This window comes from Ruminococcus sp. SR1/5 (assembly GCF_000209835.1).
Lineage (GTDB): Bacteria > Bacillota > Clostridia > Lachnospirales > Lachnospiraceae > Blautia_A > Blautia_A fusiformis.
This window is the reverse complement of record NC_021014.1, coordinates 3,405,817-3,520,104: the sequence shown is the minus strand read 5'-3', so window position 1 is coordinate 3,520,104 and position 114,288 is coordinate 3,405,817. Positions and strand designations below refer to the sequence as shown.

The window sequence follows — 114,288 nt, the reverse complement described above, 5'->3', positions numbered from 1 at the left end:
GGATATTCGTTTTACATTTGTAATCCAGGTAGATGAAATGAATGATTATCTGCAGGAAATTTTTTATGAAAGCCAGGGAATTTTTATGGATAAGCACAGAAGCCGGCTGCCTGTATTATATATACGCAAACACGATATCCTGAAAGTAAAATGGGCTGATAATGATTCAAAATATATAAGTATCAATAAGGAAATGAGAAAAGAGTTAAAGAAAATATATGATGATTCGGAGATAGAATCCATTAATAGCTGAAGAAAGGAATCATATGGCGAATCTGATATCCTTAGAAGTCCATTACCTTTAGGTGATGGGTAGTTCACTCGGTCACAACCGAGTCAGCCATGACCGAATAAAAAATATGTACATATCTACTTCTCAAACCTGCAAAGCGCCTTCTGCTGTGCTCCATAAATGGAGTGATTTCCATTGATCAGATAAGCGAGGATGCATACCAGGATAAGGGGGAGGGTGTTTCGGGTGCCGAAGACTTCCAGGCCGATGAGGATCGGGGCGATGAGGGTGTTGGTGGCGCTGCCGAATACTGCGGCGTAGCCAAGTGCCCCGCAGATAATGGGAGGGATCCCGAGGATGGAACCTAGGACGACTCCAAGGGAAGCGCCGATGGAGAACAGTGGTGTCACTTCGCCGCCCTGAAAACCGATGGCAAGTGTAAATACAGTAAACAGAAGCTTCAGAATCCAGTCATATCCGTAGATCGTATCTCCGGCAAAGGAAGCAGAGATGAGATTGGTTCCAAGACCTGTGTAGCGTCCGCCGTGGATCACAAACAGCAGAGCTGCCAGTGGAATGGCCATGACAGCGATGCGGATCAGCGGATTTGAAATTTTTTCCCCGAATGATTTCTTTGCTTTCTGAAGAAGTACGGAAAAGCATCGTCCGGCGAGACCAAAGGTAAGTCCGAGGGCAATGAGAGAGATCATGCTTCGGAGATCGGTCACGGTCCAGGTGTCTTGGATATCCACCGCAAATTTTTCAAGTCCCAGGAAATGGGAGGTGAAGGAGGCTGTATATGCGGCAATAAGTGCCGGCAGCAGCGCATCGTACTCAAGATATCCGGCAACGATCACCTCCATGGCAAAAAATACAGCGGCCAGTGGTGTCTGGAACAGACCGCCAAAACCGGCAGCCATACCGGTGATCAGCATGACAGGCGTATTTTCCTGGATATGTAGCCTGCGTCCGGCCTCGTGGGAGAGTGTAGCACCGATCTGCACGGCAACACCTTCACGGCCGGCACTTCCTCCAAAGAGATGAGTGATCCAGGTGCCGAGCATTACCAGAGGGACAAGGGCCAGAGGAATCTGGTCTCTTTTTTTCTGCCCGGTTTCGAAGATCAGGGACATGCCCTTTAAGCTTAAGGTGCTGAAATGATGATACATCCACACAATAAGAAGTCCGGCCAGAGGCAGGAAGGGCAGCAGATATCGCCAGTGTGCGGTGCGAAAAGCAGAGATCGCCAGCAGGCCCCGGCCGAAGATGGTGTCTACGATCCCGACGCAGATTCCCACGACCACTGCAAGGACTGCGTATTTCAGCTGCAGGATCCGATGTTCTTTTTGGATAGTTTCTTTTGTCATAGTAACTCCTTTCAATCTCCCGGATCTTAAAAATTCATCAAAAAAGCTGGTAACCCCGTGCATTGCACAGAAGTCATCAGCTCAGTGGCGGTTTCGATAAAGATCGGGGGAGAACTTCATTCCCTTTCTGCCTGAGAGTATAGCATCCGAGGCTGATATCGTCAATAGTCAGACGGAAATCCGGAGTATCTTATTTGCTACAGGTGTGCTATGATTAAACAAATCGGCAGGTTACGGGTAAAACAGTAAAGCGTAATATGCTGCGGCTAAGACCTGCACATATGAGAATGTAAAAATAACGGAGGAGACACCATGGAAGAACCAAGAATTGACAAAACGATCTATACAGGAAGACCGGAGAACACCGAGGGCCGTCTGGAGAAGGAAATCGCAGTGTACGATTTTCTGGATAGTCTTGGGATTGAATATAAAAGAGCAGATCATGAAGCACTGATGACCATGGAGGCCTGCGAGGCAGTGGATCAGCTTCTGGGAGCGCAGATATGCAAAAATCTTTTTCTCTGCAACCGACAGAAAACGGATTTCTATCTGCTGCTGATGCCGGGAGAGAAGCCGTTTAAAACAAAATTTCTGTCCAAACAGATCGGAACAGCCAGACTTTCCTTTGCAGACGGAGAGCAGATGGAGGAATATCTGAACATTACACCGGGGTCCTTAAGTCTGATGGGACTGGTCTTTGATAAAGAAAAGAAGGTACACCTGGTGATCGATAAAGAAGTTCTGGATGAAGAATATTTCGGATGCCATCCGTGTATCAATACTTCCACTCTGTTGATGAAGACCAGTGATGTAAAAGAAAAAATCCTGCCGGCGCTGGGCCACGAATATCAGGTGGTCGAGCTGCCGACAGAATAGAAAATCAACGTATGGGTGTAAAGTCCTTTTTGTTGGACTCTGCTATGATGTAATGGGGGCGCTGCTTGACCTCCATATAGGTTTTGGCTATGTATTGTCCCATGATACCCAGGCAGAAAAGCTGCAGGCCGCCGATGAAGATGATGACACAGATGGTGGAAGCCCAGCCTGGGACCGGATCATCGAAGATCAGCTTTCGGACGATGATGGCTACCAGGACCAGAAAGGAAAAACCGGTCATGGTCGTTCCGAACCAGGAGGCGATGGTCAGCGGTACCTGAGAAAAATTGATGATGCCGCTGACGGCGTATTTAAACAGCTTCCAGAAGTTCCATTTGGTCTCACCGGCTACGCGTTCGATATTTTTGTAGGGGAGCCAGCAGGTGCGGAAACCGATCCAGCCGAAGATTCCCTTGGAGAAGCGGTTGTACTCACTCATGGAGACGATGGCATCCACCATACTGCGCTTCATCAGACGGAAGTCTCTGGCGCCGTCCACAATATCTGCATCCGAGATCTTATTGATCAGCTGATAAAATTTCCGGGCAAAAAAGCTCCGGATAGGTGGCTCTCCGTCACGGCTGACACGTCTGGTGGCAACGCTGTCATATTCTCCGGATTCCAGCTTCTCCAGCATTTCCGGGAGAAGGGACGGCGGATCCTGAAGATCAGCGTCCATTACTGCTACATAATCGCCGCCGGCATTGCAGAAGCCTGCATACATGGCAGCTTCTTTTCCGAAGTTTCTGGAAAAAGAAAGATAGATCACATGAGGATCCTTTTCGGAAAGCTCTTTTAAAATCTCAAGGGTTCTGTCTCTGGAACCGTCATTCACAAAGATCAGCTCATAATCACAGTTCATTTGCCTGAGGACAGAAGTGGCTTCCGGGTAAAAAAGCGGAAGGGATTCTTCCTCATTGAAGCATGGTATAATTAAAGAAATCATTTTTTGCCTCGTTTTCCAGATCATAAAAAATGATCATTTTGGCGGATATCTGTAGTCCGCCTTGGTTTCAGGTTGCTTTTGGATGGGTACTATCATATCATATTTGTCCGGAATCGGCTATAAAACAGGGGATTTTTTTCTTGCACCGCTGTTTTTTTGTGATAAACTGTAAAAAAAGACAAACAAGAGGTGTGATATGCTGGAAAAATTTAACAGCTTTATTGAGAAATGGATGGCTTTTGTGACGCCGGCCTGTCTGCTTACGGGGGTACTGTTTCCGGATATTGCAAAGCATGGCGTGCCCTATGTGACGTATGCTTTTGCATTTATGACCTTTATCGGTGCGCTGAAATCCAGGTTCCGTGATGTAGCAGATGTGTTTAAGCGGCCGCTTCCGCTGATCCTGATGCTGCTGATCCTTCATGTGCTGGGACCGGTGGCCGCCTGCGGTCTGGGACATCTTCTGTTCCCGGGCAATATGAATTATATCACAGGAATGGTGCTGGAATTTTCCGTACCTGCAGCGGTGATCAGTCTGATGTGGGTGTCCATTTATAATGGAAACAGTCCGCTGTCACTTTCGCTGGTTGTGATCGATACGATCCTGGCTCCCTTTCTGATCCCGGCAGTATTGAAGCTCCTGGTGGGCTCCAGCGTAAAAATGGATACTGTGGGAATGATGAAGGAGCTGGTTTTCATGATCGCTCTGCCGGCAGTCCTTGCCATGTGCCTTAATGAAGTCAGCCATGGAAAGGTTATGGAGACCTGGCCGAAAAAGCTGGCACCTTTTTCAAAAATGTGCCTGATCTTTGTGGTAACCTCCAATTCCTCCAAGGTTTCTCCTTATATGAAGCATCTTAACGGAGAACGGCTGGAGGTAGCAGCAGCGATCCTGGTCCTGGCAGCAGGGGGATATGCCATTGGCTGGATCATTGCCATTCTTACAAGACAGAATAAAGAGGCAACGGTTTCCATGATCTATGGTTCCGGAATGCGGAACATCAGCGCCGGTGCGGTGATCGCGGGAGCGTATTTTCCGGCGGAAACATTATTTCCGGTTATGATCGGAACGTTATTTCAGCAGATCCTGGCGGCTTTTTACGGAAGTATGATGCGCCGGGTCCAGACCGGACAGCAGGAAAGGGAGAAGGAGCATGGAGTTTCAGCATGAATTGATCATTCCCAATGAAGGATTTCCTTTTAAGCTTTTTCTTTTTGAAGGAAGAAACGGAAATTATGTAAGGGAAAAACACTGGCATACTTCGATCGAGATCTTTGCGGTGATGGAGGGGAGCCTTTATTTCTATATCGATGAGAAAGAGTATCCTCTGAAGGCAGGGGAGTTTCTGATCATTAATTCCAATGAAGTACATTCTATTCAGGCGCCAGTACGTAATGAGACCATCGTACTGCAGATCCCGCTGAAGCAGTTTTCGGATTATTTTACCGCTCAGAGGTTCATCCGTTTTCGGAGCAGAAACGAAGAGTCTGAGGAAACAGACAGGCGGATGGTTTCTCTGATCCGGGAGATGTATCGGGTGTACGTATCCGGGGAAACGGGGTACGAATTCCGTATCAGGGCAGTGTTCTATGAAGTCCTTTATCTTATGGTTTCCGCATACAGGGAAACAGAGGTGGAGGAGAATGCGCTGAAGATCAGCCGCAGATTGGATGCTTTGTCAAAAATAACCACTTATATGCGGGAGCATTACAAGGAGGATCTCAGGCTTTCCGGACTTGCAGCCATGTTCGGATATTCCGATGCATATCTGTCAAGGATGTTCCGAAAATATGCGAAGGTCAATTTTAAGACATATTTACAGGATATCCGCATGGCATACGCCTATAAGGAGCTTTTGCATACAGATCATACCATCAGCTCTATCGCACTTGACAACGGGTTTGCAAGCAGCAGGGCTTTTTCCAGGGAATTTGTAAAGCGTTACGGGATCCTGCCGGGAAGAGTGGAGCGTCAGAATCATAAAAATGTCAAAAAAGTGCTATGAATGAGTCAAGAAAAGCGGCGAAAAGCATACCATGATGTGGTATGCTTTTTTCAGTTCAAAACGAAGATACAGAGAAGCTGTGAAACAGTAATTTTGTAAGGAGGGTTAAATCGTGAAAATTCAGAAAGTAACAGATCCGGCTTTCCGCAGATACGGAAAGGTTCTGGAGGGATACAATTTCGGTCCGCTTCTGAAGGAGATGAAGCATACACCGGTTCCGGAGGATGTGGTATATGTTCCGTCAGCAGAGGAGCTGGAAGCTCTCGATGTGGAAAAAGAGCTGAAAAACAGAGCGTTTGGTGGATTACCTGTCCAGATCGGATATTGCAATGGTCACAATAAAAAGCTGAATGCCCTGGAATATCATCGGAATTCCGAGATCAATGTAGCAGTGACAGATCTTGTACTGCTTATCGGACATCAGCAGGATATAGGAGAGGATCTTACATACGATACCTCAAAGGTGGAGGCATTTCTGGTACCGGCAGGAACCGGGATCGAGGTTTATGCCACAACGCTCCACTATGCACCGTGCCATGTGAATGAGAGTGGATTTCAGTGTGTAGTTGTTCTTCCGAGAGGAACCAACACAGAGATTGATTTTTCGATGTCAGAGGACGGAGAGGACGGTCTGATGACAGCCAGAAATAAATGGCTTATCGCTCATGAGGATGCGAAGATCGAAGGCGCATTCAACGGATTGAAGGGTGAAAATATCACACTTGACTGATTTTGGGTGAAGTGAATAGTTACAAACGAACAATAATATCACCGGTGGAAAATCTGCCGGATATAAAAAGGAGAATGAAGATTATGAACAACATGCCAGAAGTTAAGATCGGAATCGTTGCAGTCAGCAGAGATTGTTTTCCGGAAAGCCTTTCCGTAAACAGGAGAAAAGCTCTTGTAGACGCTTACACAAAGAAATACGATGCAAAGGATATCTACGAATGTCCGGTCTGTATCGTAGAGAGTGAGATCCATATGGTCCAGGCTCTGGAGGATATCAAAAAAGCAGGCTGTAACGCACTCTGTGTATATCTTGGAAACTTCGGACCGGAGATTTCTGAGACCCTTCTTGCAAAGCATTTCGAGGGACCGAAGATGTTTATCGCAGCAGCTGAGGAAACACAGGATAATCTCTGCCAGGGACGTGGAGATGCTTACTGCGGTATGCTGAATGCAAGCTACAACCTGCAGCTTCGTAATGTAAAAGCCTATATTCCGGAGTATCCGGTAGGTGATGCAGAGGACTGTGCGGATATGATCCATGAATTCCTTCCTATCGCAAGAGCGATCGAGGGATTGAGCAACCTGAAGATCATCAGCTTCGGACCGCGTCCTACAAACTTCCTTGCCTGCAATGCACCGATCAAACAGCTTTACAACCTTGGCGTTGAGATCGAGGAGAACTCAGAACTGGATCTTTTCGAGGCATTCAACAAGCATGAAGGTGATGAAAGGATCCCGGCGATCGTAAAAGAGATGGAAGAAGAGCTTGGTGCGGGAAACAAGAAACCTGAGATCCTTCCGAAGCTTGCACAGTACGAGCTGACTCTGAAGGACTGGGTAAGAGATCATAAAGGATATCGTAAATATGTAACACTGACAGGAAAATGCTGGCCTGCATTCCAGACACAGTTTGGATTTGTTCCATGTTATGTAAACAGTCGTCTGACAGCACAGGGCATTCCAGTATCCTGTGAGGTTGATATCTATGGTACATTAAGTGAGTTTATTGGACAGGTAGTAAGTGATGATATCGTTACACTTCTTGATATCAACAATTCCGTTCCGAAGGATATGTACAAAGAATCTATTGAAGGAAAATTCAACTATACACTTCAGGATACCTTTATGGGATTCCATTGTGGAAACACAGCATCCAGCAAGCTGTCCTTCTGTGAGATGAAATATCAGATGATCATGGCAAGATCCCTTCCGATCGAGGTTACAAACGGAACTCTTGAGGGAGATATCAAGCCTGGAGATATCACCTTCTATCGTCTGCAGAGTACAGCGGACAACAAGCTTCGTGCATATATCGCACACGGCGAGGTTCTTCCGGTTGCAACACGTTCCTTCGGTGCTATCGGTGTATTTGCAATTCCGGAGATGGGACGTTTCTACCGTCACGTGCTGATCGAGGGAGGATTCCCGCATCACGGTGCTGTAGCATTCGGACATCACGGAAAAGCTCTCTTCGAGGTGTTCAAATACATTGGTGTACCGGTTGAAGAGATCGGTTACAATCAGCCGGCAGGCGTGAGATATCCGACAGAGAATCCTTGGAGATAATTAAAACAGGCAGGTAAGATCATCCGTACGTGCTGCCTGATACAAGCAAGTCCCCACTCACTGCTTATTGCTTTTCGTAACCCCGCAGGGGACGTTCTTGATTTGGTTAAATACGATTCAGAAACCGCGGGCTCTCAGGCGTGCAGGCGTTGCGAACTGAGGGCTGCGGTTTCTGTATTTACAGGAGGAAAAATTACTATGTATTATATTGGCGTTGATCTTGGAACTTCCGCTGTAAAGCTTCTTCTTATGGAAGGATCCGGAAAGATCTGCAACATCGTATCAAAAGAATATCCGCTGTTTTTTCCACATCCGGGCTGGTCTGAGCAGAATCCGGAGGACTGGTTCGCTCAGAGTATGGAAGGGATCAAAGAGCTCACAGAAGGGATTGACCGCAAAGAAGTAGCAGGAATCGGTTTTGGCGGCCAGATGCACGGTCTTGTAACTCTGGATAAAGATGACAATGTGATCCGTCCGGCGATTCTCTGGAATGATGGCCGTACCGGCGAGGAGACAGAATACCTGAATTCAGTCATCGGAAAAGATAAACTTTCTCAGTACACAGCAAACATTGCATTTGCAGGCTTCACTGCACCAAAGATCCTCTGGATGCAGAAGCATGAACCTGAGAATTTTAAAAAGGTTGTAAAGATCATGCTTCCGAAGGATTATCTTGCCTATCGCTTAAGCGGATCCTTCTGCACAGATGTATCCGATGCTTCCGGTATGCTTCTTCTGGATGTGAAGAACCGCTGCTGGTCAAAGGAAATGCTTGAGATCTGCCATATCACAGAGGAACAGCTTCCGAAGCTGTACGAGAGCTGGCAGGTAGTCGGAAACCTGAAAGCGGAAGTTGCAAAAGAGCTTGGCTTCTCAGAGGATGTGAAGGTTGTAGCAGGTGCAGGCGACAATGCTGCGGCAGCTGTCGGAACAGGAACGGTTGGCGATGGCCAGTGCAACATTTCCCTTGGAACATCCGGTACGATCTTTATTTCCAGCAAAGATTTCGGAGTGGATGAAAACAATGCACTGCATTCCTTTGACCATGCAGATGGAAGCTATCATCTGATGGGATGCATGTTAAGCGCTGCTTCCTGCAACAAATGGTGGTCAGAGGAGATCCTTAAGACAAAGGATTTCGCGGCAGAGCAGGCACCGATCCAAAAGCTTGGCGAGAATCAGGTATTCTTCCTTCCATATCTGATGGGAGAGAGATCTCCGCATAACAACCCGGATGCAAGAGGCGTATTTTTCGGAATGTCCATGGATACCACGAGAGCAGATATGACCCAGGCAGTTCTGGAAGGAGTTGCTTTCGGACTTCGTGATTCTCTGGAGGTTGCAAGAAGCCTCGGGATCCATATTGAGCGCACCAAGATCTGCGGCGGCGGAGCCAAGAGCCCTCTTTGGAAAAAGATCATTGCAAATGTGATGAACCTGAAGGTGGATGTGCCGGAGAATGAGGAAGGTCCGTCCATGGGCGGTGCAATGCTGGCAGCAGTAGGCTGCGGTGAATACCCGGATGTGGAAACGATCTGTAATAAGCTGGTCAGGGTAGTAGATACGGTAGAACCGGAACCGGAGCTGGTTGCAAAATATGAAGAAAAATACCGGAAATTCCGCAAACTGTATCCGGCAATGAAAGAGCTGTTCAGATAACAGCCATTTTCACAGATAAATATTGTTCTGCTTTATAGGTATGGAGCACTAAACGGTTAAAGATCAGGAGCATGTCACAGCTCCTGATTTTTTCTGTACTGTCTTGGTGTACAGCCCTTGATTTTCGTAAAGACCTTTGTGTAATAATTAGAGTCCGAAAAACCGGACAGTAGTCCTGATTCCGTAATAGAACAGGAGGGATTTTCCAGATATTCCAGGCTGCGTTCAATGCGGTATTCCTGGATGTATCCGAAGAGAGTGATATTCATACATTTTTTGAAAAGCCGGCTGCATTCGCTGGGACTTAAGTGGATCAGGTCTGCAACATCATTCAGGAGAATCTTTTCAGAGTAGTGTTCTGCGATATAGGACATGATCTGACGGATGCGGCGGTAGTTTTCTTCATCCTGACCGGATGGAAGAGTTGCCTGGGAGATCGTATTTTCATACAAGATTTTCCAGAAGTGCTGCAGTTTGGCGATGATCTCAAATTCATACATGGGTTTCCGGCTACTGTCCAGGTCGATGATGTCACGGATATCTTTTATGGCCTCGGAATGCCATTTACAGGATAGATCAAGCGGTACAGCGGACAGGGAAAAGCTTCGGAGGATCGGTTCTGTATATTTCTGGAAAAGAAGGCTTCCCGAAAATCCGTAGATCAGTTTGGGGTCAAAGGTTATGGGGATATACTGACAGTCCTGATCCTGATACATATATCCGGCATGAAGGGCATTGGCATTGCCAAAGATTGCCTGTCCCTCTTTCAGGTGAAAGGTATTCTGATTGATCTTGTAGAGCATTTCGCCTTTTTTATATAGGTAAGCTCGATCTCCGGATGCCAGTGCCACAGAAAGGAACCGGTCTCATAGCCGGAAAGCCGCTCGTAGCTTACCAGGAATGGGAAGGAGCTGTCTCCGTGTTTTTTCAGTTCTTTTCCGGCGGGATCTGTGATGATCTGCAAGGTGTTACCTCCTTCCTTCTGTGCGCGGATTCTGAAGTGTATATCTGCTTTTCATAGTGGAATTTATTTTATCAGAAAAGGCAGAAAATGCAAAGGGATATTCCGGGATCACCACAAAATAATACGGTTTTTACACAAAATTGTTATGGACAGAAAAGACGGGACTGTTATAATAAAAGTACATGAAGCGTTACTATTCACTGGTGATATTCTGCGCATTGCGAAGTGTGTTGCTGAGAACGGAGTGAACAGTAACCATGAAGCGTGACAGAGCGGAAGATTTTTTCAGGTTCTTCCGGATCTGGGGTGTAAACTATATAACAGGAGGAAGAAAAAATGGGAACAATTAAAATTCCGGCAGCAGAAGTGCTGAAAAAAATCTATGGCGAGACAGAGGAGAGCAGCGCCCGTTATACCAATCTTGCTGTGAATTTCGAGAAGAAATATCATCATGACAAGGCAGAGTTTTTTACTGCTCCGGGCCGTACGGAGATCATTGGCAACCATGTTGATCATAACGGCGGTCAGATCATTGCGGCAAGTATTGATCTGGATACCATCGGTGCTGCTTATCCAAACGGAACCAATGTGATCCATATGATCAGTGAGGGTTACAAACAGGAAGTAGTTGTTGATCTTGACAAGCTCAGCACAGAAACCTATACAAAAGGTACAGATGCTCTTGTTGCAGGTATTATGGAGTATATGCAGAAAAAAGGCTATGCTACCGGTGGATTTGACGCTTATGTTTCCACCAAGGTTATTGCCGCTGCAGGTGTAAGCTCCTCTGCTTCCTTTGAGATGCTTGTATGTGCGATCACCAATTATTTCTTTAATGAAGGTAAGCTGGAGTATGGCGAGTATGCGAGAGCAGGTCAGTATGCTGAGAATGTTTACTGGAAAAAGGCTTCCGGTCTGATGGACCAGATGGCTTGTGCTGCCGGTGGCCCGATCCTTCTGGATTTCTCTGATAAAGAGAATATCAGCTGTGAGAAGATTGCATTTTCCTTTGAGGATATGGGCTGCAGACTTGTGATCGTAAATACCGGTAAGGGCCATGCAGATCTCAGTGAGGAATATTCCTCTATTCCTATGGAGATGCGTGAGGCTGCGAAGGCTATGGGCGTAGAGCTTCTCTGTGAGTCCAGTATGGAGAATCTTCTGGCACATGTGAAGGATATTCCGAATGACCGTGCTGTTCTTCGTGCGATGCATTTTTATGAAGAGAACAGACGTGTTGCAGATGCTGTGAAGGCTGTTGAGAATAAAGACGGTGAGGGATTCCTGCGCCTTCTTGAAGAGTCTGGTAATTCTTCCTGGGAGTGGCTGCAGAACTGTTATTCTCTACAGAATTGCAAGGAGCAGAAGATTACGTTGAGTCTGGCGCTTACCAAGCTGTTTCTGAATAAGATCGGTGCTGGTATCTGCAGAGTTCATGGTGGTGGTTTTGCAGGAGTTATCATGTGCGTGCTTCCAATCGAGAACGCAGATGCGTATGTGGACTATATGGCTCAGTATGTTGGAAGGGAAAATGTCTATCCGATGAATATCAGGAGTACAGGGGCTGTTCATGTTGAGTGATTTTTGACGGCATAACGAACGTCATGGAGGGCGATTCGTTTCCGAATGCGGCTTTGGCGGCATCCGGAAATGAACCGCCCTTTGCGCTGTACTATGATTTTTTATTTTTTAATCAAAATTTTATGATTTGTTTCTGATTTAAATTTATGGGTTATGGTATAATGAGAAAAATTTTAAGAGAGTAATAAAAAAGAATTTGCAGAAGTTTTCAAGGTGATGTTTCTGGAGTTGTTTTGAGTTTTGTTTTTTCATTATATTTCATAAGAAAGGTTTGACATATTTATGAGCAGAAGAGAGTTTCTTGAGGTTTTACGGGGGCAGCTGTCCGGACAGATGACCCAGGGGAGAGCTGCGGCTCATGTGCGGTAATTATGAGGATTACATTCAGTCTCAGGTCCGGAACGGCCGAAGTGAATCAGATGTTCTGGCAGAACTGGGGGATCCCAGGCTGATTGCCAAGACTTTGATTGATACAGATGACAGTGCAGCTGTTTATGATGAGTCCGGTTATTCTGAAGAGAGCTACGGTGCAGATGATTATGCGGATAATGGGACGGAGAGCAGTGCCGGAAAGACAAGAAGCTTTAAACTGGATCTGAGTACATGGTATGGGAAGGCGATCGTGATCGCCATTGCAGCGTTAATTGTGATACTTTTAACAACTGTTTTGGTGGCAGTTGCTCCATTTTTGATAATTTTTGGTATAGTTTTGTATTTAATATCCTGGTACAGGAAGAAAAAAGTGTAATTGTTCCACAACAGCTGTGAGTTAAAGACAATTTCCGTGTAATGAAATGGATTGCTTGTGAAAAAAGTATTTATAAGATTTGCATAAAAAATATGTGTTTGGTCTTGATTTATAGTGGATTTTACTGTATAATCTGGATTAACAAGTTGAGATTGTGTCTGTTTTGTATAAAAACAGATGATGCCATTGAGAAGAGAGAACGGCAGAAGATATACATCGAAGGATGTGTTATTTTCTGCCGATTTTTTTATCTGTTTTTTATGGAAGGTGATCAGAATGGATTGCCTTATTGGGGTGCGGTAAATTGTATAAAATAGATAAAAAAACAATTGTTATTAAATGATAATTGTATAAAATAAATAAAGAAATATTGAAAAATAGAGAAATAGCTGTTGATTATATGTAAGAAATATGTTATCATTTGGTAAAAAAGTTGGTAAAGATAACAAATACGCAAATACAAAGGAGGGTAGTGAGAGGGCATTTTTGACAGCAGAACGTAAATGAGAGTTTTGCTTAATGTATTGGGGTAATTGCTGGAAGATATAACGGAAATGTTTTTCAGCAGAATGTGTAATGAGCAACATGATCAGCACTGTCAGGGGGACAGAGATATCGTGATGATGCAGCTGATCGGTAGTACGTAAATTTATGAAAAGCAGGTGATATACAATGAAAAGTAAAAATCTTTTTTCAGGACAGTGGAGCCTTATCTCTATCTGGTTCCTGTAATGATCCTTTTTATACTGTTTGTATTCTGGCCGTTCGTTAAGACGATCCAGCTGAGCTTTGCCAGAACCACACCTCTTGGTCAGGTGGCACAGTATGTAGGACTTGACAACTATACGAATATTTTTACAGATGGAACGTTCCTTAACAGTTTGGTGACAACACTGAAATTCTCTGTTATGCGAGTTATCCTTTCTATTATGATCGGTTTTATACTGGCGATCATCAGTACAGAGAAAATCAGGGCAAAGGGATTTTTCCGTACTGTATATGCACTTCCGATGGCTATTTCCGCAGCAGCGGCATCTGTAGTGTTCATGTTTATTTTCCACAGCTCTCTGGGTATCCTGAACAGGGCGCTCGGAACTCATATCGGATGGCTGACAGATAAGAAATATGCACTGATCGCAGTTACGATCGTTAGTGTATGGATGGCGATCGGTATGAATTTCATTTACCTTACTGCAGCAATCCAGAGTGTACCGGCTGAGCTTTATGAGAGCGTTGCCCTGGATGGAGCGAATTTCTTCCAGAAGCACCGCCATGTAACGATTCCGTCAATCTCTCCGACACTGTTCTTCCTTCTCATTATCAATGTCATCAACTCCGTACAGGCATACGCAGAGTTCAAGATGATGACCCAGGGCGGACCGGCAGAGAGTACCAACGTTATCGTGTATGAGATTTACCAGGAGGCATTTATCAACAGCCGTTTCGGTGTGGCCTGTTCAGAATCCGTAATTCTGTTTGTTATTTTGATCATCCTGACTGCACTGCAGTTTAGACTGGAAAAGAAGGTGACCTACTGATGAAAGAAAACCATATGTAAAAGTGGCGATGTATGCGCTGAATATTATTTTTGCAATTATTATTATTGTTCCTGTTATCTACTGTTTCAATGTTAGTATGATGGATCTGAAGGAGATCTACGGCGGAAAGTTCTGGCCGTCCCATCTGACTATCGAGAACTACACAAGAGCATTTCAGCTTGCACCGTTCTTTACCTTCATTAAGAACTCACTGATCGTATCCGGTGTTATCACATTTGCTCAGGTCGTTACAGGTGCTCTTGCAGCATATGCTTTTGCAATGATGGAGTTCAAAGGCAAAAAGGTCCTGTTCTATATTATGCTGGCAACCATGATGATCCCGAGCCAGGCGATCATCATCGCAAACTACCTGACTATTGCTGACTGGGGTATCCGTAATACATACGCAGCGCTGATCCTTCCTAATGCAGCAGCAGCTTTTGCGGTATTCAACATGCGTCAGGCATTCCTGACACTGCCGAAGGAGATCCATGAGGCGGCAGAGATTGACGGATGTACAAATTTCAAGTTCTTATATACCATCGGTGTTCCGCTTATCAAACCATCACTGGGTGCTCTGATCATCTATGTATTCCTTCAGAGCTGGAACTACTATCTGTGGCCACTGCTTGTAACAGACAGTGTAAATATGAGAACGGTTCAGATCGGTCTTGGTATGCTTCAGGGGGCTGAGGCAACAGACTTCCGACCGGTTATGGCTGGCGCTATGGTTATCCTGATTCCGTCGATCCTTGTATTTATCATTGGTCAGAAGCAGATGATCAGTGGTCTGACAGCAGGTGCTGTTAAGGGTTGATCCAATCACATAAGAGCAAGTAGCAAAAATGTTAATTTGTCCGACCTGTATTGGGGCGGGTCGGACCATTATAAAAGGAGGGTTTCTATATGAACAACAAAAAATGGATGGCGATTCTTTTAGGAGGAATCATGGCTGCATCTCTGGCAGCTCCGTGCTCAGTAAGTGCAGCTGAGAAAACAACACTTACATTCTGGCATGCAATGGGCGGCACAAACGGTGAGGTGCTTCAGCAGATCGTGGATGATTTCAACGCATCCCAGGATGAGATTGAGATTAAAGCTGAGTATCAGGGAACCTATGATGATACCATCACAAAACTGAAAGCTGCTATGCAGAGTGACTCCGGTCTTCCGGATGTCTGCCAGATGTATGACGTAGGAACAAAGTTCATGTATGACAGTGGTGCTGTCATTCCTGTAGAAGACAAATTTGAGAGCACAGGCTATGATAAGAGCTCTGTTATGGAGGTTATCAGCAGCTACTATACCGTAGACGGCAAGCAGTATGCAATGCCATTTAACGTATCCACACCTATGCTGTATTACAACAAAGACGTATTTGAGGCAGCAGGACTTGATCCTGAAACTCCGCCAACAACTTATGATGAGGTTCTTGAGGATGCCAAGAAGATCGTAGAGAGCGGAGCAGCTCCGGTTGGTTATTCACAGGCTATTTACGGATGGTTCTTTGAGCAGCAGCTTGCAGGACTTGGTGTAACATACGGAAACAATGACAATGGACGTAAAGAGGCAGTTACAGCTGTTGATTTTGATTCCAACGGCGGCGGCCTGAAAGTATTTGATATGTGGAAAAAGCTGTATGATTCCGGATATTTCGAAGATTACGGAACAACAACAGCAGATACTCAGACAGCATTCTTCTCCGGACAGGTTGGTATGATCATCGAGTCTACTGCTATCCTGAAAAATGCAGTTGATTCTTCTCCGTTCGAAGTTGGTACAGGATATCTTCCGAGAATCGAGCAGAATGATGAAGGCGGTGTTATCATCGGTGGTGGATCCCTGTGGCTTACAGATACAGGCAACGAAGCTAACGAAGATGCAGCATGGAAATTCATCGAGTACATCACAACTCCTGATGTACAGGCTAAATGGTCCATGGGTACAGGATACTTTGCGATCAACGAGAAAGCTTATGAGACAGAGGATATGAAGGCTTACCTCAAAGAAAACCCGAACTTCGAGACAGCTATCAACCAGCTGAAGGATTCTCCTGTAAACTGCAATACAGCAGGTGTTCTCTCAGGTGTACAGACAGAAGCCCGTCTTACATTCAACGAGATCATGCCGCAGGTATATGATGGCAAGCTTACAACTCAGGACGCTGTTGATCAGCTTGCAGCTTCTGTAAACAAAGCGATCGAGAACTATAACGAGTCTATTAAATAATCAGAATGCCCTCTGATCAGTAGATAGAGCAACAGATAGGGATACCGCCGCTGGGCGCCGGTATCCCTGCTGTTTTACATGCTGTGAGACTACAGATCATGTATATCCGGGGTATAGGATCATATGAAAAACTGCGTAGTGAGACGGACGGAGTGAGTCCGGCTGACTAGACAGCTTTCGAATGGAGTGAGTGTGGCCTGCGGCGTTCGTGCAAGGCAAAATGAAGTGATGCGCTATTGGCGTTATCACCGGCAGAAAATAATGTTACAACAGGAAAGGAGCAAATTTATGGGCGGAATTCTCGGAGCATGTAATGCAATATCGGATTATTTGCACACTTTAAATATGGGATCGACGCTGTTTCGGCTGATTCTTGCGATGTTTCTTGGATGTCTGATCGGTATTGATCGTGGAATGAAGAAGCGTGTGGCAGGTGTAAAAACACATATGATCGTCTGTATGGGGGCAACTTTGGTTATGATGACGGGCGATTTTATCCATGTATATTCTAATGGGGCAGGAATCGGAGATACTGCACGACTTGGCGCACAGGTTGTCAGCGGGATTGGTTTTCTTGGAGTGGGAACTATCATTGTGACCGGACAGAGACATGTATCCGGTCTTACGACAGCGGCCAGTCTTTGGACTTCTGCGTGTATCGGACTTGCTGTGGGAATCGGCTTTTACAGCGGTGCGATCTTTACCACGCTGGGGCTTATTCTGGTGTTCAAATATGCGAAATATATAGAGGTTTATGTGGAAGAGCATTCCAATACCTATGACGTATATATGGAGTTTGAAAATGAAGACAAGATGAGTATGGTCATAAAGAAGCTCCGGGAAGAGGACATCCTGATCTCCAACGTAGTTATCATCAAAAAGAGATCCAAAACACAGAGTGTGGTGATCCAGGCAACAATGGAGGCTGCCAAATGGAAAGCACGCCATACTGTATTTCGTGAGGTAAGACAGCAGGAAGGAGTTATTTCTGTGGAGGAAATATGATCGGGAATCGGGAATACAATGAAACTTATCATGTTTTTGAGAAAGTTAAGAGCATGTTAAAGAAAAAACGATGTATTTTACGAAAAATGCACTTGAAATATGAAGAATAGTCTGATACAATGAATACAAAGTGAAGAAGGAATCTGATTCAGCTTGCTGAATACAGAGAATGCCATTGAGAACAGAGACCGGCATGAAGACACATGGATAAGTGTGTTTTTATGCCGGCTATTTTTATGCGCAAATGTTAATGTTTCAAAAGGATTACAAGGGTTACAAAGGGTTACGGCATAAAAATAATGGCATATTCACTTGAAAGATTGCTGTTCGTAAGCAGTACTCCTCGCAGAATATATACCTGCGGACGGCAATGCTTGTGTTGCAACGGATATTCTGCTGTTTCCGGCGCAGAGAAAGCCGGGGACAGTTCAGAAGATCCGCAAACAGGAAAGGAGAAACAGATCTATGTATGATGTGATCATTATCGGAGCAGGAGTTTCCGGAGCGGCAGCGGCGAGAGAGCTTTCAAGATATCGGCTGAAAATCTGCGTTCTGGAGCGAGAAGAGGATGTATGCTGTGGAACTTCCAAGGCAAACAGCGGAATCGCTCATTCCGGTTATGATGCAGAACCGGGAAGCCTTATGGCGGAACTGAATGTGAAGGGCAGCAATATGATGGGACAGCTTTCGAAGGAACTGGATTTTCCTTTTAAACAGACTGGTTCACTGACTGTCTGTACGACTGAGAATGGAATCGCCATGCTGCATAAGCTGCGTGAAAGAGGACTGAAAAACGGAGTAGAGGGACTGAGGATCCTTGACAGAGAAGAGGCACTTGCCATGGAGCCGAATCTGTCTGATCAGGTGCTGGCAGCGCTGTATGCACCGACAGCCGGAATTGTCTGTCCCTTTGAGCTGAACATTGCAATGGCAGAGAATGCATATAACAATGGTGTGGAATTTAAATTTGACACAGAAGTAAAGAACATCCGAAAACAGGAAAAAGGTTTTGTTGTGGAAACCTCAAAGGGTGATCTTGAGACAGGCTGTATCGTCAATGCTGCCGGTGTCTATGCGGATGTTTTTCATAATATGGTAAGTGAGAAAAAACTGCATATCACTCCTCGTAAGGGTGAGTATATGCTTCTTGATAAAAGTGCAGGAACACATGTGAATCATACGATCTTTGCACTTCCAAATAAGAACGGAAAAGGAGTTCTGGTAACACAGACTGTTCACGGTAATCTTCTGATCGGGCCTACAGCTACGGATCTGGAGGATCGGGAGGAAACAGCGACTACATCAGAGGGGATGGAGGAAGTAAGTGCCAAATCCCGGAAAACAGTAAAGGATATTCCACTGCGGAAGGTGATCACAAGCTTTGCAGGGCTTCGAGCTATCGAGGACGGTATGGATTTTGTGATCGAAGAGGTGGAGGATGCTCCCGGATTTATCGATTGTGCAGGAATCGCATCCCCGGGACTTACCAGCTCACCGGCCATTGGCTGTATGGTTGCTGACATCGTAAAAGAAAAATTACATCCGGAAGTAAATCCGGATTTTGATCCGGTGAGAAAAGGGATCCTGGATCCGTCAGAGCTTTCTCTGGAAGAAAGAAATGAGCTGATCAAAAGATCACCGGAATATGGAAATATCATCTGCAGATGTGAGATGATCTCTGAGGGAGAGATCCTGGATGCGATCCGAAGACCGCTTGGAGCGAAATCCCTGGACGGAGTAAAACGTCGTACAAGAGCAGGAATGGGAAGATGTCAGTCAGGCTTCTGCTCTCCCAGAACAATGGAAATCCTCAGCCGAGAGCTTGGCATTTCCATGGAGGAGATCACAAAAACAGGCGGAGCTTCCAGACTGATCGAAGGAATCAACAAGAAAATTGCAGAGGAGGGCGAGAACCATGAATGATAAGATTATGGTGAAGAGAGATATCGTGATCATAGGCGGAGGCCCTGCAGGACTGGCAGCAGCCCTGGCTGCAAAGAAAGAGGGAGCAGAGAGTATCCTGATCCTGGAACGTGATAAGGAACTGGGCGGGATCCTGAATCAGTGTATCCATAATGGATTTGGCCTTCATACATTTCAGGAGGAGCTGACAGGACCGGAATATGCGGCACGTTTTATCCGGATGGTAAAAGAGCAGCAGATCGAGTACCGGCTGAACACCATGGTCATGGATATCAGCCAGGATAAGGTGATCACTGCCATGAGCCGCCAGGAGGGAATGTATCAGATCCGGGCAAAAGCTGTGATCCTTGCCATGGGCTGCAGAGAGAGACCGCGAGGTGCACTGAACATTCCGGGATATCGACCGGCAGGCATTTATTCAGCAGGAACAGCACAGCGCCTTGTAAACATGGAAGGATTTATGCCGGGAAAAAAAGTAGTGATCCTGGGATCCGGTGATATCGGACTGATCATGGCTAGACGTATGACGCTGGAAGGTGCAGAGGTTAAGGCAGTGGCAGAATTGATGCCATATTCCGGAGGCCTGAAGCGAAATATCGTGCAGTGCCTGGATGACTTTGGAATCCCGTTGAAGCTTAGCCATACAGTGGTTGACATAAAAGGAAAAGAACGTGTGGAAGGAATCACTCTTGCAGAGGTAGACGAAAACAGACGCCCGATTCCCGGTACAGAGGAATTTTTTGAATGCGATACGCTTCTTCTTTCTGTTGGTCTGATCCCGGAGAATGAGCTTTCCGGACAGGCAGGTGTGAAGCTGAGTAATGTGACTTCTGGACCGGTGGTAAACGAAAGTCTGGAGACAAATGTAGAAGGTATTTTTGCCTGCGGAAATGTTCTTCATGTTCATGATCTGGTGGATTTTGTTTCGGAGGAAGCCGGCAATGCAGGAAGAAATGCGGCTCTCTATATAAACAACAATGGAGAGGACAAAATACCGGAAGAGATAAAAATCACGCTTTCGCCCCAAAACGGAGTCCGCTATACAGTGCCGTCTGAGATCCGTATCGGTCATATGGCGGAGGAGCAGCTGGTCCGCTTCCGTGTGGGAAATGTATATAAAAATTGTTACATCCGTGCATATCTGGATGGAGAACGGATCTTTTCCAGAAAAAAACAGGTGGCAGCACCCGGAGAGATGGAACAGATCAAATTGAAAAAAGAGCAGCTTCTTTCCATTCTGGAAGGAAAACAGAAACAGGATAAACATGAACTTGTGATCCAGGTGGAGGAGTGATGAAAATGGAAAAAAGAAATCTTACTTGTATCGGATGTCCTATGGGATGCGCCCTTCTGGTGGAAATGGATGGAAAAGAGATCATTTCCGTCACAGGAAATACCTGTAAAAAAGGTGCGGAATATGCAGTGAAGGAAGTGACAGATCCGACCAGGATCGTGACAACGACCGTGCGTGTGAAGAATGGAAGCATGCCGGTGGTGTCAGTAAAGACAGCACAGGATATTCCGAAAGGAAAGATTTTTGACTGTGTGGAAGCGCTGCGGGATGTATGTGTGGAAGCGCCGGTTCAGATCGGGGACGTGATCCTGGAGAATGTAGCAGGCACAGGCGTGGATATCGTGGCTACAGGAAATGTGAAGCAGATCATACAGTGATCTGCAAAGGATATATATGGCAAACTGTATGCTTATAATATGTCAGCCCTCCGGCAGACAAAGCGAATAAAATAAACCTGAAAAGGCTTTTTTATCGCTTTGTTTGTCATGAAATAAAATATACAAAATGCACAAAAAATATTAGTGCTTAAAAGAATAATTAATTAAAAAATAACAAAAAATATATAAGAATCGATAAAAAATGTTGAAAATAAATAAACGTTATGATATAATCAGAAATATGAATTAGCAAAAATGCTCATAACGATGTAATGCATTGAATGGAGGATGATTAGAATGAAAGTATTTGGACATCGTGGTTTCAGCGGAGAATATCCGGAGAATACAATGCTGGCGTTTCAGAAGGCTGTGGAGGCTGGCTGCGAGGGAATCGAGCTTGATGTACAGCTGACCAAGGATCTGGTTCCGGTGATCATGCACGATGAGAAGGTTGACCGTACCACAGATGGAAGCGGATATATTTATGATCTTACATATGCTGAGCTGTGTAAACTGGATTGCAGTTATCCGGATAAGTTTGCCGGAAAATTCGGCAGGCTTCAGATTCCGACTCTGAGAGAGTATTTGGAGTGGATGGCAGAGGAGGAAGATCTGATCACAAACATCGAGCTGAAGAACAGTGTTTATTATTATGGTGGTATGGAAGAGAAGGTCATTGATATGATCTGCGAATATGGTCTGGAGGATCGGATCATTCTTTCCTCTTTCAATAACGCATCCATTGTATTGTGCAGACAGAGTGATGAGACTATTGCAGGAGGCTTTCTGGTAGAGAAATATGTGGATAATGCAGGGGTTTATGCAAGAACCTGTGATGTGCAGTATTATCATCCGAATCTGGAATACCTGAAGGAAGAGCATGTACGCAGCTGTTCCCAGAACGGGATCGGAGTGAATGTCTGGACTGTAAACGAGGAAGAGGATATGAGAAGGATGAAGAAATGGGGAGTAAACTCCATCATTACCAATTATCCGGACAGAGGAAGAGCAGTGGCAGACGAGGATTGAAACTGCGATGTAAAGGCGCTTTCTGTGAGGCACATACAGGAGGCAGGCTAAATTTGAAATCTCCGGCAGGAGGGGGTCCTGCTGCAGATCTATATAAGCAAAATAAAAAACTATAATAATGTATATGGAGGAGTTTTACAATGGAGAAAGAAACAAGACCTTTTATTTCCTGGCAGCTTGCAGACGATTTTATGACTGCAGTATTTGAGAAAATGGGAGTTCCGACGGAGGATGCAAGACTTTGCGCTGATGTACTTCTGGAAAGTGACAGACGTGGAATCGAGAGCCATGGCTGCAACCGCTTTAAACCGATCTATATCGACCGTATCAAATCCGGAATCTTAAATCCAGTAACAAAGATCGATATCCTTAAAGAGACACCAACAACTGCAGTTCTCGATGCCAACGATGGTATGGGAATGGTAGCCAGCAAGAAGGCTATGGACATGTGTATTGAAAAAGCACATAAATACGGCATGGGTATGGTTGCAGTCCGTAACTCTTCCCATTATGGAATCGCAGGATATTGGACAGGTCTCGCAGCAAAAGAGAATATGATCGGTATCAGCGGTACCAACGCAAGACCATCCGTTGCACCGACATTTGGTGTTGAGAATATGCTTGGAACCAACCCACTGACATTTAGTATGCCTACAGATGAGCCGTTCCCGTTTACACTGGACTGTGCAACATCTGTTATCCAGAATGGCAAGATCGAATACTACGCACGTATCAACCATGATACTCCTAAGGGTCTTGTTATTTCCAGAGAAGGAGAGGAGCTTACAGATAGTGCAGAGATCCTTAAGAAGATCAGAAGCCAGCAGGCAGCACTTGCTCCTCTCGGTGGATTTGGTGAGACAACCGGAGGATATAAGGGATACGGATACTCTACTGTTGTTGAGATCCTTTCCGCTGCTCTTCAGTCCGGTCTCTTCCTGAAAGCTCTGGATGGTAAGGACGAGGAAGGAAAGATCCGTCCATATCATCTTGGACATTTCTTTATTGCTATCGACACAGAGGCATTTATGGGTGCAGAGGCATTCAAGAAAACATGCGGTGATATCCTGAGAGACCTGAGAGGCTCCGAGAAAGCTCCTGGACAGGAACGTATCTACACAGCAGGCGAGAAGGAATATGATGTATGGATGTATCGTAAGGATAAGGGAGTTCCGGTGACAGAGGCAGTTCAGAAAGAGTTTATCGGACTTCGCGATGAATTCGGACTTACACAGTTCAAATTCCCGTTTGAGAAATAATGTATCTGCAGAAGGGAAGTCCATAGGGGCTTCCCTTCTTTTGCCAGAGAAGAAGATTGTCTGAGAATTGTAATACAGCCGGAAATAAAACAGATATATTTGGCAAATGCGTCTGGTCTTTGAAGCAATAAACTGATACAATAAGAATAATATCTTCAAATAATGCGCGGAGATAAAATGATATTGTGTGAACATTGCGGAGGAAGAGAGAAGATGAACAAAGAATTTCTGGACGCGATCGAGGCGAACCCGATCATAGCGGCTGTAAAGGATGAGCAGGGACTTCAGAACTGTCTGGGCAGGGAGGAGCTTACCGTGATCTTTATCCTGTATGGAGATATCCGTTCTATTGGGGGAATTGTGGAGCGGATCCACCAGGCGGGGAAGATCGCGATGGCACATATAGACCTGATCACAGGTTTAAGCTCAAAAGAGGTTTCTGTGGATTATATTTGTAAAAATATCCATGCAGATGGGATCATTTCAACAAAAGCATCCATGATCAACAGGGCGAAGAAGCTTGGAATGTATACAGTTCTGCGTTTTTTCCTTATTGATTCCATGGCGATCAAGAACATTGAGAATCTGGGAAATCAGCATGAGCAGCTGCCGGATGTGGTAGAGGTTCTGCCGGGGCTGATGCCGAAGATTCTTAAACAGATATGTAAAACAAGCAAGGTGCCTGTGATCGCAGGCGGTTTGATCTCCGATAAGGAGGATGTGATGGGAGCTCTGGGTGCGGGGGCAGCAGCGGTTTCCACTACAAATCAGAAGGTATGGGAATTATGAGGCTGCAGAGGCATTGAGCCGCAGCCAAGAAATGTATTGGAGGATTTTTATATGGCAAAATATGTTATGGCGCTGGATTCCGGAACGACCAGTAACCGCTGTATTCTTTTTGATGAAAGCGGAAGGATCCGCAGTGTGGCGCAGAAGGAGTTTATCCAGCATTTTCCGAAACCGGGATGGGTAGAGCATGATGCAGGTGAGATCTGGTCCACACAGCTTTCTGTTGCCAGAGAGGCTATGAACCAGATTGAGGCAACGGCAGAAGATATTGCAGCAATCGGTATCACCAATCAGAGAGAGACTACTATTGTCTGGGATAAGAATACGGGACAGCCGGTTTATCATGCCATCGTATGGCAGTGCAGAAGAACTTCAGAATACTGCGACAGCCTGAAAGCGAGGGGACTGGAAGAAAAATTCCGTCAGAAAACAGGACTTGTTATTGATGCGTATTTTTCAGCCACCAAGGTAAAATGGATCCTGGATAATGTGGAGGGTGCCCGCGAAAGAGCAGAGAAGGGAGAGCTTCTGTTTGGTACCGTGGAGACCTGGCTGATCTGGAAGCTGACCAAGGGAGCTGTTCATGTAACAGATTATTCCAATGCATCCAGAACGATGATGTTCAATATCAATACACTGGAGTGGGATGATGAGATCCTGGAGGAGCTTGATATTCCGAAATGCATGCTCCCGCAGGTAAAAGAGTCCAGTGAGATTTATGGTGAGACAGATCCGTCCTTTTTCGGTGGAAGGATCCCGGTAGCCGGTGCTGCCGGGGACCAGCAGGCGGCGCTGTTCGGACAGGCCTGCTTTGAGAAAGGTGAAACCAAGAATACATATGGAACCGGTGGCTTTCTTCTGATGAATGCAGGAGATAAACCGGTATTTTCCAATAACGGGCTGGTTACAACCATCGGATGGGGACTTAACGGAGAGATCACTTATGTTCTGGAGGGATCCGTATTTGTGGCTGGTGCTGCGATCCAGTGGCTTCGTGATGAGCTTCATCTGGTGGATTCCGCATCGGATACCGAGTATTTTGCGGGAAAGGTACCGGATGCAAACGGCTGCTACGTCGTGCCTGCATTTACAGGACTTGGAGCTCCTTACTGGGATCAGTATGCCCGTGGCACGATCGTGGGATTGACCCGTGGTGTAAATAAGTATCATATTGTGCGTGCGACTTTGGAATCACTTGCATATCAGGTCAATGATGTGCTGGAGGTTATGAAGGAAGATGCAGGAAGTGACCTTGCAGTTCTTCGTGTAGACGGCGGAGCAAGTGCAAACAACCTTCTTCTGCAGATCCAGGCCAATATCAGTAATGTGGCTGTAGAACGTCCGGAATGTATTGAGACAACTGCTCTTGGTGCCGCATATCTTGCAGGTCTTGCTGTGGGATTCTGGGAAAGCAAGGAGGCAGTACTGGAAAGCCGTGATGTGGAACGTATTTTCCGCACGGAGATCGATGACGAGAAGCGAAATGCCATGGTAAAAGGCTGGAGAGCTGCAGTAGGCTGCTCCAGAGACTGGATCAAAAAGATCCAGTAAAAGATAAAAAAGAAAAGTCATGCAGCGGGACCGGATGAAAATGTCCTGTGCATGGCTTTTTTGCGTTTCCGGAATGTCACAGACAGACCGGCATATAAGCGATCGCGGAACAGATCCGCCGGAGCTTACAGAGTGGTCAGATCGATCCTGTAATCGTCGGAACCCTCTCCGTCAGCAGTGTAGTAAGCTGCTCTTTCTTCTGCATTTACATAGATGTGGAGCTCTTTGCCTTTCAGGCCCTTTGCTTCTGCATCTTTCTTAACAGCTGCCTCAAGGTCGGCAACTGTGATGGATGTCTCAAAAATTTCAAGTGTGATGCCGCTGATCTTATGATTTTTTACAGTGTTCTTAACTTCTTCTACTACTTCTGGTGCCTTGGCTGCTACAGTCTCTGTTGCCTTTTTGACTGCTTTAACGGTTTTTTCAGCTGCAGGTGTTTTTTCAATCTTTTCTACAGTTGATTTCACGGTAGCTTTGGCCTTGGTGGTTGCGCTCTTCAGGTTGCTTGTTCTGCTGTTTCTTCTTTTTTCCATAATGGAACACTCCCTTCCACATATTTCGCTGACAGAACGGATCTGCCGGAATATGTACCTGTTTACAGTAGCATGAATCCGGTGGAAAGTCAAATTTTTGCTTGGGTGTTGCATTTCCGGCAGTTGTCGTATAAACTGGATTACAGAGAAAATCAGACAGGGGTACAGAGATTGAAGAATATTCAGGAAGATATTAAAACAGGAAAATTTAAGCAGGCATATCTCCTTTACGGTGAGGAAGCCTATCTGAAACAACAATATAAAAGAAATCTGGTGAAGGCTCTGAACCCGGACGATGATACCATGAATTTTACCAGATATGAGGGGAAGGGGATCGATGTCCGGGAGCTTTTGAGTCTTTGTGATACCATGCCCTTTTTTGCAGAGCGAAGAGTAGTCCTTCTTGAGGATACGGGATTCTTTAAGAACAAATGCGAGGAACTGGCAGATTATATGAAAGCTCTGCCTGATTATCTGTATCTAGTGTTCTGCGAGTCTGAAGTAGATAAAAGAAGCCGTATGTACAAGGCGGTAAAAGCCTGCGGCAGCATCGGGGAATTTAAACAGCAGGATGAAAAGACTCTTATGCGGTGGGCGGCAGGGATCCTTGGAAAAAATGGCCGCAGGATCACCCAGAGAGATGTGGAGCTTCTGCTGACCATGACGGGAACAGATATGGGAAATATAAGGATGGAGCTGGAAAAGCTGATCTCCTATACGGTCGGAAGAGATGTTGTGACGGCTGCAGATATCCAGGCTGTCTGTACCACGCAGACAACCAATAAGATCTTTGATATGGTGCGTGCGGTGACGGAGAAGAACCAGAAGCGGGCCCTGGATCTGTACTATGACCTTCTGACCCTTCGGGAACCGCCGATGCGGATATTGTTTCTTTTGGCGAAACAGTTTCGTCAGATCTGCCTGACCAAGAAAATGTCACAGGAGGGTCTTTCTCAGACCGAGATCGCTTCCAAACTGGGAGTACCCTCTTTTGTTGTGCGGAATCTGGCATCCTGTGCCAGATCCTACACTGTGGAAGAGCTGGAGAATGCTGTGCGGGATTTTGTGGATGCGGAAGAGGCGGTAAAGACAGGTACACTTGGAGATGTGCTCAGCGTGGAGCTTCTGATCGTGAAGTATAGCTCGGCGAGAGCAGTGAGAGCCTGAGTTTTACGGAGACGGGTTCTGCCACAGGGTCGCTCCGTTGTCCCTGAGCCATTTTTCGCAGGCTTTATACTCTGGCATCACAGATGCCACCACTGCATAAAAGGCAGAGGAATGATTCATTTCTTTTCTGTGGGAAAGTTCGTGTACTACAACATAATCCAGGACTTTTTCCGGGGCGAAGATCAGCCGCCAGTTGAAATTCAGGTTTCCTTCGCTGGTGCAGCTTCCCCAGCGGGTTTTTTGTTCCCGGATCGTGATACGGCCGTAGGTTACGCCCATTTTTCTGGCGTAGGCTGCGGCTTTTCTTTTGAATATTTTTCTGGCGGATTCCATATAATAACCGCGGCGGAATTCCGAAAGAGGCGGGTTTTCAGCCTGGGGCTGTGCCGGCTCAGTGGCAGCGTGTGAGAGATGCTCCAGGATCCAGCTTTCTTTCTGTGAGAGAAAACGATGGATGGTGGAATCTGGCATTGTGTGTGGAGCGCGGACAGTTACCTGACCGGAAACGCTGACCTGGATCGCCAGGGTTTTCCGGCTGCTGCGGATAATGCGGTAGGGAAAGGGATGGGATATCATAAAAAACTCCTTTTGGTCAATGCAGAAATCTATATACAAAAAAGACAGTCGCTGACGGTTCGACTGTCTTTCCTTTTACTTATAAGCTTATAACTAAAATATTCCGTGGTCTATTACGCAATGCTGTTGACAGCTTTGGAAAGACGGGAAATCTTTCTGGCGCAGTTATTTTTGTGATAAACGCCCTTGGATGTAGCTTTGCTGATTGTGGAGATTGCGTCCTTAAGAGCAACCTCTGCAGCTGCCTTATCCTTATTCTCAACTGCTGTCTCAACTTTCTTGATGGAAGTCTTAACTGCAGAACGGATTGCTTTGTTTCTTGCAGCCTTAGTGCTGTTAACTAAGATTCTCTTCTTTGCGGATTTAATGTTAGCCAATTCGTACACCTCCGATTCCTTAAAAATATAATATTAAATTACATTCACAGGAACAGACACGGGCGCTCCTATGAAACATGCTTATATATATTATTATACGTGCACAGGAATGTCAAGATGTTTTTCGCAAAAATTCCAAAAAAATATGCAAAAAATACCAGATGCTGTGTGGAAAAGGGGAAATGATACATATTTATGGGAAAAAGGGGAAATAATAAAAGGGAAAACACCGGAAAAGCTGCAGGCAGCAGCGAAAAAGTCTTTGCAATCTTACAGAAAAAGAGGATGAGAGTATGGCTGGAAGGAGCAGAATCAGAACAGACCTGGCGCTGGAAGCAACGGAACGCTTTCAGGCGGAAAACGTAGAAGTACGTGGAGTAGAGATCAGGGAAAGATACGATGAGGAAAAGGATGTTCGGACTACCGTAGTGCGGATCACAACGGAAAATGGAGCCAGGACCATGGGAAAACCACAGGGGACCTATATTACCATTGAGGCACCGGATCTTTCCGTTCCGGATGAGGATTATCACAGGGAGATCTCGGAAGAGGTGGCACATCATTTGCGGGAGCTGATCGATCTCGGACGGCAGCAGTCGATCCTGGTGGTAGGCCTTGGAAATCAGGAGATTACTGCGGATTCCCTTGGCCCTCGTGCAGTTTCCAATCTTCATATGACAAGGCATGTGATCCGGGAATATGGGCTGAAGAGCAATGAACATATGAAAATGCATCAGATCAGCGGTATCGTTCCGGGTGTGATGGCACAGACCGGAATGGAAACTCTGGAAATTGTTCGGGGTGTTGTTTCGGAGACAAAGCCGGATTTGGTGATCGCCGTAGATGCGCTGGCGGCCAGAAGTACGACAAGACTTAACCGGACGATCCAGATCACGGATACCGGGATTAGTCCGGGCTCCGGCGTGGGGAATCACAGGGAAGGCCTGAATGAAGAGAATCTTTCGGTCCGTGTGATCGGGATCGGTGTTCCGACTGTGGTGGATGCGGCTACTATTGTCCATGATTCCATGGCAGAGCTTCTGGAGGCACTGGAGGAGGATGAGCAGAAGGAGTTTCTGGAAGAAATGATCTCGCCGAAGCTTTACACCATGTTTGTAACACCAAAGGATGTGGATGAAACGGTACGATATTTAAGCTTTACCATTTCCGAGGGACTGAATCTGGCTTTTTCCGATAGTCTAATCGAAGAGGACAGGTCATAAAATACCATAAGAGGTGATCGTGGGTGACGAATATCCAGAGGGCTTTCTGCGTGGTTTTGAGCCTGATCTTCCTGGGTGTGGTGGCTGTCCTTCCGGGAGATTTTTTCAGGCATGGTGAGATCTACAGACAGCTGCCGCTGTATTGCTTTCTGGAAAAGAAAGCTCTGCAGAAGGAAAATGGCAGAGACCGGGAAACAGAGATGCTTTTGCAGGAAAAAAACGCAGAGCATCTGGGTGAAGAAGTGGAAGCAGAGAACCGAAAAGAGCAGGAGACGCTGTTGATGGCCGAGGCGGAAGAAGTGGAGAAGAAAGAAGCCCTTCAGAAGAAAGAAGAGCTTCAAAAGAAAAAAGAAATTCAAAAGAAAGAAGCGGAAGAGGCAGAGAAAAAATCTCCTGACGGCAAAAAAATGAAAAGGAGACTGTTAAGGGAAATGCAGAACAGGAAGTTGCAGAGCCAGAAATTACAGAGCCGGGAGGTTCAGAACAGGAAGCTACGGAGCCGGGGAACACAGAACCGGAGACTCCTCCGTCAGAGGAGAACCAATCCGGTGAAAATACTGCGAAGGAACAGGAGACTGTGGCACTGCCACATCCGCAGATTGACTTGTCTCAGGCGAAACTGGCAGATTTTGACTATGTGATGAATCAGTTTTTTATATTGGATTCCAATACGGAAACGAATGCGCAGCAGATCAGTGCGCCCCGTTTTCTGAAGGAGGATCTGTCCGTTAAAAAGGATTCATCGGTACCCCAGATCCTGATTTATCATACCCATTCCCAGGAGGCTTTTGCAGATTCAAGAGAAGGACAGACTGAGGACACCATCGTAGGAGTGGGAGATCATCTTACTGAACTTCTGGAAAAAACATATGGATACCAGGTCATTCATATAACAGATGCCTTTGATATGATGGGAGGAACACTGGACAGGAGCAAGGCTTATGATTATGCCAGGGCATCCATAGAAAAAGTGCTGGAAGAAAATCCCACCATTGAAGTTGTGATTGATCTTCACAGAGATGGTGTGCCGGATGAGCGTCATCTGGTAACGCAGGTGAATGGAAAACCTACTGCTCAGCTGCTTTTTTATAATGGATTAAGCTATACAGTCAGTCAGGGGGCAGTGAGTTATCTGCCCAATCCTTACATAGAAGAGAATCTGGCATTTTCCTTTCAGCTGGAATATCAGGCGGCACAGTATTACCCCGATCTTTACCGGGGGATCTATCTGGCAGGTCTTCGCTATAATCTGCATCTTAAGCCACGGGCCCTGCTTCTGGAGGCCGGAGCACAGACAAATACCGTGGAGGAAGTCCGAAATGCCATGGAACCTTTTGCAGATATCTTAAACAGAGTTCTGAAAGGCAGTGACAAAGAAGGCTGAAATATGATATGATAAAAAGCAGTATGGAAAAATATGCGTTCTGAACGCTTTATACGAGAGAAATTTAAGGAGGACTTCCTGAATGATAGACCAGAGTAAAATTCGGAATTTTTGTATCATTGCACATATCGACCATGGCAAGTCAACACTTGCGGACCGTATCATCGAGATGACGGGACTTCTTACCGAGAGGGAAATGCAGGCCCAGGTTCTGGATAATATGGACCTTGAGAGAGAACGAGGGATCACCATCAAATCCCAGGCGGTTCGTATTGTATACAAAGCCAAGGACGGAAATGAGTATATTTTTAACCTGATCGATACCCCGGGACATGTGGACTTTAACTATGAAGTTTCCCGAAGCCTTGCTGCCTGTGACGGAGCGATCCTTGTTGTGGATGCAGCACAGGGAATCGAAGCTCAGACACTTGCCAATGTATATATGGCACTGGACCATGATCTGGATGTGGTTCCGGTGATCAACAAGATCGACCTTCCAAGTGCGGATCCGGAGCGTGTTATCAATGAGATCGAGGATGTGATCGGAATTGAAGCGCAGGATGCACCGCAGATCTCCGCAAAAACAGGACTGAATGTAGACCAGGTCCTGGAGCAGATCGTCAATAAGGTCCCGGCGCCGGCGGGGGATGTGGATGCACCTCTGAAGGCTCTGATCTTCGACTCTGTTTATGACCCTTATAAGGGTGTTATCGTATTTTGCAGAGTGAAGGACGGACGTGTGAAAAAGGGCACGAGGATCCATATGATGGCGACCGGATTCACTACGGAGGTTGTGGAGGTTGGATATTTTGGAGCGGGTCAGTTTATCCCATGTGACGAGCTGACAGCAGGTATGGTCGGATATATCACAGCCAGCATCAAGAATGTCCGTGATACCCGCGTGGGTGACACGGTAACGGATGCGGACAACCCCTGTGCAGAGGCGCTTCCGGGATATAAGAAGGTAAACCCTATGGTTTATTGTGGCCTTTATCCGGCAGATGGTGCCAAGTACGGCGATCTCCGTGACGCACTGGAGAAGCTTCAGCTCAACGATGCTTCCCTTTATTATGAACCGGAGACATCGATCGCCCTTGGATTTGGTTTCCGCTGCGGCTTCCTGGGACTTCTTCATCTTGAGATCATCCAGGAGCGTCTGGAGAGAGAGTATAACCTGGATCTTGTAACTACAGCACCGAGTGTTATCTATAAGGTCTATAAAACCAATGGTGAGATCATCGAGCTGACCAATCCCACCAACCTTCCGGATCCTTCAGAGATCGAATACATGGAAGAGCCTATGGTGAAGGCGGAGATCATGGTAACCACAGAGTTCATTGGTGCGATCATGGATCTCTGCCAGGAGAGACGTGGTCAGTATGAAGGCATGGAATATATGGAAGAAACCCGTGCACTCCTGAAATACAGACTGCCGCTGAACGAGATCATTTATGATTTCTTTGATGCACTGAAGTCACGTTCCAGAGGTTATGCATCCCTGGATTACGAACTGGACGGATATGAGAGAAGTGAGCTTGTGAAGCTGGATATCCTTGTGAATAAAGAAGAAGTGGATGCTCTTTCCTTTATCGTGCATGCAGATACTGCTTACGAGCGTGGAAGAAAGATGTGTGAGAAGCTGAAAGACGAGATCCCGAGACAGCTCTTTGAGATCCCGATCCAGGCAGCTATCGGAAGCAAGGTCATTGCCAGAGAGACGGTAAGAGCCATGCGTAAAGACGTACTTGCCAAGTGTTACGGTGGAGATATTTCCCGTAAGAAGAAGCTTCTGGAAAAACAGAAGGAAGGTAAGAAACGTATGCGTCAGGTAGGTAACGTGGAGATCCCGCAGAAGGCATTTATGAGTGTCCTGAAGCTGGATGATAAATAGGAGATGACTTTTTGAAAAAAATATAAAAAAACTGTTTCTGGCAGCAGGACTTCTGGCTATAACAGGAGCTCTGCTTACCGGATGTGGTTCAAAGAAGAAAAATGCAGAAGAGGAAAGTGTGATCAAAATCAGTACAGCGCCGGAACCGACTGCCACTCCTGATCCGAAAACCGTAGATCCGGATGCAGTGACGAGCAATGGAAATCTGACAATGGTCAATGAGTACCTGGCAGAAAACGGCAGTGAGGCATTGGGGATCGATGGCGTGACACCAACACCGGCTGCTTCGAATGGAAGCACGGATAATGCAGATAGTGACGGTGAAGATACAAGCTCCGATGAGGATAATGATACATCAGGTAGTGGTGGAGAGGAAGGAGCCATGGATGGAGAATGAGGCGAAAAAACCGCTGGAGCTCTATATCCATATTCCGTTTTGTGTAAAAAAATGTGATTACTGTGATTTCCTTTCCGGACCTGCCGGAAAAGAGAGGCAGCGTGAATATTTCCAGGCTCTGGAAAGGGAGATTGCCGCTGTTCCGGATTTTTCGGACAGGGAGATCACCACAGTTTTTATCGGCGGAGGAACACCTTCCGTGCCGGATCCGTCTCTTGTTGGAGAGATGTTGGATCAGATCAGAAATAAGTTTTTTGTGGCCCCGGATGCTGAGATCACCATCGAAGCAAATCCGGGGACTTTATATAAAGAAAAACTTCAAATATATCTGGAACACGGAATCAACCGATTAAGTCTGGGACTTCAGTCCCCACAGAATCGGGAATTAAAGATCCTTGGAAGGATCCATACGTGGGAAGAGTTTCAGGAGAGCTTTTTTATGGCAAGGGATGCAGGCTTTTCCAACATCAATATCGATCTGATGAGTGCCATTCCGGAACAGACTTATGCAGACTGGGAAAAAAATCTCCGCACGGTGGCAGGGCTTTCGCCGGAACATATTTCCGCCTACAGTCTGATCATTGAGGAAGGCACTCCTTTCGGGGAGAGAAAGCTGAAATTGCCGGATGAGGATACGGAGTACCGTATGTATGAGAATACGGCAGGGATCCTGGAGGAATATGGGTTTCATCAGTACGAGATCTCCAATTATGCGAAAGGCGGACGGGAATGCCGTCATAATAAGGGATACTGGCAGAGGATCGATTATCTGGGACTGGGACTTGGGGCGTCTTCACTTCTGGAGCATATGCGTTTTTCCAATACTGCGGATATGAAGGAATATATTGGAAACAGTGCGTTTCCGGATAAGATCCGCCAGAATATGGAAAGCCTTACAGAGGCAGATGAGATGGCTGAGTTTATGTTTCTGGGGCTTCGGATGACAGAGGGCGTTTCAATGGAAGCGTTTGCAGAATATTTCGGAAAAAATATGGAAAACGTTTACGGAGAGGTCCTGAAAAAACATCTGGAGATCGGAATGCTGGAACAAAAAGGAGACAGGATATATCTTTCGAGAAAGGGAATCCATGTGAGCAATGGAGTGATGGCGGATTTTCTGTTGTAGAAAAATTTGTCGATTTTTTCACCTTGACGAACGGATGTTCTGGCAGTATACTGATAAAAAATCAGAAGTTTTACAGCGGAATAAGAGAGGTAGATTCTGCTGTTGAGAAGAATACCGGAGTATTTTTTATGACCGGACAGAGTAGGAGGCTTTCATGTCAGCAGAAGCAAACGATAAGAAGCGTTTTATCAGGATACGCGGAGCCAATGAGAATAATCTTAAGAATCTTAGCGTCGATATTCCCAGAGACCAGTTTGTGGTACTTACCGGACTCAGTGGCTCCGGTAAGTCATCTCTTGCATTTGATACCATTTATGCAGAGGGGCAGAGACGTTATATGGAGTCACTTTCTTCCTATGCGAGGCAGTTCCTGGGACAGATGGAGAAACCGGATGTGGAGAGTATCGAGGGCCTTCCGCCGGCAATCTCTATTGATCAGAAGTCAACGAACCGGAATCCCCGTTCTACAGTGGGTACGGTAACGGAGATCTACGATTATTTCCGACTTCTGTATGCCCGTGTGGGAATCCCGCACTGTCCCAAATGTGGAAGGGAAATCCGCAAACAGACGGTAGATCAGATGGTGGATCAGATCATGACGCTTCCGGAACGCCAGAAGATCCAGCTTCTTGCACCGGTAGTGCGGGGCCGCAAGGGAACCCATGTTAAACTTCTGGATCAGGCCAGAAGAAGCGGATATGTGAGAGTGCAGATCGACGGAAATCTCTATGAGCTTTCTGAGGAGATCAAGCTGGATAAGAATATCAAACATAACATTGAGATCGTTGTGGATCGACTTATTGTGAAACCGGGAATAGAGAAGCGTCTTTCCGATTCCATTGAAACCGTGCTGGATCTGGCGGATGGTCTGCTGGTAGTAGACACTATGGACGGGAAGCTTCTGAATTTCAGTCAGAGTTTTTCCTGTCCGGATTGCGGCATCAGCATTGATGAGATCGAACCCAGGAGCTTTTCCTTTAATAATCCGTTTGGTGCTTGCCCCCAGTGTCTGGGTCTTGGATATAAGATGGAATTTGATATCGATCTGATGATCCCGGATAAGAAACGGAGTATCAATGAAGGGGCTATCGCTGTTCTCGGATGGCAGTCCTGTACCACGCAGGGAAGCTTTTCCAGAGCGATCCTGGATGCCCTGGCAAGGGAATATGAATTTTCTCTGGATACACCTTTCTGCGAGTATCCGAAGAAGGTCCAGGATATCCTCATCCATGGTACCGGCGGTCATTCTGTGAAGGTTTATTATAAAGGACAGCGGGGAGAGGGCGTTTACGATGTGGCGTTCCCGGGACTGATCCGCAATGTGGAGCAGAGATACCGTGAAACCGGTTCCGAGGCTATGAAGCAGGAATACGAGAGCTTTATGCGGATTACTCCGTGCACCACATGTAAGGGACAGAGGCTGAAGAAGGAGTCCCTGGCAGTGACCGTGGCGGATAAGAATATTTATGAAGTGACCAATATGCCGGTACAGAAGCTGCAGGGCTTTCTCCGCAATCTGAAGCTTTCAAAGCAGCAGGAGCTTATTGGAAGACAGATCCTGAAGGAAATCCGCGCCAGGGTTGGATTTCTGGCAGAGGTTGGCCTGGAGTATCTTTCACTTGGAAGAGCTACCGGAACCCTTTCCGGCGGAGAAGCTCAGAGGATTCGTCTTGCCACACAGATCGGATCCGGGCTTGTGGGGGTTGCATATATCCTAGATGAGCCGAGTATCGGGCTTCACCAGAGAGATAATGACAAGCTTCTGGGGGCACTGATGCGTCTCCGTGATCTTGGCAACAGTCTGATCGTGGTGGAGCATGATGAAGATACCATGCGTGCTGCAGACTGTGTCATCGATATCGGCCCCGGAGCCGGAGAACATGGCGGACAACTGGTCGCAATGGGGACAGCTGAGGATCTGATGAAAAATGAGCAGTCTGTGACAGGAGCTTATTTAAGCGGAAGGCTGAAGATCCCGGTACCGGAAGTGAGGAAGGAACCAACCGGATTTCTTCATATAAAGGGTGCGGCAGAGAACAACCTGAAGCATATCGACGTAGATATTCCTCTGGGAGTGATGACCTGTATCACAGGTGTTTCCGGCTCCGGTAAGAGCTCTCTGATCAATGAAATCTTGTACAAGAGACTTGCCAGAGACCTGAACCGTGCCAGAGTGATCCCCGGGAAACATGATGACATCCTGGGTATCGATCAGCTGGATAAGGTGATCAATATCGACCAGTCCCCGATCGGAAGAACTCCTCGTTCCAATCCTGCCACATATACCGGAGTTTTTGACCAGATCCGTGATCTTTTTGCAGCCACCGCAGATGCCAAGGCAAAGGGCTACAAGAAAGGCCGTTTCAGTTTTAATGTCAAGGGCGGACGGTGCGAGGCCTGCAGCGGTGACGGAATCATCAAGATCGAGATGCATTTTCTTCCGGATGTATATGTGCCTTGCGAAGTCTGCAAGGGCAAACGTTACAATCGTGAGACTCTGGAAGTGAAGTATAAGGGCAAGAGTATTTATGATGTATTGAATATGACTGTGGAAGAAGCACTGACATTTTTTGAGAATGTACCGTCGATCAGGAGAAAGATCGAGACCTTGTATGATGTAGGGCTTTCCTATATCCGTCTGGGTCAGCCCTCCACCACTCTTTCCGGAGGAGAAGCACAGCGTATCAAGCTTGCCACAGAACTCAGCAAGCGCAGTACCGGAAAGACGATCTATATCCTGGATGAGCCTACCACAGGACTGCACTTTGCGGATGTCCACAAGCTGATCGAGATCCTGCGCCGTCTGTCTGAAGGAGGAAACACCGTTGTGGTCATTGAGCACAATCTGGATGTGATCAAGACGGCGGATCATATTATTGATATCGGACCGGAAGGCGGTGACAGAGGCGGAACGGTAATTGCCAGAGGAACTCCGGAGGAAGTAGCAGAGAATCCGGTTTCCTACACCGGTAAATATGTGAAAAAATATCTGGAACAGAAATAACCGGTAAAAGTTCTTTTCAATTTCTGTGGTTTTGTATATAATGAAGTGCGGGAACGTTCCGGCACAGACCGGAACAGAATAAGTCATAAATGCGTCAGCATATGAACGTGTATGACGCAGGCGGGAGGATTTATGCCGGCAAAGGATATTGGAATCGATCTGGGAACCAGAAACAGTCTGGTGTTTTCCACAGGCAAGGGAATCGTTTTAAGAGAGCCCTCTGTGGTTGTTTATGATAAAGATACAGAGAAGATCAGAGCAATCGGTGAGGAAGCCAGACAGATGGCAAGCCATCTGACTTCCAATATGGAAGTGATCTGGCCAATCCGAAGAGGTGTGATCGTAGATTATAATGTAATGGAAAAGATGCTGAAATATTTTATTTCACAGGCTATGGGACGGAGAGCGTTCCGGAAACCGAGAGTCAGCATCAGTGTTCCGAGTGGGATCACGGAGATTGAGCGTAAAGCAATTGAGGAAGCTGCCTATCAGTCAGGAGCCAGGGAAGTTTTTCTTGTGGACGAGCCCATCGCTGCTGCTATCGGTGCAGGTGTAGATATCACCAAGCCATTTGGTAATCTGATCGTGGATATCGGTGCAGGGACCACGGATGTTGCGGTCATATCGGTAGGGGGAGTGGTTGTTTCCGCTTCTGTGAAGGTTGCAGGAGATAATTTTGATCATGCGATCATGAATTATGTACGTGAGAAGCACAGCCTCTTTATCGGGGAAGATGCAGCGGAGAATATCAAGATCAAGATCGGAACAGCCAGTGAAGAAGCGGATCTTCGCACGATGGAGGTCAAGGGCAGAAATATCATCACAGGACTTCCGAAGGTGGCAACACTGACATCTGAGGAGATCCGGACCGCTTTGCGGGAAACGACCGGACAGATTGTGGAGACAGTCCATGGCGTTCTTGAGAAAACACCGCCAGAGCTGGCGGCAGATATCATGGACAGAGGAATCGTTCTTACAGGCGGAGGTGCCATGCTGCATGGAATGGATGCATTGATCGAGCAGAAAACAGGAGTCAGCACACTGACGGTACAGGATGCAATGCTTGTAGTGGCTGCAGGAACAGGAAAATATGCGGAAATCATGTCAAGGATGTAAACCGTTATGAGTCGTCCGGACGGCACAGGGTCAGAGAAGAGACTGCCGCAGGAAACTCATACAGATAAGGCGCTGCAGCTGCAGTGCCTTTTGCTGTTATCAGAGGTTTACAGATGGAGAAAAAATGAGTGAGACAGTTACAGGATATATAGATCATGTGATCTTCCGAAATGAAGATAATGGATATACGGTCATGGTACTGAAAGGGATGGAAGAGGAACGGGAACTGACCTGTGTGGGGACATTTCCTGCGATCACCCAGGGGGCTGCCATTGAAGCTTCCGGAAATTATACAACACATCCGGTGTATGGCAAGCAGTTTCAGATAGCCTCCTACGTAGAAAAAATGCCGGAGGATGCACTGGCCATGGAGCGTTATCTGGGTTCCGGTGCGATCAAGGGGATCGGAGCGGCACTGGCAGCCAGGATCGTACGTCGTTTCGGTGATGATACTATGCGTATTGTAGAGGAAGAGCCGGAGCGGCTGGCTGAGATCAAGGGAATCAGCGAAAAAAAGGCCATGGAGATCGCAGAACAGATGACGGAGAAAGCAGATATGCGCCGCGCTATGATCTTTCTCCAGAAATACGGGATATCACTGAATCTCGGCGCAAAGATCTATCAGAAATATGGGCAGACTGTATATGGAGTCCTGCAGGAGAATCCGTATCGCCTTGCAGAGGATATCAGTGGTGTGGGATTCCGTATCGCAGATGAGATCGCTTCCCGGATCGGGATCCATACAGATTCAGATTACAGGATAAGAAGCGGAATGTTGTATACTCTCCTACAGGCTTCAGGAGAAGGCCATATCTATCTCCCGAAGGAGGAACTTTTTTCCAGGGCATCCGGACTTTTGGGAGTAGATTCCTCCTACATGGAAAAACATCTCATGGATATGGTAGTAGACCGGAAACTGATCCTGAAAGAAACAGAAGACGGTGCAGTTGTCTATCCCACACGATATTATTATCTTGAGCTGAATTCAGCCAGAATGCTCTGTGAGCTGAACATCCTCTGCCCGGAAGATGAGGAGATGATGGAGAAACGGATCAACAGGATCGAAAAGGAGACAGGAACCCGGTTAGATGAAATGCAGAAACAGGCAGTGGCGGCAGCTGCCAGTCATGGTCTGTTCATTCTGACCGGCGGGCCGGGAACCGGAAAGACTACAACGATCAATGCGATTATCCGTTATTTTGAAGAGGAAGGCGCTGAGCTGCGGCTTGCAGCTCCCACCGGCCGTGCAGCCAAGCGAATGACAGAGGCTACCGGATACGAGGCTCAGACGATCCACAGACTTCTGGAGCTGAATGGAATGCCGGAGGAAGAGCAGGAAGGCCGTGCAGTTCATTTTGACAGGAATTCGGAGAATCCGCTGGAAGCGGATGTGATCATCATTGATGAGATGTCCATGGTAGATATCGCACTGATGCATTCATTGCTTCTTGCAGTGACAGCAGGGACCAGACTGATCCTGGTAGGTGATGAAAATCAGCTTCCCAGTGTAGGCCCGGGAAATGTTCTGAGGGATATTATCCGCAGCGGCTGTTTTCCGGTAGTAGAGTTGAAAAAGATTTTCCGCCAGGCATCTGAAAGTGATATTGTGGTGAATGCACATAAGATCAACCGGGGCGAGCAGGTGACCATCAATAACAAGAGCCGGGATTTCTTTTTTCTGAAAAGATATGACGCGGACATCATTATCCGTGTGGTGATCGCACTGATCCAGGAGAAGCTTCCGCGTTATGTAGATGCAAAGCCCTATGAGATCCAGGTGCTCACGCCTATGCGTAAGGGACTTTTAGGTGTGGAGCGGCTGAACCAGATACTTCAGAGATATCTGAACCCGCCGGATGAAAAGAAAAAGGAGAAAGAGATCGGACAGCGCCTTTTCCGTGAAGGGGATAAGGTGATGCAGGTGAAGAACAATTACCAGCTGGAGTGGGAAATCCTTGGACGATACAAGATTCCTGTGGATAAAGGTGTGGGCGTGTTTAATGGAGATACCGGTATTATGACGGAGATCAATGAATTTGCGGAAACGGCCACCGTGGAATTTGAGGATGGCAGACAGGCAGAATATTCCTTCAAACAGCTTGAGGAACTGGAACTTGCCTATGCAGTGACCATACATAAGTCCCAGGGCTCAGAATATCCGGCAGTGATCCTTCCGATCCTTTCCGGACCAAGGATGCTGATGAATCGGAATCTTCTGTATACAGCAGTGACCAGAGCCAGAAAATGTGTTACCGTAGTAGGCAGCGAGACCACTTTTGCGGAGATGATCCGTAATGAAAAACAGCAGCAGAGATACAGCTCTCTGGACAGACGGATCCGGGAGCTGGATGAATCTGAACAGAAGGAGAGCGCCATCGGGGAGAAAGGACTTTCTTGAAAAAAACAGCAGATTTTTTACTGGACATGCTTTACCCGAAAAAATGCCCGCTGTGTCATCAGATACTGAAAGAAAAAGACCGGCTGATCTGTCCGGAGTGTTCCGGAAAGGTCAGGCCTATATCCGGTCCCAGGTGTATGAAATGCGGAAGACCGGTAAAAATGGAAGAGGAATACTGTGAAGATTGCCGCAAGGGTGCCCATCATTTTACGGAGGGCAGAAGTATTTTCTGGTACGGAGAGGTCTGGAGACAGTCTCTGGTACGATTTAAGTATTACGGATGTCGGGAATATGGGGATTTTTATGCAAAGGCAATGAGCGTCTTCGGAAAAAATATCTGGAACGGTGGAAGCCTGATCTGATCGTTCCCGTTCCTCTGCATCCCAGAAAAAAAGGATGAGAGGTTTTAACCAGGCAGCATATCTGGCAGAAAGGCTCAGTGTTCTTACGGGGATCCCATGGAATGAGCATCTGGTAAAGAAGATACGAAGCACAAGATCTCAGAAAAAACTTAATGCCATACAGAGGCGTCAGAACCTGAAAAATGCATATCAGGTAACCGAAAAGATCCCGGGTTTTTCTGTACTTGTGGTGGATGATGTATACACAACAGGAAGTACGGCAGATGCCATGGCAATGTGTCTTCTTGAGGCCGGTGCAGAGAAAGTTTATTTTCTGACAATATGCGCAGGAAGGGCATGAAACAGCCGAAAAAACACTTTTCATAGGTATGGAACTATGCTACAATAAATTTGATTGCAGTTAAACAGTATAACTGTATGGAAAGCGTAATGCAGATCATATATCGGGGATTTTCCTGATAAAGAAAGCTTATGAGGAGTTATTTTTATGGTAAATGAAGAAAAAGTGAAGATCATGAACCGTCTGGCCATGTATGAGCATGGAGAAGGCAGGAAGTATCTTCCGGTGAGCAGATATTATCGAAGTGATTATATTGGACTTGCACTGATCAGAAACTTTTTTCTGGTAACGATCGGATATATATTGGGACTTGCAGGCGTTGCCGCATATTTCAGCGAATATCTTATGGATAATGTGAATAAGATTAATCTGGTCGAGGTTGGGATCTATATCATCGTCGGTTATCTGATCGTGCTTGTTGTATATTCGATACTGACCTACATCCAGTATTCTGTGAAATATTTCCGGGCAAAAAAAAGTGTCAGGGAATATTATCAGGATCTTACAAGACTGGAAAAAATCTACGGGCGGGAGGAAAAAAGAAATCCGGTCCGGAGAAATGCAGGAGGACATAGAAAATGACAGCTTTACTTGAGATCAAACAGAATATCAAAAGATTTTACGGACAATATGAAGTATATATACTGCCGGTCCTGAAGTTTGTTCTGGCATTTGCCTATTTTCTCTGGATCAACAGCAATATGGGCTACATGAAACAGCTGGATAATATTTTTGTTGTCCTGATCCTGGCGCTTGTATGTTCGATCCTTCCGGTTTCCGTGATGATGTTTATGGGATTTGCGTTGATGATCGGGCACTGTTATGCAGTCGGGATCGAAACGGCAGGATTTATGCTGCTTCTTATTCTGTTTATGCTGATCCTGTTCCTAAGATTCAGCAGGTCACAGAATCTTGCAATGATCCTTACACCACTTTCCTTCGGATTTGGTGTTCCTGCACTTATGCCGATCGGAGCAGGCCTGCTGGGTAGTGCATTGTCAGCGCTTCCGGCCGGATGCGGTGTTGTGATCTATTATTTTATACGGTTTGTACATGCACAGTCGGCGGCACTCAGTGATCCTGCCGCAGAGATCACAGAAAAACTGAAGCTGATCTCTGACGGACTTGTCCACAACTGGGCAATGTGGATCACAGTGATCGCGTTTGTGGTAGTGATCCTGTTTGTGAACCTTCTGAGAACACGGGCGTTTGATTATGCATGGAGGATCGCTGTCATTGCCGGCGGCGTGATCTATATCCTGGTTATCCTTGCCGGAGATTTCTGCATTAGTATTACGGTAGCCATGGTGCCGATGATCCTGTCCACAGTGATCTCCGTACTGGCAGGATTTGTTCTGGAGTTCTTTGTTTTTGGCGGAGATTACAGCAGAACAGAACGTCTGGAATATGAGGATGATGAGTACTATTACTACGTAAAAGCCGTTCCGAAGGCATCAGTCGCCACTTCTGAGAGAAGCATCAAAAAGATCAATGCGGAGCCGGTAAAAGAAGAAAAAAAGAAGACAATGTTGTGTCTTTCAGTGATGATGTATTTCCTGAGAAGAACGAAATGCATACAGTAAAGATGCCGGATATGTTTTCCGAAAATACAGTAAGTGAGAAACCGCAGGGATTGGACAAGATCGATTTCGAAAAACAGCTGGAGGAATCGCTGAAGGATCTTTAAACAGGAACGATTGGAATAGCTCAGGAAGAAAGGAGGAGACTTATGCAGAATGTGCTGACAGTTGTGGCCGGATATCTGGGGAAGATTTCCCTTCCGGGATTTGGCGTGATAGATATCATTGAGATCGGACTGATTTCCTTTTTTGTATATCAGTTTATGGCATGGATTAAATTTACACGTGCATATACCCTTCTGAAGGGCATTTTGATCGTCCTTGGATTTATCCTGGTCGCATATATCTTCAAAATGAATACGATCCTCTGGATCTTCCGGAACCTGGCTAATGTGCTGGTGATCGGTGTGATCGTAATCTTTCAGCCGGAGCTGAGGAAGGCGCTGGAGCAGCTGGGACAGAAGAAGTTTGTTTCCAACATTATTCCCTTTGATTCCGGCAGGGAAGTGCAGGAGCGTTTCAATGACAAGACTATCAACGAACTGGTAAAGGCCTGTTTTGATATGGGTGAAGTTAAGACCGGAGCACTGATCGTGATCGAGGAAGAGATCCGGCTTGACGAATATGTGAGAACCGGTATCAATATTGACGGTATCCTTACCAGTCAGCTGCTGATCAATATTTTTGAGCATAATACACCTCTTCATGACGGAGCGGTGATCGTGCGTGGGAACCGTGTAGTAGCAGCAACCTGCTATCTGCCTCTTTCAGATAATATGGAACTGAGCAAACAGCTGGGAACAAGACACAGAGCAGGTGTGGGTATCAGCGAAGCTACGGATTCTCTTACGATCATTGTTTCGGAAGAGACAGGACAGGTTTCAGTGGCCAGAGGCGGAGAACTGTCCAGAGGGCTTAACAGCAAGCAGCTTCGTGAAGTACTTGTTTCTGCTCAGAATAAAAAGGTTGTTGACAACGGTAAGCTGAGAAATCTGCTGAAAGGGAGAGTGAAACATGAAGAAAAATCTGACTAAGAACATCCCTTTGAAGATCATGTCGATTATTGTGGGAATCCTGGTGTGGCTGATCGTAGTAAATGTTGATGACCCTATCATTACGAAAGGCTTTGTGATCTCAGATGTGCAGATCATCAACGAAGCTTATGTGGATCAGCTGGGTGAGATGGTCATGCAGGATGACCGTGAAAATTCCGTACGTGTTTATATTACAGGTGATCGGAAGACAGTCAACCGTCTCACCTCAAGTGATATTAAGGCAGTTGCGGATCTGCAGCAGGCCCAGTCTACCGATACAGATCCTGTAATGATTCCCATTACAGCGACCTGCTCCGGGATACTGCCGGAAAACATTAGTGTATCACCGCAGAATCTGAGTGTCCATCTGGAAAAAAAGGTGACCAAAGAATTTGCGATCAATGTTACCAGTGATGACAGCAAGCCGGCACAGGGGCTGGAGATTGCTTCGCTCACCGCAAATCCGGAAAAAGTCCGTATTACAGGACCGGAATCTCTGGTTGGTAAAATAGATAGTGTGAGTGTGGATGTAAGTTCAAAACTTGACGGGATCGATCAGGATACGATGATCACGGACGCAGAACTGACTATCACAGATAAGAATCAGGACACTCTTTCATCAAATTCCATGAGCTATCTGAAATTTGACAACAACGGAAAGGTTAATGTCACGGCAAAGCTCTGGAAGGTGCGTTCTGATATACGGATCAGTGCGGGATATACAGGGGAACCAGCAGAAGGCTATGTTGTGGATAGTGTCACAACAGTACCGGAGACTTTCAGCGTAGCCGGAAGTGAGGAAGCACTGAACAATCTGAAACTTCAGGGAAATACCATTTATCTAGACAATGAGAATGTGGATATTTCAGGAAAGAGCAATGACGTGGAAAAGAAAGTAAACCTGTCAGAACTTCTTCCGGATGGCCTTAAGCTGACATCCGGATCCAGTACGGACCTCTGGATCACAGTCAATATCCTGCCGGAGGGCAGTAAGATATACAGCTTCCCGACAGAGGATATCAAAGTAAAGGGTCTGCCTGATGATCTGCAGCTGGCATTTGAAGTTGCGGATATTGAACTGAAGGTGCAGGCGGAAGACGGAGATCTTTCCCAATTTGATCTGAAGTCGGTAGGAGCAGCACTTTCCATGGATGACTGGGAGGAGGGCAGCTACGAAGTACCGATCAAAATCAGCCTTCCGGAAGGCTACAAGCTGCTGGAGGATGTAACCGCCGAGATCAAAATCTCCAAGGTTTCCAATGTAGACAGCAGTAGTCAGTAAGTAATCACAGCTTTGGACAAGGCTTGAAGGATAAGTAATATAAAGGGAGACAGCAGCAATGTTAAGTTATAAGGTAACGGTCAGGAACCCGTCAGGGCTTCATCTTCGTCCCGCAGGGCTTTTATGCGGCGAGGCAATAAAATACAAATCGTCCATAACATTTCAGTATGCCGGAGGTACAGCGAATGCCAAAAGTGTTCTGAGTGTTCTGGGTGCATGTGTTAAAAGCGGGGATGAGATCACACTGGTCTGCGAGGGTGAGGATGAACAGGCTGCGATAGATGCGCTTGTGGCTCTTATCGAAGGCGGACTGGGCGAATGATACGTAACAGATACAATAATTATTTACAGCAGCATGATCAGGAGGGATTATTGTGAAGAGAAGAGTTGTGGCAATTTTTCTCAGTCTGACATTATGCATGGGCGGAACTCTGGAAGCCGGCGCTGCGGCTTTGGGAAGTACAGACGTGCAGATGGCAGCAGAGACAGCCGGCAATCCGGCTGAGGATGTATTCAGTGATGAAGCGGAAACGACTGTACAGCAGCCGGAGACAGAAGAGGATCAGACAGGTAGTACTGACAGTACAGACAGTTCAGAAGAAACACCTGTTGCACCGGAGAACCCCGCAGAGACACCGGATGTTATAGAAACACCGGAGATTACAGAGACACCGGAAACTACAGAAGCACCGGAGGCTACAGAAGCACCGGATGCGACAACAGAAGACAGTACAGATCCGGGCGATGATTTCAGTGCAGGTGATGCACAGGAGCTGGATGCACCGTCAGCAGATACCGCAGTACAGAACAAAGTAGAGAACAACAAGGCAGAGGAAATTTCTGCTACCGGAGCATCACTGGTAAACGGTGTAGTCGTTGCCAAGACAAGTGACTGGGTTTCTGCAAACGGTTTTTACAGACTCCGCAAAAAGAAGGTTGCTGCATCTGCAGCTCCGGAGGGAAAAGCTTCTGAGGATCCTGCAGAAAGCAGCGAAGAAGAGCAGAAAACAACAGTTGATGAAACAGCTGCAGCAGCACAGGAGGTACAGCAGACTGAAGAGCTTCCGGAAGGTGCAGCAGAGAGTGAGCAGGCTCAGGTACTCCAGAATGAGTCAGCAGAAGGAGAGCAGGAGACTGCAGCAGAAGAAGTTTCTACAGAGGAAGTATCCGCAGCAGAAGCTTCTGCAGAGACAGCATCCGCAGATGTAGTGTCTGCAGAGGAGACATCCGAAGAGACAGCACCCGCAGAAACAGAGACGGCAGTCGAAACATCAGAGAGCGTAGATAACGCAGAGACTCTTGCCCAGGATGAAGGGAACGCTTCTCAGGTATCAGAAACAGGTTCCATCGAAGATAATTATTTTACTGCGCAGGATGGTCTTCTTAAGATCAATACCAACGGACATGTGGGATATTATCTTTTTAATGAAGACGGATATCTGGTAACCGGCCGTATGACCCGTGAGCCAGGTGCAGCAGGTTATACCGGAACACAGAAGACAGAATGGTATTTCCTCGAAAACTCCAAAGCTTCCCTGTATTCGGATTCCACCGGAAAAGCAATCACACCGTGGACATCCAATCTTGGCCAGCAGAAGAGAAATTACTGGTTATGGACAGGAACTGTTTTCCGCTATTATAATTCCCAGGGTGATTACAAATCCATAGAGGCTCAGAACCTTGTAGGCAAGATCAAAAAGATCGGAAATGCTTATTATACACTGATGCGTAACGGAAAACCGCGAACAGGAATCCTGAAGCTGACAACCGGTTCCACAACATATCAGTATTACTTCCAGCCGGCATCAAAGGCAGGAGAGATTCCAGGAAAGCTTTTTTATGGCGGATGGACATATGTTTTAAACAGCAAAAATCAAAAACGTTTTATCTATTGTAGTCCGAAGGCTGCCACACGTGGACAGATCATGAAACATGGAGTTTATGTATCACCTGTAATGTCCAAGAAATATCGATATATGCTGAATGCCAGCGGCTATGTTATGACGAATACAATGGCGAAGGCGCAGAATAACGCATATTATGTTTCAGACAGCAAGGGCCGCATCATTACAAAAAAACTTGTGAAGTATAAAGGCAGCAGATATTATTTCGGAGGCAATGGCCAGAGAGTTTCCTGGAAGAACTGCTGGCATGGCTGCCCGGGTGCATCCAACAAGATTTATTATTTCGGAAGCACAGCAGGAAAAGTTGTTGAAAAATATGGCTGGCAGAAGGTGACCGACGCAAAAGGCCAGTTCTTCGGATGGTTTTACTTTGACAAAAACGGAAACCATTATAAGAGCCAGATGATAACAAACAAGTCCTCCAAAAAGAGCTATTACTTTAATAGCACAGGACAGCTTGCAACAGGAAAAACAAAGATCGGCAAAAAATACTATTTCTTTGCAACATCAGATGCCAATGCGCACAGAGGCTGGATGTACAAGAGTACATTGATCCGTTACCAGAATAAGTGGTATTATGCAGGCGGCAACGGTGTTCTGAAAAAGTCAGGCTGGCAGAAGGTAGGTAAATACTGGTACTATCTGCAGAACTATACCGTTGTGACAAATAAATCCATGAAGCGTGGTTCCGTAAATGGTTATCTGGACAGCCAGGGACGTTTTTCCACCGGCTGGGTGATCGTCAGCGATTACTATGATCAGGTCAAATATATCGATCCGGACAGCGGTTCCAAGTATCTGACCAATACAAGCAGATGGATCGATGGAAAACTGTATTACTTTGATAAGGATGGTTACCGCCGCAATGATGTTTCCAGTATTTACGGAGGACCATATTACCTGGAGGTTGATAAGACCAACGGTGTTATGACTGTATACACAAATAGTAGCAAGACGATTCCTGTTAAGACAATCCGTGTTTCTGTAGGTCTCTCCGGAACACCTACATGGGATGGTACATACAGACTGACCCGCAGTCTGAGATGGCAGCCACTGATGGGACCGTCCTGGGGACAGTATGGAACACATGTTGACGGATGCGGACAGGGAGGAATCTTTATCCATTCCGTAGCCGGATCGACCAGGAGTGTTTATAATCTTCCGGCAGGCGAGTACCTGAAGCTTGGTCAGCCTGCATCTCACGGATGTATCCGTACCTGTGTGGCTGATGCGAAGTGGGTATTTGAGAACTGTAACGGTTCTACGATCCACATTTACAGCAGCGGAAATTACGTTAACAATGAATCCTTCAAGGGACCGTTAGGCCGCAGACCGCTGGCAACCTTCCGTGGAGCCGGAAACTTTGATCCTACAGACCCGGAAGTTCCGTGATCTTTACCGAACAGTACCAGAAAGAAATATATAGAATAACTGAAGACCGATGTTCAGCTGTATGAAGCTGACATCGGTCTTTTTCCATATATGGCTTTACTTTCCATTTTTTCATATGTATAATAAAAGTCATGCACAAATAAACAACATAATTTATGGAAGGAAACTAAAATGAAAAACTGGAAGAAATGGCTGGTGGCAGGCTGTATGGCAGCACTGCTGGGAATCGGAACAATGGGAACTACAGCGATGGCCATGGGCGGCGGAGGCGTAGACCGAAGCGAGGCAGTTGCTGAGGAAGAAAAGGTCCCCAGCGGGAAGGCAACACAGAATTCCAGGGTAAGTTCAAAGGCCTGGAAGAAGATCAACGGTGTCTGCTATAACGGAAGCGGCCAGAAGCTGGAAGGTGCTGTCACACGTGGAATCGATGTTTCTGAGTGGCAGGATACCATCAACTGGAGCCAGGTCAAAAAATCTAATGTAGATTTTGCTTTTGTCAGGATCTCCTATGGTCTGAATCATCTGGATAAGACATATGATTACAACATGAAACAGGCAGAGAAGGCAGGAGTTCCGACAGGAACCTATGTGTACAGCCTTGCGCTGAACACACAGCAGGCACTGAAGGAAGCGCAGCTTGCTATCCGTAAAATGGATGGATATAAAGTATCCTATCCGGTGGTTTATGACATTGAATATGATCAGATGCGCAATCTTTCCGCATCACAGATCGCAGATCTGGCAAAGACCTTCTGCAATGAGGTAAAAAAGCCGGATATCATCCAATGATCTACTGCAATACAGACTGGTATGACAACAAGCTTGACTGGAGCAAGATGACAGGTTATGATGTATGGCTTGCGCGGTATGGTGATACGATTCCGGCTCCTGACAAGAAAAAGTACAAATATACCATCTGGCAGTCCACCGATGGTGACGGTGGCGGATATCTGAATACCACCAAGGGTCTGGTTGCGGGAATCCCGTCTTATTCTACTGTAGATATTGACTTCGGTTATGTTGATTATACCAAGATCATCACATCCAGATGGCATGCACAGACCGGATACAAGGCATCCACCAGACCGGATACCAGCAACTATAAAGGAAAAACCGGCTGGGCAACAGAGAACGGAAAGAAATTTTATTATGTCAATGGTGTCAAAAAATACGGCTGGGTTCAGGTGAAAAATAAGAAATATTATATCCATAAGACCGCAGGAATGTGCCGTTCAAAGCTGATCAGGGATTCCAAGAATATTTCCAGATATGTAGACAAAAATGGAGTCCTTGTGAAAAATACTTGGATCACCTATAAGGAGAAAAAATATTATTTTGACAAAAACGGACATGCATTAAAAGGCATGAAAAAGGTTGGAAAGAACTATTATTATTTTCAGGCCAAATACGGATACATGATGAGACATGTGCGGTACATGAACAGCAGGAATGATGTATATTATTTTGGCGGTGACGGCGTTATGGTCAAAAAGGTATTCTATACATGGAGCGGAAACAATGAAAGCCATACCTATTATTTTGGCTCCAATGGAAAGATGCAGAGAGGCTGGCTCAAACTGGACGGAAAGAGATATTATTTTGATCCGGAAACAGGAATCATGTACAAAAACTGTACTATTGAGAAAAACGGAAAGAGCTATACATTCGATGAAGATGGTGTATACACAACTGTATCCGCAGCAAATAAGAAAAAATAAAAAATGCCGGCAGCGAACATAAAGCTGCCGGCATTTTTATGATCATAAGGTATAAACAAGGATTCCCAGGATGATGATCAGATTTCCGATGATCTTTCCGCGGGAAATCTTTTCTTTCAGGATCCGCCAGGAAAACAGCAGGACAAAAACATAGGCGGCAGTATCAATCACCGGTCCGAATTTCATATCCACTTTGGTGTAGCACCAGGTATTCAGGAGCAACACTCCAAAAAAGATACCATAGGCCAGGATCACCCTCCAGTTCAGATATTCCCGGAGGGGATTTTTGTATTCCATATTGGCACTCTGCTTCAGAAGTACCTGGGAAATTGCCGAAAAAAAGGTTCCTGCCAGCATGATCAGCATAAACGTTCTATTCATATCTCTGCACCATCCAGACTCCGATCAGAACGATCAGGATGCCGATGATGTTCTGAAGCGAAAGATTTTCGTGAAAAATGATCACAGCCCATACCTGGGACCACAGAAGATAGACGCTTTTGTTGGCGTAGGCCGTGGAAAGGGAAAATTTTTTGATCACCTGCTGCCATGCAATGGCGTAGATCCCACAGTTTGCGATCATAAGAAAAAGAAATACATAGAGAAGAGGACTATGAAGCCCTTCTTTATTGTAATAAACCGATGCAAGCTTGGAAAAAACGCTGGTAAGAGAAAACAGCAGGATATTCAGATGAAGCTGAATATAATCTTTGATTTTTGTCATGTTTCCTCCATATCATAAATGCGATTATCATAGACTGATAATCAATATATATCATCCGGCAGGTTTATGCAAGAAAATGTTTGAACAATGTAACGGTTTACAACAGGAAATGAAAATGATAAGATTAAACGATAAGTGTCAATTGATACAAAAGAGAGGAAAAACGATATGTGTTTATATTCAGTGGTTGTTCCTGTATACAATTCAGAACATACGCTGCAGGAACTGTACACCCGTCTGGAAAAAGTATTCCGTGAAACGATAAAAGAAGAATTTGAACTGATCCTTGTAGATGACGGGTCCAGGGACCGGTCTTTTGCGGTTATGCAAGAACTCCGGGAAAAAGATCCCCGTGTCAAGATCATCCAGATGGCAAGGAATTTCGGACAGCATCCTGCGCTTCTGTGCGGATTTGCCCACGCAAAGGGAGAGTTCATCGTAACTATGGATGATGACCTTCAGCATCAGCCTGAGGAGCTCCCCAAAATGATCAATGTAATGAAGGAACGTGACGATGTGGATGTGATCATTGCAAGCTATGAAGGACGTAAGCATAATCTGATCCGGAAGCTGGGCACAAAGCTGTCTGTATGGGCAACTTCCAAAATGCTCGGCAAGGATCCGAACCTTCAGATCACCAGTTATCGACTGATCCGCCGGTTTCTGGTGGAAGCCATGCTGAAGACCAATACATATCTTCCGCAGATCGGAAATCTTCTGGTTTTAAGCTCCAACCGTATCATCAATGTTCCGGTGCAGCATGCAGCACGTGCATATGGAAAGAGCGGATATTCTTTTCGCCGTCTTGTGAAGGATCTCATCTATGATATTACTGCCCATACGGCATTTCCGTTGCTTATGGTGCGAAACATCGGCATTGCCAGTTTTCTGGTAAGCTTTTTACTGGGGATCTATTATCTGGTGAGATATTTTCTGTGCGGGATCTCAGTGGAAGGCTGGACATCTCTGATGCTTGTGATGCTGGCATTTTTCGGACTGACATTGCTTTCAATCGGGATCATCGGTATTTATCTCATGAATATTCTCAATGAGGCCAAAAAGATGCCGCACTATGTGATCCGTCAGGAGGAGACAGACTGATGAAAAAAGAGATCGGCGGCTATCTGGAACTGGAAGAACCGGCGGGACAGGAATACTATCCGGATCTCTGCGGCGTGAATCTCGGAAGAACAGCGCTTTTGTGGCTGATGGAAGCACGCAGGTGCAAAAAGATCTACCTGCCATTTTTCTCTGCGATTCCGTAACCGGTGCCTGTGAGAGGTCCGGGGCAGAAATCGAATTTTATCATATGGATGAAGGGTTGCATCCGGTTCTTGAGGAGAGAACTCTTCCGGAAGGAGAATATCTGTATCTGGTAAATTATTATGGCCAGCTTACCGATGATAAGATCCGGAAATATAAAAAAATCTATGGAAATATCATTGTGGATCATACGCATGCGTTTTTTCAGAAGCCGCTGCCGGGTGTGGACACTCTGTACTCCTGCAGAAAATTTCTCGGAGTCAGTGACGGAGCATATCTGTCTACCGATGCGGAACTGGAACCGGAAAAGAAGCCTCTGGACCATTCCATGGGAAGAATGGAGCATATTCTGGGACGTTATGAATATGATGCCGGAACCTTCTATCAGAAAATGCTGGATAATGCAGCAAATTATCATGAGATGGAGATCCGCCGAATGTCCCGTCTGACCGGAAACCTCCTCAGGACTATGGATTATTCCGGTATCAAAGCAAGAAGAGAACAGAACTACCGTCTGCTGTCGCAGCTTCTTCCTTCAAGGAATGCTTTTACAGGGGAGGTGCCGGAGGGACCGTTTGCCTATCCGTATTATCATAAGAACGGATTGGAGCTTCGACACTGGCTGGCAGGCCGGAAGATTTTTGTACCGACAAACTGGCGCAATATCCTGGAAGAATTTGACAGGGATACCATGGAATATGACTGGGCTGCCAATGTGCTGCCGCTTCCCTGTGACCAGAGATACGGGGCAGAAGAAATGCAGTATATCGCGGATTCCATAAGAGAATGGGAGGAAACGGAATCATGAAACACAGATTGCTGATACTGGGAACGTTGGGAGAATTTGAGCAGCTGGTGCAGAAGGCCCGCGAAAAAGGATACTACACCATTGTCTGTGACGGATATCCGGATGGTCCGGCAAGAAAATTTGCAGATGAGGCATTTCAGATCCCGGTAACAGATACGGAACGGATCGCCTGTCTCTGCCGAGAAAAAGAGATCGATGGGATCATCACATCCTTTTCCGACCTTCTTCTGGAATGTATGGTAAAGATCGCGGACCGGGCAGGAATCCCCTGTTATCTGAAACCGGAGCAGCTTCCCTGGTATCGTGATAAATCAGCGACCAGAGCACTGCTTACTGAACTGGGACTTCCCACTCCGGGCTTTCGAAAAATCCCGATCGCATATTTTAAAGACAGGTCCAAAAGAACTCAGCTGAAAGAGCTGCTTGAGGGACTTCGCTATCCGGTGGTCAGCAAGCCACTGGATAAATACGGCTCCCGCGGGATCTATATATCCGAAGATCTGGAGGAGCTGATAAACGGGGCAGAAAAAACAGCAGGATTTTCTGATATGCCGGAGATTTTGGTGGAAGAATATAACGATGGCTATGAATTCAATATGATGACCTGGGTGCGGCATGGAAAAGTCCATGTGATCAGTATTGCAGACCGTGAAAAGACATTTGTTGCCAAAGGTGAGATCCCCATCAGCACAAGAAATGTGTATCCTTCCAGATTATTGTCAAAAGTTGAAAAGCCTGCCACAGAACTTCTTCAGGCATATGCGGACAGAACCGGTCAGAAAGACGGAGCCCTTTCCATGCAGTTTTTCTGGAAGCCGGGAGAAGGTATCCAGGTCTGCGAGATCGCCGCACGATTTTTCGGATATGAGCATGAATTGACCGATATGGTCTATGGCTTTAATATGGAAGAGCTTCTTCTTGCATCTCTCTATGATCCGGATAAACTGGAAAAAATGCTTGCAGAACACGATGTTCATAAACCACAGTGCTGTGGAGCTGTCATTTATTTTCAGGGAAGGCTTCTTACCATCGAAGATCAGTCTGCGGCAGTCCGGCTGGGAGAGAAAGAACAGGTGGAAAAGCCCTGGATCTTTTATCAGGAAGGAGAGAAGGTCATTGAGCATGGCCCTAATCCGTATCTGGCATTATATTATGTAAAAACAGAGAATCGTAAGGAAATGGATCTTCTCACAGAAGAGTTTTATGAGGAAATGCATATTCTGGATCCCAACGGCCAGGAGGTGGCATACCATAATCAGATCCCGGATTATGCACCGGCAGAAAAATAGGCATTGAATTTACAACATGAGTGTGAGAAAATGAAATGTGCAGTTAATGTAGAAAAACCATGAAGAATAAGAAATAAAGAGGAAATACATGATTGATTTTAACAGACCTGCGTTTACAGGTAAGGAATTTGAGTACATCCGTGACGCAGTAGAACGGGGAATGCTCTGCGGCGACGGGATCTACACGAAGAAATGTTCTGCATGGATGGAAGAGCGCTTTCATGTGGGTCATGTGATGCTGACAACCTCCTGTACCCATGCACTGGAGATGGCTGCTTTTCTGGCAGATATCCAGCCTGGCGATGAGGTGATCATGCCGTCTTATACTTTTGTATCAACGGCAGATGCATTTGTGCTTCGCGGTGCAAGGATCGTATTTGTGGATATCCGGCCGGATACCATGAATATTGACGAGAAGCTGATCGAACAGGCGATCACAGATAAGACCCGCGCAATCGTTCCGGTCCATTATGCAGGAGTAGCCTGCGAGATGGATACGATCATGGAGATTGCTGGAAGACATGATCTGAAGGTAGTGGAAGACGCGGCCCAGGGTGTGGATGCCTACTATAAGGGAAAAGCCCTTGGTACCATTGGAGATTTTGGCTGCTACAGCTTCCATGAGACTAAGAACTATACCATGGGAGAGGGCGGTGCGATCCTGTTCAACGGGGATCAGTACCTGGAGAAGGCAGAGATCCTGAGAGAAAAAGGAACGGACCGCAGTAAGTTTTTCCGTGGTCAGGTAGATAAATACCGCTGGATGGATTATGGATCATCCTATCTTCCGAGCGAATTGAATGCGGCATATCTTTATGCCCAGCTGGAGCAGCATAAGAAGATCAGCGATAAGCGGATGCAGATCTATGATTTTTACAATGAGAACCTCAGGTTTCTGGCGGAGGAAGGAAAGATCCAGCAGCCTTATGTACCGGAAGAATGCACACATAATGCACATATGTACTACATTAAGGTACATGATATCCAGGTACGCACAAGGCTTCTGAAATATCTCCGCGAAAAGGATATCTGCAGTGTGTTCCATTATGTACCCCTTCATTCCGCACCGGCAGGAAAAAAATTCGGAAGATTTTCCGGAGAAGATGTTTATACTACAAAAGAAAGCGAGCGTCTTATGCGACTGCCCATGTTCTATAATCTGGATATGGAGGATGCGAAGAGAGTTGTGGATGCGATTGCTTCCTTTGACGGGTTTTGACAGAAGAAGGGGAGAGCTATGAAAAAATAAAAAATTATTGGCAGTTTTCGCAGCAGTCGGTGTGGCGCTGATGCTGCCGTTACAGACCATGGCTGCAGTGGATCTGAATGCGAAATATGATATCAGCACCAACCAGATCCAGGGATGGCCGGCAGGACCGGATATTACCTCAGATACCGGTATCCTGATGGATGCAGACACAGGAGTTGTTCTTTATAACAAGGGCGGAGATGAACAGAGATATCCGGCCAGCATTACCAAGATCATGACCTTGCTGGTGGCAGTGGAGAACTCCACCATGGATGAGAAGGTGACCTTTACAGAGACCGGGGTGCGTAATGTTACGGCAGATTCCAGTAATATCGGCACACAGGTGGGCGAAGTCCTGACTATGGAGGATTGTCTTCATGCTCTGATCATCCAGTCTGCCAATGACGTTGCGGCACAGATCGCAGAGCATATCGGCGGGACAGAGCAGGCATTTATCGATATGATGAACCAGCGCGCCAGTGAGATCGGATGTACCAATACACATTTTGCAAATTCCAGTGGACTTCCGGATGATAATCATTATTCTTCAGCACGGGATATGGCGCTGATCTTCCGAGAAGGCTTGAAAAATGAAACATTCCGTACGGTTGTGGGCACACCGGACTATATCATCCAGCCTACAAATATGAACAGCCAGCAGAGAATCCTGCATACCCATCATCCTATGTTTGCACCGGAAAGCGGATTTTACTATGAAGGCTGCATTGGCGGAAAAACCGGAACTACCGTTGCGGCAGGGCATACACTTGTCACAGGAGTGACCAGAGATAATACCACATATATTGCAGTGACCATGCGTGGAACAGAGCTTTCTAATTCCTGCATGGACAGTACAGCTATGTTCAATTACGCATTTGAGAATTTCACAAAAACAGAAGTAAATGGCGGCTATGTATTCCTTCCAAAAGGGGTGGAGCTGAATTCCCTTACCGAGAAGTCAGAGAATACCAATGGGAAAACAGAAACCGGTTACTATTTCGGAGATTATCTGATCGGTACCGCAAGTGTTGCACAGGCAACTGATACACCGGTACCGGAACCGACCGCTGCGGCAGAGGACAGCCAGGAAGCGGACAGCTCCGGATCGGAAGCTTCCACAGAAGTAGCAGAGGAAGATAACAGCAAAACAACAGAGAAGAGTACAGCCGGAGAGGACACCAGCGAAAAAAAGAGCATTCCCGCCCTGCGTAAGATCCTTCTTATGATCATGGCAGCGATGATCCTGATCCTGATCGCCCTTCTTGCGGCTCTCAGAATAAAAGAAAAGAAACATCACAAATAAATCAAAACAGAAAAGGAGAAAGAAAAAATGGGAAAAATAAAAGTAACACAGTGCGGAGATATTGAAGGACTGAAAGTGATCGAGCCAACTGTATTTGGTGATTCCAGAGGATATTTCATGGAAACATACAATTATAACGATTTCAAGGAAGCAGGCATTGATGTGGAATTCGTTCAGGATAATCAGTCCAGCTCCCGTTACGGTGTTCTCCGCGGACTTCATTTCCAGATCAGCTATCCCCAGGATAAACTGGTACGTGTGGTAAACGGAGAAGTGTTTGATGTTGCGGTTGACCTTCGTGAAGGCTCCAAGACCTTTGGAAAATGGTATGGTGTAGTCCTTTCCGCAGAAAACAAGAAACAGTTCTTTATTCCTAAGGGATTTGCTCATGGCTTCCTGGTACTTTCCGAGAATGCAGAGTTCACTTACAAGTGCTCTGATTTCTATCATCCAAACGATGAGGGCGGACTGATCTGGAATGACAAGGACATTAACGTTGAGTGGCCGATCCCGGAAGGCATGGAGCTTATTTTCTCCGACAAGGATCAGAAGTGGGGAAGCTTCGAGGAATATAAGAATCGATAAGGAATTGCAGAATGAAGAAAATATTAGCTTTGCCGGCAGAGCTGTACCAGAATCGAAAGCTGGTTTTAAGCCTTGCAAAAAATGATTTCAAAACAAAATATGCAGGATCCTATCTTGGCATTGTCTGGGCATTCATCCAGCCTATCGTAACGATCCTGGTCTACTGGTTTGTATTTTCCGTAGGACTGAAGGCCGGAACGGTATCGGATTATCCTTTTGTACTCTATCTGGTATCCGGTATCGTGCCGTGGTTTTTCTTCCAGGATGCATTAAACGGTGGAACCAATGCCCTGATCGAATACAATTATCTTGTGAAGAAGGTTGTATTCAAGATCAGCATCCTTCCTATCGTAAAGATCATCTCCGCACTTTTCGTGCATGTTTTCTTTGTGGCCTTTGCACTGATCTTATGTGCATGCTACGGATATACACCAAGCCTTTATACATTGCAGATCATTTATTACTCTGTCTGCACCTTCCTTTTTGTACTGGGACTTGTGTATGCTACAAGTGCGATCGTCATTTTTTTCCGTGATCTGACCCAGATCATCAGTATTTTTCTTCAGGTGGGTGTATGGCTTACACCGATCATGTGGGATATCAATATGCTTTCTTCACATCCATGGCTGATCAAGCTGTTTAAGCTGAATCCGATGTACTATGTAGTTACGGGCTACCGTGATTCCATGCTTGGTCATATCGGGATCTGGAACCATGCTTCATGGACGATCTATTTCTGGGTAGTTACGATCCTGCTTTTCGGACTGGGATCTGTGATATTCAAACGTCTGAAGCCGCATTTTGCAGATGTGCTTTAATTGAATGCGGATGGCGGATATCCGCCTGATCCGGACCGGACAGTTCCCATGGGGGATTTGCTCTGTAAGGATAAAAAGCAGAACGGCGGCAGATTGTGAGAGTGAACGATTTACACAAAAGTGAGGTTGAAAATGGCAGAAGATATTGCGATTTCAGTAAATGATGTCAGTAAGATGTACAAGCTTTACGATAATCCTATGGATCGTCTTAAGGAGTCCCTGGGATTATCCAGAAAAAAGAAATATAAAGAGCATTATGCGCTCAACCATGTATCCTTTCAGGTGCATAAGGGAGAAACAGTGGGAATTATCGGAACAAATGGTTCCGGTAAATCCACGATCCTGAAGATCATCACCGGCGTACTTTCGCCCACGGCCGGGGAAATAGCCGTAAACGGAAGGATCTCAGCGCTTCTGGAGCTGGGAGCCGGATTTAACGGAGAATATTCCGGACTTGAAAATGTATATCTCAACGGAAGCATGATCGGTTTTTCCAGGGAAGAGATCGATGCCAAGCTGCAGTTTATTCTTGATTTTGCAGATATCGGTGATTTTATCTATCAGCCGGTAAAAACATATTCCAGTGGTATGTTCGTGCGTCTGGCTTTTGCGGTAGCTATCAATATCGATCCGGAGATCCTGATCGTTGATGAGGCTCTTTCCGTGGGAGATGTATTTTTCCAGGCAAAATGTTACCGGAAGTTCGAAGAGTTCAAGGAAATGGGGAAGACTATTCTGTTTGTAAGCCATGACCTGAGCAGCATCGGAAAATACTGTGACCGTGTTGTGCTTTTAAACAAAGGTGAGAAGCTTGCAGAGGGTGGTGCCAAGGAGATGGTCAATCTTTACCGTCGTGTGCTGGTCAATCAGTATGACGATGCAGATCTGGAAGAAAACACAGACGATGCAGAAGAGGGACAGACGACGGAGAACCAGGCAGCCGGAGCAGACGTTTCACTGAAAGCACATACCGGAAGCGGTAAAGCTATGAAGGACAGCCTGAACCTGAATCCCAAGGTCTTGGAATACGGCAGTAAGCTTGGCGAGATCGTGGATTTTGCCATCCGGGATGATACAGGTATGATCACCAATGTGATCGAAAAAGGCAAGGAATTTTCCGTTCAGATGAAAGTGAAGTTCCAGGCAGATGTCAGCGATCCGATCTTTGCATTTACCCTGAAAGATCTGAAAGGCACTGAGATCACAGGAACCAATACCATGTATGAACATACGCCTCTGAAACCGCAGAAGGCAGGCGATGTCCGTGAGATCACCTTCAAACAGGTGATGCCTCTGGAGGCAGGGGAATATATGCTGTGTCTGGGCTGCACCGGATATAAAGACGGCGATTTTACCGTATTTCATCGTCTTTACGATGTGTGTAACCTGACTGTGATCACAGATAAGAAAGCAGTGGGATATTTTGATCTGTTTTCCAAAGTATCTGTGAAATAAGTGGAGGAACGACTATGGCGGAGTTGAATTTAGATTATTATACGGCGAAGGATCATTATTCCGATGGGGATATCGAGGAAACACTTCTGAAAATGGCACAGGAAGGCAAATCTTTTGAAAACCTGCCGGAGGAAGAGGTGAGTTTTCCAATGGTCTACCATTTTTCAGGGCTGCGGGAGAATATCTTAAGCTGGTATCCTCTGAAAAAGGCGGATTCCGTTCTGGAGATCGGAGCCGGATGCGGAGCCATTACCGGAATGCTTTGCCGCAAGGCCGGTCATGTGACTTCCGTGGAGCTTTCCAAACGTCGGGCAGATATCAATTATGCGAGAAACAGGGATAAGGAAAATCTGACGATCATGGTTGGAAACCTGAATGACATGACTTTTCCGGAAAAATTCGACTATGTGGTAGTAAACGGTGTGCTGGAGTATGCCATGAGCTTTACCGAGGGAAAAACTCCTTACGAGACATTTCTTCAGCGTATGGGCGCTTATCTGAAGCCGGAGGGAAGACTTCTGATCGCCATTGAGAACAGACTGGGATTGAAGTACTTTGCCGGAGCACCGGAGGATCACACAGATCTTCATTTTTTCGGGATCAATGGATATCCGGGAAATCAGTCTGTGCGCACCTTTTCCAAGAATGAACTGGGAGAGCTGCTGGAAAACAGCGGCTTTCCTTTTCTGCGCTTTTACTACCCGTATCCGGATTATAAATTTCCGACAGAGATTTTTACAGATGAGAGCCTTTATACCAATTCCTACGGAAGAAGCTATCCTGTATACACAGATAAGACAGCAGATCTTTTTGCAGAAAGTGAAGGCGTAAAGGCCTTCGAAAAAGAGAAGATCCTGGACAGCTTTGTGAATTCTTTTCTTGTGGAGGCAGGACGTACCGAAAACCGGAACCCGGAGGAAATCCTTTATGTGAAGCTGAACCAGGAGCGAAAAGAAAAGTTCCGTCTTCTGACCAGGATCGTCCGGGAGAACGGAGAGGTCCGTGCGGAAAAAGAGGCTATGGTGCCCCAGGCTGAGGAATTTGTGGAAAAACTGGAAAAAACCGGAACAGAGAGTACCGGATCCGATAAATACAAGAATCTTCCCTGCAGGGCAGAAAACGGAAAGATCTCTTATCCGCTCCTTACTGGAAAAACTCTTCATCAGGAAATCGCAGAGCTTGCCTATAAAGAAGATCTTGAAGAGATCAAGGCCCTTCTTAAAAAATTCTATCAGGAATTTTTCGGGGCTCGTCAGGCTGCGGATTACAGGACCGGAGAGTTCCGCGAGGTATTTGGTGATCATCCGGGAAGAGAGGATTACGAATGTGTCTGCCCGGCCAATGTGGACCTGATCTGCAGCAACATCTTTATGGGAGAAAAGGAAAACCAGATCATAGATTATGAGTGGATGTTTGATTTCCCTGTGCCTGTGAATTTTATCATGTGGCGCCTGATCCATGAACTGTATACACATGTTTCTGAGCTGTCGCGGTTATGTCATGAGGATGAGATGATGGCGGAGTTTGACATCAGCTATACAGACTATGAGATATTTATGGATTGGACCATGCATTTCGTCTATGAGTATGTGGGCTGTGGTTCCCTGATCCCGTTTGAACAGAAAAAGGTGCCGGTTTCCGTAACAGAGCTGGTGAACAGAGAAAGAGAAAAGCACCAGATGCACAGCAAGATATACTATGATCTTGGTGAGGGATTCTGTGAAGAGCATACTCTTTATGCAGAGGGAAAACTTTCCGGAAACCGTTTCCGGGTAGAGTTTGCGCTTTCCGGTATCAAAGGAATACGAAATCTCCGCTGGAATCCCGCAAACGGTCATTTCCTGAAAGTGAGGATAGAGCGTCTGGATTGTGGATGCAGCGCGGAGCTTGTGCCTCAGGGTGTCCATATGAAGGTGGATAACAGTACCACTGCGTTTTTTACCACCGATGGCTTTTATCTTATCGATGTTACACACCCGGAAAATGTGGACAGGATCGTAATAGAGGGAAAACTTGACTGCCTTGAGCTTCCGGATGTGGAAAAGCTTCTGGCCTTTGAAAAAGAGCGGGAAGTACGCAGAGAACAGGAGCGTGTCAGAAAAGAGGCTGAACGTGCCGCAAAGCAGGCAGCAGAGGAAGCAACCCGTGCGCAGGAAGAGGCCCTTCGTCATCCAGGCAAAAAAGCGCGGGTAAAGAAACTGGTCAAAAAGGTTCTTCGTTATCATACAGAGCCGGCAGCAGTGATGGGAGTGGAGACAACTCCTACCTGTATGGGCAGTGTTGATTTCTTCCATTATGAGAATGGCACCTTAAATGCCATTGGCTGGGCCTTTGATCCGACGTTTGCGTCTATGGGACAGCCAAGGATCGTATTTTATCAGGGAACACAGAAGCTTCAGGAGGCTTCCTGTACTACGATCTACCGTACGGATGTGGCTAATGCCATTGGAAATCCGGATGCGGAAAGTGCCGGATTTTCTTTCCTGGCAACGGTTCTTGCGCCGGCAGAGACTTCTGTTTTCCTGGAATACGGAACCGCAGCGGATACCGGAAGATTCCTTATCGGAAAGATCCCGGGAACCAGGGATCAGAAAGAGCTTCTGGTATACGCGATCGAAGATCCGAAGAGTATCGGAAATCTCCGTCATTTCAAACAGCGTCATATACGCAGTGCGAGAAAGGCATATCCACAGGCAGTCTATCAGCAGAAGGTGGATGTGATCGTGCCGGTTTACAACGGACTGGAGTATTTTGATGCCCTGTTTTCCGGAATTGAAAAGACAAAGGTTCCATATCGTCTGATCCTTGTAAATGATAAGAGCCCGGATCCTGAGGTAGGAAACTATCTGGAAAAATATGCCGCAGAGCATGACAATGTGGTACTTCTGAATAATGAGACCAATATGGGTTTTCTTCCGTCTGTAAACCGTGGATTAAAGATGGCGGAAAATCATGTGGCTCTTGTAAATACAGATGTGGAGGTTCCGGAAGAGTGGCTGGAGCGCCTGATGCTTCCGATCTTTGCAAAGGAAAACATTGCAACCACTACACCGTTTACCACCTGCGGAACCATCTGCAGCTTCCCGGATTTCTGCCGGGATAACAAACTGTTTGAGGGAATGCCGCTGTGGGAGATCGATGATGAATTCCGCATGATCCGTCCGCAGTATCCGGCTATGCCTACCGGTGTGGGCTTCTGCATGGGTATGAACCTGAAAGCGATCCAGGAGGTTGGCCTTCTGGATGAGGAGAATTTCGGAAAAGGCTACGGTGAGGAGAATGACTGGTGCCAGCGTGCCATAGCTGCAGGCTATGAGAACGTGCATGTGGATAACCTGTTTGTATATCACAAGCATGGTGGAAGCTTCCCGTCTGAGGAAAAGCAGAGACTTCTGAAAGAGCACAGTGAGGCGCTGCTCCGCAAGCATCCGGATTACAACAAGGATACTGCGGATTACTGCAGAAGAGACCCGCTTCGTCCGGTAAGACTCTACGTGGAAATGAAGCTTCTCAACAGGAAGCTGGATGTGCCTACCATTGTGGCCTTTGACCATGATCTTGGCGGCGGTGCAACGGCTTATCTTGTGGAAAAAAGACGTCTGGCTCTGCGGGAAGGATACCGTTTTGTGACCATCCGCTATAATATCGTAAGCAATCGTTTTTACTTTACGTATCAGTATAAGCAGTATGAGATGGAATTTTTTGCAAATGATCTGGAAACTGCCCTTGGTGAGCTGATGCGTGTGGATGAGATCTGGATCAACGAGCTTGTGACCTATCAGAATCTTTACGGAACCCTGGAACGTATCCTGCGTCTTAAGAGAGAGCAGGGTGCGAAGCTCCTTATGCTTCTTCATGATTTCTTTGCCCTTTGCCCGGCAGTGAATCTGATTGATGCAGAAGGAAAATATTGTGGTGTTCCATCCTGTGAGGTCTGCGATAAATGTATTCCGGATAACCGCAGCAATGCCTGCACAGAATACGGAACCGGAACGCTCTGGCGTACAAAATTCCGGGAATTTCTGTCAAACTGTGATGAGATCCGTGCATTTTCCGATGATACGGCAAGGCTGTTCAAGCGTGCTTATCCGGATGTATACAATCTTCATGTGATCCCGCATGCACCCCATTACCTTCCGGCAGTGAAAAAAATAAAAAACCACAGAGACCTTTAACATTGGTCTTATCGGCGTACTCTGCTACAAAAAAGGCCTGGAGGTTGTGAAGGCGCTTGCTGGATATATCGAAGAGAATGGACTGAATATCCGTCTGAGACTGATCGGTACTTCCGACGAAGAAATCGAAAGTCCGGTATTTTCCCAGACAGGAAGATATACAAGAGAGGAGATCCCAAGACTTACCCTGGAGCAGGATATTGATATGTTCCTGATCCCGTCCGTATGGCCGGAGACCTTCTCCTACACAACCTCGGAGATCATTTCCATGGGATTTCCGGTAGCGGTACTTCCGGTAGGTGCACCTGTAGAACGTGTGAAACGCTATGCCAAGGGCCTTGTCCTGAAAGATGAGAAGCCGGAGAATATTGTGGAAGAGATGATTTCTCTGTGGAAAACTCTCGGCGAAAGTGAGCTCCCTGTGGAAAAACGCAGGCTTCTTTTCGTAGGAGAGGAGATTTCCTTTGCTTCCAGATATCGTGTGGAGCATTTCCGGGAGCAGCTGATCCTTAAAGGCTATGCATCGAAGTTTATCCAGATAGACCAGGCAGAGCAGGAAAAGATCGAGGAATATACAGCGATCGTGATGTACCGCTGCAGCAAGCTGATGGAAGCAGAACTGCTTGCCAACCGGGCGAAAGCAGCCGGAATCCCTGTTTACTATGATGTGGATGACCTGGTATTTAATTACGAAAAAATTTCCGGGCTGCATTTCCTGAAGGGAAGCGAGTACAGTGACTTCCGCACAACTACAGACCGTATCCGCGGATGTATGGGATTCTGCGACGGATATTTTACATCTACGGAGACACTGGCAGGAGAGATCCGGGAAGAATTTCCGGAAAAACCGGTGGTGATCAACCGAAACTGTATGAGTATGGAGATGGAGATCTTGTCTCACGAGGCTGTGGAGCAGACAGACAAGGCTAAAGACCGGATCTATATCGGATATTTAAGTGGTTCCAAAACGCATGATCAGGATTTTGCCCAGGTGGAGGCAGCACTTCTGGAGGTGATGGAGCGCCACCCGGAGGTTTACCTGAAGCTGGTGGGTGTATTGGATGAATCCGGAATGGAGCCGGTGCAGAACCGCATCGAGAAGCTTCCGTTTATGGACTGGAGACAGCTGCCTGCCGTGATCGCAGGACTTGATATCAATCTGATGCCACTGGAGAACAGCCTGTTCCACTGGTGCAAATCCGAGAATAAGTGGACAGAGGCTGCCCTTGTAAAGGTTCCGAGTGTCATGAGCCGTAACTGTGAGATGGAATACGTGGTCGAAAACGGAAAAGATGGCTGGATGTGCACCACAAAAGAAGAGTGGGTCAATGCCTTGGAAGCTCTGGTTACTGATGAGAAGGCCAGAAAAGCCATGGGTGAGGCTGCACATCAGAAGGTTATGGAACATTACCTTACAGTAAATACCGGAAAGGATGCAATGGAGGAATTGTTATGCAGCGAGAGCTATACGAAGTAGAAAAGGACAGGTTTGACCTGAAGGACAGTTCTCTGTATCACCTTCAGGGAACCTGGCCGAAGGATCATAAGCCGGAAGCCGTTCTTGACGGGGAAAAGCTTCCGGCAGCCATCAGTGCCCAGGAGCGTGTCAGCGCCCTGGAGCGCTTTAAGGATCTGGATCTGGTAAACGGAGAACGTGTGCAGATGGAAATCTGCCTGCCGGATCTGGAGGGCAAAAAGAAGCTTGTTGTTTATGCGGTAAAGGGTGAAAAACGTATCCGGTGGTTTTCTGTTTCGGCAGCACAGCTTTACAGGAAACAGGGAAAACCGCAGTACTTTATTGAGAGCATCGAGGTGGAAGCCGGGGAAAAGATCTGCCGTGTCCGTGGCTGGGCAGCCTTTAACAGCCCCCTGACCATACGCCTGGAGGATCGCAGCCGGAAGGAAATCCCCTGCGAGATCACCAGACTGAAACGTGTGGATGTACAGAATCAGTACCAGGAAACAGAGATCGATGAGAAGAGCGGTTTTTTCTTTGAATTCCATTATGACAGTGTGAAGGAATTCTACATTGTATTTGAGGCAGGCAATGTGCGGACGCTTCGTCTGGTACATCTGCAGCCACAGAAGCGCCTTGCGGAGAAAGTTGCGGTATATTTCCGTAAGGGAAGCCGTTACATGAAGCTTCACGGGGCAGCAGCCCTTACCGGAAAGGTATTTGGAAAGGTGCTGGACCGTAAAAACCGTCCGGTGGATTATTCCAAATGGATTGTGAAGCATCTGCCGGACAAGGCAGAGCTTGCAGAAGAAAGAAAAACGAAATTTTCTAGGAATCCAAAATTCAGTATTGTGATCCCGCTTTACAAAACACCGGAAAAATATCTCCAGCAGCTGGTAGATTCCATAGAAGCCCAGACCTACGGGAACTGGGAACTCTGTCTTTCCGACGGAAGCGGAGCAGATTCTCCTCTTACCGATTATCTGAACAGGCTGGAAAAAAGTGATGACAGGATCCGTGTGATCCGCAACGACCAGGCACTTCAGATCGCAGAGAATACCAATGCGGCCATGAAAGCGGCAACAGGAGATTTTATCGTGTTTGCAGATCATGATGATGAGCTGACGCCGGACGCTCTGTTCCGGTGTGTGAAAGCGCTGAATGAGGATCCGGAGCTTAAGGTTCTGTATTCCGATGAAGATAAGATGTCCATGGACGGGCACAAATTCTTTCAGCCGCATTTCAAACCGGACTTCAATATTGATCTTTTGTGTACAGTAAACTACATCTGTCATCTTTTTGTCGTAAAAAAAGAGATCGTGGATCAGATCGGAATGCTGAAAAAGGAATTTGACGGTGCACAGGATTATGATTTTGTGTTCCGCTGTGTGGAAGCTGCGGGAAGAGAGCAGATCCATCATATCCCCAGGATCCTTTATCATTGGAGATGCCATGAGGATTCCACAGCAGAGAATCCGGAAAGCAAGATGTATGCCTTTGATGCAGGAGCACGTGCCATCAAGGCTCATTATGACAGGATCGGAGTTCCGGTGGAAATCGAAAAGGGTGAATATCTTGGACTTTACCGTACAAAATTCCTCTGGGAGGAAAAACCGCTGATCTCCATCATCATCCCAAACAAGGATCACATTGATGATCTGAAGAGATGTATTGATTCCATCGAAGAAAAGGCAACTTACCGCAATTATGAGTATGTGATCGTGGAGAACAACAGTACGGAGGATGAGACCTTTGCTTACTATAAAGAGCTGGAAGCATCCAATCCGAAAGCCCATGTGGTGTACTGGGATGGTATTTTCAACTATTCTGCCATCAATAATTTCGGAGCTGCTCATGCTAAGGGTGACTATCTGCTTCTTCTCAACAATGATACGGAGATCATCAGCCCGGACTGTCTGGAGCAGCTTCTGGGATACTGTATGAGACCGGATGTGGGAGCTGTAGGAGCGCGGCTCTATTATGAGGATGATACCGTGCAGCATGCAGGAGTAGTCGTTGGCTTCGGCGGTATTGCGGGACACTGCTTTGTGCAGCAGAAGAGAGACGCTACCGGATACTGCCACAGGATCATCTGTGCCCAGGATTACAGCGCTGTAACCGCAGCCTGCATGATGGTGAAGCGTGAGGCCTTTGATAAGGTTCACGGATTAAGTGAGGAATTTCAGGTTGCCTTTAATGACATAGATTTCTGCCTTCGTCTGGGAAAAGCCGGATATCTGGTTGTATACAATCCTTATGCGGAGCTTTATCACTATGAATCCAAATCCAGAGGTCTTGAGGATACACCGGAGAAGGTGGCAAGATTTAACCGCGAGATCGCTTCCTTTGAGAAGCACTGGCCGGAGATCCTCCGTGACGGAGATCCTTACTATAATCCGAACCTTACACTGGAGAGCCAGGATTTCTCTCTGAAGCGGATATAGGAGGTTATATTTTGGAAAAGAAAAAATCTGGAAGGATGAGAGAGTTCAGGCAGGGGTTCTTGTCCTGGCAGCATTTCTGCTCCTGACTGCATGGGCGTTTATGCAGCCCCTGGGGGCAGGCCCCGATGAAAAAATGCGCTACATGGTGGCACAGTATCTTCATGAGCATCCGGGAAAGCTGCCTCTTGGAGATGAGCCAACCATCCGTGATGCGACATGGGGGATTTCCTATGCCTATTATCCGATCCTTTCCTATATGGTATCTGCTGTATTTATGGGGATCGCAGGTCTGTTCCATGCATCTGCAGACGGATTACTCCATGCGGCGAGGATGGCAGATGTGCTCTTTGTGACTGGAGCGGTATATTTTGTGGTGAAAGCATCCGGAAAGCTTTTTCCGAAAGAGGGAAGATGGCTGTTTGCCGCACTGGCAGGCTTTATGCCGCAGGCATTGTTTCTGGGAACTTATGTAAACACGGATTCCCTGGCGCTTTTATCCATGGCGATGATCCTGTATTCCTGGTCCTGTTATCTGGAAACGGGAGACTGGAGCTTCAGAAATTCGATCCTTCTGGCTGTTGGAATGGCAGTCTGTGCACTGTCCTACTATAATACCTACGGATGGATCTTATGCAGTTTCCTGTTTTTCTGCCTGACAGTCCTTCTGTGCAGGGAAGAGCCGGTAAAACAGAGAGTTGCATTTCTGTTCCGGAGAGGGATCGTGATCGCGGCAGTAACCCTTGCTTTATGCGGCTGGTGGTTTATACGAAATGCCGTTCTCTATGACGGAGATCTTATCGGAAGAAAAGCCTGTGCACAGTGTGCGGAAAAATATGCGGTTGTTGATTACAGACCGTCCAGATACCCTACACCGGAGAAGCTGAACTGGTCATGGAAGGATATCCTTCTGTATCAGGACCCGGGCTGGCAGCATAACTGGCTGCTGACAGTACTGGTAAGCTTTATCGGAACCTTTGGTCTGATGCAGATTTATATGCCTTATAATGTTAGCAAGGCATATTTCCTGTTCTTTGGAATGGGTGGGATCGGTATTTTAACCATGTTGGGAATGTTTTATCCGAAGAAACGTACTGTGGTAAAAGAACGAAAAGCAGCAGGAAGTGAAAAGCTGAAGATAAAAACAATAACCGTGTACGATAAATGGGACAGAAAAGGGATCTTTCATCTGCTGCTGATCATTCTGATCCTGATCCCTGTTGGGCTGTTTATGTATTATGTATATTATAGTGACAACCAGGCACAGGGACGTTATATCATGCCGGCACTGTATCCGGCCATGTATTTTGTGACAGCCGGCTGGAATCGTCTGCTTGAGCGTTTTGTAAAAAAAGAAAATATCAGAATGTGGATATACCGGGTCCTGACAGCACTTCTGGCTGCTTCTCCGTTTTTATGCTATATCTTCCTGGTAGTTCCGTTTTATGGCTGACACCCAGATGGAGAGATGGCAGAAAAAAATCCCTTCTATGTATCCGGATATGACCGGTACATAGGAGGGATTTTTTGATTCTGAAGTATATCCGCCTGGGAACCAAGATCAGGAACGGATGATCCGGATCATGCGCCACAGCAGAAGGATCAGGAGCAGGATGCCCACACCGCCAATGGCAAAATACGGGATCTGGGATCTGGATTCGGAATAAGCTTTTGCAGAATCCATGTTTTCATCATTTTCCAGTACATCGGAAGAGCTTTCCTGGGAGGGATCCTCGACAACTGCAGTTCCCACCTGAGTTCCGCCAAAGGAATAGGTGCGTAAGATCTGACCATCAGATTCCGTATCTTCCGTAGTCAGGTCGTCTGCGGTCGCACCGGATGGAACCATTACAGTGCCGCCGGACAGGATGTGAAAATCATCCTCGCTGAGATCCAGAAGCTGGAAATTGGAAAAACCGTAATCCAGAAGTGAGATCGCTTCGGTAGCTGTCTGACCGGTCGCTCCGTTCATGACTACTGCGATCAGAGTAGTACCGTTTCGCTGTGCAGCTGTGACAAGAACGCTTCCGGAAGCAGTGGTGGTACTTTCACGACCGCCGATACATCCTTCATAATAGGAAGCGGATGCAGGATCTGTCATGGTAAAAGAGCTTGTCAGGTTACGGGTACCGCCGGAAACATTGGTAGCCGGGATCGTATAGGAGGTGGCTCCGGAGATGGTGCGGAAGCTGTCATTACGGATAGCCGCCTGCATGATCAGAGCCAGATCATGTGCTGTGGTATGCTGGTTGTCATCCGGGAGACCGGTAGGATTGGTGAATACCGTATTGGTACATCCCAGCTCCTTGGCACGGTCGTTCATTTTCTGGACAAAGGCATCCACAGATCCGCCGATCTGTTCTGCGACCTGGAGAGCAATGTCATTGGCAGAGGCCAGCATCAGAGCGTAAAGGCACTGCTCCATGGTAAATACCTCTCCGAGCTGTGAGGAAATATGAGCGCCTCCGTCTGTAACACCGGATACACCGGTTTCGGTCATGGTAACCTGATCGTCAAGCTGGCTGTTCTCCAGTGCCAGAAGACAGGTCATGATCTTAACTGCGCCGGCCGGAGAAAGCGTGGTGTCCATATCCTTGGCATAGAGGATCGTATCGGAAATATCTTCCATGATCACGGCAGATGCGGAAGTGATCTCAGGCCCCTGAGGCCATCCGCTGATCCCATTGGTGGTAACACCGGAGGATACAGCAACAGCGGTTTCTTCTGTGGCGAAAACTGGAGTCTGGAACACCATGGAAGCGGAGATCCCAATAGCCAGAAGCGCTGTGGTTATTCTTGATTTTTTCATGATAAATGGTACTCCTGTATAAAAAATAATTCTTATGTAAGCAATACATACGTAAGCTCAGTATAACACATTTCCTCTCTTCCTTGCAAAAAAATGATGGAATGGTAAAATATGTTCATCAAACTGTTACTGAGAACAGAGTGAACAGTAACATCAAACTGAGTAATACGGAGATAATATATGAGTAAAGATGATTCTACAGGAAAGATCCAATGGGACAGACTTATAAAGAAGCTTTCCCCCTATACAGTACAGAAGGGCCTAAGATACCTGAAGCATTATGGTCTGAAAGAGTTCTGGATCCGGCTTCATGAACGTTTTGAACCGGAAGAGGTTCCTTACGGACCATGGTATGAGGCATACAGACCTGACGAGGAAACACTGGAGAAGCAGCGGAAACGCAAATTTCCGGATGGGCCGCTGATCAGCATTGTGGTACCTGCATATCTGACACCGGAGCGTTTTTTAAGACAGATGCTGGACTCTCTCCTTGCACAGACATATGAGAACTGGGAGCTGTGTCTGGCAAACGGAAGCCCGGAGGATCCGGACATGCAGACCGTGCTGAGATCCTATGCAGAGATGGACAGGAGGATCCGCTATCAGGATCTGAAAGAGAATCTTGGCATTGCAGAAAATACAAACGCGGCATTTGCCATGGCAGAGGGTGATTTTATCGCACTTCTGGATCATGATGATCTGCTGGCACCTAATGCATTGTATGAGATCGCGGCGGCACTGGAGGAGCATCCGGAGGCGGATGTGATCTATACAGATGAGGATAAGGTCACGACAGATCTTTCTGAACATTTTCAGCCCCATCTGAAACCGGACTTTAACCTGGATCTTTTAAGATCCAATAATTATATCTGCCATTTTCTGGTGGTAAGACGTTCCGTAGTGCAGACAGTGGGCGGATTCCGCCGGGAATTTGACGGCGCCCAGGATTATGATTTCATTTTCCGCTGTGTGGAGCAGGCCAGGGAAGTGGTCCATGTACCGGAGATCCTTTATCACTGGAGGACCCATAAATCCTCCACAGCAGATAATCCGGCAAGCAAGATGTATGCTTTTGAAGCCGGCAGACGTGCCATTGAGGGGAATCTCAAACGGACCGGAACTCCGGGAACCGTGGAGCATACTCCGGATTTTGGATTTTACCGTGTGAAGTATCCGGTGCAGGGAGAACCTCTGATTTCTGTTATCATTCCGAACCGTGAGGAGAAAGAAACGCTTCAGGCCTGCGTGGAATCCATTTTTGAAAAAACTGCCTACAAAAATTACGAGATCATCATTGTGGAGAATAACAGCAGCTCCGAAGAGATCTTCCGGTATTACAGAAAGCTTTCGGAGGATCCCAGGGTCCATCTGATCCGCTGGAAAAAAGGCTTCAACTATTCTGCCATCAACAATTTCGGGGTGCGCCATGCCAAAGGAGATTACCTGCTTTTTCTGAATAATGACGTAAAGGTCATCGATCCGGACTGGATGTCAGAGATGCTGAGCGTGTGCCAGCGTAAGGAAACAGGTGCAGTTGGCGTCAAGCTGATCTATCCGGACAACACCGTTCAGCATGCAGGCTGCGTGGTAGGAATGGGCGGAATTGCCGGGAACATGTTTGTGAATATGCCGGCAGAGCGTACCGGATATCTCCATAAGGCCTCTCTTCTGCAGGATATGAGCTGTGTGACTGCAGCATGTATGATGATGAAGAAGGAAGTTTTTCTGGAGGCAGGAGGCTTTACGGAAGAGCTTGCAGTTGCGTTTAATGATGTGGATCTCTGTCTGAAGGTGCGAAGCCACGGCCATCTGATCGTCTATGATCCGTATGTGAAGCTCTATCATTACGAATCCAAGTCAAGAGGCACTGAGGACAGCGAGGAAAAGGTCCGCCGTTTCCAGACGGAGATCGAATACATGCGCTGTCACTGGCTGGATATCCTGAAAAAAGGAGATCCATACTATAACAAAAATCTTTCTTTAACCAAATGGAATTATTCCCTGAAGCCCCTTCCGGGAATGGGAAAGAAGAAGGGATAAAGCAATGCAGGAAGTATCAGTAGTCATACCAAACTTTAACGGAATGGCATATCTGGATGGTGTTCTTTCCAGTCTTGAAAGACAGACTATCCGTAATTTTGAGGTTATACTAGTGGATAATGGTTCCACTGATGGCAGCTGTGCGTTTGTTTCGGCGGAATATCCATGGGTACACATGATACAGCTTCCGGAGAATTACGGCTTCAGCAGAGCCGTCAATGAAGGGATCCATGCGGCACGTTCCCCATATGTGCTGCTTCTGAACAATGATACGGAAGCGGAACCGGATTTCCTGGAGGAGATGGTTGCTGCCCTGCGCAGACATAAGAAGGCATTTTCCTGTCAGGCAAAGATGATCCAGCTTCATGACAGGGACAAGATGGATGATGCCGGAAATTATTACTGTGCCCTTGGCTGGGCTTTTGCCAGGGGAAAAGGCAAGGATATCCGCCATTATGACCGAGAGCAGAAGATTTTTTCCACCTGTGCGGGAGCTGCGATCTACCGGAAGAAATTTATTGACAGGATCGGAGATTTTGATGAGGAGCATTTTGCTTATCTGGAGGATCTGGATATCGGCTATCGTGCCAGGATCTGCGGTTATCAGAACTGGTATGCTCCAAAAGCGAAGGTTTATCATGTAGGAAGCGGCACCAGCGGCTCCAGATATAATCAGTTTAAGATCCGGTATTCTTCCAGAAACAATATTTATCTTATCTATAAGAATATGCCGTTTCTCCAGATCGTGCTGAACCTTCCGTTTTTCTGGTGGGATTCGGTGCGAAGATCCTGTTTTTTGCGTCCAAGGGATTCGGACGTGAGTACCTTGCAGGCATCAAAAACGGCTTTCAGATCAGCCGCAAAAACAAAAAAGTCAGATTTTCCATGAGGAATCTTCCGCGTTATATACAGCTCCAGTTTGAACTCTGGATCAACATTTTTAGGCGTTTTGCCGGTTAAGACATCATATTTTCACAGAATTTTTATATTTCGGAGGGAAGATTTTATTGCTTTTGAGTTTCATCTATTATAAGATAAAAGCAATGAACTTAAATGAGGTGGCGGAAATTGATTAAAGACAACCAGAAAAATTTCAGTCGTCTCCATATGCTGATCGATGTATTTGTGATCGCGGCCTCCTATGCCCTGGCCTGGTTGATCCGTTTTCAGGGAATTTTTGAACATTCGGCGGTCCAGTCCAAGACCGTCCAGGAATATATGTTTATGCTGATATTCATTATTCCGGGATATTTACTTCTTTATCAGGCCTTTGATCTTTATACACCGATGCGAATGCAGGGGCGTCGTCTCGTACTTGCCGGAATTGTGAAGGCAAATGCGTTAGGGCTCCTTATCATCATGTTTGCACTTTACAATTTTAAAGAGCTGGACTATTCCCGTCTTACTCTGGTTTCTTTCTGTGTGATCAATATCGTCCTGGAATGGTTTGTGCGTATGGTCATATTTTACATTCTCCGGGATATGCGCAAAAAAGGAATGAACCAGAAACAGGTGCTGCTGGTAGGATACAGCCGTGCTGCCGAGGAATATGTAGACAGGATCCTGCAGAATCCGCAATGGGGATACGTGATCAGGGGCATACTGGATGACAATGTGCCGGCAGGCACTACTTATAAGGGCGTTAAGGTGATCGGTCGAATCGCCAATCTGATGATCATCCTTCCATCCAGTCGTCTGGATGAGATAGCCATTACCCTGGGCTTAAGTGAGTATTATCGTCTGGAAGAGATCGTTGCACTCTGTGAAAAATCCGGCGTGCACACAAAATTTATTCCGGATTATAATAATATTATTCCGACCAAACCATATACAGAAGATATTCTCGGGCTTCCGGTGATCAATATCCGGTATGTGCCCCTGAGCAACACGTTTAATGCACTGATCAAGAGATCTATGGATATTGCAGGCGCGATCGTTGCGATCATTGTGTCCTCACCAGTGATGCTGGTGTTGTGTATGCTGATCAAGCTGACTTCGCCGGGACCGCTGATCTATAAGCAGGAACGTGTCGGGCTTCACAATCAGACTTTCCGGATGTATAAATTCCGTTCCATGGAGATCCAGAAAGAATCAGAAGAAAAAAAGGCGTGGACAGTAAAGAACGATCCAAGAGTTACCGGAATCGGTAAATTTATGCGTCATACCAGTCTGGATGAGCTTCCACAGCTTTTTAACATTCTGAAGGGTGAGATGAGTCTTGTGGGACCAAGACCGGAGCGGCCGTTTTTTGTAGAAAAGTTTAGGGAGGAGATACCACGTTATATGGTCAAGCATCAGGTGCGGCCGGGTCTTACCGGGTGGGCACAGGTAAATGGCTATCGTGGAGATACTTCTATCAGAAAAAGGATAGAGTGTGATCTGTATTATATCGAAAACTGGTCTGTGGGATTTGATATAAAGATCATGTTTCTTACCATATTCAAAGGATTTATTAATAAGAACGCATACTAAAAAGGGGAAAAGGAAAAGATGTCAAAACCTCGGAAAAAAAGCAAGAAGATTTTATTTATCCTGGAGATCGTCGTACTGCTCCTGTTTATCGGAGGTCTGTTCGTTTATGGTCAGATCTCAGCCAAACTGGATAAGATCGACATCCAGGAAACAGATCTTGCAGACCAGGATATTGTAACTAATGATCAGGCACCGCAGATGACGGGATATACCACCTATGCACTGTTCGGACTGGACCACAGAAGCAAGAATGAGAAGCTGAATACAGAGAACAGTGATACCATCATCATTGCGAGTATCAACAATGATACGAAGGCAGTCAAACTTGTGTCTGTCTATAGAGATACCCTTCTCAATGTAAAGGATGATACCTATTCCAAAGCCAATTCGGCATATGCATTTGGCGGACCGACCAACGCGGTTTCCATGCTGAATACGAATCTGGATCTGAATATCACAGATTATGTTGCCATTGATTTTAATGCGCTGGTAACTGTGGTAGACTGCCTCGGAGGATTGGACATCCCTCTTTCCTATGCGGAGATCGTTCATATGAACAATTACTGTGTGGAGACATCAGAGGAAACCGGAAAGAGCTACACACCGATCGAACTGCCGGATCCGAAGCCGGAGGATGAGGAAGCAATCGTAGATACCTATCATCTTAATGGTGTACAGGCTACCTCCTACTGCCGTATCCGTTATACTGCAAGTCTTGATATGGGACGTACCGAGAGACAGAGACGAGTGATCCAGATGATCGTAGATAAGGCGAAAAAGGCAGGACTTTCCACTATCTTTGATATTATGGATCAAGTATTCCCGATGGTCAAAACTTCTGTTTCCAAAACAGAGATCCTGAAGATGATCCCGGCTATGATCGGCTACAGTATTGATGAAACTACAGGCTTCCCCAATGATTATAAATTTGCCCAGGTAAAGGGCAGCGTTATCGTACCTACCACACTGGAATCCAATGTTCTGAAGATGCATCAGTTTCTGTATGGAGACACCAGTTACACTCCGACGCAGGATGTACTCAACAGAAGTGCCCAGATCACAAATATCGCAGGCGGAGGCGACGTGCAGGACACTGCACCTGCGGTGACAGATACACCGAATGACGCAACGGATGATTCGTACACGTGGCAGGGAGATACATCCACAGATTACAGCAGTACGGACACAAGTGATGATGCTGATTACAGCACAGACACAGATTATGATTCGGATTACTCCGGAGACGATTACAGCACAGATACGGATTATTCCGGAGACGATTACAGCACAGATACGGACTATTCCGGAGACGATTCCGATACGGATTATAGCGATTATACCGACGGAGAAGATTATTCGGAGAATGAATAAAACATCAAAATAAGCAACCAGCAGAAGGGACCATCCAGTAACGGGTGGTCCTTTCTGGACAGGAGACAAATATGAAAACATTAAAAACAGACGTGATCATCCCGGCATACCGTCCGGGAGAAGAATTTGAAAAACTGCTGGAAAGACTCAGCGCACAGAAATATCCTATCAATAAGATCCTTGTCATGAATACAGAAAAGAAATTCTGGAAAGAGACCTGGGAACAGGAATATCCGCTTGTGGAAGTCCGGCATCTTACAAAAGAAGAATTTGACCATGGCGGTACCAGAAGGCAGGCGGCAGAGCTTTCGGATGCGGAGATCCTTGTATTTATGACACAGGATGCAATGCCGGCAGACAGGGAACTGATCGGAGCACTGGTAGGAGCTCTTGCAGAGAATCCACAGGCAGGAGCCGCTTATGCGCGTCAGCTTCCAAAAAAGGACTGCAGATTTCTGGAAAAATATACCCGTTCCTTTAATTATCCGGAACAGTCCTGTCTGAAAACGGAAAAAGATGTACAGACCTACGGGATCAAAACATATTTCTGCTCCAACGTCTGTGCTGCTTATGATCACAGGATCTATGATGAGATTGGTGGATTTCCGGAGCATGCTATTTTTAATGAAGATATGATCTATGCAGGCTGGATGGTAAAAAAGGCTATGGAGTTGCCTATGTATCAGAAGCGCGTGTATATCATTCTCACAATTACACCTGTATGCAGCAGTTCCACAGGAATTTTGATCTGGGAGTTTCCCAGGCGGAGCATCCGGAGGTTTTTGAAGGAGTGCCTTCCGAAGGTGAGGGCATCCGGCTGGTAAAAAAAAGCATGGCATATCTTCTGAAAACAGGCCACATATGGCTGATCCCCGGACTGTTTTTGCAAAGTGTCTCCAAATACGCCGGATATTTTCTCGGAAAACGATACAAAAAGCTCCCTGAAAAAATGATCCGCTCCTGCACCATGAATCCGGAATACTGGAAAAAGAACAAATAAGAGCAGGTCACGGTTTTTTAAAAGAGATATCACAGTTTAAACACAATTCCCTGTTAAACTGTCTTTTATAAGAGAAATAAATGTTACTGAGAACGGAGTGAGCAGTAATAGATACATGCATCAGATAACATAGAAGGGAGCACCAGAGGCATGAGTGAAGAGAATAAATGGGGGACAGACTTGCCGGATGAGGATAAGAATGCTTCGGCAGAACAGAAACCGCTGACGCATCCTTATTCTGAGGGACGCAGGATGCAGGAGAGCAGACAGGACAGCGATGCAGGTGCCGGACAGAGTGAAGGCACTTCGCAGGAGAAACCAAAATACGGACATTATGAGGTGCATCAGCCTCAGGCCGGTAATTATGCCGGTGGAAATATACCGCCCAAAAAGCCGCGGAAAAAGAGAGATTTTTCAGGCAACAACAGCTTTGGAAAGAAAGCAGCCACTGCGGTGGCACTGGCTGTGATCTTTGGGCTGGTAGCCGGAGTGGTTTTTCAGGGCGTGAATATTGCAGCAGATAAATACAGAGGAAATGACAGCAGTACAACGATCGGAAAGACAGAAACAGTTACCGGAACAGAGGATAGTACTGACAGTAGCTCTGCGGATTCTACTGTGAAGGATATTGTGGCAGAGAGTGGTACAGTGGCCGGTGTAGCCCAGGCAACCATGTCTTCTATCGTTGCCATTACATCTGTCAGTGTGCAGGAGATCCCAAGCTTTTTCGGATATGAAACGAGGCAGTATCAGAGTGCAGGAAGTGGTTCCGGTATTATTGTAGGAGAAAATGACAGCGAGCTTCTCATTGCGACTAACAACCATGTGGTATCTGGAGCGACTACACTTACTGTGTGCTTTGCAGGCAGTGATGTGGTAGGAGCGGAAGAAGAAACCCAGGCTATGGCAAGCAGCTCCGATGGAGATGCGGATGTGGATAACGCAGTTTCTGCCAAGATCAAAGGCACTGATGAAGAGAATGATCTGGCAGTGGTGGCAGTGGAGAAATCCGATATTCCGGATGAGACCATGGAGGAGATCAAGATCGCACAGATGGGAAGCTCGGACGATCTTGTAGTTGGTGAGCAGGTGGTTGCCATTGGCAATGCACTGGGCTATGGACAGTCAGTTACCTCCGGATGGATAAGTGCCCTTAACAGAAGCATTAGTACAGAGGACGGAGAAGCCAGCGGACTGATCCAGACTGATGCAGCAATCAATCCCGGAAACAGTGGCGGTGCACTTCTGAACATGAACGGTGAAGTGATCGGTATCAATGCGGCCAAGTATGCAGACAGTCAGGTGGAAGGCATGGGATATGCCATTCCAATCTCCAAGGCAGAGCCGATCCTGGAAGAACTGATGAACCGCGAAACCAGGGATAAGGTGGAAGATTCTTCCAAGGTAGGATATATGGGAGTCAAGGCTGCCGATCTTACAACAGAAGCCATCCAGATGTATAATATGCCGGCAGGTGCTTTTATTACTGAGGTAACGGAAGGTGGCGCAGCAGATAATGCAGGGATCAAAAAAGGCGATATCATTGTGAAGCTGGATGGACAGAAGGTAAGCGGCAAGGATGACCTTGTTGATAAGCTGCAGTATTATGAGGCAGGAGAAACCATCGAAGTGGTGATCTCCAGAGCGAACAGCGGAGAATACAAGGAACAGACGGTTGAAGTGACCCTTGGAAGCAAACCCTCTTCTGACAAATAAAAGAAAATACAGGATAACCATTTATAAACCGGGGAGCTGCATAAGAACATGCAGCTCCCCGGTTTATAAAAACTTAATTTGATACAGCGGGATTATGTGCTATAATATGCATAATAAAAACCAGAAAGGAAATGTTATGGCAGATCAGTTTGATAATAATAAAGACAATGACCAGGAGCAGAAATACGAGAAATTCTGTTTTTTATGCCGCAGACCGGAGAGTCAGGCAGGGAAGATGATCGACCTTCCTAATCATATACATATCTGTGCGGATTGCATGCAGAAAAGCTTTGATACTATGAACACCCAGATGAACAATGGAAATTATTCCGATCTTTTTAACATGCCGAATGTGAGCATGATCGATCTGGGCAGTTTCCAGAATCCCGGAAACCAGGCGAAGAAGATCAAGAAAAAATCAGAGACTCCGAAGCCGGTGATCGATCTCAAAGATATTCCTGCACCACATAAGATCAAAGCAACTCTGGATGAATATGTGATCGGACAGGAATATGCCAAGAAGGTAATGTCTGTAGGTGTATACAACCATTATAAAAGAGTTGCCACAGATACCATGGATGATATTGAGATCGAGAAATCCAATATGCTGATGATCGGACCTACAGGCTGCGGTAAGACTTATCTGGTGAAGATGCTTGCCAGACTTCTTCAGGTACCGCTTGCCATTGCAGATGCCACATCTCTTACAGAGGCCGGTTATATCGGTGATGATATCGAGAGCGTAGTATCCAAGCTCCTTGCGGCTGCAGATAATGATGTGGAGAAGGCAGAGCACGGGATCATTTTCATCGATGAGATCGATAAGATCGCAAAGAAGAAGAATACCAACCAGAGAGATGTCAGCGGAGAGGCTGTCCAGCAGGGACTTCTGAAACTTCTGGAGGGAAGTGAAGTGGAAGTTCCGGTAGGTGCTACCAGCAAGAATGCCATGGTACCTATGGTGACTGTAAATACAAGGAACATTCTGTTTATCTGTGGCGGTGCGTTCCCGGATCTTGAGAATATCATCAAAGAAAGACTGAATAAACAGGCGTCTATCGGATTTTATGCAGATCTGAAGGACAAATATGATGATGATCCGCATGTGCTGGAGAAAGTAACGGTAGATGATCTCCGTGCATTTGGAATGATTCCGGAATTTATCGGTCGTCTTCCGATCATCTTTACCCTGAACGGGCTGACGGAAGATATGCTTGTGAAAATCCTCAAGGAGCCGAAGAATGCTATTCTGAAACAGTACAAGAAGCTTCTGGCACTGGATGAAGTAAAACTGGAGTTTGAGGACGGTGCCTTACATGCCATTGCCCGTAAGGCATTGGAACGCCATACAGGAGCCAGAGCTCTCCGGGCTATCCTGGAGGAATATATGCTGGATATCATGTATGAGATCCCGAAGGACGACAATATCGGTGAGGTCGTGATCACAGAGGGATACATTCAGGGCAACGGAGGTCCGAAGATCCTTATGCGTGGACAGGAGATCCCGGCACTGGAAGGATAAGAAACAAGAAGATTCTTTAATATAAAGGAGCGTGACAGATATGGCAAAAAGCAGTTTTTGGGATGATCTGGGAAACACACTGACAAGAAAGGCAAAGGGCTTAAGTTCCAGAGCAGAGAATCTCTATGAGATCCAGAAGATCCGTAACAAGCTCTCTGCACAGGAGCGTATGACCGAAAAGCTGATGATGGATATCGGAAAGATGATCTATACACGTTATGAGCAGGGAGAAGCCGTTGACGGTGAGACGGGAGTTATCTGCGAGGAGATCAGCCAGCACATGCTGGAGGCAGATCACTACAGAGATGCGATCGCTGCCAGTAAAGGGGAGAAGTTCTGCCCGGCCTGCCATAAGGCGGTGATGCGGGAGGCCAGCTTCTGTCCGTATTGCGGAGCGGCGTGTCCTACAGCGGAGCTGGAAGAGAAAGCTGCCGATGTGATCGAGCAGGCAGATGAGGAGCTTGAAGAGGCTGCTGAGGCAGAGGTGACAGAAGTACCGGAGACAGAAGCGGAAGAAAACGCAGAAGCTACAGAAGTGGCAGCAGATCCGGAAGAGACAGTAGAAGCGTCAGAAGTAGTAGAAACAGCAGAAACCGCAGAAGCGTCAGAAACAGAAACATCAGGATCAGATCCGGAATTGGAAGAGGAAAGAACGGAAGTGGGATCTACAGAAACAGAGGAGCCTGCGGCTGATCCGGAAAATACAGAAACAATAGAAGAAAAACAGAATAACCATAAGCATATAAGGCAGGCTTTCCCCAGTGGGAGCCTGCCTGAATATTATGCAGACCACAGAAATAAGGAGGGGGAATAATGTTGTGGAATTTACTGACGGCGGGAATCTTTGGTACAGACTATTATATAAAGAAAAAATCAACACATCGGAAAAGAAAGATCTGAAGGAAAAGTGCCTGGGAGGCAGACTGATCGTAAGAAATTGCCATAATCATGGGATGATGCTTGGAATATTAAAAAACAAAGATAAAGAATTCCTGAGAGATCTTGCATCTATGGTGCTGGGCGGTGCGATCTGGGAGTATATACGTACTTCCGGAGAAAAAGGCACACGCATATCCAAGCTTGGGCTTTCTATGATCCTGGGCGGCGGTCTGAATAATTATACGGAACGTCGCAGAAAGGGATACGTCACGGATTATGTGAGCCTGAATGTGGAAAATCCGAAGCTTAAGAAGGTCGTATTTAATATTTCGGATCTTTTCATATTTACAGGTGCGCTTCTCTGGGGCGGGAGCGAGATCTTTTCTGAAAAAGAAAATAAATAAAAAACAGAAGTGCCGGTGTTGGGCGCTTCTGTTTTTTGATTTTGGATAAAATAAAAAAGAATGCAGGAAATGGGACTTGAACCCACACGATCTTGCGACCACAGGCACCTGAAGCCTGCGCGTCTGCCAATTCCGCCATTCCTGCATTTTTTCAACCGGCTTGCTTTGCTTTGTTTGCTCCGCTCGTCGACTGCTCATTTATAATAACTCAGGAATTGGATAATGTCAATAGAAAAATTCAAAAAAATTAAAAAATTCAAAAAAATATTTTAAGTTAGTTTTATACATTTTTTTTGCATATGGTGTTGAAAAATGACGATTCCTGTGATACAATCTTGAAGATTTAGGATAAAATAAGAGAACAAAGAAAGGGAGATTGTATGAAAGCATTTCTGATATTGGAAGATGGCCATGTATTTACAGGAACTAGCATTGGTTCTGCAAGGGAAGTCATCAGTGAAATTGTCTTTAACACTTCCATGACCGGTTATCTGGAAGTAATGACAGATCCTTCTTACGCAGGACAGGCGGTGTGTATGACATATCCGCTGATCGGAAACTACGGAATCTGTTATGATGACCAGGAATCAAGGAAGCCGTGGATTGACGGATTTATTGTACGCGAATTATCACGAGTTCCCAGCAACTTCAGAAGCGTAGACACCATTCAGCATTTTCTGAGCAAAAACGACATTCCGGGAATCGCAGGAATTGATACCAGAGCACTGACTAAGATCCTTCGTGAGAAGGGAACCATGAACGGAATGATCACAGTTGATGAGAACTATGACCTGGATACAATCATCCCCAGATTAAAAGCATATACAACAGGAAAAGTGGTAGAGAAGGTTTCCTGCCGCGAAAAGGAAGTGCTTAAGGGGAACGGACCGAAGGTTGCCCTTCTTGATCTGGGCGCCAAGAAAAACATTGCACGCTCACTGAATGAGAGAGGATGCCAGGTTACTATTTACCCGGCTCTGACATCTGCAGAAGAGATCCTTGGAGACAATCCGGACGGCATCATGCTCAGCAACGGACCTGGAGATCCGAAGGAATGTACTTCTATTATTAAAGAGATCAAAAAACTTTACGACTCTGATGTACCGATCTTTGCCATCTGTCTTGGACATCAGCTTATGGCTCTTGCAACAGGCGGAGACACCCATAAGATGAAATACGGTCACAGAGGCGGAAATCATCCGGTTAAAGACCTTGAGACAGGAAGAGTATATATTTCCTCCCAGAACCATGGCTACGTTGTAGATGCAGAGGGACTTGAGGAGAAAAATATCGCACATCCTGCATTTGTAAACGTCAACGACGGAACAAACGAGGGTATGGCATATAACGGAAAGAACATCTTTACTGTACAGTTCCATCCGGAAGCATGCCCTGGACCACAGGATTCCAGTTACCTTTTTGACAGATTCATGAAGATGATGGGAGGAGAGAAATAATGCCAAGGAATAAGGACATAAAAAAAGTACTTGTAATCGGCTCAGGCCCGATCATAATCGGCCAGGCAGCAGAGTTTGACTATGCAGGAACCCAGGCATGCCGCTCCCTGAAGGAAGAGGGCATGGAGGTTGTACTTTTAAACTCCAATCCTGCTACCATCATGACAGATAAAGACATCGCAGACAGAGTTTACATCGAGCCTCTGACTGTTGAAGTCGTAGAGCAGCTGATCCTCAAAGAGAAACCGGACAGTGTACTTCCTACACTGGGCGGACAGGCAGGTCTGAACCTTGCCATGGAGCTTGAGGAAAAGGGCTTCCTGAAAGAGCACAATGTACGTCTCATCGGTACCACAGCAGCAACGATCCGTAAAGCTGAGGACCGTCAGGAATTTAAGGATACAATGGAAAAGATCGGCGAGCCGGTTGCAGCATCCAAGGTCGTAACAACTGTAGAAGACGGTGTTGCGTTTACTCAGACTATCGGTTATCCGGTTGTTCTCCGTCCTGCATATACACTTGGCGGAAGCGGCGGTGGTATCGCGCATAATGAGCCGGAGCTTCGTGAAATCCTTGAGAATGGTCTCCGTCTTTCCCGTGTAGGCGAGGTTCTTGTAGAGAGATGTATCGCCGGATGGAAAGAAATCGAGTACGAGGTAATGCGAGACAGCGCAGGAAACTGCATCACAGTCTGCAACATGGAGAACATTGACCCGGTTGGTGTCCATACCGGTGACTCCATCGTAGTTGCTCCTTCCCAGACCTTAGGAGATAAAGAATACCAGATGCTCCGTACATCTGCTCTTAACATTATTACAGAGCTTGGCATCACAGGTGGATGTAACGTACAGTACGCTCTTCATCCGGAGAGCTTTGAGTACTGTGTTATCGAGGTTAACCCTCGTGTAAGCCGTTCTTCCGCACTTGCAAGTAAGGCTACCGGTTATCCGATCGCCAAGGTTGCAGCCAAGATCGCACTGGGTTACACACTGGATGAGATCCCGAACGCCATCACAGGCAAAACATACGCAAGCTTCGAGCCGATGCTGGATTACTGTGTTGTTAAGATCCCGCGTCTGCCATTTGATAAATTCATCACAGCAAAACGTACACTGACTACACAGATGAAGGCTACCGGTGAGGTTATGAGTATCTGCCATAACTTCGAGGGTGCTTTAATGAAGGCTATCCGTTCCCTGGAGCAGCATGTAGACAGTCTGATGTCCTATGATTTCTCACATCTTTCTGATGAAGAACTGATGGACGAGCTGAACATTGTGGATGACCGCCGTATCTGGAAGATCGCAGAAGCCCTGAGACGAAATGTTTCCCAGGAGAAGCTTCATGATATCACAAAGATCGACATCTGGTTCATCGATAAGCTGGCTATCCTTGTTGAGATGGAGCAGGCTCTGAAAACTCAGAAGCTGGACAAAGACCTTCTTCTGGAAGCAAAACGTCTGGAGTTCCCGGACTACATCATCGCAGACCTGACAGGAAAGACAGAAGCTGAGATCAAAGACCTGCGTAAAGAGTACGGCATCCGTGCAGCATACAAGATGGTTGATACCTGTGCAGCAGAGTTTGCGGCAGCGACACCATATTACTATTCTGTATACGGCGATGAGCAGACAGAGAATGAAGCTGTAGAAACAAAAGATAAGAAAAAGATCCTGGTACTTGGTTCCGGCCCGATCCGTATCGGTCAGGGTATCGAGTTCGACTTCTGTTCTGTACACTGTACATGGGCATTTGCGAAAGAAGGATATGAGACGATCATCATCAACAATAACCCGGAGACAGTAAGTACAGACTTCGATATTGCAGATAAGCTGTATTTTGAGCCGCTGACACCGGAAGATGTTGAGAATGTTGTAAATATCGAGAAACCGGACGGAGCTGTTGTTCAGTTCGGTGGACAGACAGCCATCAAGCTTACAGAGGCACTGATCAAGATGGGCGTTAAGATCCTCGGAACATCTGCTGAGAACGTAGATGCTGCAGAGGATAGAGAGCTCTTTGATGCCATCCTTGAGAAATGTGAGATCCCGAGACCGAAGGGACATACCGTATTCACAGCAGAAGAGGCGAAAAAAGCAGCCAATGAGCTGGGTTATCCGGTACTTGTCCGCCCGTCCTATGTACTTGGAGGACAGGGAATGCGTATCGCTGTCAGCGATGAGGACGTGGAAGAGTACATCGGAATCATCAACCAGATCGCACAGGAGCATCCGATCCTTGTTGATAAGTACCTGATGGGTAAAGAAATCGAGGTCGATGCAGTATGCGACGGTGAGGACATCCTGATCCCTGGAATCATGGAGCACATCGAGCGTGCAGGTATCCACTCCGGAGACAGTATTTCTGTATATCCGGCACAGACCATCAGCCAGAAAGCAAAAGATACCATCGCCGAATACACACGTCGTCTTGCACAGGCACTTCATGTTATCGGTATGATCAATATTCAGTTCATCGTTGTAGGCGAGGATGTATATGTGATCGAGGTTAACCCGCGTTCCAGCCGTACAGTACCGTACATCAGCAAGGTAACCGGAATTCCGATCGTTCCTCTTGCAACAAGAGTCATCCTTGGCCGCAAGATCAAAGAGCTGGGTTATACACCGGGACTTCAGAAGGAAGCAGAGTACTTTGCAATCAAGATGCCGGTATTCTCCTTTGAGAAGATCAGGGGCGCAGATATCAGCCTCGGACCTGAGATGAAATCCACAGGTGAGTGCCTTGGTATTGCAAAAACCTTTAACGAGGCTCTTTACAAAGCCTTCATCGGAGCCGGAATCCGTCTTCCGAAGCACAAACAGATGATCATCACTGTAAAAGATGAGGATAAGAAGGACATCATTCCGATCGCAAAACGTTTCGAAGCTCAGGGATACCGTATCTTTGCAACAAGAGGTACTGCAAGCGTACTGACTGAAAACGGAATCAAGGTAACACGTACCAACAAGCTGGAGCAGCCGTCTCCGAACCTGATGGACCTGATCCTTGGCCACAAGATCGATGTTGTTATCGACACACCGCCACAGGGTGTTGAGCATCAGAAGGATGGTTTCGTGATCCGTCGTAATGCTATCGAAACAGGTGTCAATGTGCTTACAAGCCTTGATACTGCAGAGGCTCTGGTCACAAGTCTTGAGAATACAGACCTGAACCACCTGACTCTGGTAGATATCGCCACCATCGACAATCGATAAAAAATTGTAAATTTTGTGAAATAAAAAATTAAAAGTTTACGAATTGTCAAATATGTAATATACTGATAAGGACGGGGCCGTCGTTCACATACCGGCCCTGTCCTTATCTTGCTTTTAGAAAGGAGTTAACATGATTTTTATAGAATTACTGAAGGTTATCCTTCTCGGTATTGTGGAGGGAATCACCGAGTGGCTTCCGATCAGTAGTACCGGACATATGATCCTTGTGGATGAGTTTATCAAGCTGAATGTATCCGAGGCATTTATGGAATTTTTCCTGGTGGTGATCCAGCTTGGCGCGATCCTGGCAGTTGTTGTACTGTACTGGAACAAGCTGTGGCCTTTTTACATAAGAAAAATCCCGAAGAAAACACAGATGGCACTGCGTAAACAGCCGGCAGTACCCAGAACTGTCCTTACTTTTGTAGAAAAATACTGTGATAAGGATAAGTGGATCCTCTGGTTTAAGATCCTGGTAGCATGTCTGCCGACGATCATCATCGCTCTTCCTTTTAATGACATTATTGAAAAGAAATTTTACAACTATGTGGTCGTTGCCATCATGCTGATCGTTTATGGTGTGCTTTTTATCGTTATCGAGAACTACAACAAACGCCGCAGACCAACCTGCACCAGATTGGATGAGCTTTCCTTTAAGACAGCGCTGATCATCGGCTGCTTCCAGGTGCTTTCCGTGATTCCGGGAACATCCCGTTCCGGATCTACCATTATCGGAGGAATCCTTGCAGGAACATCCCGTACAGTTGCAGCAGAATTTACCTTTTTCCTGGCAATTCCGGTTATGTTCGGAGCAAGTCTTCTGAAACTGGTCAAATTCGGTTTTGCCTTCAGCTCCACAGAGCTGATCATCCTGATCGTAGGTGTTGTGGTATCCTTTGTGGTATCTATTCTTGCCATCAAATTCCTGATGGGATATATCAAGAAACACGATTTTAAAGTATTCGGCTGGTACAGGATCATCCTTGGCATCCTGGTACTCGGATACTTCGTTGGAAAAACATTTTTAGCATAAAACTGCAATCTGGAGGTAATCATTATGAAATATAAGAAGCTTTTGATCGTACTGACAGCAGTGACGGCGCTTGGTATTGCCGGCTGTGGAAAATCATCAAAGGAAACAGCAGAGGTGACACCAACACCGGTTCCTACAGCCGCACCTACGGCTGCACCGGCTACATCCACACCGCTTCCCACATCTACACCTGCACCGAAGCTGATCGGTGTAAAGACCAGTACTGCAAAATTTGTTTATCTTACCAACAGCACGAAGGGAGAGATCCGTGAGATCTATCTCCGCGCGGCAGGAGGGGAAGAATGGGGCAAAAGTCTTGTTCCTGCAGAAGCTACCATCAAAGATGCGGAGCAGGTGCAGATGTATTACACCCCGGATTCTGCAAGAGATGCCATCTATGATATGAAGATCGTAGACGGAGACGGAAATGCCTATGAGATCTACAGTGTACAGCTGAGCGATATGGAAAAGGCAAAACTGATGATCGATAACGGAGAAGCATACCTGACCTATACAAGCCTCAGTGACAAGAGTGAGAAGAGCACTATTGGCAATGTGGAAACAGATAACAGTGAGGCGGACAGCAGTGATTCCGCAGACAGCACAGATGCTTCAGATCTGACAGACAGTTCTTCCGGTATCACGGATACTTCTTCCGACAACAGCGATGGAAGCTATGACAACAGTGATGATGGAAGCTATGATAACAGTGATGACGGAAGCTACGACGGCAGCGATGACGGAAGCTACGACAACAGCAGTGATGATGGAAACTATGACAGTAGTGATGATAGCGGCGACTATGTAGATGACAGCGGCAACAGTGGAAGCGGTGACGATTCTCTTGACAACAGTACAGATACAGATGACAGCGGAGACGGAGAGATTGTCTGGGATGATAACGGAGACTGGTCAGAGGAATAAACCGGGATCCTGTAAACAGAGGGAAACATGGAACAGACATTTCTTGAAAAACTGAAACGAGTAAAACCTGGGGATCTGCTTCATATCATCAAGTTTATCCTGGCGTTTCCCATTGCGATGGTCTACAGACTTTTTCGCAGGGATCTCTGGCTTCTCTGTGATACAGAGAATGAATGCCGGGATAACGGATTCTGGCTGTACAAATATCTGAGAGAAAATACCAGTGAGGATGCAGTGTACGCCATCAATAGAAAATCTCCGGATTATGCCCGGGTAAAAGATCTGGGACCTGTGATCCAGTATGGAAGCTTCCGCCACTGGATCTACTATCTGGCTGCATCAAAAAATATCAGCTCCCAGAAAATGGGAAAACCAAACGCAGCCATCTGCTATGTGCTGGAGGTTTACGGAATCCTACGGAACAAGCGGGCGTTCCTGCAGCATGGGATCATTACGGCAGATCTTAGTTTTCTTTACTATCCCCATACAAAAATGAGCCTTTTTGTTACCAGTACCTATGATGAGTGGAAATATGTCAATGACCGGTACGGATATCCGGAAGGCTATGTGCAGGAGCTGGGACTGTGTCGTTTTGACCAGCTTCATGATATGAAGGTAAAAAAGAACCAGATCCTGATCATGCCGACCTGGCGTATGTATATCCGCAATGAGATCTCAGCCTCTGATCACGAGCTGGAAGCACAGAAATTCATGGAAACCGATTATTACCGGTACTGGGATGCACTTCTCAAGGATGAGAGACTGATCCGCTATATTGAGGAGAACGATCTTCAGATCATCTTTTATCCGCACAGGGAAATGCATCGGTTCCTGAAATATTTTCATGTGGATCATCCGAAGATCACAGTGGCGTCCTGGCCTGAGTACGATGTGCAGACACTCCTTAAAGAGTCCGCAGTGCTGGTGACTGATTTTTCCAGTGTGGCCATGGACTTTGCCTACATGAAAAAGCCACTGGTCTACTACCAGTTTGACAATGAAAAATTCCGGCAAAGTCATCATCAGATCGGGTATTTTGATTTCCGGAAAGATGGCTTCGGTCCGGTATGTGTAACGGAACAGGAAGTAACGGACTGGCTGATCCGCCTGCATAAGCAGGGATTTGCCAATGAAGAGATCTATCTGGAAAGACACGGAAAATATTTTGATCTGTGGGATACAAAGAACTGTGAAAGAAATTACAAAGCGATCAAAGAAATGTAACAGGTGGTGAAAAATTGCAGCAGTTAATGGAAGCTCCGGCGGAGATCAAGGTAAAAACCAGGAAATTTTCGCTGACAAAAGGAACCATAAAGATCAGTTTTGAGCTGGAAGGATCCAGAGGAAGGATCCGTTCCCTGAAGCTGAAACAGCGAAATGCAGTGCTGGATACAAGTTTTCCTTTTGAAATGCAGACAGCAAAAAAGGAAATACGATCGTGTATCATGCACAGATCAATGTAGATCAGTATCCGATGGAAACCGCATTCTGGGATGTGGTGGCATCTGTGGATAAAGAAGGAAAAGGAAATTATGAGGATGCGATCCTGGGAGGCTTAAGTTCAAAACTTAAACTTAAGCTGATCCTTTTTCCAAGATGGACCAGAACCGGGGATGGGCATATGGTTTATCCCTTTGTCAACGGAGCAAGGCAGTTTACCATTCAATACCGGAAATATGATCCGAAATATGACAGCTATGCATTTATAGCAAAAGAATTTCTTGCATTATTCTGCTATTTTATCCTGAAACCTTACTGGGATCATAAGAAATTATGGCTGATCTGCGAGAAATACTGTACAATGGCACAGGACAACGGCCTCTATTTTTTCCGGTACTGTATGGAGCATGCATCGGAGAAGGACAGAAGTCGGATTTTTTATGTAATAGATAAAAAATGTCCGGATTATCAGGCTGTAAAAGAGTATGATGCCAATGTGATCCAGTTCATGTCATTTAAGTACATGATCTATCTCAGCGCTGCACGGTATCTGATATCTACCGATGCAATCCGGCATTTTTATATCTGGGATTCGCCCAACAGCATCTACAAGGTTCTGTATCAGGCACGGAAGAACATTGTATTTCTCCAGCATGGAGTGATGGGCTTCAAGCAATGCCACAGGACCTTTCATAAAGGCGGAGGCAATCAGATGGCACTGTTTGTGGTGTCTTCGGGTTATGAACAGAAGATCATCCATGATTATTTCGGATACGATAATGAAGAGATCATCATCACTGGTTTGGCCAGATGGGATGTGCTGGAGGACAAGTCGGATCCGGCTCATAAAGAGATCCTGCTGATGCCTACATGGAGAAGCTGGCTGGAGGATATCAGCGAGGATCAGTTCCAAAAAAGTGAATACTATCAGCGTTATAAAGCATTTCTGCAGGATGAGAGGCTTAAGACTCTTCTGGAAAAGGAAAATATCACGCTGAATTTTTATATCCATCCGAAATTCCGGGAACATATCCGGAGCTTTCAGGTGGAAGACAGGCATATCCGTCTGATCCCATTTGGGACTATGCCGCTGAATCAGCTTCTGATGAGCTGTCATATGCTGATCACCGATTATTCTTCTGTTTCCTGGGATGTCTACTATCAGGAAAAACCGGTGGTATTTTATCCCTTTGATCTGGAAACCTATGAGAAAGTCCAGGGAAGCTATATGGACTACAAAAAAGATGTTTTCGGAGATCTGGCATGGGATCAGAACCAGCTGGTAGACCTTATCGGAGAATATGCGAGGAACGGATTCCGTGAAAAACCGGAATTTTCAGGAAGAAGAGATGAGCTTCTTCCCTACAGGGACAATGACAACAGCAAACGAATTTATGAATATATAGCCAATGCTCAAATACCGGACAAACTGAAAAGAAGGCTGAAAGAGAAAAAATTTTAATGTAAGGATACAAAAGGAGCAATATGAACAGGGAGTATGAATTTTCAGTAGTTGTTTTTGCAAAAGATACCGCAAAGCTTTACAGAACCTTTAAAAATGTACGTGAGGTCACACCGGAAGGAACGGTACAGATCCTTGCAGTATGCATTGCAGGAGATATGGATATTCCTGATGAACGGGACATGCGGGAGCTGGAGGAAGCCGGAGAAAAGGAGAAAGAGCTCAAGGACGAAGAGCTGGATAAGATCTACGGAGAGTTCAATCCGGAGGATCCTCGTTTCCGGGAGATGCTGGATGACCGTGATCTTTTATATATTGACGGACTGGAATGCGGGGATCTTGTGGCGGAGCTGAAGGATAAGATAGCCGGAAGCTATGTTGTTTTTGCAAAAGCCGGAATCCGTTTTTCCCCAAAATCCAGTGCAGAGATCAGACGCTGCTTTGAGGAAGAAAACAGAGATGTTGTCCTAACAAAGATCCGTGGAAAAGGAAATATCTATGTGCGGGAGCATAATAATTACTGTAACCGTTTCACCGAAAAAACAACGCTGGATAACAATGTATATCTTCTGCATCAGCTGTATACCGCTTACACATTTGCCGCAGATCAGGTGAAATGGGTATCCGAGATCCGTCCGGAGATCTGGTATCTGGATGTGATGACCATGGTATATCAGTCCGTTGTAAGCTGCCGGAGTCTGGGAGTGGCTTCAGGGGAAGATATCTATGTGCAGATCCTTGCGGACCATCTCATGGTGGATGATTGGAAGAATATGCTGCAGGATCCGGACCAGCTGGAGGTATTTTATCAGGAATTTTTCCGAAAGATCGCAGACTGCAGAATAAAAGAAAATCCTGTTCATGAAAAAATGCAGATTATGTGCTGCTGTATTACAGCGCAAAAATAGCTGATATCATATTTGATAACGAGAAGCTTGATGAAGAGAAAAAGTGCAGATATGAGGAAGGTATCGAAAGCTTCCTGAAGCAGATGGAGTTTCCGGAGATCGTGATGTCCAATCAGCATATCAGCAGGGCAAACAAAGTATATCTTCTCCGGAAATATTATCCGGATATATGCAAAAAATTTCCGGATCAGGCAGACACGATCCTGAATCCCATATATGACAATCTCCGTGTCAAGATATTCCAGCCGGAAAAAGACCAGCTGCACTGTGAATTTTCCATTGTGGAGCCTGTGAGCAGGACAAACCGTGCATATATGATGACTGTTGGCAACACCTATGAAGCCAGATGGAAATATACACTGGAAAGAACCGGCTGGTGCAGAGAAGAAAGTGCCGTTGAGAAGCTGTATATCGTGGACATTCCGCTTTCCGAGATCCGGGAGTTTATCAGCTGGGGCACAGGCACAGATGGACATATAAATAAAATGTACAATATTTCCTACGGAAAATATGTGCCATTTACAAAGAAGCTGCCGCTTTTCCTGCATATAGAGGATAAGCTTCTGTATCTTAACGAAAAAGTCCGGATGATCCGTGGAGAGGATCAGGAAGATGCAAAGGTTCTGGGCCATCAGTATGAAGTAACGGTAGAGCCATACAGTCAGAGCAGGGAGAAACAGCTGAAGAAAAAACGCACCAAAGCAATATTTTCTCAGGGAAAGGCCGGAAAAAAGGCAGTTCTCGTACGTAAGCTCTACGAGATGCAGAAGGTGAAGCAGAAAAAGCAGATCTGGCTGATCTCCGATCGTACAACACGCGGAGATGACAACGGCGAAGTGATGTTCCGCTATCTCTGCGCCAATCCGGACCCTACGGTGGAGCCGTACTTTGTAGTCAACAAGGATACACAGGATTATGTGGAAATGAAGAAGCTTGGAAAGGTTGTGGAGCCTTTCTCCTGGAAGCATAAGCTTCTGTTCCTGCTGAATGAATTTTCACTGTCCTCCCAGGCTAACAAACCGGTGATCAATCCTTTTGGAAAGCTGGAGTATCTGTACCGCGATATCATCTATGACAAAAAGCTGGTATTTTTACAGCATGGTGTGACCAAAGACAACCAGTCCAAGTGGCTGAACAAATACAACCGTAATCTTTTCGGATTTATCGTCAGCACAAAGCCGGAATATGATTCTGCCTTTACCTATGACTATTTTTATCCGGAAAAAATATCTGGCTTACGGGAATGCCGCGTTATGACCGTCTGGTCCATGATGAGCGTAAGTATGTGACGGTGATGCCTACCTGGCGCAAAAGCCTTTCCTCAGGAACCGATGCCAGAGGGGTATGGCAGCTTGGAAAAGAATTTCAGGAAAGCGAATATTTCCATTTTTATGATGATCTTCTCAACAACGAAAGACTTCTGGGAGCGGCAGAGAAGTACGGATATACCATCTGCTTCATGCCTCACCCAAATACCATTGACGGTCTGCATATGTTCCGTCATGATCCACGGGTAAAATTTATGGATTCGTCTTATTCCTACAAGGACATTTTTGCCCAGACAGATCTGATGATCACGGACTATTCTTCGGTTGCCTTTGATTTTGCATATTTGAGAAAACCCATCGTATACTCCCAGTTTGACAGAGACAGCTTTTTCAGTGGCGCGCATTCCTACACAGAGGGATACTTTGACTATGAGAGAGATGGCTTCGGGGAGGTGGAGCATACACTGGTCGGAACTGTGGACCGGATCATCGAATATATGGCAGACGGCTGTCAGATGAAAGAGGAATATCGGAAACGAATGGATGAGACCTTTGCATTTAATGACCGTAACTGTTCCAAACGAGTTTATGAGAGGATTATCGAGAATCGGTAATATGGAGGTTGGATTTTGGAAGGAAAGCAGGCAATAAAGTTTGATAAATATAATTCTCAGGCGCTAAAGGGCATTGCCATTGTTATGATGCTGTTCCATCATATGTATCTGAGTCAAGACAGATTTGAGGGGCTGAATGTTGTTTTCACTCCGTTTTCAGCAGATCGGATCATGTATCTGTGCAGAACATTTAAGATCTGTGTACCAATCTATGCATTTATTTCCGGATACGGACTGTATCTCAGTTACAGAAAAAATAATTCTACACCTGGCAAGTGGACAGCCAAAAGACTGATAAAAACAATGGGAGGGTTCTGGATCATATGGGGGCTTTCTGTTGTGAGCTCACAGCTTTATAACGGCTATGCCGTGACCAGATATTTCGGAAACGGAAATATTGCCAAAGGTGTTAGTGCAATGGTGCTGGATTTTTTTGGTCTGGCGAAACTTTTCGGAACTTCGACTCTGAACGGAACCTGGTGGTATATGAGTGCGGCGATCATTTTTATCATCTGCGTGCCACTGTTTATGATAAAGGAAGAATATCTGGTATTTATTCTTGTGGCTGTTGCGGCATTTCCACGGATAATTTCCCTGGAGGTTATGGGAATTACGGGTATTTATGCATTTTTACCGGTATTTCTCATGGGAATGTGTGTAGCCAAGTATGATCTGTTTAACCGATGGTTTAAGATATGGAATGCTGGAATGAAGCATGTTTTCAAATTTCTTCTGGAGCTTCTGGCGGTGTTTATTTTGTATAAAGCGTACAGAACTTTGCCGCTGACGGTATACAGTGAGATCCACTGGGGTGTGTATCCAATTGTATTTATGGCATTTTGCTGCGAATTTATTAATGTCATTCCGGGAGTGCGACAGATTTTATTGTTCCTCGGAAAACATTCCATGAATATATTTCTGATACATACATTTATAAGAAAATATTCTTTTGTGTATGTGAGTGGATATTTTCTGACCAATACACTGACGCTTCTGCTGGCTTCACTGGCAGTGTCCATAGCGCTGGAATGGCTGAAAAAGGTAAGCGGATACAACCGCCTGATCCAGAACATCTGTGTGAAAATAGGATAATAAAGATAAAGGAGAAAGACCTGCCATCGTCTGTGGCAGGTCTTGTTAAAGTATGAAAGCAAAAAAACAGTTTGTATATATTGGTTGATATTAGTAGTGGTTTTTGGATGTATTATTGGTGCCAGAAGTACAGAGATAAAGGTCGAGGCTGCTGAAAGAACGGTACGATTTTGGGATAACAGTGGAAATTATCTTCAGAAATCTGGCGGGAACTGGTATTTGAAAGATTCTAATAAGCGAAAACTTACCGGATTACGTTATTTGTCAATCCCAAAGACAGAGTTTTTAAAAACAGGATTTTATATGTTTGATAAAAACGGAAAACTTTTGAGAAAGCAATCCGTTTATTATTTCGATAAAAAGACAGTTTCTGGTGTCCGCTTTGATAAATACCACATCACAGACTCCAATGGAAGAATTTCAAAGGGAGAGCGTGGCTTTGTAAACATAGCTGAACAGAAGGTACGGGGCAAAAAAATTATCGCAGGCATTTATTATGTGGAAGCGTACGGAAAACTGGCTGATCGTGGAACAGTACGCTATATAAGACAGAGAAGATTCGGTGGGCGTAATTTTAAAGGTGGTTATTATTATTTCTATGGAACCGGAAGAATCTGCATGCGTCCGTCTTTTCATAAAGTGAACAAAACAGTTCAGGGAAAAAAGTTTAACGGAATTTATTATTTTGGCAATGATAACGGAAGAATGGTACAGAAGGCAGGGTGGGTAACCTGTGAGGGCCAGCAATATTATGTAGACCAAAATGGAAAAATGCTGGTGAACCGGTGGAAAGATGGTTATTACCTGAAATCGAACGGAACCATTGCGAAAAATATGAAAACACCGGATGGTCAGTATGTGGACTGGCAGGGAAGAAAAAGTACAAGATCAGAGTATGCTTTAAGTGCATTTAAATCGGAATTGGAGAGTTTTGTTTCTGCCTACGGTGGAAACTGGTCTGTTTATATAAAAGATCTGAAAACAGGAAATGTTGTAAACATAAATGATCGGGAAATGTATCCGGCAAGTACGATCAAGGCATTTGTGATGGCGTCGGTCTATGATCAGATCCGTCAGGGAAAAATGCAATACAGCTCCGGTGTGTACAGCTTGCTGTGGGATATGATCACCGTCAGTGATAATGAATGTTATAATGAACTGGTAAGGCGTCAGGGAGGCGGAAGCTTTGTAGGAGGAACGGCTGTAGTGAACCAATATCTTCGAAAGAACGGTTACAAAAATACCGGTTGTCACAGTTCCCTGCATCCGTCTTCTTCTGCCTGGAGCAGTGATGGCTGGCGTAACACGGCATCTGCAAAAGATTGTGGGATACTCTTAGAAAAAATCTATCGAGGTCAGTGTGTTTCTCAACAGTATTCTAGAGAAATGCTAAATCTTTTACTGCATCAGACGAAACGATACAAAATTCCATCAGGTCTTCCGACAGGTATAGTATGCGCGAACAAAACTGGTGAGACAAGCTCAGTTCAGCATGATATGGCAATCGTCTATGGAAAGAAAACAAATTATGTATTATGTATATTTTCAGAAGGCGCTTCCGAAGATCATTTACTGTACGGAATTCGTTCGATTTCTTCAAGAGTATATCAATATCTGAATAAATAAAGATCAGCCAGCAGTCATAGGATCAAGAAACTTCCTTAATTGGGCAAAAATAAGGAGTGATCATTGACGTGCTGGCTGATTTTGTATTATCAAAGAAATGGTTGTGGAAGAATTTTTTACATAAGCGTTTTTCTTAGCCCTAAATATGCCGGATATTTCCGGTGTTAGTAGTATCGTATCCAGTTTGAAGAGCTAAAAACCGGCGGAAAGGTTCGGATGCAATGGTTTCCGCTACGGCCTGAAAGCCGGGGGTGCTCAGATTTTTGGTCTGCATAACCAGGAAGAGTGATTCCTGGCAAACAGGAAGAAAATCCAGCTCCGGGAAGCTTCTCGCTACACAGGCCTCGCCAAGAGCTATGTCTGCCTGTCCGCCAGCCACTGCAGCAGCCGTGGAGTGATCGGTAACAAGCTCATTTCGATATCCGGATATGGAATCCGGTGAAATTTCGGAAGACAGAAGTGTACGGTCAAGAAGGATACGACGGCTGCTTCCTTTTTCGCGGTTCACAAAAATAATATCTGCCCGTGTAAGATCAGAAAATCCCCGGATATTCTTGGGATTTTCTTTTTTTACATAGAAGCCGACAGGATATTGACACAGAGAGATCACAGTCAGTGGGATACCGGGTATAAGGCTATGGATATCTTCTGGTGAGGCGGATGCACAGGCAATGTGGACTTTTTCAAAATAGAGAGAATACAGTCCGTTGTAGGTGTTCATGTGAGACTGCAGAACCGGCAGATTGTCCGGGTGTGTGGGAAGCTGATTCAGGAGAAGATCCAGAGCCGGAGAAGCCTGTCCGCTGATGATCAGTCCACTGGAATGCAGAAGATAATCCCTTTTCAAAAGAGAACTCTCCGGCTGGTGATCATAAGACTGAGCAGAAGACGCAGAACATTCCGAACCCTTAAGATACTGAGACAGCTGTTCCTCGCTGACCCGCAGCTGTTTGCCGACTTTGGAGGAGGAAAGCTCTCCGCGTTTGATCAGGTCATATACTGTGGATTTTTTGATCTTTAGTTTATCTGCAACTTCCTGTGCTGTGTAGACTTTATTCATCGATACCTACCATAACATTGGTTGCCTTAATAACTGCGTAAGCATCAGAGCCTACTTTCAGTCCAAGTTCTTCCACCGCCGCACAGGAGATGGTAGCAGTGATGATATTTCCACCACCGATATCGATGGAAACGATGGAATTTACAGCTCCCTGGTTGATGTTGATGATTTTTCCTTTTAACTGATTACGTGCACTGAGTTTCATAAGTAAGTCTCCTTTTTTTGAATATTGAATGAACCGGATCAGGCAAGTTCTCTGCTTCCGTTGTGCAGAGCAATGAACCTTGTGTGGGATTTGTCTGTATCAGGAGTGCTGTAAGCCACTCATGATAAGAAACGAAGCGGATCGTGAACATCCGCCTGGCTTGTCAACTATGTATTTATGATAGCACTTGCAGAGAAAAACAGCAATGCCTTATAGCTTGACAAGAAACTTTCCTTTCGGTAAAATTAAACAAAACCATTCAAAACTAAACAAAACTGAACGAAACGGAAAAGGAGAGAAACAAAAGATGAAGAAAAAAATCTTAGCAGCCCTTACCGCGGGAATTTTAACAACAGGCCTTATGACCGGAACTGTTTTTGCGGCGGACACAGAAGTGAAAGGTGATGAGAACCTGAAGGGAGAGGTTTATGCATTTATTGCTGCCAGCCTCAGCAATTCCATGGAGGAGATCCAGAAGGATTTCAATGAGCTTTATCCGAATGTAACGATCTATTACAGTGCAGACAGCTCAGGTACACTGCAGACACAGATCGAGGAAGGTGCACGCTGTGATCTTTTCTTTTCAGCAGCAGATAAACAGATGGATGCCCTCACAGAGGAAAAACTGACAAAGGAAGACACCGTTAAGGATCTTCTTGAGAACAAAGTCGTTCTGATCAGACCAAAGGACGGAGAGACAAAGGTAACAGGATTCGAGAATATCACAGACGCTGAAAATATGGCGCTTGCAGGAGAGGATGTTCCGGTGGGACAGTACGCCCGTGAGATCTTTAACAATCTTGGGATCATGGACGATGTAAACAAAATGGAGATCAACGAGTGCAAGAATGTAACGGATGTACTTGCAGCAGTCAGTGAAGGAAGCAATGAGGTTGGTGTTGTATATGCGACAGATGCTGCGTCTGTTACTGATAAAGTAGATATCATCGCAGAGGCGCCGGCAGACAGCCTTAAGACGCCGGTTCTTTATCCTGTGGGACTTATCGAGGACAAGGAAGCATCGGAAGACGATACCAGGGCAGCAGAGGCTTTTCTTGATTATGTAGAGTCTGATGCAGCGATCAAGGTATTTGAGGGCTATGGATTTACAGCATATGAGGCTGAGGATTCCGAGGATGCCACAGAAGCTTCTGCAGACAACACGGAGGCTGAGGACAGCACAGCTTCCGCAGACAGCACATCCAAATGAGTATGATGTAGAAAACCGGCAGGCAGTAAATATTGAAACACAGTAAATGCCGGCACAGGAATGAAATATGACAGAATTTTTGAGAGAAATAAACTGGAGTCCTCTGTGGATTTCCTTAAAAACAGGTCTGGCAGCCACAGTGATCGCTTTTTTTCTGGGAATATTTTGCGCCCGGAAGATCATGAAGCTGAAGCCGGGAGCCAGAGCAGTACTGGACGGGATCCTTACTCTTCCGCTGGTACTTCCTCCTACAGTGGCTGGATTTTTTCTGCTACTGATCTTCAGTCTGAAAAGGCCCTTCGGAAGCTTTCTTCTGGATAATTTTGATATTAAGATCGTGCAGACCTGGAAGGGCTGTGTGGTCGCAGCGGCAGTGATCGCATTTCCGCTGATGTACCGCAATGCTCGGGCTGCTTTTGAACAGGTGGATATAAATCTTATCCATGCAGGCCAGACTCTGGGGATGAGCGACAGCCGGATATTCTGGCGGGTAGTCATGCCGGCGGCAGGACCGGGGATCGCATCCGGAACAGTGCTGGCATTTGCACGTGCGATCGGAGAATATGGCGCAACCTCCATGCTTGCCGGAAATATCCTTGGAAAAACCAGAACAGTTTCTGTTGCCATTGCATCAGAGACAGCAGCCGGAAATTACGGAACTGCAGGATTCTGGGTCGTTGTGATCGTGCTGATCTCCTTTGTGATCGTAGCGCTGATCAATATCGTATCCGGAAAAGGTATGAAAACAAGAAGGTGGATCTGATGGCAGTCAAAGTAAATATCGAAAAAAACTTCCGTGATTTTTCCCTGAAGGTGGATTTTGAAGGCAGTTCGGCAGCCATTGGGCTTCTTGGCGCTTCCGGCAGCGGAAAAAGCATGACCTTACGCTGTATTGCAGGGATCGAAACACCGGATAAGGGAAGGATCGTCATCAATGGAAAAACAGTGTTTGATTCTGAAGCAGGGATCGATCTGAAGCCTCAGAAGCGTCGGATCGGATATCTGTTTCAGAATTATGCGCTGTTCCCAACCATGACAGTGGAACAGAACATCCGCTGCGGTTATCGTGGGGAAAAATCCTCCGCCAGAGAAAAAGTGGCAGATCTGATCCGGCGATATCATCTGGAGGGGCTGGAGAAGCGCCTGCCCTCACAGCTTTCCGGCGGACAGCAGCAGAGAGTGGCACTGGCCAGAATGATGATCGGAGAGCCGGAAGCTATTCTTCTGGATGAGCCGTTTTCCGCACTAGACGGTTACCTGAAGGATGTGCTCCAGCGGGAGATGCAGGATTTCCTCAAGGACTATCCGGGAGATATGATCCTTGTGACACACAGCAGAGATGAGGCCTATAAATTCTGCAGGGAGCTTTCCATTGTACATGAAGGCAGGATCCTTGTGACCGGGGAGACAAAGCAGCTGTTTGAGAGACCGGGACTTCTGGAGGCAGCAAAGCTTACCGGCTGTAAGAATTTTTCCAGAGCGGAGAGGCTGGGACCTCACGAGATCTATGCGGCGGACTGGAAAATGAAGCTCCATACCGAAGAAAACGTAGATATGGATATTACCCATGTAGGGATCCGCGGCCACTGGATCCGCCCGGAATCAGAGCCGGGTGAGAACTGTATGGCAGTGCAGGTAGACCAATACATAGAAACTACATTTGAACATCAGTATATGATCCGGAACAAAGCGGAAGAGAGTGCTTCCGGATTATGGTGGATGCGTCCCAAAAACAGCTTTACGGAAGATCCGGATAAAGATCTTCCGGAATATCTGTATTTTCCACCGGAGCATCTGATGCTGCTGAAATAAAGAAAATCCCGGAAACAGACATTATCTGCTGTTTCCGGGATTTTTTGTGCACCTGCATTTTTGATGGATTTTTGCGGACAGAATCTATTTTCCATGATTTCCGGAATAGGTGATGTAATCGGACACCATCATGGCAAGCTTGAAGGCCAGTGCATCCTCAAAGGTACGGATATCCAGGCCAAAACGCTTCTGCAGCTTTTCAAAACGGTACACCAGAGTATTCCGGTGCACATAGAGCTGTCTGGAGGTTTCAGAAAGGTTCAGGTTATTTTCAAAGAAGGTCCGGATGATATTGAGGGTTTCGTCGTCAATAGATTCCAGGGATTCTTCTCCGAAGATCTCGCCTACGAACATGTTGCAGACCTGAGTGGGAAGCTGATAGATCAGACGTCCGATGCCCAGACGGTTGTAACCGAAAACGTTTTTGTCAGCATAAAAGATCTTGCCGACCTCCAGAGCAGTGCGGGCTTCCTTGTAGGCATCGGAAAGCTCCATGATATCATCTGCAACATTGCTGTAGGAAACCCAGGCAGAGGTCATGGCCTCTGTATTGAGCATATCCACCAGCATGCAGGCGATACCCTCCAGCTCTTCGTAGCTTTCGGTGCTCTGAAGCTCACGTACTACGATGATGCCGGAATCATCCAGTGCAGTGATAAAATCCCGTGTACGGGCAGAAAAGATGTTGCGGATGGTAGCCAGGGCATTTTCGTCCTTGTGCTGCTTGGTTTCCACAAGAAATACCGCACGGCGGGCAGAAGGTGTAATATGAAGACGGGCAGCCTTGTTAAAAGCTTCTACCTGGGAATAACGGTCCAGGAGAAGATTTTGCATAAAGGAGTTCTTGTCTGTTTTTTCCGTATAGGCAGTGAGGAGACTTTCTACCTGGCAGACAGCAAGCTCTCCGATGGTAGAAGCCTGCTCTCCGGAGCCCCATACGATCAGAAGCATATTGCTCTGAGGTATGTTGTTCAGCTTGTACAGACTGCAGCTGCGGTTGGAGATGCATAAGGCAGGATCCTCCCGGAACTGAGCAAGCTTTTCAGAAGAAGGAAGTCGGTGGTCCCCTGTGGAAATGTATATCTGGTCATTTTCATCCAGAATACAGAAATCAAGACCGCTGATCCGGTTCCAGTCATCCAGACATTTTTGAATTGTTTGCTGTATTTTCATAAAAAGCGTCCTTTCTGATGTGAAATAAAACTAGTGAAATAAAAAGAAACCCCGGGAAATCATATCCCCCGGGGTTACATTCTGTTTTTATGATTCGACGAGAATTAGTTTGTGATAGTAAGCTCTGTCTCTTTGTCGAAGAAGTGAGCTTTCTCCATATCGAATGCAAATCTGATCGGATCACCGGTCTTAGCTGTTGTACGAGGATCAACTCGTGCTGTAACCTGAGTTCCGTCAACATCGAAGTACAGGAATACTTCAGCACCAAGAAGCTCGTAAACTTTAACTACGGAGTTCATTGGTTTGCTTGGAGATGTCTCAAGGAACATCTGAGAATCATGGATATCCTCAGGACGGATACCAAGAACAACTTTCTTTCCAACATAGCCTTTGTCTTTCAGGACTTTAGCCTTAGCTGCCGGAACGATAACCTCATGCTCACCACCGATCGTAGCAACTACATTGCCGCCTTTCTCGGAGATAACAGCATCAAGGAAGTTCATCTGCGGAGATCCCATGAATCCTGCAACGAAGAGGTTGCCTGGTTTCTGATACAGGTTCTGTGGTGTATCAACCTGCTGAACAACACCGTCTTTCATAACAACGATTCTGGTACCAAGTGTCATAGCCTCTGTCTGGTCATGTGTTACATAGATGATGGTAGCACCAAGTCTCTGATGGATCTTGGAGATCTCGATACGCATCTGTACACGAAGCTTAGCATCCAGGTTGGAAAGAGGCTCATCCATAAGGAATACCTTAGGATTACGAACGATAGCACGTCCCATAGCAACTCGCTGTCTCTGACCACCGGAAAGAGCCTTCGGTTTACGATCAAGAAGCTTGTCAAGGTCAAGGATTCTTGCTGCTTCACGAACAGCCTTGTCAATCTGGTCCTTCGGAACTTTACGAAGCTTAAGTCCGAATGCCATGTTATCATAAACTGTCATATGAGGATACAGAGCGTAGTTCTGGAATACCATTGCGATATCACGGTCCTTAGGCTCAACATCGTTCATGACTTTGTCACCGATCTTAAGTGTACCACCGCTGATCTCCTCAAGACCTGCGATCATACGAAGTGTTGTAGATTTTCCACATCCGGATGGTCCTACGAAGATGATGAATTCTTTGTCTTCAATCTCCAGGTTGAAATCTTTAACTGCCTGGAAGCCGTTCGGATAAGTTTTATTAATGTGAGATAATGATAAACTTGCCATTGTTGTTTCCCTCCAAAATTAATATATTGTTTTTACGTAATTTCCTTTGCTGGTTAACAGTATATCGAAAATGAGAGAAAAGGGCTAGAGCTGAATCTTACAAAGTTTCCGGCAGTTTCTTGTCATTCTGACGAAAAAACGAAAGGGGATTTTTCGTCATTTTGTCAAAACGACGGTTTCCTATGTACAGGTTCACGAGACATTATACGGTATTCAGGCAGAATCCTCAATATGTAAAAAAGTTCAAATGAGTTATTTACAACTAACCCGAGTTGGAGTATACTAACTTAAGATAAAAGAAAAGTTTTCTCAATAAAGGAGGGATCAGAATGCATATTGCAGAAGCCGAAACAGAAGAGAAAAAACAGGATGCTACCGACATACAGAGATGCAGAGGGATCTTATTATAGAGAAACTGAAGGAGAAGGGGCTCCGCATCACCAGACAGAGAAAGATTCTTCTGGACATTATCCTGGAGGGAGAGTGCTCCTGTTGTAAGGAAATCTATTACAGGGCTTCCGCACTGGATCCGAAGATCGGTGTAGCTACAGTATACCGTATGGTCAATACGCTGGAATCCATTGGTGCTATCAGCCGAAAGAATATGTATCGCGTGGCATGCAGCACAAAAGGCGTCTGCACAGTAGAACTGGATGATGATACGATATGCCATCTGTCCGGACAGAAGCTTAATGAAGTGATCCTTGCAGGACTTCGGGCCTGCGGGGAGATCAGTGAACAGAATATCCGTACCCTGGCGCTGCTGCCTGTTCATGAGGTCGGGTGAGTATGGAAAAGCTATGGCACAATATAATAGGAAAGAAGAGGTTTGTACAGACTAAGAATTAGATAGATTAAACTATTAGTAAAAATTAACTGTTAGGCAAAAATAACTGAAAATTTAACGAATTGTGTTGAATTCACACAAAAACACTGGACTTTTTTTACAGACATTTTATAATAATGAAAATATCGGGGCGGACATGAAAAATCCTCACCGGGAATCAGAAAAAATAAAAATCATATATCAGGAGGAAATTATTATGGCAGACTTTAAATTCAAGAAATCAGGACTTTTTGCAGCAGGCGTTCTTTTCGGTACAGCAGGAATCAAGATCCTCACAAGCAAGGATGCGAAGAAGCTTTACACAGGATGCACAGCAGCCGTTTTAAGAGCTAAGGACTGCATCATGAAAACAGCTACGAATCTTCAGGAGAATGCTGAAGATATTTATGCTGAAGCTAAGGAGATCAATGAGGAAAGAACAGCAGCTGAAGAGGCTGTAGAGGATGTTGAGACAGAAGCAGAGGAAACTGCAGATGAGGATGCATTCAAAGAAACAGCAGAAGAGACAGCTGAGTAAAGAGGCGATTTTCCGTGAAATTTTATATCAAACATGAGACAAGAGGCCGGCTTCGTATCCATCTTGCTCAGAAGAGGATGAGCTACGGGCAGGCAGATACGCTGTTGTATTATCTCGAGAATCTTGATGGAGTGGCTTCTGCCAAGGTATACGAGAGAACCTGTGACGCAGTTGTAAATTATCGGGGCAGCAGAGCTGCGGTTATCCGTGGTATCAGCGAATTTCATTATCAGGATGTAGAGGTTCCTTCACAGGTGCTGCAGAGCTCAGGGAGAGCACTGAATGCAGAATATCAGGAGAAGCTGATCTCCAAGGTGATCTGCCATTACGGAAGAAGGCTTTTTCTGCCATATCCGCTGAATGCCATTTATACAACAGCTACTTCCCTGAAATATATCTGGAAGGGAATCGATACACTTCTTCACCGTAAGATCGAGGTGCCGGTCCTGGATGCCACTGCAATTGGAGTGTCTGTATTACGTCAGGACTTTGGTACTGCAGGCTCTATCATGTTCCTGCTTGGGATCGGAGAGATCCTGGAAGAGTGGACGCATAAGAAATCCGTAGGTGATCTTGCAAGAACCATGTCCTTGAATGTTGGCAGGGTATGGCTGAAGAGAGAGGATCAGGAGATCCTGGTAGAGTCCGGAGAGGTCCAGCCGGGAGATGATGTTGTTGTACGTATGGGTACCGTAATTCCTTTTGACGGAAGTGTTACAGATGGAGAGGCTATGGTCAACCAGGCTTCTCTTACCGGTGAGTCTGTACCTGTATGCAAGAAAGAGGGCAGCGTTGCCTATGCAGGCACTGTTGTGGAAGAAGGTGAGATCACCATCCGCGTAAAGACGGTAGGTGGTTCCAGCCGCTATGACAAGATCGTTACCATGATCGAGGAGTCTGAGAAGCTGAAATCTTCTTTGGAGGGAAAGGCAGAGCATCTGGCAGATAAGCTGGTTCCCTATACTCTTGGAGGAACAGCACTTACATATCTCCTTACCAGAAATGCCACCAAGGCCCTTGCAATCCTGATGGTGGATTTCTCCTGCGCGCTTAAGCTTGCAATGCCGATCTCTGTATTGTCTGCGATCCGTGAGGCCGGTACACATAAGGCTACAGTTAAGGGCGGTAAATATCTGGAAGCAATGGCTGAGGCAGATACCATCGTATTTGATAAGACAGGAACTCTGACAAAGGCGAAGCCAACCGTTGTGGATGTGGTTCCTTTTGACAACAATGATCCGGAGGAGATGCTGCGTATCGCCGCATGTATGGAAGAGCATTTCCCACACTCCATGGCCAAGGCTGTTGTCAGTGCTGCCAGGAAGAAGCATCTGGCCCATGAGGAGATGCATTCAAAGGTTGAATATGTAGTAGCGCATGGAATTTCCACTACGATCGAAGACCATAAGGCCGTGATCGGAAGCTATCACTTTGTATTTGAAGATGAGAAATGTCTGATCCCGGAGGATGGTAAGGAGAAATTCGACAATATTCCGGAAGAGTATTCCCATCTGTATCTTGCCATTGACGGACGTCTTGCAGCCGTGATCTGTATTGAAGATCCTCTTCGTGAGGAGGCGAAAGCTTCTGTAGAAGCACTGCGCGGGGCAGGGATTTCCAAGATCGTTATGATGACAGGGGACAGTGAGCGTACAGCAGCAGCCATTGCCAGACGTGTGGGAGTGGACGAATATTATTCCGAGGTACTTCCGGAGGATAAGGCCAACTTCATCGAAAAAGAAAAGGCAGCCGGAAGAAAGGTTATCATGGTAGGTGACGGAATCAATGATTCTCCGGCACTTTCCGCAGCCAATGTCGGTATCGCCATCAGTGATGGTGCTGAAATTGCTCGGGAGATCGCAGATATTACTGTAGGTGCAGATGATCTTCAGGAGCTTGTTGTTCTGAAAGAGATCAGCAATGCACTGATGAAGCGTATCAGACGCAATTACCGTTTTATTATTACCTTTAACGCAGGTCTTATCGCCTGTGGCGTTGCAGGTATCCTGCAGCCGACTTCATCCGCACTTCTGCATAATACCTCCACACTGGCAATCAGCCTGAAGAGTATGCAGAATCTGCTTCCATAGAAAAATTTTAACCGAATCAAGTAAGTCCCCTGCAGGATTGCGAATATCCGCTTGACAATAAATATAAAAAGCCGGCCAGGTTATCGAAGAGATATGAACTTCGTACCTGGCCGTTTTTTTAGGCTGCTCAGACGTGGATCGCAGGTATCAGCCTGAAAGTGTAGGTGTATGAAGTAAGTTTTATTCCTGAGGAAAGGGTTCGCTTTCCAACATCAGTCCGTCAGTCATATGATAGCGTTTCTTTTGGGTATCCGAACGGAGAGGCCGGGTATGAAGGCTTCGGTACCTGGAGGGGCTCATATGATAAAATTTTTCGAAGGTATGTGCAAAATGCTGCCGGCTGTTGTATCCGGAAGAAAAGGCAATATCCGTAATGTGCAGAGTACTGTTGCACAGAAGAAAGGCGGCCTGTTCCATACGCTTGCGGTTGATATAGGTATTGATGGTGCAGCCGTTTTTTTCTGTAAAGAGCGCCTGCAGGTAGGATTTGTTGATCCCTGCATATGCGGAGATGGCAGGAATATCAATGTCTTCCAGATAATGCTCGTCAATATAGCGGAGCGCTTTTTTCAGATAGACGATTCCCTGGGTGCTCCGGCTGGAGCGGGCGCAGAATGCAAGCTCTGTAAGCATACGGCTGAAAAGAAGAAAGAAGAGAAATTCTTCCTTTTGTATCTGACCGGAATTTTGTTGTAAAAAGGTGAGCAGATCCTTCAGGCTGTATCCGAAGCTGCGGGAATCCGCGCCGGAGCAGAAGCCCTGGGAGGCTTCCATAAAATTCCAGAACTGGGAAAATCCGGGATCCTTTTTCAGGAGAAGCTCCAGAGCAACCGGACTTTTTTCGGGAGTAAGGGAAAATTCCAGATTCAGGATCGAGCAGGGAAAACCATCCGGAATCTCCAGCCTGTGAGGTACATCCGGCCGGATAAAGATAAATTGCCCGGATTTCAGTGGGAATTCCGTGTCCTGTGTGCCATCCAGGCAGAAAACCCGGCAGGAACCGGAGGTGATATACATGATCTCATAGCTGGAATGTGTGTGATGCTCCATATGATAATAAGGCAGGGAGAGAGCATAAAAAGCAGAAATATGGAAATATCGGGAAGAGTCCTGGAAAATATCTGGCATGAAAAAACCTCCTGAGTATGCTGCGAAGCGGAATGTAAATATTTCAGCTGTAAATTGCGAGTCGGACAGATGCAGATATTCGATTAAATCGCCCTACATGTCTGACTGACTGTACTCTTTACTGTCAGCAAACAGTATATCACGCAAAAATAAATACGACAATATATTGCATTTTTACATTCAGGGGATGATACCTGTCACCTTATAAAAAACAGATATTATACTGTGATCAGAATCAGAAAAACGGAGGGTATTTTCTATGAGCTATAAAAATGAAAACATGAAAATGATCGAATTACATGAGAATGGCCTGGATATCCAGTTTCGTATCCGGGAAAACGGCGTGGTAGAGCTGGCAGATTTTTCTTCACAGGAAGTAAAAAAGCAGTCATGGAGCCGAAGGATGATATCTGTTATCCGGCTGTTGAGATCCACAGAAGCGGCACAGGAAGCTTAAACATGCATGCCTACAAAAACAACATCAATCAGTCCTCTGTGGATTTTGTTTATGAGAACCATGAGCTGAAGGCACAGGCCGGCGGAAAAGAGCTAGAGATCGTAATGATTTCCCCGGAAAAGCTGAAGGCAGTATATCATATGCGCCTGTTTGATGGAGTGCCGGCAGTACAGACTTGGACAGAGATCATCAACGAGGGAAGCGAGGATCAGGGGCTGACCTATGTTTCTTCTTTTATGTATCAGGGAATTTCCAGAGGCGGCGAGAAGCCTTATTATAAAAAAACAGATATCTATGTGCCGTTTAACAGCTGGTGCTGTGAGGCACAGTGGCAGAAATACGATGCAGAAACGCTGAATTTAAACGGAATGGTCGTAGATGGCTTCAATCATCAGGGATATGGCCTGAACCGTTATTGTTACAGTGGAAAGGGCACCTGGTCTACCTGTGAGTATCTTCCCATGGGAATTGCCGAGGACAGAGAAACAGGGGAGACGTATATTTTCCAGATTGAAAGCTCCGGACAGTGGCTGGCAGAATATGGCTCTGCACAGGGCGGAAATCTGTATCTTGCCTTAAGCGGCGCCACAGAGCAGGAGCATGGCTGGTATAAGAATCTGAAACCGGGAGAAAGCTTTACAACCGTTCCGGCAGGGGCAGCGGTTGTAAAAGGTGGCCTGAATCCGGCAGCAGCGGCACTGACCAGATATCGGAGAAAAGTACGCAGACCGAATACGGACGATGAGAAGCTGAACGTGGTATTTAATGATTATATGAACTGCCTGATGGGAGACCCTACAACGGAGCGGGAGCTTTCCATCATTGACAAGGCAGCAGAGCTCGGATGCGAATATTACTGCCTGGATGCAGGCTGGTATGACGACGGATTCTGGTGGGACCGTGTCGGGGAATGGAAAGAAGCATCCGGAAGATTCCCCAATGGTCTGAAAGAAGTCTGCGATCATGCACACAGTAAAGGCCTGAAAATGGGACTCTGGCTGGAAATCGAGGTTATGGGAGTTGCCTGCGAACTGGCAAACAAGCTTCCGGATGACTGGTTTGTCTGTCGTCATGGAAAACGCCACATTGACAATAAACGCTATATGCTGGATTTCCGCAATCCGGAGGTACGGAAATATTGCCGTGATGTAGTAGACAGACTGATCAATGATTACGGTGTAGAGTACTTTAAAGTGGACTATAACGTAACCATGGGATATGGAAGTGATCTGAACAGTGACAGCTGTGCAGATGCCATCCGTGAGCATTATGAATGTCTTCACCAGTGGTATGAGGAAATCTTCCGGGATCATCCGGAGCTTGTTGTGGAGAACTGCGGTTCCGGCGGACAGCGTATGGATTATGGTATGCTGAAGATCTTAAGCCTGCAGTCTACCAGTGATCAGACAGATTATCTCTACAATGCCAATATCGCTGCCAATGTAGCCAGTGCGGTAACTCCGGAGCAGGGTGGTATGTGGGTATATCCGTATGAGGATGAAGAAGAGCATGTGATCTACAATGTAGTAAATGGTATGCTTCTCCGCCCATATATCAGCGGTATGGTATGGAAGCTGGGCGAAAATTCCATGAACCGTATGAAGGAGGGAATCTCCCTGTATAAGGAGATCCGTGAGGAAGTCCGTGACGGCGTGCCGTTCTTCCCGCTTGGTTTTGGAACTCTGAAATCTGAAGTTCTTGCTTACGGAGTGAAAGCAGAGAAGAATACCTATCTTTCGGTATGGACACCGGGAACAACAGAAGCAGTGATCCCGCTGGAAAATGCAGAGCAGGTCCGCAGAGTATCCGTGATCTATCCGAAGGAAGAGATGTGCGGATATAAGATCGAAAATGGAAATCTTGTAGTGAAGATGCCACAGGAAAAAGCGGCCAGACTGTTTAAGATCGAGATGAAATAGAAAATCAGGAAAGACCGTAAGTTTGACGAAGAGGCGTGGGCAAAAATAAAAGAGCGCCGGCATTTTTACCAGAAAGCTCATCAGTCTGGATGAAGTTGCAAAGATCCCAGCTGTGTACCTGAATTATAAGAAATACAGATGGGTGAAGGATCTGACAGTGAAAAGCGAATAGAAACAGAAAACAGCAGAGCTGTATGTCCCGGGATTACAGGGAATATACAATTCTGCTGTTTTATTTTATGAGATTATCTGTTTTCCGCAAGATATTCTTCTGTAAGAGCAACCGCATCGGTGATACACTGCGGGCAGCTGCAGAGAACCTTGCCTGTCTCTACACCTTTTAATTCACGGCAGATACAGGAACCGTTTTTTCTTTGAATTTCTGGATATAGGTGCGGAGCTTTTTGTAAGTGTCACCTTTGGAGCCGGAACCTTCTTCGGTATTTCCGCGGCTGTTGGAAAGTCCGATGATCATAGCCATACCGGAAAGAGCACCGCACATTTCCATAACACCCATTCCAAGGCCGAAGCCCTCGGCAATACGGAACATCTCGTTTTCATCGATGCCAAATTCCTGGCAGAAAGAACAGGCAACTGCCTGTGCACAGTTACAGCCATTCTCGTGTAATTTTGTAGCGTGTTCAGCTTTTGTACTCATGATTTCTTATCCTCCTGATTTCAGATCGCAAGCATATTTTTGATCGCTTCCATATAGATCAGTACTGCTTCTTCCATGCCGGAGACCAGGATAAATTCATCGGCTCCGTGGATACGGTAGTCAATTCCCTCTTTTTCAGGTCCGAAGGCTATGATGTTTTTGAGGGATTTTGCGTAAGTGCCGCCTCCGATGACCATTGGTTTGTGTTCGGTATCGCCGGTCACATCTGTGTACGCTTTGTAAAGCGCATTTACCAGCGGAGATTCTCTTGGGAAGAATAACGGGGCAACAATATTTTTGATCTCAATACGGCCGTTTTTATCTTCCAGTCTGTCCTGACACATTTTGCGGATATCGGTCTCATTAAGAGTTACCGGAACACGGATATCGATGGTACAGGAAATGACACCGTTTTCTGTTTTGACGATTCCGTTGCATAATGTCAGATCGCCGTATTCATCTGCAAATTTCAGGCCAATTCCGGAGCCGTCACATGCAGTGCCGATATGGGAGTTATAGAATTCCACAAAGTCATCTTCAAAGCCTGCATTTGCCAGACATTCAAAGGTTACTCCTGCAGCATTGACACCGAGATGGGGAGTGCTGGCATGAGCCGGAACACCTTTGGCGTAGATGGTGAGCTCACCATTATCTTCGGTTACCTTATATTCCTGGAGCTTCGTCTGGGAAAGTGCGGATTCCAGCTTTTCCTTAAGACCGTCTTCAGCGGGAACAACGGTTGTACAGGTGTCACACATTGCATTGGATACAAAACCACCATTCATGGAAATGATCCGGGTGTTTTTTGAGCAGGCGATCATGGCAAGCTGGCCTTTTTCACCGTGGATACACGGGAAGCTGGCATCCGGTGTGAAACCGCAGGAAAGCTCTTCTGCTACCTGATTGTAGTGAGCCATACATCTGGAACCTGTTTCCTCGTTGCAGCCCATGATCAGGCGGACTCTTTTGTTCAGCTTCACGCCGTGGTCGCGGAGAAGCTTCATGGCATAGAGCGCTTCCAGGATAGGGCCTTTATCATCAGTGGTCCCGCGGCCGTATACATGATCGCCTTCACGGGTAAGGCTGAACGGATCGTAGGTCCAGTCTCCGCCTACAGGAACGATATCCAGATGACCGGCGATGCCGACGATCTCATCGCCCTCACCCATTTCGGCATAACCGCAGTAGTTATCCAGGTTTACGGTTTTAAAGCCAAGCTCTTCGGCAATCTTCAGTCCTTCTTTCAGAGCTTTTGCAGGGCCCTCACCGAATGGCTTTCCCTCGGAAGGGGTACCGAGCTGGGAGTCAATGGCAACCAGTCTGCCAAGGTTTGTGAGCATTTCTTCTGATAATGCGTGGATTTCCTCTTTAATATCCATATTAATTTCCTCCTGTTTACAGCGTTCCGAAAAGTGACAGGAGGGAACGCTGATGTTATGAGCTCTATTATAGCATAGATTGTAATGAACGGCAGAGTAGATTTTTACCTGTTGAAGACGTACCGATCCATTCGGCGGAAGGCTTCCTCTATGCGGGAACGGGGGGAAGCCAGATTCATTCTCAGGTGACAGGAACCGAAGAACATCCTGCCGTCCTGGACTGCAACGCCGACATCCCAGCAGGCCTTTTCCACATCTTCGATGGTTTTGCCATGGGCAGTACACCAGTCGGTGCAGTCGACAAAGAGCATGTAGGTGCCTTCCGGCCTGGAAACGTTGACACCCTTAAAGTGCCGGTCAATGTAATCACAGGCAAAGTTTACATTTCCGCTCAGTACTTCACAGAGTTCATCGGTCCACTCATAGCCCTCAGGCTGATAAGCGCCAAGCAGAGCGTGCATGGACAGAACATTCATCATATTATAATGGCTCAGACTGGACTCCTTCAAAATACGATCCCGCCACCAGCTGTTGTATACAATGTGATAGCTGCCAACAAGTCCTGCAAGATTAAAGGTTTTGGATGGAGCGTAGAAGGCCGCTGTACGCTGGCGGGCATCTTCACTGACGGACTGGCTGGGGATATGCTTATGACCCTTCAGGATGAGGTCAGACCAGATCTCGTCTGAGATGACATAGACATCATATTTTCGGTAAAGCTCCATGGCTTTTTCCAGCTCCCAACGCTCCCACACGCGTCCGCAGGGATTATGCGGATTGCAGAGAATGGCAGCGTGGATCTTCTTTTCCGGAGTTGTTTTCCATGTTTGCATAATCCATTCTCCATATGCCGTTTTCATCCCTTACCAGCGGAGAATGTACGGCCTCGTAGCCGTTGTTTTTCAGGCTTGAGGTGAAGCCTATGTATGTCGGGCTGTGGACCAAGACGTTATCACCGCGGGAGCAGATGCAGTTCAGTGCACTGATAACTCCGCCCAGAACGCCATTTTCGTAGCCAATGTGCCTGGGCTTCAGACCGGTGACACCGTGGCGTGTTTCCTGCCAGCGGATGATGGCTTTATAATATTCCGGCGGGGCTTCGAAGTAACCGAAGGCCGGGTGACTGGCCCGTTCGATGATCGCCTGCTGTATGGTAGGTACAGTAGGAAAGTTCATGTCTGCTACCCACATCGGGATGGCATCGAAGCCCTCCTTCGGCGGGGCAGGAGAGAAACCATCGCCCTTCAGGCCGTCTACTGCGATGGAATCTCTGCCATGTCGGTCAATGATGGAAGTGAAGTCGTATTTCATATGAATGCT

At 46.2% G+C, this 114,288-nt stretch carries 100 protein-coding genes, 1 tRNA gene, 1 pseudogene and 1 riboswitch; of the genes and pseudogenes, 82 read left to right on the top strand and 20 right to left on the bottom strand.

What is annotated here, in order from left to right:
* Positions 1–253: hypothetical protein (locus tag CK1_RS17540; protein ID WP_306289041.1), on the top strand; the 253-nt coding region annotated here is incomplete at its 5' end.
* A gap of 116 nt (positions 254–369) precedes the next feature.
* On the opposite strand, the gene CK1_RS17535 is transcribed toward CK1_RS17540, so the two are convergent.
* Positions 370–1,599 carry a chloride channel protein gene (locus CK1_RS17535; RefSeq protein WP_015527467.1) on the bottom strand — a complete coding sequence of 410 codons (1,230 nt, stop codon included), beginning with the start codon at positions 1,597–1,599 and terminating at the stop codon, positions 370–372.
* A gap of 60 nt (positions 1,600–1,659) precedes the next feature.
* Positions 1,660–1,732: riboswitch (Fluoride riboswitch) on the bottom strand.
* Positions 1,733–1,911: 179 nt separating this feature from the next.
* Here CK1_RS17535 and CK1_RS17530 point away from each other — a divergent pair.
* Positions 1,912–2,475, top strand: a complete 564-nt coding sequence (locus CK1_RS17530; protein ID WP_015527466.1) for a prolyl-tRNA synthetase associated domain-containing protein — start codon at positions 1,912–1,914, stop codon at positions 2,473–2,475.
* 4 nt (positions 2,476–2,479) lie between these two features.
* On the opposite strand, the gene CK1_RS17525 is transcribed toward CK1_RS17530, so the two are convergent.
* Complete coding sequence (locus tag CK1_RS17525) at positions 2,480–3,421, bottom strand: glycosyltransferase family 2 protein (protein WP_015527465.1); 942 nt, start codon at positions 3,419–3,421, stop codon at positions 2,480–2,482.
* Between the two features lie 196 nt (positions 3,422–3,617).
* On the opposite strand from CK1_RS17525, the gene CK1_RS17520 reads away from it, so the two are divergent.
* The 5 genes from CK1_RS17520 (at position 3,618) to xylB (ending at position 9,384) form a co-directional block, all read left to right on the top strand.
* The gene (locus CK1_RS17520) at positions 3,618–4,592 is read left to right on the top strand and encodes a bile acid:sodium symporter family protein (protein ID WP_015527464.1); all 975 of its coding nucleotides are present in this window, start codon (positions 3,618–3,620) and stop codon (positions 4,590–4,592) included.
* A complete protein-coding gene (locus CK1_RS17515; protein ID WP_015527463.1) occupies positions 4,576–5,427 on the top strand; it encodes an AraC family transcriptional regulator in 852 nt (283 codons plus the stop codon). Before CK1_RS17520 ends, CK1_RS17515 begins: the two co-directional genes overlap by 17 nt.
* A 112-nt stretch (positions 5,428–5,539) precedes the next feature.
* A complete protein-coding gene (locus CK1_RS17510; RefSeq protein WP_306289040.1) occupies positions 5,540–6,157 on the top strand; it encodes a DUF4867 family protein in 618 nt (205 codons plus the stop codon).
* A gap of 83 nt (positions 6,158–6,240) precedes the next feature.
* A complete protein-coding gene (locus CK1_RS17505; protein WP_015527462.1) occupies positions 6,241–7,725 on the top strand; it encodes an L-fucose/L-arabinose isomerase family protein in 1,485 nt (494 codons plus the stop codon).
* Between the two features lie 198 nt (positions 7,726–7,923).
* A complete protein-coding gene (xylB, locus tag CK1_RS17500) occupies positions 7,924–9,384 on the top strand; it encodes a xylulokinase (RefSeq protein ID WP_015527461.1) in 1,461 nt (486 codons plus the stop codon).
* 74 nt (positions 9,385–9,458) lie between these two features.
* On the opposite strand, the gene CK1_RS17495 is transcribed toward xylB, so the two are convergent.
* Complete coding sequence (locus CK1_RS17495) at positions 9,459–10,187, bottom strand: helix-turn-helix transcriptional regulator (protein WP_015527460.1); 729 nt, start codon at positions 10,185–10,187, stop codon at positions 9,459–9,461.
* Positions 10,151–10,348: a hypothetical protein gene (locus CK1_RS17490; RefSeq protein ID WP_306289039.1), complete on the bottom strand. Its 198-nt coding sequence runs from the start codon at positions 10,346–10,348 to the stop codon at positions 10,151–10,153. Before CK1_RS17490 ends, CK1_RS17495 begins: the two co-directional genes overlap by 37 nt.
* A gap of 336 nt (positions 10,349–10,684) precedes the next feature.
* Here CK1_RS17490 and CK1_RS17485 point away from each other — a divergent pair, with 336 nt between their 5' ends.
* From CK1_RS17485 to glpK, 13 genes are all read left to right on the top strand, one after another.
* On the top strand, positions 10,685–11,929 hold the full coding sequence (locus CK1_RS17485) for a galactokinase (RefSeq protein WP_015527457.1): 1,245 nt from the start codon (positions 10,685–10,687) through the stop codon (positions 11,927–11,929).
* A 358-nt stretch (positions 11,930–12,287) separates the two neighbouring features.
* On the top strand, positions 12,288–12,677 hold the full coding sequence (locus CK1_RS17480; protein ID WP_015527456.1) for a hypothetical protein: 390 nt from the start codon (positions 12,288–12,290) through the stop codon (positions 12,675–12,677).
* Positions 12,678–13,408: 731 nt separating this feature from the next.
* Entirely contained in the window at positions 13,409–14,215 is an 807-nt protein-coding gene (locus CK1_RS17475) for a carbohydrate ABC transporter permease (RefSeq protein ID WP_015527454.1), read from the top strand.
* Between the two features lie 28 nt (positions 14,216–14,243).
* Positions 14,244–15,032, top strand: a complete 789-nt coding sequence (locus CK1_RS17470) for a carbohydrate ABC transporter permease (protein WP_015527453.1) — start codon at positions 14,244–14,246, stop codon at positions 15,030–15,032.
* A gap of 89 nt (positions 15,033–15,121) precedes the next feature.
* Complete coding sequence (locus CK1_RS17465) at positions 15,122–16,444, top strand: ABC transporter substrate-binding protein (RefSeq protein ID WP_015527452.1); 1,323 nt, start codon at positions 15,122–15,124, stop codon at positions 16,442–16,444.
* A 288-nt stretch (positions 16,445–16,732) separates the two neighbouring features.
* Complete coding sequence (locus tag CK1_RS17460; protein ID WP_015527451.1) at positions 16,733–17,449, top strand: MgtC/SapB family protein; 717 nt, start codon at positions 16,733–16,735, stop codon at positions 17,447–17,449.
* A 465-nt stretch (positions 17,450–17,914) separates the two neighbouring features.
* Positions 17,915–19,372 carry an NAD(P)/FAD-dependent oxidoreductase gene (locus CK1_RS17455; protein ID WP_015527449.1) on the top strand — a complete coding sequence of 486 codons (1,458 nt, stop codon included), beginning with the start codon at positions 17,915–17,917 and terminating at the stop codon, positions 19,370–19,372.
* Between the two features lie 7 nt (positions 19,373–19,379).
* Positions 19,380–20,666, top strand: a complete 1,287-nt coding sequence (locus CK1_RS17450) for an NAD(P)/FAD-dependent oxidoreductase (protein ID WP_118752936.1) — start codon at positions 19,380–19,382, stop codon at positions 20,664–20,666.
* Between the two features lie 5 nt (positions 20,667–20,671).
* A complete protein-coding gene (locus tag CK1_RS17445) occupies positions 20,672–21,043 on the top strand; it encodes a DUF1667 domain-containing protein (protein ID WP_021976756.1) in 372 nt (123 codons plus the stop codon).
* 297 nt (positions 21,044–21,340) lie between these two features.
* Positions 21,341–22,072 carry a glycerophosphodiester phosphodiesterase gene (locus CK1_RS17440; RefSeq protein WP_015527446.1) on the top strand — a complete coding sequence of 244 codons (732 nt, stop codon included), beginning with the start codon at positions 21,341–21,343 and terminating at the stop codon, positions 22,070–22,072.
* A gap of 140 nt (positions 22,073–22,212) precedes the next feature.
* Positions 22,213–23,331: an Ldh family oxidoreductase gene (locus CK1_RS17435; protein ID WP_015527445.1), complete on the top strand. Its 1,119-nt coding sequence runs from the start codon at positions 22,213–22,215 to the stop codon at positions 23,329–23,331.
* Between the two features lie 213 nt (positions 23,332–23,544).
* Positions 23,545–24,120, top strand: coding sequence for a glycerol-3-phosphate responsive antiterminator (locus CK1_RS17430; RefSeq protein WP_015527444.1), 576 nt, complete (start codon positions 23,545–23,547; stop codon positions 24,118–24,120).
* 51 nt (positions 24,121–24,171) lie between these two features.
* Entirely contained in the window at positions 24,172–25,671 is a 1,500-nt protein-coding gene (glpK, locus tag CK1_RS17425; protein ID WP_015527443.1) for a glycerol kinase GlpK, read from the top strand.
* A gap of 125 nt (positions 25,672–25,796) precedes the next feature.
* Here the strand turns inward: glpK and CK1_RS17420 are convergent, their stop codons facing one another.
* Positions 25,797–26,204: a DUF6465 family protein gene (locus CK1_RS17420; RefSeq protein WP_015527442.1), complete on the bottom strand. Its 408-nt coding sequence runs from the start codon at positions 26,202–26,204 to the stop codon at positions 25,797–25,799.
* Positions 26,205–26,375: 171 nt separating this feature from the next.
* Between CK1_RS17420 and holA the strand changes: the two genes are divergently transcribed.
* The gene (holA, locus tag CK1_RS17415; RefSeq protein ID WP_022426949.1) at positions 26,376–27,371 is read left to right on the top strand and encodes a DNA polymerase III subunit delta; all 996 of its coding nucleotides are present in this window, start codon (positions 26,376–26,378) and stop codon (positions 27,369–27,371) included.
* Between the two features lie 3 nt (positions 27,372–27,374).
* Here holA and CK1_RS17410 read toward each other — a convergent pair whose 3' ends face one another.
* Positions 27,375–27,947 carry a M48 family metallopeptidase gene (locus CK1_RS17410; protein ID WP_015527440.1) on the bottom strand — a complete coding sequence of 191 codons (573 nt, stop codon included), beginning with the start codon at positions 27,945–27,947 and terminating at the stop codon, positions 27,375–27,377.
* A 113-nt stretch (positions 27,948–28,060) separates the two neighbouring features.
* Positions 28,061–28,324: a 30S ribosomal protein S20 gene (rpsT, locus tag CK1_RS17405; protein ID WP_022426951.1), complete on the bottom strand. Its 264-nt coding sequence runs from the start codon at positions 28,322–28,324 to the stop codon at positions 28,061–28,063.
* Between the two features lie 70 nt (positions 28,325–28,394).
* Between rpsT and CK1_RS17400 the strand changes: the two genes are divergently transcribed.
* The 19 genes and pseudogenes from CK1_RS17400 to CK1_RS18690 all read left to right on the top strand — a co-directional run bounded on the left by CK1_RS17400 (position 28,395) and on the right by CK1_RS18690 (position 50,475).
* Positions 28,395–28,613: a hypothetical protein gene (locus CK1_RS17400; protein ID WP_015527439.1), complete on the top strand. Its 219-nt coding sequence runs from the start codon at positions 28,395–28,397 to the stop codon at positions 28,611–28,613.
* Between the two features lie 4 nt (positions 28,614–28,617).
* Positions 28,618–29,547, top strand: a complete 930-nt coding sequence (gene gpr, locus CK1_RS17395; RefSeq protein ID WP_015527438.1) for a GPR endopeptidase — start codon at positions 28,618–28,620, stop codon at positions 29,545–29,547.
* 460 nt (positions 29,548–30,007) lie between these two features.
* Positions 30,008–30,931, top strand: coding sequence for a stage II sporulation protein P (locus CK1_RS17390; protein ID WP_306289130.1), 924 nt, complete (start codon positions 30,008–30,010; stop codon positions 30,929–30,931).
* A gap of 82 nt (positions 30,932–31,013) precedes the next feature.
* Positions 31,014–32,822 (top strand): translation elongation factor 4, encoded by a 1,809-nt coding sequence (gene lepA / locus CK1_RS17385; RefSeq protein WP_015527436.1) that lies wholly within the window; start codon positions 31,014–31,016, stop codon positions 32,820–32,822.
* A 118-nt stretch (positions 32,823–32,940) separates the two neighbouring features.
* Positions 32,941–33,219 carry a hypothetical protein gene (locus tag CK1_RS17380; protein ID WP_306289038.1) on the top strand — a complete coding sequence of 93 codons (279 nt, stop codon included), beginning with the start codon at positions 32,941–32,943 and terminating at the stop codon, positions 33,217–33,219.
* Positions 33,209–34,345 carry a radical SAM family heme chaperone HemW gene (gene hemW, locus CK1_RS17375; RefSeq protein WP_015527435.1) on the top strand — a complete coding sequence of 379 codons (1,137 nt, stop codon included), beginning with the start codon at positions 33,209–33,211 and terminating at the stop codon, positions 34,343–34,345. The genes CK1_RS17380 and hemW overlap by 11 nt, the downstream gene beginning before the upstream one ends.
* Positions 34,346–34,499: 154 nt before the next feature.
* On the top strand, positions 34,500–37,349 hold the full coding sequence (gene uvrA, locus CK1_RS17370; RefSeq protein WP_015527434.1) for an excinuclease ABC subunit UvrA: 2,850 nt from the start codon (positions 34,500–34,502) through the stop codon (positions 37,347–37,349).
* Between the two features lie 132 nt (positions 37,350–37,481).
* Positions 37,482–38,465, top strand: coding sequence for a rod shape-determining protein (locus CK1_RS17365; protein ID WP_015527433.1), 984 nt, complete (start codon positions 37,482–37,484; stop codon positions 38,463–38,465).
* A 124-nt stretch (positions 38,466–38,589) separates the two neighbouring features.
* Complete coding sequence (gene recD2, locus CK1_RS17360) at positions 38,590–40,863, top strand: SF1B family DNA helicase RecD2 (protein ID WP_015527431.1); 2,274 nt, start codon at positions 38,590–38,592, stop codon at positions 40,861–40,863.
* On the top strand, positions 40,860–41,225 hold the full coding sequence (locus CK1_RS17355; RefSeq protein WP_306289037.1) for a double zinc ribbon domain-containing protein: 366 nt from the start codon (positions 40,860–40,862) through the stop codon (positions 41,223–41,225). The genes recD2 and CK1_RS17355 overlap by 4 nt, the downstream gene beginning before the upstream one ends.
* A 34-nt stretch (positions 41,226–41,259) precedes the next feature.
* The gene (locus CK1_RS17350; RefSeq protein ID WP_015527430.1) at positions 41,260–41,565 is read left to right on the top strand and encodes a ComF family protein; all 306 of its coding nucleotides are present in this window, start codon (positions 41,260–41,262) and stop codon (positions 41,563–41,565) included.
* A 147-nt stretch (positions 41,566–41,712) separates the two neighbouring features.
* Complete coding sequence (locus CK1_RS17345; protein ID WP_015527429.1) at positions 41,713–42,147, top strand: hypothetical protein; 435 nt, start codon at positions 41,713–41,715, stop codon at positions 42,145–42,147.
* A complete protein-coding gene (locus tag CK1_RS17340; RefSeq protein ID WP_015527428.1) occupies positions 42,144–43,148 on the top strand; it encodes a hypothetical protein in 1,005 nt (334 codons plus the stop codon). Before CK1_RS17345 ends, CK1_RS17340 begins: the two co-directional genes overlap by 4 nt.
* A gap of 146 nt (positions 43,149–43,294) precedes the next feature.
* Positions 43,295–44,179: a diadenylate cyclase CdaA gene (cdaA, locus tag CK1_RS17335; RefSeq protein ID WP_015527426.1), complete on the top strand. Its 885-nt coding sequence runs from the start codon at positions 43,295–43,297 to the stop codon at positions 44,177–44,179.
* On the top strand, positions 44,160–45,461 hold the full coding sequence (locus tag CK1_RS17330) for a CdaR family protein (RefSeq protein WP_015527425.1): 1,302 nt from the start codon (positions 44,160–44,162) through the stop codon (positions 45,459–45,461). Before cdaA ends, CK1_RS17330 begins: the two co-directional genes overlap by 20 nt.
* 58 nt (positions 45,462–45,519) lie before the next feature.
* Positions 45,520–45,783 (top strand): HPr family phosphocarrier protein, encoded by a 264-nt coding sequence (locus tag CK1_RS17325; RefSeq protein ID WP_015527424.1) that lies wholly within the window; start codon positions 45,520–45,522, stop codon positions 45,781–45,783.
* A 52-nt stretch (positions 45,784–45,835) separates the two neighbouring features.
* Positions 45,836–48,757: a L,D-transpeptidase family protein gene (locus CK1_RS17320; protein WP_173740718.1), complete on the top strand. Its 2,922-nt coding sequence runs from the start codon at positions 45,836–45,838 to the stop codon at positions 48,755–48,757.
* A gap of 171 nt (positions 48,758–48,928) precedes the next feature.
* A pseudogene (locus CK1_RS17315) lies at positions 48,929–49,629 on the top strand (GH25 family lysozyme); the annotation flags it as partial.
* A gap of 351 nt (positions 49,630–49,980) precedes the next feature.
* Complete coding sequence (locus tag CK1_RS18690) at positions 49,981–50,475, top strand: N-acetylmuramoyl-L-alanine amidase family protein (RefSeq protein WP_353611270.1); 495 nt, start codon at positions 49,981–49,983, stop codon at positions 50,473–50,475.
* 42 nt (positions 50,476–50,517) lie between these two features.
* On the opposite strand, the gene CK1_RS17305 is transcribed toward CK1_RS18690, so the two are convergent.
* Positions 50,518–50,856 (bottom strand): EamA family transporter, encoded by a 339-nt coding sequence (locus CK1_RS17305; protein ID WP_015527421.1) that lies wholly within the window; start codon positions 50,854–50,856, stop codon positions 50,518–50,520.
* Positions 50,849–51,199: an EamA family transporter gene (locus CK1_RS17300; protein ID WP_015527420.1), complete on the bottom strand. Its 351-nt coding sequence runs from the start codon at positions 51,197–51,199 to the stop codon at positions 50,849–50,851. Before CK1_RS17300 ends, CK1_RS17305 begins: the two co-directional genes overlap by 8 nt.
* A 168-nt stretch (positions 51,200–51,367) precedes the next feature.
* On the opposite strand from CK1_RS17300, the gene CK1_RS17295 reads away from it, so the two are divergent.
* The 13 genes from CK1_RS17295 (at position 51,368) to CK1_RS17235 (ending at position 69,494) form a co-directional block, all read left to right on the top strand.
* Positions 51,368–52,300 (top strand): glycosyltransferase family 2 protein, encoded by a 933-nt coding sequence (locus CK1_RS17295; RefSeq protein WP_015527419.1) that lies wholly within the window; start codon positions 51,368–51,370, stop codon positions 52,298–52,300.
* Positions 52,300–52,464, top strand: coding sequence for a hypothetical protein (locus tag CK1_RS17290; RefSeq protein WP_015527418.1), 165 nt, complete (start codon positions 52,300–52,302; stop codon positions 52,462–52,464). The genes CK1_RS17295 and CK1_RS17290 overlap by 1 nt, the downstream gene beginning before the upstream one ends.
* Positions 52,422–53,270 (top strand): hypothetical protein, encoded by an 849-nt coding sequence (locus CK1_RS17285; RefSeq protein WP_306289036.1) that lies wholly within the window; start codon positions 52,422–52,424, stop codon positions 53,268–53,270. The genes CK1_RS17290 and CK1_RS17285 overlap by 43 nt, the downstream gene beginning before the upstream one ends.
* Positions 53,267–54,559, top strand: coding sequence for an ATP-grasp domain-containing protein (locus tag CK1_RS17280; RefSeq protein WP_015527416.1), 1,293 nt, complete (start codon positions 53,267–53,269; stop codon positions 54,557–54,559). Before CK1_RS17285 ends, CK1_RS17280 begins: the two co-directional genes overlap by 4 nt.
* 88 nt (positions 54,560–54,647) lie before the next feature.
* Positions 54,648–55,778, top strand: coding sequence for a dTDP-4-amino-4,6-dideoxygalactose transaminase (gene rffA, locus CK1_RS17275; RefSeq protein ID WP_015527415.1), 1,131 nt, complete (start codon positions 54,648–54,650; stop codon positions 55,776–55,778).
* Between the two features lie 37 nt (positions 55,779–55,815).
* Positions 55,816–57,111, top strand: a complete 1,296-nt coding sequence (locus tag CK1_RS17270) for a D-alanyl-D-alanine carboxypeptidase family protein (RefSeq protein WP_306289035.1) — start codon at positions 55,816–55,818, stop codon at positions 57,109–57,111.
* A 27-nt stretch (positions 57,112–57,138) separates the two neighbouring features.
* Entirely contained in the window at positions 57,139–57,696 is a 558-nt protein-coding gene (gene rfbC / locus CK1_RS17265; RefSeq protein ID WP_015527414.1) for a dTDP-4-dehydrorhamnose 3,5-epimerase, read from the top strand.
* 11 nt (positions 57,697–57,707) lie between these two features.
* Positions 57,708–58,514, top strand: coding sequence for an ABC transporter permease (locus tag CK1_RS17260; RefSeq protein ID WP_015527413.1), 807 nt, complete (start codon positions 57,708–57,710; stop codon positions 58,512–58,514).
* Between the two features lie 132 nt (positions 58,515–58,646).
* Positions 58,647–59,969: an ABC transporter ATP-binding protein gene (locus tag CK1_RS17255; RefSeq protein WP_015527412.1), complete on the top strand. Its 1,323-nt coding sequence runs from the start codon at positions 58,647–58,649 to the stop codon at positions 59,967–59,969.
* 14 nt (positions 59,970–59,983) lie between these two features.
* On the top strand, positions 59,984–64,144 hold the full coding sequence (locus tag CK1_RS17250; protein ID WP_015527411.1) for a glycosyltransferase: 4,161 nt from the start codon (positions 59,984–59,986) through the stop codon (positions 64,142–64,144).
* Between the two features lie 46 nt (positions 64,145–64,190).
* The gene (locus CK1_RS17245) at positions 64,191–65,621 is read left to right on the top strand and encodes a glycosyltransferase (protein WP_306289034.1); all 1,431 of its coding nucleotides are present in this window, start codon (positions 64,191–64,193) and stop codon (positions 65,619–65,621) included.
* Positions 65,597–68,044, top strand: coding sequence for a glycosyltransferase family 2 protein (locus CK1_RS17240; RefSeq protein WP_015527410.1), 2,448 nt, complete (start codon positions 65,597–65,599; stop codon positions 68,042–68,044). Before CK1_RS17245 ends, CK1_RS17240 begins: the two co-directional genes overlap by 25 nt.
* 100 nt (positions 68,045–68,144) lie before the next feature.
* Positions 68,145–69,494, top strand: a complete 1,350-nt coding sequence (locus CK1_RS17235; RefSeq protein ID WP_306289033.1) for an ArnT family glycosyltransferase — start codon at positions 68,145–68,147, stop codon at positions 69,492–69,494.
* Positions 69,495–69,602: 108 nt separating this feature from the next.
* Here the strand turns inward: CK1_RS17235 and CK1_RS17230 are convergent, their stop codons facing one another.
* Positions 69,603–70,850, bottom strand: coding sequence for a D-alanyl-D-alanine carboxypeptidase family protein (locus CK1_RS17230; protein ID WP_015527407.1), 1,248 nt, complete (start codon positions 70,848–70,850; stop codon positions 69,603–69,605).
* A 180-nt stretch (positions 70,851–71,030) separates the two neighbouring features.
* Here CK1_RS17230 and CK1_RS17225 point away from each other — a divergent pair, with 180 nt between their 5' ends.
* From CK1_RS17225 to CK1_RS17185, 9 genes are all read left to right on the top strand, one after another.
* Positions 71,031–72,890 (top strand): glycosyltransferase family 2 protein, encoded by a 1,860-nt coding sequence (locus CK1_RS17225; RefSeq protein ID WP_015527406.1) that lies wholly within the window; start codon positions 71,031–71,033, stop codon positions 72,888–72,890.
* A gap of 4 nt (positions 72,891–72,894) precedes the next feature.
* Complete coding sequence (locus CK1_RS17220) at positions 72,895–73,779, top strand: glycosyltransferase family 2 protein (RefSeq protein WP_015527405.1); 885 nt, start codon at positions 72,895–72,897, stop codon at positions 73,777–73,779.
* Between the two features lie 179 nt (positions 73,780–73,958).
* Positions 73,959–75,362 carry an undecaprenyl-phosphate glucose phosphotransferase gene (locus CK1_RS17215; protein ID WP_022426969.1) on the top strand — a complete coding sequence of 468 codons (1,404 nt, stop codon included), beginning with the start codon at positions 73,959–73,961 and terminating at the stop codon, positions 75,360–75,362.
* An 18-nt stretch (positions 75,363–75,380) separates the two neighbouring features.
* Positions 75,381–76,733 carry an LCP family protein gene (locus CK1_RS17210; protein WP_015527404.1) on the top strand — a complete coding sequence of 451 codons (1,353 nt, stop codon included), beginning with the start codon at positions 75,381–75,383 and terminating at the stop codon, positions 76,731–76,733.
* Between the two features lie 71 nt (positions 76,734–76,804).
* Complete coding sequence (locus tag CK1_RS17205) at positions 76,805–77,557, top strand: glycosyltransferase family 2 protein (RefSeq protein ID WP_306289032.1); 753 nt, start codon at positions 76,805–76,807, stop codon at positions 77,555–77,557.
* Positions 77,558–77,883: 326 nt separating this feature from the next.
* Positions 77,884–79,449: a S1C family serine protease gene (locus CK1_RS17200; protein ID WP_015527403.1), complete on the top strand. Its 1,566-nt coding sequence runs from the start codon at positions 77,884–77,886 to the stop codon at positions 79,447–79,449.
* Between the two features lie 136 nt (positions 79,450–79,585).
* On the top strand, positions 79,586–80,971 hold the full coding sequence (gene clpX / locus CK1_RS17195; RefSeq protein WP_114002048.1) for an ATP-dependent Clp protease ATP-binding subunit ClpX: 1,386 nt from the start codon (positions 79,586–79,588) through the stop codon (positions 80,969–80,971).
* A gap of 40 nt (positions 80,972–81,011) precedes the next feature.
* Entirely contained in the window at positions 81,012–81,785 is a 774-nt protein-coding gene (locus CK1_RS17190; RefSeq protein WP_015527401.1) for a zinc ribbon domain-containing protein, read from the top strand.
* Between the two features lie 4 nt (positions 81,786–81,789).
* Positions 81,790–82,254 carry a signal peptidase II gene (locus CK1_RS17185; protein WP_306289031.1) on the top strand — a complete coding sequence of 155 codons (465 nt, stop codon included), beginning with the start codon at positions 81,790–81,792 and terminating at the stop codon, positions 82,252–82,254.
* A gap of 61 nt (positions 82,255–82,315) precedes the next feature.
* Here CK1_RS17185 and CK1_RS17180 read toward each other — a convergent pair.
* A tRNA-Leu gene (locus CK1_RS17180) sits at positions 82,316–82,399 on the bottom strand.
* A gap of 235 nt (positions 82,400–82,634) precedes the next feature.
* On the opposite strand from CK1_RS17180, the gene CK1_RS17175 reads away from it, so the two are divergent.
* The 12 genes from CK1_RS17175 to CK1_RS17120 all read left to right on the top strand — a co-directional run bounded on the left by CK1_RS17175 (position 82,635) and on the right by CK1_RS17120 (position 97,293).
* Positions 82,635–83,711 carry a carbamoyl phosphate synthase small subunit gene (locus tag CK1_RS17175; RefSeq protein WP_015527400.1) on the top strand — a complete coding sequence of 359 codons (1,077 nt, stop codon included), beginning with the start codon at positions 82,635–82,637 and terminating at the stop codon, positions 83,709–83,711.
* Positions 83,711–86,926: a carbamoyl-phosphate synthase large subunit gene (gene carB, locus CK1_RS17170; RefSeq protein ID WP_015527399.1), complete on the top strand. Its 3,216-nt coding sequence runs from the start codon at positions 83,711–83,713 to the stop codon at positions 86,924–86,926. Before CK1_RS17175 ends, carB begins: the two co-directional genes overlap by 1 nt.
* A 130-nt stretch (positions 86,927–87,056) precedes the next feature.
* Positions 87,057–87,959: an undecaprenyl-diphosphate phosphatase gene (locus tag CK1_RS17165; protein WP_015527398.1), complete on the top strand. Its 903-nt coding sequence runs from the start codon at positions 87,057–87,059 to the stop codon at positions 87,957–87,959.
* A gap of 24 nt (positions 87,960–87,983) precedes the next feature.
* The gene (locus CK1_RS17160; RefSeq protein WP_015527397.1) at positions 87,984–88,883 is read left to right on the top strand and encodes a hypothetical protein; all 900 of its coding nucleotides are present in this window, start codon (positions 87,984–87,986) and stop codon (positions 88,881–88,883) included.
* A gap of 27 nt (positions 88,884–88,910) precedes the next feature.
* Positions 88,911–90,107, top strand: coding sequence for a CDP-glycerol glycerophosphotransferase family protein (locus CK1_RS17155; RefSeq protein ID WP_015527396.1), 1,197 nt, complete (start codon positions 88,911–88,913; stop codon positions 90,105–90,107).
* Between the two features lie 14 nt (positions 90,108–90,121).
* The gene (locus CK1_RS17150) at positions 90,122–90,346 is read left to right on the top strand and encodes a hypothetical protein (RefSeq protein ID WP_306289030.1); all 225 of its coding nucleotides are present in this window, start codon (positions 90,122–90,124) and stop codon (positions 90,344–90,346) included.
* Complete coding sequence (locus tag CK1_RS17145) at positions 90,322–91,785, top strand: CDP-glycerol glycerophosphotransferase family protein (protein ID WP_306289029.1); 1,464 nt, start codon at positions 90,322–90,324, stop codon at positions 91,783–91,785. Before CK1_RS17150 ends, CK1_RS17145 begins: the two co-directional genes overlap by 25 nt.
* Before the next feature lie 23 nt (positions 91,786–91,808).
* A complete protein-coding gene (locus tag CK1_RS17140) occupies positions 91,809–92,693 on the top strand; it encodes a hypothetical protein (RefSeq protein WP_015527394.1) in 885 nt (294 codons plus the stop codon).
* Entirely contained in the window at positions 92,666–93,982 is a 1,317-nt protein-coding gene (locus CK1_RS17135) for a CDP-glycerol glycerophosphotransferase family protein (RefSeq protein ID WP_306289028.1), read from the top strand. Before CK1_RS17140 ends, CK1_RS17135 begins: the two co-directional genes overlap by 28 nt.
* Positions 93,937–94,575 carry a CDP-glycerol glycerophosphotransferase family protein gene (locus CK1_RS17130; RefSeq protein ID WP_306289027.1) on the top strand — a complete coding sequence of 213 codons (639 nt, stop codon included), beginning with the start codon at positions 93,937–93,939 and terminating at the stop codon, positions 94,573–94,575. The genes CK1_RS17135 and CK1_RS17130 overlap by 46 nt, the downstream gene beginning before the upstream one ends.
* A gap of 15 nt (positions 94,576–94,590) precedes the next feature.
* The gene (locus CK1_RS17125) at positions 94,591–95,667 is read left to right on the top strand and encodes an acyltransferase family protein (protein ID WP_306289026.1); all 1,077 of its coding nucleotides are present in this window, start codon (positions 94,591–94,593) and stop codon (positions 95,665–95,667) included.
* 303 nt (positions 95,668–95,970) lie between these two features.
* Complete coding sequence (locus CK1_RS17120; protein WP_302415606.1) at positions 95,971–97,293, top strand: serine hydrolase; 1,323 nt, start codon at positions 95,971–95,973, stop codon at positions 97,291–97,293.
* A gap of 139 nt (positions 97,294–97,432) precedes the next feature.
* Here the strand turns inward: CK1_RS17120 and CK1_RS17115 are convergent, their stop codons facing one another.
* Positions 97,433–98,353, bottom strand: coding sequence for a helix-turn-helix transcriptional regulator (locus CK1_RS17115; protein ID WP_015527393.1), 921 nt, complete (start codon positions 98,351–98,353; stop codon positions 97,433–97,435).
* The gene (locus CK1_RS17110; RefSeq protein ID WP_015527392.1) at positions 98,346–98,558 is read right to left on the bottom strand and encodes a TOBE domain-containing protein; all 213 of its coding nucleotides are present in this window, start codon (positions 98,556–98,558) and stop codon (positions 98,346–98,348) included. The genes CK1_RS17115 and CK1_RS17110 overlap by 8 nt, the downstream gene beginning before the upstream one ends.
* A 307-nt stretch (positions 98,559–98,865) precedes the next feature.
* Here CK1_RS17110 and modA point away from each other — a divergent pair, with 307 nt between their 5' ends.
* The 3 genes from modA (at position 98,866) to CK1_RS17095 (ending at position 101,580) form a co-directional block, all read left to right on the top strand.
* On the top strand, positions 98,866–99,768 hold the full coding sequence (gene modA / locus CK1_RS17105; protein ID WP_015527391.1) for a molybdate ABC transporter substrate-binding protein: 903 nt from the start codon (positions 98,866–98,868) through the stop codon (positions 99,766–99,768).
* Positions 99,769–99,835: 67 nt separating this feature from the next.
* Entirely contained in the window at positions 99,836–100,531 is a 696-nt protein-coding gene (gene modB, locus CK1_RS17100; protein WP_015527390.1) for a molybdate ABC transporter permease subunit, read from the top strand.
* The gene (locus tag CK1_RS17095; protein ID WP_015527389.1) at positions 100,531–101,580 is read left to right on the top strand and encodes a sulfate/molybdate ABC transporter ATP-binding protein; all 1,050 of its coding nucleotides are present in this window, start codon (positions 100,531–100,533) and stop codon (positions 101,578–101,580) included. The genes modB and CK1_RS17095 overlap by 1 nt, the downstream gene beginning before the upstream one ends.
* A gap of 84 nt (positions 101,581–101,664) precedes the next feature.
* Here CK1_RS17095 and CK1_RS17090 read toward each other — a convergent pair whose 3' ends face one another.
* Complete coding sequence (locus CK1_RS17090) at positions 101,665–102,753, bottom strand: PucR family transcriptional regulator (protein WP_015527388.1); 1,089 nt, start codon at positions 102,751–102,753, stop codon at positions 101,665–101,667.
* Between the two features lie 104 nt (positions 102,754–102,857).
* The gene (locus CK1_RS17085) at positions 102,858–103,973 is read right to left on the bottom strand and encodes an ABC transporter ATP-binding protein (protein ID WP_015527387.1); all 1,116 of its coding nucleotides are present in this window, start codon (positions 103,971–103,973) and stop codon (positions 102,858–102,860) included.
* Positions 103,974–104,361: 388 nt separating this feature from the next.
* Between CK1_RS17085 and CK1_RS17080 the strand changes: the two genes are divergently transcribed.
* From CK1_RS17080 to CK1_RS17070, 3 genes are all read left to right on the top strand, one after another.
* Complete coding sequence (locus tag CK1_RS17080) at positions 104,362–104,760, top strand: transcriptional repressor (protein WP_015527385.1); 399 nt, start codon at positions 104,362–104,364, stop codon at positions 104,758–104,760.
* A gap of 256 nt (positions 104,761–105,016) precedes the next feature.
* The gene (locus CK1_RS17075) at positions 105,017–105,337 is read left to right on the top strand and encodes a DUF6110 family protein (RefSeq protein ID WP_015527384.1); all 321 of its coding nucleotides are present in this window, start codon (positions 105,017–105,019) and stop codon (positions 105,335–105,337) included.
* A 14-nt stretch (positions 105,338–105,351) separates the two neighbouring features.
* Positions 105,352–107,427, top strand: a complete 2,076-nt coding sequence (locus CK1_RS17070; RefSeq protein ID WP_306289025.1) for a heavy metal translocating P-type ATPase — start codon at positions 105,352–105,354, stop codon at positions 107,425–107,427.
* Positions 107,428–107,607: 180 nt separating this feature from the next.
* On the opposite strand, the gene CK1_RS17065 is transcribed toward CK1_RS17070, so the two are convergent.
* The gene (locus tag CK1_RS17065; RefSeq protein WP_015527383.1) at positions 107,608–108,555 is read right to left on the bottom strand and encodes an AraC family transcriptional regulator; all 948 of its coding nucleotides are present in this window, start codon (positions 108,553–108,555) and stop codon (positions 107,608–107,610) included.
* A gap of 259 nt (positions 108,556–108,814) precedes the next feature.
* Between CK1_RS17065 and CK1_RS17060 the strand changes: the two genes are divergently transcribed.
* On the top strand, positions 108,815–109,012 hold the full coding sequence (locus CK1_RS17060) for a hypothetical protein (RefSeq protein ID WP_015527382.1): 198 nt from the start codon (positions 108,815–108,817) through the stop codon (positions 109,010–109,012).
* Positions 108,946–110,931, top strand: a complete 1,986-nt coding sequence (locus CK1_RS17055) for a glycoside hydrolase family 36 protein (protein WP_306289024.1) — start codon at positions 108,946–108,948, stop codon at positions 110,929–110,931. The genes CK1_RS17060 and CK1_RS17055 overlap by 67 nt, the downstream gene beginning before the upstream one ends.
* 340 nt (positions 110,932–111,271) lie before the next feature.
* Here the strand turns inward: CK1_RS17055 and CK1_RS17050 are convergent, their stop codons facing one another.
* The 4 genes from CK1_RS17050 to CK1_RS18680 form a co-directional block, all read right to left on the bottom strand.
* Positions 111,272–111,589 (bottom strand): C-GCAxxG-C-C family protein, encoded by a 318-nt coding sequence (locus CK1_RS17050; protein WP_015527379.1) that lies wholly within the window; start codon positions 111,587–111,589, stop codon positions 111,272–111,274.
* Positions 111,590–111,609: 20 nt separating this feature from the next.
* The gene (locus tag CK1_RS17045) at positions 111,610–112,968 is read right to left on the bottom strand and encodes a M20 family metallopeptidase (RefSeq protein ID WP_015527378.1); all 1,359 of its coding nucleotides are present in this window, start codon (positions 112,966–112,968) and stop codon (positions 111,610–111,612) included.
* A gap of 104 nt (positions 112,969–113,072) precedes the next feature.
* Positions 113,073–113,801: an aminotransferase class I/II-fold pyridoxal phosphate-dependent enzyme gene (locus CK1_RS18685; protein ID WP_353611200.1), complete on the bottom strand. Its 729-nt coding sequence runs from the start codon at positions 113,799–113,801 to the stop codon at positions 113,073–113,075.
* A partial coding sequence (locus CK1_RS18680; protein ID WP_353611199.1) for an aminotransferase class I/II-fold pyridoxal phosphate-dependent enzyme occupies positions 113,737–114,288 on the bottom strand: 552 nt, incomplete at its 5' end. The genes CK1_RS18680 and CK1_RS18685, both read right to left, overlap by 65 nt.

Excerpts from the sequence above, each read along its gene's own strand:
- CK1_RS17535 (WP_015527467.1), bottom strand. The coding sequence starts at position 1,599 with ATGACAAAAGAAACTATCCAAAAAGAACATCGGATCCTGCAGCTGAAA.
- CK1_RS17530 (WP_015527466.1), top strand. The coding sequence starts at position 1,912 with ATGGAAGAACCAAGAATTGACAAAACGATCTATACAGGAAGACCGGAG.
- CK1_RS17525 (WP_015527465.1), bottom strand. The coding sequence starts at position 3,421 with ATGATTTCTTTAATTATACCATGCTTCAATGAGGAAGAATCCCTTCCG.
- CK1_RS17520 (WP_015527464.1), top strand. The coding sequence starts at position 3,618 with ATGCTGGAAAAATTTAACAGCTTTATTGAGAAATGGATGGCTTTTGTG.
- CK1_RS17515 (WP_015527463.1), top strand. The coding sequence starts at position 4,576 with ATGGAGTTTCAGCATGAATTGATCATTCCCAATGAAGGATTTCCTTTT.
- CK1_RS17505 (WP_015527462.1), top strand. The coding sequence starts at position 6,241 with ATGAACAACATGCCAGAAGTTAAGATCGGAATCGTTGCAGTCAGCAGA.
- xylB (WP_015527461.1), top strand. The coding sequence starts at position 7,924 with ATGTATTATATTGGCGTTGATCTTGGAACTTCCGCTGTAAAGCTTCTT.
- CK1_RS17495 (WP_015527460.1), bottom strand. The coding sequence starts at position 10,187 with ATGCTCTACAAGATCAATCAGAATACCTTTCACCTGAAAGAGGGACAG.
- CK1_RS17485 (WP_015527457.1), top strand. The coding sequence starts at position 10,685 with ATGGGAACAATTAAAATTCCGGCAGCAGAAGTGCTGAAAAAAATCTAT.
- CK1_RS17480 (WP_015527456.1), top strand. The coding sequence starts at position 12,288 with ATGTGCGGTAATTATGAGGATTACATTCAGTCTCAGGTCCGGAACGGC.
- CK1_RS17475 (WP_015527454.1), top strand. The coding sequence starts at position 13,409 with ATGATCCTTTTTATACTGTTTGTATTCTGGCCGTTCGTTAAGACGATC.
- CK1_RS17470 (WP_015527453.1), top strand. The coding sequence starts at position 14,244 with ATGTATGCGCTGAATATTATTTTTGCAATTATTATTATTGTTCCTGTT.
- CK1_RS17465 (WP_015527452.1), top strand. The coding sequence starts at position 15,122 with ATGAACAACAAAAAATGGATGGCGATTCTTTTAGGAGGAATCATGGCT.
- CK1_RS17460 (WP_015527451.1), top strand. The coding sequence starts at position 16,733 with ATGGGCGGAATTCTCGGAGCATGTAATGCAATATCGGATTATTTGCAC.
- CK1_RS17455 (WP_015527449.1), top strand. The coding sequence starts at position 17,915 with ATGTATGATGTGATCATTATCGGAGCAGGAGTTTCCGGAGCGGCAGCG.
- CK1_RS17450 (WP_118752936.1), top strand. The coding sequence starts at position 19,380 with ATGGTGAAGAGAGATATCGTGATCATAGGCGGAGGCCCTGCAGGACTG.
- CK1_RS17445 (WP_021976756.1), top strand. The coding sequence starts at position 20,672 with ATGGAAAAAAGAAATCTTACTTGTATCGGATGTCCTATGGGATGCGCC.
- CK1_RS17440 (WP_015527446.1), top strand. The coding sequence starts at position 21,341 with ATGAAAGTATTTGGACATCGTGGTTTCAGCGGAGAATATCCGGAGAAT.
- CK1_RS17435 (WP_015527445.1), top strand. The coding sequence starts at position 22,213 with ATGGAGAAAGAAACAAGACCTTTTATTTCCTGGCAGCTTGCAGACGAT.
- CK1_RS17430 (WP_015527444.1), top strand. The coding sequence starts at position 23,545 with ATGAACAAAGAATTTCTGGACGCGATCGAGGCGAACCCGATCATAGCG.
- glpK (WP_015527443.1), top strand. The coding sequence starts at position 24,172 with ATGGCAAAATATGTTATGGCGCTGGATTCCGGAACGACCAGTAACCGC.
- CK1_RS17420 (WP_015527442.1), bottom strand. The coding sequence starts at position 26,204 with ATGGAAAAAAGAAGAAACAGCAGAACAAGCAACCTGAAGAGCGCAACC.
- CK1_RS17410 (WP_015527440.1), bottom strand. The coding sequence starts at position 27,947 with ATGATATCCCATCCCTTTCCCTACCGCATTATCCGCAGCAGCCGGAAA.
- CK1_RS17400 (WP_015527439.1), top strand. The coding sequence starts at position 28,395 with ATGAAACATGCTTATATATATTATTATACGTGCACAGGAATGTCAAGA.
- gpr (WP_015527438.1), top strand. The coding sequence starts at position 28,618 with ATGGCTGGAAGGAGCAGAATCAGAACAGACCTGGCGCTGGAAGCAACG.
- lepA (WP_015527436.1), top strand. The coding sequence starts at position 31,014 with ATGATAGACCAGAGTAAAATTCGGAATTTTTGTATCATTGCACATATC.
- hemW (WP_015527435.1), top strand. The coding sequence starts at position 33,209 with ATGGAGAATGAGGCGAAAAAACCGCTGGAGCTCTATATCCATATTCCG.
- uvrA (WP_015527434.1), top strand. The coding sequence starts at position 34,500 with ATGTCAGCAGAAGCAAACGATAAGAAGCGTTTTATCAGGATACGCGGA.
- CK1_RS17365 (WP_015527433.1), top strand. The coding sequence starts at position 37,482 with ATGCCGGCAAAGGATATTGGAATCGATCTGGGAACCAGAAACAGTCTG.
- recD2 (WP_015527431.1), top strand. The coding sequence starts at position 38,590 with ATGAGTGAGACAGTTACAGGATATATAGATCATGTGATCTTCCGAAAT.
- CK1_RS17350 (WP_015527430.1), top strand. The coding sequence starts at position 41,260 with ATGAGAGGTTTTAACCAGGCAGCATATCTGGCAGAAAGGCTCAGTGTT.
- CK1_RS17345 (WP_015527429.1), top strand. The coding sequence starts at position 41,713 with ATGGTAAATGAAGAAAAAGTGAAGATCATGAACCGTCTGGCCATGTAT.
- CK1_RS17340 (WP_015527428.1), top strand. The coding sequence starts at position 42,144 with ATGACAGCTTTACTTGAGATCAAACAGAATATCAAAAGATTTTACGGA.
- cdaA (WP_015527426.1), top strand. The coding sequence starts at position 43,295 with ATGCAGAATGTGCTGACAGTTGTGGCCGGATATCTGGGGAAGATTTCC.
- CK1_RS17330 (WP_015527425.1), top strand. The coding sequence starts at position 44,160 with ATGAAGAAAAATCTGACTAAGAACATCCCTTTGAAGATCATGTCGATT.
- CK1_RS17325 (WP_015527424.1), top strand. The coding sequence starts at position 45,520 with ATGTTAAGTTATAAGGTAACGGTCAGGAACCCGTCAGGGCTTCATCTT.
- CK1_RS18690 (WP_353611270.1), top strand. The coding sequence starts at position 49,981 with ATGTGCCGTTCAAAGCTGATCAGGGATTCCAAGAATATTTCCAGATAT.
- CK1_RS17305 (WP_015527421.1), bottom strand. The coding sequence starts at position 50,856 with ATGAATAGAACGTTTATGCTGATCATGCTGGCAGGAACCTTTTTTTCG.
- CK1_RS17300 (WP_015527420.1), bottom strand. The coding sequence starts at position 51,199 with ATGACAAAAATCAAAGATTATATTCAGCTTCATCTGAATATCCTGCTG.
- CK1_RS17295 (WP_015527419.1), top strand. The coding sequence starts at position 51,368 with ATGTGTTTATATTCAGTGGTTGTTCCTGTATACAATTCAGAACATACG.
- CK1_RS17290 (WP_015527418.1), top strand. The coding sequence starts at position 52,300 with ATGAAAAAAGAGATCGGCGGCTATCTGGAACTGGAAGAACCGGCGGGA.
- CK1_RS17280 (WP_015527416.1), top strand. The coding sequence starts at position 53,267 with ATGAAACACAGATTGCTGATACTGGGAACGTTGGGAGAATTTGAGCAG.
- rffA (WP_015527415.1), top strand. The coding sequence starts at position 54,648 with ATGATTGATTTTAACAGACCTGCGTTTACAGGTAAGGAATTTGAGTAC.
- rfbC (WP_015527414.1), top strand. The coding sequence starts at position 57,139 with ATGGGAAAAATAAAAGTAACACAGTGCGGAGATATTGAAGGACTGAAA.
- CK1_RS17260 (WP_015527413.1), top strand. The coding sequence starts at position 57,708 with ATGAAGAAAATATTAGCTTTGCCGGCAGAGCTGTACCAGAATCGAAAG.
- CK1_RS17255 (WP_015527412.1), top strand. The coding sequence starts at position 58,647 with ATGGCAGAAGATATTGCGATTTCAGTAAATGATGTCAGTAAGATGTAC.
- CK1_RS17250 (WP_015527411.1), top strand. The coding sequence starts at position 59,984 with ATGGCGGAGTTGAATTTAGATTATTATACGGCGAAGGATCATTATTCC.
- CK1_RS17240 (WP_015527410.1), top strand. The coding sequence starts at position 65,597 with ATGCAGCGAGAGCTATACGAAGTAGAAAAGGACAGGTTTGACCTGAAG.
- CK1_RS17235 (WP_306289033.1), top strand. The coding sequence starts at position 68,145 with ATGCAGCCCCTGGGGGCAGGCCCCGATGAAAAAATGCGCTACATGGTG.
- CK1_RS17230 (WP_015527407.1), bottom strand. The coding sequence starts at position 70,850 with ATGAAAAAATCAAGAATAACCACAGCGCTTCTGGCTATTGGGATCTCC.
- CK1_RS17225 (WP_015527406.1), top strand. The coding sequence starts at position 71,031 with ATGAGTAAAGATGATTCTACAGGAAAGATCCAATGGGACAGACTTATA.
- CK1_RS17220 (WP_015527405.1), top strand. The coding sequence starts at position 72,895 with ATGCAGGAAGTATCAGTAGTCATACCAAACTTTAACGGAATGGCATAT.
- CK1_RS17210 (WP_015527404.1), top strand. The coding sequence starts at position 75,381 with ATGTCAAAACCTCGGAAAAAAAGCAAGAAGATTTTATTTATCCTGGAG.
- CK1_RS17205 (WP_306289032.1), top strand. The coding sequence starts at position 76,805 with ATGAAAACATTAAAAACAGACGTGATCATCCCGGCATACCGTCCGGGA.
- CK1_RS17200 (WP_015527403.1), top strand. The coding sequence starts at position 77,884 with ATGAGTGAAGAGAATAAATGGGGGACAGACTTGCCGGATGAGGATAAG.
- clpX (WP_114002048.1), top strand. The coding sequence starts at position 79,586 with ATGGCAGATCAGTTTGATAATAATAAAGACAATGACCAGGAGCAGAAA.
- CK1_RS17190 (WP_015527401.1), top strand. The coding sequence starts at position 81,012 with ATGGCAAAAAGCAGTTTTTGGGATGATCTGGGAAACACACTGACAAGA.
- CK1_RS17175 (WP_015527400.1), top strand. The coding sequence starts at position 82,635 with ATGAAAGCATTTCTGATATTGGAAGATGGCCATGTATTTACAGGAACT.
- carB (WP_015527399.1), top strand. The coding sequence starts at position 83,711 with ATGCCAAGGAATAAGGACATAAAAAAAGTACTTGTAATCGGCTCAGGC.
- CK1_RS17165 (WP_015527398.1), top strand. The coding sequence starts at position 87,057 with ATGATTTTTATAGAATTACTGAAGGTTATCCTTCTCGGTATTGTGGAG.
- CK1_RS17160 (WP_015527397.1), top strand. The coding sequence starts at position 87,984 with ATGAAATATAAGAAGCTTTTGATCGTACTGACAGCAGTGACGGCGCTT.
- CK1_RS17155 (WP_015527396.1), top strand. The coding sequence starts at position 88,911 with ATGGAACAGACATTTCTTGAAAAACTGAAACGAGTAAAACCTGGGGAT.
- CK1_RS17140 (WP_015527394.1), top strand. The coding sequence starts at position 91,809 with ATGAACAGGGAGTATGAATTTTCAGTAGTTGTTTTTGCAAAAGATACC.
- CK1_RS17130 (WP_306289027.1), top strand. The coding sequence starts at position 93,937 with ATGCCGCGTTATGACCGTCTGGTCCATGATGAGCGTAAGTATGTGACG.
- CK1_RS17120 (WP_302415606.1), top strand. The coding sequence starts at position 95,971 with ATGTTTGATAAAAACGGAAAACTTTTGAGAAAGCAATCCGTTTATTAT.
- CK1_RS17115 (WP_015527393.1), bottom strand. The coding sequence starts at position 98,353 with ATGAATAAAGTCTACACAGCACAGGAAGTTGCAGATAAACTAAAGATC.
- CK1_RS17110 (WP_015527392.1), bottom strand. The coding sequence starts at position 98,558 with ATGAAACTCAGTGCACGTAATCAGTTAAAAGGAAAAATCATCAACATC.
- modA (WP_015527391.1), top strand. The coding sequence starts at position 98,866 with ATGAAGAAAAAAATCTTAGCAGCCCTTACCGCGGGAATTTTAACAACA.
- modB (WP_015527390.1), top strand. The coding sequence starts at position 99,836 with ATGACAGAATTTTTGAGAGAAATAAACTGGAGTCCTCTGTGGATTTCC.
- CK1_RS17095 (WP_015527389.1), top strand. The coding sequence starts at position 100,531 with ATGGCAGTCAAAGTAAATATCGAAAAAAACTTCCGTGATTTTTCCCTG.
- CK1_RS17090 (WP_015527388.1), bottom strand. The coding sequence starts at position 102,753 with ATGAAAATACAGCAAACAATTCAAAAATGTCTGGATGACTGGAACCGG.
- CK1_RS17085 (WP_015527387.1), bottom strand. The coding sequence starts at position 103,973 with ATGGCAAGTTTATCATTATCTCACATTAATAAAACTTATCCGAACGGC.
- CK1_RS17080 (WP_015527385.1), top strand. The coding sequence starts at position 104,362 with ATGCAGAGGGATCTTATTATAGAGAAACTGAAGGAGAAGGGGCTCCGC.
- CK1_RS17075 (WP_015527384.1), top strand. The coding sequence starts at position 105,017 with ATGGCAGACTTTAAATTCAAGAAATCAGGACTTTTTGCAGCAGGCGTT.
- CK1_RS17065 (WP_015527383.1), bottom strand. The coding sequence starts at position 108,555 with ATGCCAGATATTTTCCAGGACTCTTCCCGATATTTCCATATTTCTGCT.
- CK1_RS17060 (WP_015527382.1), top strand. The coding sequence starts at position 108,815 with ATGAGCTATAAAAATGAAAACATGAAAATGATCGAATTACATGAGAAT.
- CK1_RS17055 (WP_306289024.1), top strand. The coding sequence starts at position 108,946 with ATGGAGCCGAAGGATGATATCTGTTATCCGGCTGTTGAGATCCACAGA.
- CK1_RS17050 (WP_015527379.1), bottom strand. The coding sequence starts at position 111,589 with ATGAGTACAAAAGCTGAACACGCTACAAAATTACACGAGAATGGCTGT.
- CK1_RS17045 (WP_015527378.1), bottom strand. The coding sequence starts at position 112,968 with ATGGATATTAAAGAGGAAATCCACGCATTATCAGAAGAAATGCTCACA.
- CK1_RS18685 (WP_353611200.1), bottom strand. The coding sequence starts at position 113,801 with ATGCAAACATGGAAAACAACTCCGGAAAAGAAGATCCACGCTGCCATT.